Source organism: Jidongwangia harbinensis (assembly GCF_020216025.1).
In the GTDB taxonomy this organism is placed as follows: domain Bacteria; phylum Actinomycetota; class Actinomycetes; order Mycobacteriales; family Micromonosporaceae; genus Actinoplanes; species Actinoplanes harbinensis.
Genome location: NZ_JAIWNC010000005.1, coordinates 166,960 through 282,302, shown reverse-complemented (window position 1 = coordinate 282,302; position 115,343 = coordinate 166,960). Strand labels below are relative to the sequence as shown.

The following is a 115,343-nucleotide window of genomic DNA, read 5'->3' as shown; positions in this document are numbered from 1 at the left end:
CCGCCGGTCAGACCGCCGTCGTGGTCGGCTGGGACGCCGAGATCCGTGGCGTTCTCGCGGTCGCCGACGCGGTCCGGCCGACCAGCCGGGCCGCGGTCGCCGCGCTGCGCCGCCTCGGCCTCACGCCGGTGCTGCTCACCGGCGACAACGCCACCGTGGCCCGGGCCGTGGCCGACGAGGTGGGCATCGCCGAGGTGACCGCCGAGGTGCTGCCCGCGGACAAGGTCGACGAGGTCAAGCGGCTGCAGGCGGAGGGCCGGGTGGTCGCCATGGTCGGCGACGGGGTGAACGACGCGGCCGCGCTGGCCCAGGCCGACCTGGGCCTGGCCATGGGTACCGGCACGGACGTGGCGATCGAGGCGTCCGACCTGACCCTGGTCCGCGGGGACCTGATGGCCGCGGTCGACGCGATCCGGCTGTCCCGGCGCACGCTGCGGATCATCCAGAGCAACCTGTTCTGGGCGTTCGGGTACAACGTCGCGGCCCTGCCGCTGGCCGCCGCCGGCCTGCTCAACCCGATGATCGCCGGTGCCGCGATGGCGCTGTCCTCGGTCTTCGTGGTGGCCAACAGCCTGCGGCTGCGCCGGTTCCGGACGGTCCAGTGAGCTAACCGACGGCCGTGGGGAGGCGCCGGACGGCGAGCACCGCGATGTCGTCGGTCGGCTGCTCCACGTTCGTGGTCGCCATGATGCTGGCGCAGACGTCCTCGGTGGCGGTGGGCCGGACCACCTCGGTGAGCCGGGCGATCCCGACGTCGATGAGCTGGCCCCGGCGCTCCACCAGCCCGTCGGTGTAGGCGATGAAGACGGCGCCCGGCGGGAAGTCGACCACCGAGGTGCGGCGGACCGCGCGCGGGCGGCCGATGCCGAGCGGCGGGTCGATCGGGAGGTTCAGCACCCGTACCGGCTCGTCCGGTACGGCCAGCACCGGGCGCAGGTGGCCGGCCGAGGACACGTGCAGCGTGGCACGGTCCGGGGCGACCATGGCGTACATCGCGGTGGTCAGGTTGCCGGCCTCGAAGTGGTGCACCTTGCGGTCCAGCAAGGTCAGCGCCTCCGCCGGATCGTCACAGATCAGGCTGTACGCCCGGAGCGCGCTCCGGATCCGGCCCATCACCACGGCGGAGCGCAGACCGTGGCCGGACACGTCACCGATCACCACGCCCAGCCATCCGGAGGGCAGCGTGAAGACGTCGTACCAGTCGCCGCCGATGCCGAACGCGTGCCCGGGCACGTACCGTGCGGCCATCTCCACCCCGGCCACCTGCGGCAGCTTGGGCGGCAGCAGGCTGCGCTGCAACGCCAGCGCGGCGGCCTGGTCCAGCCGGGTGGCCCGGATCTGGCCGGCCCGGCTGGCCCGGTCGGCGACCAGTTCCATCAGCCGTACGTCGTCGGGGCTGAACCGGCGCGGCGTGAACGTGCCGACGTGCAGCACGCCGATGACCTCGCCGCCGATCATCATGGGCACCCCGAGCAGCGAGCGGATGCCCTTCTCCAGCAGGAGTGGATTGGCCACGTCCGCCGGGGTCACGTCGGCGAGGACGAGCGGCTTGCGGGTGGCCGCGATGCGGCCGGCGAATCCGCGGCCGACGGTGACCCGGAAGCCCTGCCGGATCTCGTCCTCCAGGCCCTTGGCCGCGGTCGCCACCAGCTGACGCGCGTGCGGGTCCATCAGCAGGATCGATGCGGTGTCGACGCCGAGCAGATCGCGGACCCGGTCCAGCAGTTCGTCGAGCAGGTCGGAGGCGTCGAGCTGGGACAGCGCGGCGTCGGTGACCGCCTCGAGACGGCGCAGCCGCTCGTCGCTCTTGATCCCCTCCGCTTCAATCACGGAAGCAGCCTAGTCCTCGGACTCGCCGTGTCACCGGGCCTGGATCACCACGTGGTGTCCGTGCGGTCGGGAGGTAGTAAGTTCATGCGACGTGACGGACGCGGGAAGGCCGGTCGATGCCGTGATCGCCTCGCTGCCTGAGCACACCAGCCCGGGCGCCGGCGCGGATCTGCTCGTGGCGACGTTCACCCGGGACGAGCTGGACGCGGTCCGGCACCGGGTCGGTGCGGTGTCCGATCACCACGGGTTGAGCGCGGACGCGCTGAGCGACTGGGTCACCGCGGTGAACGAGCTGATGACCAACGCGGTGCGGCACGGCGGCGGCACCGGGACCCTGCGCCTGCGCTTCGACGGCCGGTTGACCTGCGAGGTACGCGACGACGGCACCGGCTTCGTTGCCGCCGAGCATCTCGGTGACCGCCCGCGCCCGGCGCTGTCCGCGGCCGGCGGCATGGGTCTGTGGATCGTCGAGCAGATGGCCGAGGTGCTGTCCGTGGACAGCGGCCCGGCCGGCACCACGGTGCGGATCGCGCCGTCCGCCGGGTAGCGGCGGCGTTTTCCCAACCCACCACCCGGCCGGCGTCCCCGGCGGTAGCGTCGCTGGCGACCACCTCGTGCCGATGCGACCGGCACCGCACCCGTGGCCGGTCGTGGCGGGCCGGCCGATCCCGGCCGGCGACCGCGCGGCGCCGCCGGGTCGAGCGAATCGAGACAGCGATGCGGCGGACTCCGGACCCGGACCGGGCGCCGTCCACCGATCCGCAACGCTCCCGTCCGCTGCGGGCCTATCTCGCCGCGTTGAGCGTCCTGTTCGTGGTCGCCGCGACGGGCGCCCTCGGCGCCGGCTGGTGGAGCGCGCGGCGGGACGCGCTGAGCGCGGCGCGGGCGGACGCCGACTTCGGCGCCCGCCGGGCGGCCGAGCAGATCGGGCGGCAGCTCGCGGTGGTGCGGTCGAGCGTGCAGGCGGTGGCCGGCAGTCCGGGAGCCGCCGGGGTGTACGCCGATCCGTCGGCGTGCCGGCTGTCGTTCGCGCTCGGCGGCACCGGCGACGAAGGCCACCTCGACGTGCTGCGTACCGACGGCACCGTGGCGTGCTCGTCCCGGCCGCCGGCGGGTGCCGGGGACACCGCCGCGCACCGGGGCGCATCGTGGCTCGCCGGTGCGTCCCGGGCGGCGCAGATGGCGGCGCCGGTGACCGACGGCCGGACCGGACGGCCGGCGATCCTGATCTCGGCACCGGTCGCCGGGCTCGGCATGGTGGTGGCGTTCATCGACCTGGTCAGCCTCGGCGCCACGGCCGGCGGCGTGTTCGGCGGCGCCCGGAATCTGGAGTTCACGCTGCTGTCCGGGGATTCCGGGACCGTGCTGACCCGGTGGCCGGACGGTGCCCGGTGGGCCGGCACGCCGGTCGGGCTGAGCCGGTTCGTGCCGCCGGACTCCGGCGGCGACGGCGCGGACGTGGGCGGGGCGCGGCGGGTGTACGGGCAGGCACCGGTGGAGGTGCTGGACGCGCGGCTGTTCGCCGGTGCGGACCGGTCCGCCGCGCTGGCCGGTTCCCGGCGGCTGGTCCGGTGGCAGGCCGTGCCGGCCGGAATCGGGCTGCTCGCCGGGCTGCTCGCCACGCTGCTGGTGTACCGCCGGATCACCCGGCCGATCGGACGGCTGCGGGCGGCGGTCCAGACGGCCGCGGCCACCGGCGACCTGGAGCGGACGATGACCGTCTCCGGCCCGCGCGAGGTGAGCGAGTTGGGTGCCGAGTTCGCCGGCCTGCTGGCCGTGGTCGACCGGGAGCTGACCGAGCGGCGGCAGGCCGAGGCGACGGCCCGGGAGCTGGACCGCAACTACCGGCGGATGTTCGAGAGCAGCCCGTACCCGATCTATCTGTTCGAGGTGACCACGCTGGACGTGGTCGGGGCCAACGACGCGGCGGTGCAGTACCTCGGTCATGACCGGGAGGCTCTGCTGCGGATGCGGGTCACCGACCTGTGCCCGGCCGAGGACGCCGCCGCGCTGATCGAGGCGATGGCCGGGGCGGAACCGGTGGAGCGTGGCCGGCGGCTACGGCATCGGCTGGCCGACGGCACGGTGACCGACGTGGAGGTGACCTCGCACCTGACGTCGTTCGGCGGGCGTACCGTGCGCTGCGCGGTGCTGGACGACGTCAGCGAGCGGGAGCACCTGCACCGGCGGCTGCGGCAGTCCGAGCGGCTGGAGAGCCTGGGCCAGCTCGCCGGCGGGATCGCGCACGACTTCAACAACCTGCTCGGGATCATCAACGGCTACGCCAGCATGTCCGCCGCGGACGTGGCCGAGGCGGCGTCCGACGACCCGGCGTGGTCCCGGCTGCACGGCGACCTGCTGGAGATCGTCGCGGCGGGGGACCGGGCGGCCGCGCTGACCCGGCAGCTGCTGGCCTTCTCCCGCGCCGACGAGGTGACCGAGCCGCGGGTGCTGGACCTCAACGAGGTGGTGGCGGACGTGGAGAAGCTGCTGCGGCGAACGCTCGGCGAGGACGTCACGCTGGTCACCCGCCTCACCGCGGCGCCGGAGCCGATCAAGGCGGACGTCGGCCGGCTGGAGCAGGTGCTGGTGAACCTGGCGGTGAACGCGCGGGACGCGATGGCGCGGGGCGGCACGCTGACCATCGACACCGACGCGGTCACGGTGGACGACCACTACGCCGCGCAGCACCCCGGCGTGCGGTCCGGCCGGTACATGCGGCTGCGGGTCAGTGACACCGGCACCGGGATGAGCCGGGCCACGCTGGAACGGGCCTTCGAGCCGTTCTTCACCACCAAGCCGAAGGGTCAGGGCACCGGCCTCGGCCTGGCCACCATCTACGGGATCATCACCCAGGCCGGCGGGCACGCGCAGATCTACTCCGAGCCGGGACACGGCACCACGGTGGCGGCGCTGTTGCCGGTCGTCGACGAGGCCGCCGCGGCAGCCGTGGCACCGGTCGCGGCGCCGGCGCCGGGCACCGGCGAAACCGTGCTGCTGGTCGAGGACGACGACAGCCTGCGCGCCCTGACCGAGCGGATCCTGCAGCGCAACGGCTACACCGTGGTGTCGGCCGGGACCGGCGCCGAGGCGCTCGAGCTGGCCGGTGACCTGGACACCCTCGATCTGCTGCTGACCGACGTGGTGATGCCCGACATGCAGGGGCCGGAGCTGGCCGTGGCGATGTGCGCGGGCCGGCCGGCGCTGCCGGTGATCTACATGTCCGGGTACGCCGAGACCATCCTTGCGGCCCGCAGCACGTTGCCGGAGAACGCGATGCTGCTGAGCAAGCCGGTCAGCGCCCACCAGCTCCTCGCCGCCATACCGCGGGCGTTGCGCGCGGCCGGCCGGTCCGTCGCCCGCCGGCCGTGATACCCAAAAACCCGGACATACCAGGTGGGGGCGGTGCATCCTGGGCAAGTGGCTGGCCGGAGGAGGCGGCAATGGTGATACCCGTTCCCTGGGCCGGGCGGTTCTTCCAGGGCACCGACACCATGCTCGGCCAGCTGCGTACGCTCTTCTTCGGCTTTGTGCTGTTGTGGCCGGTGTTCGGGTTCTGGGCGGTCTGGCGGCACGCCGAGCGCTACGAACTGCAGGCCGCGGTGGTGGCGACGGTGCTGCTCGAGGTCTGGCTCTACCGCGGCTACCGGCGGCAGCGGTTCCCGGCCTGGAGCTGGGTGCCCGAGGGCGTCTGCGTCGCGGCGGTCGCGGCCGCCTCCGACTACGGGCCGACCATCGTGATGTGCTTCCTCTGGGTCAACTTCCGCGCGCTGTACGGCCGGCTCCGGCAGAAGTTGCTGGCCGCCGGGGTGCTGGCGGCCATGATGGTGACCGGGGTGGTGCTCTTCGACGCGGACCGGGACGGCGCCGCGTCGATGCTCATCACCGCCCTGATCGCGCTGACCGTCAACCACGTGCTGGCGCTGGGCAGCAGCGCCCGGGACCGGACCGCCGCCCGGGAGGCGACGCTGGCCTCGGCCGGCGCCGGCCTGGTCGCCTCCACCACCCGGGCCGAGGCGATGGACGTCACGCTGGGCGCGGCGCTGAGCATGGACCGGGCGGTGAGCGGCGCGCTGATCTGCACCGGGGGCGGACCACGGCTGCACGTGGTCGCCGGGGCCGGACACGTCGGCGAGGAGTCGGTCGGGTGGATCGCCGGAGTGACGATCCTGCCGGACGCGACGCGCGCCGCCCTGGAACCCGGCGGTTACCTGATGTCGGTCGGGGAGGACGCCGCGGCGATCGCCGCCGCGCTGCGCCTGCCGCCCCGCCCGGTGATGATCGCCGCGCCGCTCTCCGCGTACGGCGATGTCTTCGGCCTGCTGGTGCTGGCGCTGGACCGGCGGCCGGCCGACGACCTGACGGCGTCCGTGACCACGCTCGCCGGCGAGGCCGCGCTGACCCTGGACCAGTTGCTGAGCCGTTCCCGGCTGAGCATCGTGGTGGAGCACTCGCCGGACGCACTGATGCTGGCGGCCGAGGCCGGGTCGATCCGGTTCGCGAATCCGGCGGCCGCGGCGGTGCTCGGCTGTGACCGCGCGGAGCTGATCGGCCGGAACCTCTGGTCGCTGGTGCACCCCGACGACCGGGCCGCGCTGGCCGATCCGCCGCCCGCGAGCACACCGGGCGGCCGGTCCTGCCGGATCCGGGCGCACGACGGCGTCGAATGGGCCGACGTCGAGGCGATGGTCGAGCAGGTGACCGAGCACGACGGCTCACGCAGCCTGGTGTTCACCGCCCGGGACGTGTCCGAGCAGGTACGGCTGGAACTGGAACTGCGGCACGCGCAGAAGCTGGAGTCGGTCGGTCGGCTGGCGGCGGGCATCGCGCACGAGATCAACACCCCGATCCAGTTCGTCGGCGACAACGTGCGCTTCCTGAACGACGCGTTCGCCGACCTGGGCCGGCTGTACGCGGCCTATCAGGAGCTGGTCAGCGTCGCCCAGCAGGCCGGCGACGTGGCGGCGGCCGTCCAGGAGGCCCAGTCGGTGGCCGACGACGTCGACGTCGAGTTCGTCATGGACGAGGTCCCGGTCGCCATCTCGCAGACCCTGGAGGGGATCAACCGGGTGGCCGGGATCGTGCGGGCGATGAAGGCGTTCGGGCACCCCGGTACCGACGAGAAGACCCAGGCCGACCTCAACGAGTCGATCCGCAACACGCTGGTGGTGGCGAACAACGAGATCAAGTACGTGGCGGACGTGGAGACCGACCTGGCGGACCTGCCCTCGGTGTACTGCCACCTCGGCGACATCAACCAGATCGTGCTGAACCTCGTGGTCAACGCCGCGCACGCGATCGCCGCCGCGGGTCCGGGCCGGGGCACCGTCACGGTCCGCACGTTCCTGGACGGTGCGGACGCGGTCATCCAGGTCGGCGACACCGGCACCGGGGTGGATCCGGAGATCGCCGACAAGCTGTTCGACCCGTTCTTCACCACCAAGGAGGTGGGCACCGGCACCGGCCAGGGGCTGGCGCTGGTGCGGACGCTGGTGACCGACCGGCACGGCGGCACCATCGACTTCACCAGCGAACTGGGCGTCGGTACGACCTTCTCGGTGCGGCTCCCGGTGGGTGTGGCGGGAGGTTCCGAGCCGGCCGGTGAACTGACCGAGGCGGCGCGGTGAGCGACCGCCCGCACGTGCTGTTCGTCGACGACGAGCCGCGGATCCTGGGCGGGTTGCGGCGGATGCTGCGGGCGTACCGGGACCGGTGGGACATGTCGTTCGCCGAGGGCGGCGAGGCGGCGCTGGCGGCCATGCGGGAACAGCCGTGCGACGTAATCGTGTCGGACTACCGGATGCCCGGGATGGACGGCGCCGAACTGCTGGAACGGGTCCGGAACGACTACCCCGGCACCGCCCGGGTGATCCTCTCCGGGCAGACCAACGAGGACAATCTGCTGCACATCATGGTGCTGGCGCACGAGTTCCTCACCAAGCCGAGTTCGCCGGAGCAACTGGTGGCCACGCTGGACCGGCTGATCGGCGTCCGTACCGACGCGGCGGACTTCGTGGAGTCGCTGCCCAGTCCGCCGAGTGCCCTGGTGGAGCTGGTGCAGGCGCTGGACGCCGAGGACGCGTCGCCGGCGTCCGTGGGCGAGATCATCGAGCGGGATCCGGCGGCGACCGCGAAGGTCCTGCACCTGGTGAACTCGTCGGCGTACACGGCCGGCCGGACCGTGAGCAACGTGTCCCAGGCGGTGGTGCTGCTCGGCCTGCACACCGTTCGTGGCCTGGTCCTGATGCACGACCTGATCCGCACGTTCGACGTGGGCGGCGAACTGCCCGCCGGATGGATCGACGGTCTCACCCGGCACTCGGTGGAGACGTCCCGGCTGGCCCGGCTGCTCGCCGAGGGGCAGGACTGGGAGAGTCACGCGTTCACCGCCGGCCTGCTGCACGAGGTGGGCCAGCTGGTGCTGGCGTCCTCGCGGCCCGCGGCGTTCCGTCTGGTGCTCGATTCGTGGCACGCCGCGGCGGACGGATCGGTCGACCTGTGCCCCACCGAACAAGCCGCGTTCGGCGTCTCCCACCTGGACGTGGGCGCCAAGCTGCTCGGCCGGTGGGGACTGCCGGCGCCGGTGATCGAGGCGGTGTCCGGCCCGGCCGGCCCGGACCGGCCCGCGGCGGTCGACGCGACGTGGGCGGTGTCGCTGGCACACGGTGCGGTGGAGGCGGAACTCGGGCCGGTGTGCGGGCGATGCCACGGCGCCGTGCCGGACGACGCCGACGCGCTCGACCCGCCGGCCCGCGACGTGCTCAGCCGATGGCGGGAACGGCTGCGGCGCTGACCCCGGCCGGGTCGAGCACCATCAGCGGCTCCGCGACGCCGTCCTCCAGCGCCGCGAAGTTGCGCAACCGGGTGATCAGCCCGACCGTGACCTCCTGGCCCGGGTTCACCAGCAGCACGTTGGAGCGACTGGTCACCGGCGCCGCGAGCACCATGCCGGACCGCAGGTCGGCGAGCATCACGCCCTGCACCGAACTGGCCAGGGCGGCGGCGGACGTGCTGAGCGCGTCCACCAGGTCCGGGTCGTACACCCGGTCGGCCGAGCGCAGCGTGGCCAGCGCCACGTCCGGCGAGGCGCCCTGGGTGAGCAGGGTGTCGTAGTCGCGCACCAGCCGGAGCAACCGGCCACCGAACGGGATCCGCGCACCGGTCGCGCCGTCGTCGGGCGGGCCGGAGCCGTCGAAGCCCTTGCGGGAGTAGTGGATCGCCTCGGCCACCGGCGCCAGCCGGGGGATCGGCGAGATGAGCTGTTCCGCGACCTCCGGCACCCGGTCGACCATCGCCTGTTCCGCGGGACCGAGCGCGGCGCCGGCGTCCAGCTTCTCGGCCACGATCGGCGGCAGCGTCACCACCCCGAGCTGGGACATCTGCACGGCCAGCTCGATGGCCCAGCGGTCCTCGACCTCGAGCTGGTCGAGGACCGCGGACGCCACCCGCCGCATCCGCGAGGCCCGCCCGAACGCGGCGGGGCTGGCCAGCGACAGCACGTCGGTGAGCGCCTTGACGCTGCCGTGCAGGGTCTGTTCCAGAAGTTCGCGTTCGGACACCAGCAGGCGGTGCTGCGCCACGCAGTCACCCAGCGCGGCGACCATGGTCTCCTGGTCCACCGGCTTGAGGAGCATCCGGAAGACCTGGCCCTCGTTGATGGTCCGGGCCGCGTCGGCCAGGTCCGCGTGGCCGGTGAGCAGCATCCGCGTGGTGGTCGGTGCGGCCTTCCGGGCCGCCGCGAGAAACTCGGCGCCGTTGATGCCGGGCATCATGAAGTCCGAGACGATGACCTCGAACGGCTCCGCCTGGCCGAGCGCGAACAACCCCTTGGCGGCGCCCACGGCGGTCTCGACGGCGAATTCGCGGCGCAGTTGCCGGCGCAGCGCGTCGAGGATGTTCGGCTCGTCGTCCACGAACAGGATGCGGGGCAGACCCGCGGAATTAGTCACGATGGCTCCCAAAACGGTCCGACCGCCTGACGATATCCCGCCGGCCGGACCCGAGGGGGGCAAAGCCGAGGTCTAGAGGCCCGGCCCGGACGTCTGCGGATCGGCGTCCGGGTCGGTGAAGCGGAGACGGTAGACCGCCGGCATCGGCATGCGCCGGAGGAAGGGCCAGTCCGCCGGTACGCCGAAGCCGCGGAGCGCCCGGGACACGAAGGTGCCGTGGCTGCCGGCCAGGACCAGTCGACCGGGGTACGCCCGGGCCAGTGCCCGTACCGCCGCGACCGCGCGCGCGGTGAGCTGGTCCAGGCTTTCCCCGGTGGGCCGGGCGAACGACGGATCGGCCCAGTTCCGGGCGTAGTGCGGAATCCAGTCGTCGGTGAACGGGAGCCCGTCGTCCCACTCCCGCAGCTCCCGGCGGGTGCCGACCGGCAGGCCGAGGGCCCGGGCCGTGGGGCGGACGGTCTGGACCGCACGCAGGTAGGGGCTGGACCACACCGCGGCCGGCCGCAGCGCGGTGAGCGACTCCACCAGCTCGTCCGCCTGCCGCAGACCCTCCGGGGTGAGCGGCCGGGTGAGGTCGTCCGGCCCGTCCCGCGTCGGCGGCACGGAGGACGCATGGCGGACCAGCACCACGTCAGTCAACCCGCCCCCAGAGGTCGTACGGATTCGAGCCGGGGCGGAAGCCGTGTGCCTCGGCCATCTGTGCCGCCTCGGCGAAGCCGTGCGCGACGAACTCGGGAAGGTGGGCGTCGCTGCCGAAGGTGACCGCGTCGCCGCCTTCCTCGTGCCACCAGGTCAGGATCGTCGCGTGCAGGGGCAGCCGGGTGTTGATCTCCAAGGCCCGGCCGGACCGCGCGGTCGCCCGCAGTGCCGCCCGGAACTCCTCCTCGAACATGGCCGGGTCGAACGCCCCGGCCTGCTGCGCCGGCCAGGAGCGGACCGGGTAGTCGATGTGGGCCAGCACCGCGAACAGGTCGCTCTCCGCGACCATCGCCGTCACGCCGGCCAGGTATTCCCGCATCACCTCGGGCGCGTCGCGGTGTGGGTACATACCCCACGGCTCGGCGAAGTCGCCGCGGTCGGGCAGCGTGTGCAGCGAGCCAAGCACGCGGTCGAACCGGCCGGCGCCGAGGACGCCGGCGCAGGCCCCGGCGTGCCGGTGCGGTTCGCCCAGTTCCAGGCCGCTGAGGATGCGCAGGCCCGGGAAGCGGTCGCGGCAGCGGTCGATCGCCTCGAGGTATCCGGCGGCGTCGAACGCCGGCGGCGTCAGGATTCCCCGTGGATCGGCGAGTGCGGTGAGGTGGTCCAGGGCGTACGGCCCGGCCAACTCGATCCGCCACGCGGTGTGGTCCAGGTGCTCGGTGAAGGCGATCGCCGGTAGCCCGATCTCCACGGCGCGGGCGCAGGACAGGTCCATCGATCCAACCAGCCGGGCATCCCAGGACCACTCGGTATGCACGTGACTGTCGGCGGGCAAGAGCGGCACCACGCCCCCTGTCGATAGGCGTGCGGTGACATTACCGGAGAACCCGGCGTGCCGGGGAGCGCGCATCGTCAAGTTCCGCTGCACGGTTGTCTGCACGTGCAGCGGGGTAGATTGAGGATGGCGCGCCGGCACCGACCGGCGGGCCCAGTTCTCCGGAAGAGGTGGATGCGTGGGCGTGGTGCGTCGTGACCGAGTCGCCGGAACCGGGCCCACCGCGCTCCGCATGCAGCTGGGCGCCAGGTTGCGGCGGCTGCGCCAGGTCGCCGGGGTCACGCGGGAAGCGGCGGGCTGGGAGATCCGCGGCTCGGAGTCCAAGATCAGCCGGATGGAACTCGGCCAGGTGCCGGTCAAGGCCCGCGACATCACCGACCTGTGCGCGTTGTACGGCGTGCACCCCGAGGAGCGCGCCGCCCTGCTGGACCTGGCGCAGCGGGCCAGCATCCCCGGGTGGTGGCACCGGTACGGCGACATCGTCCCGCCGTGGTTCCAGTCCTATCTGGGCCTGGAGGAGGCGGCGTCGCAGATCCGCGCGTGCGAGTCGCACTTCGTGCCCGGGTTGTTGCAGACGCCGGAGTACGCCCGTGCGGTGATCCGGCTGGGCCACTCGAACACGCTCACCGGCGACGTGGACCGGCGCCTCGACCTGCGCCGCGACCGTCAGCAGGTGCTCCGGCGCGCGGATCCGCCGATGTTCTGGGTGATCATCGACGAGGCGGTGCTGCGCCAGCGGGTCGGCGGCCCGGACGTGATGCGGGCTCAGCTGGAGTGCCTGATCGAGGCCGCCCAGCTGCCGCACGTCCGGATCCAGGTCCTGCCGTTCCACGCCGGCGCTCAGGCCGCCGGGTGTCCGTTCTCGATCCTCCGCTTTCCCGAGCCGGAACTGTCCGACGTGGTCTATGTCGAGCAGCTGACCAGCGCGGTCTACCTGGACAAGCCGGCCGATCTGGACCATTACGCGATGGTGTTCGATCGCGCCTGTGTGGAGGCCGAGCCGCCGGACAGCACCGTCCCGTTCCTCCGCGCGGTCCGCACCGAACTGGACTGACCCGCGGCGACCGGACGGGCCGTCGCCGCGTGCGGTGGGTCCCGTTCGGCTGACCGCCGGGACCGCGGCATCTCGCCCGAACGGTCCGATTCCGCTATCACTGTGCATATGCACGTGCATACGCCCTTGCTTCCTCAGATGCAGCAGGGCAGCATTACGCACGTGCAGTGATCGCGTGATCGCTAAGGAGGAGCGGATGACGAAGTTCGAGGTCCGCTCGTCCGCTTCCCCGTACTCGGCTGGTGGTGGCTCCCGATGACCGGAACGAGCGAATCGGTGAGCCGGTTCGCAGAAGCCGACTATTGCTACGGCGTCGGCCCGTTGACCATCCGGATCGAGCGGATCGACTGGGGCAGCCCGGTCGTCTACGACGGGGAGAACTGGTATGAGGTGCACGGCCTCGAGATCGGCGTCAACGGCATGGTCATCGGCCGCCGGCAGGCCCTGGTCCGCGGTCGCCGGCTGCCTCCACCCCCCACCGTGCGCCGCCGATAGCCTGCTGCCAGGACGTGGCGGGCAGGGGGAGTCAGCATGGCGGGCAGGTCGCGGGTCGAGCGGAAACTGATCGGCCGCGAACCCGAACGGGCGGTCCTCGCCGGCCTGCTGGACCGGGTGCACGACCGGGGCGGCGCCCTCGTCGTCCGGGGCGAACCCGGCATCGGCAAGTCGGCGCTGCTCGCCGAACTCGCCCACCGGGCGGCCGGATCCGGCCTGCGGGTGCTCACCGCGCTCGGTGCGGAGTCCGAGGAACACCTGCCGTACGCCGGCCTGCACCAGCTGGTACACCCGATCCGGGCGGGCCTCGACGCGCTCCCGGCCGGGCAACGCGACGCGCTGGGCGCCGCCATCGGACTCACCGACACCACCGTGCCGGACCGCCACCTGGTCGGCCTGGCCGTGCTGAACCTGCTCGCCGAGTCGGCCGCGGACCGGCCGGTGCTGCTGGTGGCCGAGGACGCGCAATGGCTGGACCGGCCCAGCACCGACGCCCTGGCGTTCCTGGCGCGGCGGCTGGAGTCCGAACCGATCGTCCTGGTCGCCGCGGTGCGCGACGGCAGCCGGTACCCGCTCGAGGACGCCGGCCTGCCCGGCCTGACCGTCGGCCACCTGTCCGAGGAGGAGGCCGCCACGCTGCTCGACGAGGTGGCACCCGGCCTGGAACCCGCGGTACGGGCGCAGGTGCTGCGCGAGGCGGCCGGCAACCCGCTGGCGCTCACCGAGCTGCCCCGGACCGCGGCCGCCGCCGACACGCTGTCGCCGCTGCCGCTGACCACCCGGCTGGAACGCGCGTTCAGTGGCCGGGTCGGCGACCTGCCGGCCGGAACCCGCACCGCGTTGCTGATCGCCGCGCTCAACGACAGTTCGTCCGCGGACGAGGCGCTGGCCGCCACCGCGGTCCGCACCGGCGCGGCGGCCGGGATGGCCGTGCTGGAACCGGCCGTCGACCTGCGGCTGATCGACGTGCGGGACGGCCGGGTGACGTTCCGGCACCCGCTGATCCGGTCCGCGATCACCCAGGCGGCCCGGGCCGGCGACCGGCTCGCCGCGCACACGGCCCTCGCCGACGTCCTCACCGACCGGCCGGACCGGCGCACCTGGCACCGCGCCCACGCCGTGGCCGGCGTCGACGAGAACGTCGCCACGGAACTGGAGCACGCCGCCCACCGGGCCCAGCGGCGGGGCGGTGCCGCCGCGGCCGTACTGGCCTGGGAACGCGCCGCCCGGCTCAGCGCGACCGACGCCGGTCGGGCCGAGCGACTCCTGCGCGGCGCCGAACTGGCCGGCGACGCCGGCCGGCGGGACGTGGTGCGGCGTCTGCTGGACGAGGCCGACACGCTGGTGCTCACCCCGCTGCAGCGGGCCCGGGTGATCTGGACCCGCGCCGGTTTCGACGAGGGCATGCGGGACGACCCGGTGGAGGCGGCCACGCTCGTCCAGCTGGCCGAGGCGCTCGCCGTCGGAGGCGACACCGAGCTGGCCCGGCGGGTGCTGTGGAGCGCGGCCATGCGCTGCTTCTGGACCGAACCCGGTCCGGAGGCCCGGGACCGGATCCTCCAGGTGGCGCAGAGCCTGCTGGACGCCGGGGACGCGCGACTGCTGGCGGTCACCGCGTACACCGTCCCGCTGGCGCAGGGCGACGCGATCGTCGGCGAGCTGCGCCGGCGGGCCGCCGACCCGGGCAGCGACCCGGAGGACGGCCGCTATCTCAGCAGCGCCGCGCTGCAGGTCGGCGCCTTCGACGTGGCGGCACGCCTGGTCACCGCGCCGCTGGCCGCGCTGCGGGCCCAGGGCCGCCTCGGGCTGGTGGCCCGCGGACTGACCGTCCAGGCCCTGAGCACGGTGCGGCTCGGAGACCTGGACACGGCCATGGCGGCCGCGGACGAGGCGGTCCGGTTGACCCGGGAGACCGAGCAACCGTCCATGTACGGCCTGGCCCGCGCCTGCCAGGCCGAGATCGCCGCGTTGCGCGGACTCACCGATCTGGCCGAGATGCTGGCGGCGGACGCCGAGCGGGAGAGCATGGCGGCCGGCGTCCGGGCGGTGCTGGCCGTCGTCCAGCGCGCCCGGGGCATCGCCGCCCTGGCCGGACAGCGCCCCGCCGACGCGTACGCCCACCTGCGGCGCCTGCACGACCCGGCCGACCCGGCCTGCCATCCGGCGCTGCGCTGGTACGCCATCCCGGACCTGGTGGAGGCGGCGGTCCGCAGTGGCCGGGCCGGCGACCTGACCGGGATCGTGGCGGAGTTGGAGGAGGTGGCGCGGCGCACCTCGTCGCCGGCCGTACACGCCGGACTCCGCTATGCCCGCGCCGTGCTGGAACCGGAGGACCGGGCCGAGTCGCGGTACCGGGAGGCACTGCACGCGGACCTGGTCGGCTGGCCGCTGGAACGGGCCCGGGTCGAGCTGGCGTACGGGGAGTGGCTGCGCCGCCGGCGCCGGATCGCCGAGTCCCGCGCCCACCTGCGTACCGCGCGGGAGATGTTCGGCGCGCTGGGCGCGGTCCCGTGGAGCGAGCGGGCCCGACAGGAGCTGCGGGCCACCGGGGAGAGCAGCCCCCGGCGCGATCCGGACGCCCGTGACCTGCTCACGCCGCACGAGCTGAACATCGCCCGGCTCGCCGCGGACGGCCTGACCAACCGCGAGATCGGGCAGCGGTTGTACCTGTCGCACCGTACGGTCAGCACGCACCTGCACCGGATCTTTCCCAAGCTCGGCGTCACGTCCCGGGCCGAACTGGCCGCCGTCCTGGATCGCGGCCTCGTCGCATGACGTACACCGACGGCGTCGCGTGACGGTCGCCGGCGGTTCCCGCGGCGGCCTAATCTTCGGAGCGGTGCCGGAACAGCTTCGACACCGCAGCGATGGGGAGGCAAGCCGCACATGGGCTTCATCAAGGTCGGTACCGAGAACACCACCGACATCGAGCTGTACTACGAGGACCACGGCGCCGGGCAGGCCGTGGTGCTGATCCACGGCTACCCGCTGGACGGGCAGTCGTGGGAGAAGCAGACCGCCGCGCTGCTGGACGCCGGCTACCGGGTCGTCACGTACGACCGGCGCGGCTTCGGGCGCTCCAGCAAACCCACCACGGGGTACGACTACGACACCTTCGCCGCCGACCTGGACGTGCTGCTGCGCACCCTGGACCTGCGCGACGTGGTGCTCGCCGGCTTCTCCATGGGCTCCGGCGAGGTGGCCCGCTACCTGGGCACCTACGGCTCCGAGCGGATCGCCAAGGCGGCGTTCCTGGCCGAGATCCCGCCGTTCCTGCTGCACACCGAGGACAACCCCACCGGCGTGCCGAAGGACGTCTTCGACGGCATCGCGGCGGCCGCGACCGCAGACCGGTACGCCTGGTTCGACAAGTTCTTCGCCGACTTCTTCAACACCGACGAGAACCTCGGCACCCGGCTGAGCGAGGCCGCGCTGCGGGCGAACTGGGACACCGCGATCGGCTCCGCGCCGGTGGTGGCCGCGGGTGTCGTACCCAGCTGGATCTCGGACTTCCGGGCGGACATCGAGCGGGTCGACGTGCCGGCGCTGATCCTGCACGGCACCGCCGACCGGATCCTGCCGATCGAGGCCACCGCCCGGGTGCTGCGCACCAAGCTGCCCGACGCCATGTACGTCGAGGTCGAGGGCGCGCCGCACGGGCTGCTGTGGACCCACGCCGACGAGGTCAACCGGGCGCTGCTGGAGTTCCTGCGGCGCTGAGCCCCGGGCCGGGTCAGTCCTGCGTGGTGTCCGCCGACGGCACGCCGTCGTTGCAGGTCACGGCCATCCGGACGTACCGGTTGCCGTGCCGGAAGACGGCCCGGGCGACGTCCGCCGGACCCTCGTCGACCTCCTGCACCTTGTACGGCTTCGAGGCCGACCAGGAGAGCAACCGGGCGCTGCCGGACGACGTGCAGGTGGCCCGGACCGAGCCGCCGGTGGACGTCAGCGTCCGCTCCTGCGCCGCCGGCGGTTCCTCCTCTTCGCCCTCGTCCTCGTCCGGCGAGGTGGTGGTCGGGTCCGGGTCGGCCCGGCCGGTCGGTTCGGGATCCGGGTCGGCCGGGTCGGTGGCGTCCGGCGCCACGGTGGGCGTGCCCTCACCGGCCGCGCCGCCGCGCTGGGTGCCGCCGGACGGCTGACCGGTGTCCGGGCCGGGCGCGAGCCCGCGACCGGGAGCGTCCGGTCCGCCGGGCGAGCCGTCCGGACGGGCCCCGGACGGGACCACCTCCGGCACGGCGCCGGCCGGTGCACTCACGACCGGTGGTTCGGCGACGGACCGTTCCGGCTCCCGGTCGCCCGGCAGCAGGAACCACAGCAGCAGGCCCGCGGCGGCCAGCACGGACAGTCCGACCAGCAACGCGGCCCGGCGGCGGCGGGGGGCTTCGGCGTCCGGGGTGGCCGGTCCGGGCTCCGGCGGCGGCGGGCCCGCCGGGGACTCGGCGGCCGGTGCCGGGTCGCCCGGCACCGCGGCCGCGGGCCGGAGCACCGGGTCCGCGACCGCGTCCCCGCCCGCCATCGCCGCGTCGGTCCGTGCGGCGTCGGTCCGTGCTGCGTCGGCCTGTATGGCGTCGGCCTGTGCCGCGCTGGCCTGTGCCGCGCTGGCCTGTGCCGCGCTGGCCTGTGCCGCGCTGGTCTGTGCCGCGCTGGTCTGTGCCGCGCTGGTCTGTGCCGCGCTGGCCTGTGCCGCGTCGGTCTGTCCCGCGTTCGTCAGCGCCGCGCCCCCGGCCAGGGCGGCCGCGGCGGCGGGCCCGTCGGCGGAGCGGGGGCGGGGGAGAAGCACCGAGGGCTGCCGGTCGACCGCCGGTCCGGCGGCGACCGCCGCCGGCGGCGGCAGGTCCTCCACCACCCGCATGCCCGCACCCTGGGCCAGCAGCGCCGCGGTCTCCCGGGCGCTCGGCCGTTGCGTCGGGTCCTTCGCGAGGCAGCGGTTGCACAGCGCGGTGACGTACTCCGGAACCTCCGGAAGTTGTGGCAGCGGCGTCGGATCGATGTAGATGTGCGCCGCCAGCATCTGCGTGGTGCTGTCCGCGCTCCACGGCGAATGCCCGGAGAGCATCTGGTAGAGCAGCACCCCCAGCGCATAGATGTCCGACGCCGGTTCCGTGACGTCGTCCAGGAGCCGTTCCGGCGCCACGTACGCCGGCGTGCCCAGCACCTCGGCGTCCGGGTCGGTGGAGCCGCCGGTGCCGACCGCCGCCGCGATGCCGAAGTCCACCACCTTGACGCCGGACGGCGGCACCATCACGTTGGCCGGCTTGATGTCGCGGTGCACCAGCCCGTCCGTGTGCGCGGCGGCGAGCGCGGCGGCCACCTCGGCGCCCACCCGCATGGCGAACCGTGGCGACACCGGCCCCGCGTCCAGCCGGTCCTGCAGCGTGCCGCCGCGGACCAGCTCCATCACCACGTACGGCAGGCAGGTCCCGTCGGCGTCCGATTCGCCGTAGTCGTACACCTGGGCGATGTTCGGATGCGACAACTTGGCGGCCGCGCGAGCCTCGTCCCGGATGCGCTGCCGCGACTCCGGGTCGCCCGCGTACCGGCCGGCGAGCAGCTTCACCGCGACGGTGCGGCCGAGCACGTTGTCCCTGGCCCGGCAGACCACGGCCATGCCGCCGTTGCCGATCAGGTCCATCACCTCGTACCGCCCGCCGAGCACCTGTGCCACCGCCATGCCGGGCAGTCTGCCGTTATCGACGATCGTATGCATCCCCTGATCCGGGAGTCTGGATTGGACGATACGAACTTGCGACGTCACGCACCCGATCGAGTGACATGACGCAGCGTCGACAATGCATCACCACACAGTACGTCCGCCGTCCACGACGATGTTCGCTCCGGTGAGGTAACTGCTGTGCGGGGAGGCCAGGAAGAGGACGGCGGTGGACAATTCCGCCGGGGTGCCGACCCGGCCGAGCGGCGTGTGCGCACCGAGCCGGCGCAGCAGTTCCGGGTCGCCGCCCTCGCCGGGGAACGCGCCCGGAGTGAGGCAGTTCACCCGCACCCCGCTCGCGCCTAGCTCCACCGCGGCGTACCGGGTGAGCTGGATCAGGCCCGCCTTCACCGCGCCGTAGTACGGCGGATTGCCGGCATCCGGGTCGTCGTAGACCGACGGCCGCGGGCTGACCACGCCGTACATCGAGCCGATCGTGATCACCGACGGCGAACCGTCGGCGGCCGCCCGGACCAGGTGCTCCCGGACCGCGCCGAGAAGCCGGTGGAACGCGGTGAGTGCCAGCTCGGCGGCCTCGGCGTAGTCGGCCGGCGCCGCCGTGCGCAGCGAGCCGGCCCGGCCCACGTGCGCGTTGTGCACCAGCACGTCGAGGCGGCCGGGCAGCGCACCGGCCAGCGCCGCCACCTCGGCGTCGGAGGTCACGTCGCACGGGTGCGGGTGGCAGGTCAGGCCGTCCGCGGCGAGTTCGCCGGCCAGCGCGGCCAGGCGGTCCGGGTTCCGGGCGACCGCCCAGGTCTGCGCGCCGGCCGCGGCCAGCGTGCGGGTCATCACCCGGCCCAGTCGCCCGGTGGCGCCGGTCACCACGGCCACCCGTCCGGTGAGGTCGAACAGCTCCGCCGGGGTCACGACGTCCACCGGCTCGGGTCCAGCAGCGCCCCGGGCACGTCCGGAAGGGCGGACACCACGGCCGCGCGCTCGTCCGCGGACAACGGCGGCCGGACCGCGAGCGACACGTTGCGCCGCACCTGCTCCTCGGTCTCCGCGCCGATCACCACCGACGTCACCCAGGGCAGCCCGAGCACGTACGCCAGGCACAACTCGATCCGCCCGTCCCGGCCCAGCTCGCTCGCGATCAGGTCGAGCGTGCCGACCAGCGTGTCCCGGTCCGTGTCGCTCAGGTGCGGCCAGCGCACCGCCGCACCGGCGGCGAGCAGGCCCTGCAGGTACACGCTGCGGGCGGTGACCACCAGGCCGGGACGCGCGGCGAGCGCCTCGGTCAGGGCGGGGTCCCGCCAGCGCCGGTCGAGCAGGTTGCACGGCAGCTGCACGTAGCCGAGGCCGGGCAGCCCCAGCACGGTGTGCAGTTCGGCCGGTGACTGCACGGAGACGCCGATCCGGTCGGCGACGCCGTCGTCCGCGTACCCGCGCAGGGTGTCCCAGGCCGCGCCGCCGGCGCTGGTCGCGTCCGCGGCCCGGTGCAGCAGCAGGGTCAGCGGGTCGTCGCCGAGTTCGGCGCGGCTGCGCGCGACGCTCTCCGTCACCGCGGCGCGCACCGCGTCCGGCGCGTCGGCGACGCCGCCGAGCGGGGCCACCTTGGTGATCACCCGGAGCGACGGCACCCGGCAGGCCCCGATCCGGTGCTCGCTCTCGCCGTACGCGCGCGCCGTGTCGACGTGCGTCACGCCCAGTTCCGCCGCGGTCCGCAGCAGCCGGGCGGTCGCGTCGTCGTCCGGCATGCCGACCGTGTTCGCGATGCCGTAGGAGCCGCCGAGCTGCGCCGCGCCGAGCACCAGCGCCGACTGCCGGTATCCGTCACGTTCCCGTACCGGCATGGCCATGTCCAGGTCAGCCATCGTTTCCTTTCCGCCGCCGCGGTCCGCGCTATGGTCAGGTCGCCGATCGGCAGACTAGACGTTGTCCACCCCGCCCCGGAGGCACGGGTCACCCGATGCATCACGCGAACTACTACTACGGCCACGGCCACGTCCTCGCCCGCTACTGCGGTCTGGACGAGCCCATGCACCCGCCGCGCATGCAGGGCTACCTGCAGCACGGCTGGAACATCGGTGACGGTCTGGCCCCGGGTGTCCCGTTCGTCGCCGGCAGCCGCCTGCTGGTCTGGTCGGAGGAGACCCGCCGCCGCGCGTTCTCCCAGGGCCGGCGGAACGTCGTCGCGGTCGGGTCACCGTTCGCCTACCTGATGACGATGACCCCCGAGACGGGTACGGAGCCGGAGGGCACGATCTTCTACCCGTTCCACGGCTGGGAGGGGCAGCAGGTCCACGGCGACCACCAGCGGCTCATCGACGAGGTGAAGGCCACCGAGGACGGGCCGATCACGGTCTGCCTGTACTGGAACGAACATCGGGTGCGGTCCATCCGCCGGCTGTACGAGCGGGCCGGGTTCCGGGTGATCTGCCACGGCTACCGCGGATTCTGGTGGCGTGACCACGACCGGGAGTTCCTCGACCGCCAGCTGGCCGAACTGCGGCGGCACCGCCGGGTCGTCTCCAACCGGCTCTGCAGCGCCATCTGGTACGGCGCGCTGGCCGGCTGCGACGTGGCGGTCTACGGCGACCCGATGGTGCTGGAGGCGGGCGACATGACGTTCGGCGGCGAGCCGCGGCTGCGCCGCCAGTGGCCCGAGGTGTACGGCACGCACACCGACCGGGCCGCCTGCCACGCCTCGGCCCGCCGCGAACTCGGTGCCGACATCCTGGCCACGCCGATCGAGCTGGCGTACCACCTGGGTTGGCACCCGCCCGCGGCGCGGGCGGCCTGAGCGCCGCCGGACGGATTCCGAGGTTTTCACCCGTTCTCCCGCGGCGCCGGTATCTGATGGGTGCGGTGACGATCCACACTCGGGAGGAGACCGTTCGTGACAGCGGTGACGGATGACCTTGCCCTCGGCACGGTCGACGATGCGGAGCTGGCGCAACTGGACGCCTGGTGGCGGGCCAACAACTACCTGACGATCGGGCAGATCTACCTGCGCGGGAACCCGCTGCTGCGGCAACCGCTGGCGCCGGAGCACATCAAGCCGCGGCTGCTCGGCCACTGGGGCACCAGCCCCGGTCTCTCCCTGATCTACGCGCACGTCTCCCGCCTCATCCGGCACACCGGCCAGCAGACGATCTACCTGACCGGTCCCGGCCACGGCGGTCCCGCGCTGGTGGCGGCCGGCTACCTGGAGGGCACCTACAGCGAGGTCTACCCGGCGGTGTCCCAGGACGAGGCCGGGATGCTGCGGCTGTTCCGGCAGTTCTCCAGCCCCGGCGGCATCCCCAGCCACGTGTCGGTGACCACGCCCGGCTCCATCCACGAGGGCGGGGAGCTGGGCTACGCGCTGGTACACGCGTTCGGGGCGGTGATGGACAACCCGGATCTGCTGGCGGTTGCCGTGGTGGGTGACGGCGAGGCGGAGACCGGCCCGCTGGAAGGTTCCTGGAAGGGCGTCTCGTTCCTCAACCCGGCCCGCGACGGTGCGGTGCTGCCGGTGCTGCACCTGAACGGTGCGAAGATCGCCGGTCCGACCGTGCTGGCGCGCAAGGACCGGGCCGAGGTGCGGTCCCTGCTGGAGGGCCACGGGTACGAGGTGCTCGAGGTCGAGGGCGACGACCTGCCCGGCATGCACCACCGGTTCGCCGCGGCGCTGGCCCAGGCGTGGGGCCGGATCCGGGACATCCAGCGCTCCGCCCGGGGCGGGGACTGGGACGGCACCCGGCCGCGCTGGCCGCTGATCGTGCTGCGGTCCCCGAAGGGCTGGACCGGCCCGGACCAGGTCGACGGGGTGCAGGTGACCGGCACCTGGCGGTCGCATCAGGTGCCGCTGTCCGGGGTTCGTGACAACCCGGACCACCTGCGCGTGCTGGACGAGTGGCTGCGGTCGTACCGGCCCGAGGAGCTGTTCGACGCGTCCGGTGCGCCGGTCGAGGCGGTGCGGGCGCTGGCACCGGAGGGCAAGCTGCGGATGAGCGCGAGCCCGCACGCCAACGGCGGGGTGCTCACCCGCGACCTGGACCTGCCGGACTTCCGGTACTACGCGGTGGACGTGCCGCGGCCGGCGCAGTTCCGCGCCGAGTCGACGCGCAAGCTCGGCGAGCTGATGCGCGACATCTACTCCCGCAACCCGGACCGGTTCCGGTTGTTCTGCCCGGACGAGACGAACAGCAACCGGCTGGGCGCGGTGTTCGAGGTGTCCGACCGGGCCTTCATGGAACAGGTCAGCGCGGCGGACACCGGCTTGAGCCGGGACGGCCGGGTGATGGAGGTGCTCTCCGAGCACAACTGCCACGGCTGGCTGGAGGGTTACACGCTGACCGGGCGGCACGGCATGTTCGCCACGTACGAGGCGTTCGCCATGGTGAGCGCGTCGCAGACGGTGCAGCACGGCAAGTGGCTGCAGGAGGCGGCGCATCTGCCGTGGCGGGCGCCGGTGCCCAGCCTGAACGTGCTGCTCACCTCGACCGCGTGGCGCAACGACCACAACGGCTTTTCGCACCAGGGCCCGGGACTGATCCAGGTGGTGCTGAACCAGCGCGGGGACGTGGCGCGGGTGTACCTGCCGCCGGACGCGAACTGCCTGCTGTCGGTGGCGGACCACTGTTTCCGGTCCCGGTCGTACGTGAACCTGATCGTGATCGACAAGCAGCCGCAGCTGCAGTGGCTGACCATGGACGAGGCGATCGCGCACTGCGCCCGGGGTGCCGGGGTGTGGGAGTGGGCCGGCACCGACGACGGCACCAGCGACCCGGACATCGTGCTGGCCTGCGCCGGTGACGTGGTGACCATGGAGACCGTGGCGGCCGCCCAGATCCTCCGGCAGCGGCTGCCGGGGCTGAGGGTGCGGGTGGTGAACGTGGTGGACCTGATGGCATTGTCCCGGCCGAAGGACCACCCGCACGGCATGGACCCGACGCTGTTCACCGAGCTGTTCACCGACACGGTCGACGTGGTGTTCTCGTTCCACGGCTACCCGGGCGCGATCCATCAGCTGGTGCACGGGCGGCCGGACGCGGACCGGTTCCGGGTGCGCGGCTTCATCGAGCAGGGCACCACGACCACCCCGTTCGACATGACGGTGCGGAACAAGGCGTCCCGCTACCACCTGGTGATGGACGCGATCAACAACGCCAAGCGGCTGCCGCGCGGGGCCACCGAGCTCAAGCACTGGTGCGCGGCGCAGCTCGCCAAGCACGAGGCGTACGTGGTGGATCATCTCGAGGACATGCCGGAGGTCCGCGACTGGTCGCTCGGCGACTGGGCCCAGCAGGGCTGACCCCGAAGGTCAGGCGAACAGCGTGCCGCCGTACTTCAGCACCACCGCGAGGGCCAGCACCAGCAACCAGATCGTGACGGCCAGGACGTCGAGGTCGGCGTGCAGGAACCGGACGGCCGGCGCCTGGACCCGGGGCGGCAGGTAGAGGTTCCCGTCGCGGAGGTTGACGTGCGTGAGCGACGCGAAGACCAGCGTCGTCGACACCGTGACCAGCAGGCACCACGGGCACAGCGCGCCGATCACGAACATCGACTGGTACAGCAGCCAGTACGCGAACCCGAACCCGAGCGTGTACACCACCTGCGCGGCGCACATGAACCAGCGGGGGAACCGCACACCGCCCAGGCTCGCGACCGCCACCGTGATCACCACCGGCTCGGCGACCAGGCCGAGGAACGCGTTCGGGAAGCCGAACAGGTGCGCCTGCCACGAACCGCCCACCGTGCCGCAACTGATCACCGCGTTGATGTTGCAGGACAGGTCGCTGGCCGGGTCGGCGGCGAGGGTGACCGCGTCCACCGACAGCACGAACGAGGCGATCAGACTGAGGCACGCGGAGAACAACATGGTGCCGAAGATCCAGACGTCCGAGTGCCGCACCGCCCGCAGGCCGGTCAGTGCGGTCACTGCGGACCCGTCGCCGCGGCGGTGATCGCCTGGGTGAGCGGGCCGGCCTGGTAGAGGTCGCCGGTGAACTGCCTGCCGTCGATCCGTACCGTCGGCGTGCCGGAGATGTCGTCCAGCGCGGTCTTCGTCGAGGCGGCCACCCACGCCGCGAACCGCCGCTCGCCGAACTGCGCCACCACGTCGTCCGGGACCTTGGCCGCGCGGGCCAGTCCGGCGATCTCGTCGTCGGTCAGTCCGGCGGTGCCTTCCTCCGGCTGGCGGTCGAACAGCGCCCGGTGGAACGCCGGCAGCTGTGCGGGTGCCCGGTCCGCGACGGTGGCCGCCGCGTTCGCGGTGCGGCTGGAGTATTCGGTGCCGCGGGACGCCTCGTCCAGGAACGCCAGCGGGTAGACCTCCAGCCGTACGGTGCCGGCGCCGACCAGCCGGTCGATCTCGGCGCCGTTGGCCCGCTCGAAGCGCCCGCAGAACGGGCACATGTAGTCGAGGAACACTTCCAGCCGTACCGGCGCGTCCGGGTCGCCGATCGTCAGCGCGCCCGCGGCGGTGGCGTTCGCCGGCCGCACCACGGCGCCGGCCACGGTGTCACCGGACTTCGAGCCGGCGGCGTTCACCACGACGACCACGATCGCCGCGAGCAACGCCACGATCACCAGTCCGCCGCCGGCCAGCACCCACCGCTGCCGGCGGCTGCGCCGTGCCAGGACGGCGGCTTGCGCCTCCCGTACCGCGCGGGAACGCTCACGACCCTGCTTGCCCATGCTCGACCCCCGGGGTGACGTCATCTCCGGGCTCCACCGTCCCGCGCCGAGGCGCCGGTAGGGAGTGGCGAAAGTCCCTGGGTCCCGCCATTGGTCCCGTCCGTGCCGGGGGCACGAGGAAGCCCCGGCGTGGCGACCATCTCGATCTGGTCGCCGCACCGGGGCCGCTCAGGACTGAGGATCAGTGAGGCGATCAGCACGCCGGCGACAGCGAGGACGTAGACGACCAGTTCGGTGGTCTTGAAGGACGGCTTCGTCTCGTCACCGTGCGAGCGGATACGCGAAACGCTCCTGGTGTCGTTGCTTCCGCGCGTGGATGTCGGACCGCGCTTGCCCTCCTGAGCGGCGTCCGGGGTCAGCGGGAGTCGGCCGAGGTGTCGGCGGCATGGTCGGCGCCCGCGTTGGCGCGGCGAGGCCGGCCGTGATGCCCGTGCCAGTCGAGGAGCAACAGCGTGGCGTCGTCGGCGAGGACGGGGCCGGCCACGGCGAGGACGGCGTCGGCCAGGGCACGTGCGGTTTCGCGGGGGTGCAGCGCGGCGAGTGACCGGAGCTTGGCGGGCAGGTCCAGCGCGGCGGCCTTGCGTTCGCGCATGCCGTCGGTGACGACCACCAGGCGGTCGCCGGGCCGCAACGTGACCGTACCTGCGGTGAACGGCGTCTCCGGGAACATTCCCAGCGCGAAGTTCCGGGGCAGCTCCAGCTGGTGCGGGTCGCCATCACGGACCAGGACCGGTGGCAGATGGCCCGCATTGATCATCTCGCATACCCCGGAGTGCAAGTCCAGGCGTCCGAGGACGGCGGTGATGAAGGCGCCTCGGGTCGGACCGTGTTGAGCGACCGCGGCGCTGGCCCGGTCGGCCTGCTCGGTCAGGCTGTGCCCCGCCCGGCGGGAGTTACGCAGGCTTCCCACGCCGAGCGTGGCGGTCAAGGCGCTGGCCACGCCGTGGCCCATGGCGTCGGTGACACTGAAGTGCAGGGTGTCCCGGGCGACGCTGTAGTCGAAGGTGTCCCCACCGATGCTCGCCGCCGGTTCGAGCCAGCCGGACAGGGTGAACGAGCCGCCTTCGCAGGTGAACGCGGCGGGTAGGAGCCGGCGTTGGATTTCCGCCGACAGGGTGAACGCGGTGGTGCGCTGTCCCCACTCGAACAGGTCGGTGTGACGCCGGTTGGCGATCACCACGAACGCCAGCGCATGCGCCGTCCGGGCGATCTCCGTGAGGGCCTGCGGTGCTGGTGCGGCACCCAGGACGACTTCCAGCAGGCCGATGACCTCGCCGCGTTCGGTGACCGGCGCCAGCACCGTCCATCCGGTGCCGGTCGCAACCACGTGCAGTGCCTGGGCTCGCAACGCCTGCTCCTGGTGGCCGCCGTCAAACGGCACCACGGTGGCGAGTTCGCCGTTGTCGCGGCGGCCTTCGGCGGCCGAGTGGAACGCGACGTGTGCCAGCCGGACCAACGCTCGGCCGCTGAGGTCGGCGATGAGGAACGAGATGCTGCGGGCGGGTAACGCCGCGCCGAGTTCCCGGGTGACCGCCTCGACGGCCTCTACCGGCGTGGCAGCCTCGGCCGAGGCCAGCATCCCGGACAGCACCTCGTCGACCGATGGTTCCATGCCGGGCAGCATACGGACGTCCGGCACCCGAGAGCAGAACCTGCACCACCGCGTCGAGTCACCTCGGGAACTGGAGCCGGTCGAGGAAGGACCGGATCACCGCCTGCCATTCCGGGGTCCGCAGCGCCGGCAGATCCGGCGCCACGACCGGATCGACCCCGGGCGCACACACGCCGTAGGTCTGCGGCGCGCTCACCTCGGTGAGGACGTGGTCGAAGTGGAACGACCCCTCGAACCCGAGCCAGACCACGGTGCCGGCCGCCGCGCACGCCACCCGCAGGCAGTGCCCCAGATAGGCGTGCAGGTCGGCCGGCAACTCGTCGAACACCAGGTCGTACTCGGTGACCACCGGATATGGGAACCATCCGGGGTCGTCGCGTTCCAGCGGGTACGTCTGCACCTCGACCGGGGCCGTGCCGCCGGACGTGAAGTCCGGCGGCGACGACTGGCTTCCCGGCACGAAGACACTGATCACCGGCTGCGCCGCGAAGCGCAACCCGGAGGCCAGGTCAGCAGCCACAAATTCCCCGCAGCCTGAGGTCCTCGGGCGTGACGACCTTCGACGACGTGACCCTACCCTGGTACTCGCCTTCCTTCGCGACGAACAGCACGACGGTCTTGCCGTTGACCTCGCCGATGAACCCCTTGTTCCGGATGCCGCCGGTCCCGCCGAGCGTCCAGTCGAAGGTCTTCTGTGGATTGGTCAGGACGGACGACGTCAGGTTCTCGAACGCCTGCCGCTTCGCCTCGTTGCTGCCCGCGTTCGGGATGATGTCGCCGACGAGCCGGCGCATCGCGTGCCCGCCCTCGCTCCGCATCCCCTGGTACGCCGTGGCGACGGTGTCCGTGCTGAACCCGATCGCCGGCGGGCAACCGGCGTTGTGCACCAGCACCGGAGTGTCACCGGCCACCACGTAGTAGGTCTGCAGGTCGGCGACGGAGAAGTTGAAGACCCGCGCCCGCGCGGTCCGTTCCCGCACCGTGTCGATCTGCATCCAGGTACCGGCCGAGGTACGCACCCACTGCCCCGACTCCAGCGCCTCCGCCCGGACCCAGGCGTTCAGGTCCCGCACCCAGAACGGGTGGTTGTGGGTGGCCGTGACCGTGCCGGTCGCCTCGCCCGCCGCGCCGTCGGTGTCCACCGTGACGTCGACGAGCTGCTTGACTCCGACACTGCCGATCAGCGCGGTGACCGCCTTGGCCGCGGTGACCCCGGTGACCGGATCGGTCGCCAGGACCTTGTCGCCGACCCGGATCCGCTCGATCGCCCGGCGGCGGCCGTCGGCCAGCAGGACCGCGGTGCCCGGCGTGAAGCTGCTGCCGCACTTGGCGAGCTGCTCCACGATGTTCTTGACGGTGCGCAGCTTGTCCGCGTTCTTCAGGGCCTTGGCGCCGGAGGCGAGCCAGCCGACGACCGGCACCATGGCGCCGAGCGAGAGCAGACCACCCACCGTGTCACCACGGCCGAACGAGATCGCCGCGTCCGCCGCGTCGCACACCTCACCGGCGCCGGGGACCAGGCCGCACATGCCCAGGACGAACTGGAGCATGTCCAGCATCAGGCCCGGGTTCTCGTCCACGAAACCCTTGAGGTCGTTGAGCATCGAGCAGCCGGGCGAACCCGCGTTGGCCGGTGCGCTGCACTTGGCCGGGTTGGTCAGCACCCCGGCCAGATCCTTGTAGACGTTCACGCACTGCGGCGACAGGGCCGATTCCGGCACCAGGCAGCCCCAGGTCTTGTGGCTGTCCGCCGCGGTCCCGTTACCGCCCGGCCCGGAGCCCGGGGCGGTACTGCGCTGCTGTTCCTCCCATTCGCGCAGCTTGGTGGCGTAGATCGCGGACGCCTGTTTGGCCGCGGCGTCCGCCGCCGCGGCGTCCTTGCCCGCCGCGGTGGCCGACGCGCGGGCGTCCCGGGCGTCCTCCGCCGCGGCCGCGGCATCCGCACTGGCCCGGCGGGACGCGGCGCTCGCCGTCGCCGCCGACTTGGCCGCACTGTTCGCGCTGGCCTGCGCGGAGTTGGCGGCGTTACGGGCGGTCTGGGCGGACCGCGCCGCGTCCTCGGCGGACTGCTTGGCCGCGTCGGCCGAGGCCCGCGCGTTGACGCGGTGCTTCTCCGCTTCGCGCGCCGCGGCGTCGGCCCGGGCCGCCGCCTTGTCGGCGTCGCCCGCGCTGCCGGCCGCGTCCAGCGCCGCCTCCTGCGCCCGGGCGGCGTCCTCCAGCGCCTTCTGCGCGTACTGCTGCGCCTCCAGGAGCAGCTTGCGCACCGTGGCGACGTGGGCGGCCTGTTCCAGGTCACGCTGCGCGGCCTGGTAGCGGGACGTGGTCAGGAAGTAGGAGATGAACGACGCCGGCCCGGAGAGCGCCACCTGCCCGGCGGCCTTGACCTCCGGTCCGCCGGTCTCCATCACCCGGTACACCTCGAGCCGCTCGTCGGCGGTCCGGGCGGTGTGCTGACCGGTGCGCAGGAACTCGTGCGCAGCGGCGGCGTCACCCAACAGCGCCTGGTCCACCGCCGCCTTCAGGTTGACCTGACCGGCCGCGACGGCCGCATCGCGGATCGCGTACATGGCCTGCCGGTCCTTGGTCACCTTCCCGCTGTGGTTGCGGGTGCGCAGGAACGCCTCCACCGTGGCGTCGTCGCCGGTCAGCGCGGTCCGGGCGGCGGTCTTCTCGGCCCCGTCCGGCAACGTGTCGATCAGGTGCCACACCCGCGACCGGTCGTCCTGACCGGAGGCGGCGCGCCGGCCGGTGGTCAGCCAGGTACGCATCTCGACCTCGCCGCCGGCCAGCACGTCCAGCGCGGCGTACTTGGTCCACTCGCCACCGGTGGTGGCCAGCGCCACCGCCGCGCGACGGCCCTTGTCCATCATCTCGGTCGCCGGGGCGCCCACCGCCGCCGCCTCGTTCAGCAGCGTCCGGGTCGACGCGTCGACCCGCAGCTCCTCCGCGGTGTCCCACTGCAGGGCCCGGTTCCACGCCGCCAGCGCGCCGCCGGCGGCCTTCTGCTCCTCCTCCTCGGCCCGAGCGTCCTGCGCGGAGACGATGCCCTGCTCGGTCGCCTCGGTCAGCCGGATCTCGTCCTCCTGGCGGGCCAGCTGCTCCAGCTCGCCCGCCCTGGTGGCCGCCGCCACCGCCACGTTCGCCGCCTCCACCGCGGCGTTCGCCGCCTTGGCCGACTCGGCGGCCGAGTACTGCGCCTGGTCCGCCGCGGCCGCCGCGGCCAGCGCCGCCCGCTGCGCGTTCTCGGCGTGCGTCGCCGCCTGCTCGGCGAACCGGAACGCGTCCGCCGACGCCTGCGCCGCCGACCGGGCCAGCGCCTCGGCCCGGTCCGCCGCGCGATCCGCGGTGGCCGCCGCCGCCCGGGCACTGGCCGCCGCGGCCCGCGCCCGCTGTGCCTGCTGCGCCGACACGCCGGAGTGACGGCTCGCCGCGTCCGCCGCCGAAGCCGCGTCCGCCGCGTTGCGGCCGGCCGCCTTCGCGGCCCGCGCCGACGCCTCGGCCTGGGCCAGCGCCCGGTCCCGCTCCACCTTCACATACACCAGCTCGCGGGCCCGCGCTGCCGCGTCCCGGGCCGCCTCGGCCGCCTCCCGGGCGGTCCGGGCGTCACCGGCGTTCGCCCGCGCCGCCGCGGCGGCACGGTTGGCCCGCGCCGCTGCCTGGGCGGTCAACGATGCCGCCGTCACGGCCCGCCGGGACGCATCCGCCGCGGTCCGGGCGGCCCGCATCGCCGCGTTCGACGCCGCGACCGCCTCCTTGGCGGCGTCCGCCGCGCCCTCGGCCGCGTCCGCGGCCCGGCCGGCCGCCGCCGACGCCTTCGCCGCCGCGCCGCCGGCCGCCTGGGCCTCGGACTGCGCGGCCTGTGCGGCCTTCTTCGCTTCCTCCGCGGCGTTCGCGGCCCGGGTGGAGAACTCCTCCGCGGCCAGCGACTCGCGGGCGGTCGTCTCACCGGCCTGCTTCGCCTGCTCGGTCAGCGCCTTGATCGAGGCCAGCTCGGCATCCCGGGCACGGGCCACGAACTGGCCGGTGGCGATGAACTCCGCCAGCTCCTCGGCCGATCCGTTCAGCGCCTCCTGCGCGGCCGTGTTCAGCACCGGCCCGCTGTTGTTCGCGCCGCCGGTCAGCATCCGCGTCGCGGCCAGCCGGTCGTCGGCGTAGGCCGCCGCGTCCCGGCCGGAGGAGAGGAAGTTCCGGATGTCCTCGGCCGAGCCCGCCAGCGCCTTCTCGGCGGACGACTTCGTCGTCGGCCCGGCGGCGGCCTCCAGCACCCGGTACACCCGCTGACGCTCGTCGGCGGTCCAGGCCGACTCCCATCCGCCGTCGACGAACCGGCGGACGTCCTCGGCCGAGCCGTCGAGCGCACGCAACGCCGCGCTGCGTACCGTCGCGCCGTCCATCGAGGCGAGCACCTGGGCCGCGGCCCGGGCGTCGGCGTCCTGCGCCTGCTGCCGCCCGGTGTCGAAGAAGGTGCGCAGGTCCTGTTCCGACCCGAGCAGGGCGGCCTCGGCGGCCCGTCGCACGGACGGCCCGCCGGACGTCAGGTAGTCGGCGGCGGTCTCCCGGTAGGCCCGGATGTCGATCTCCGCGGCGGACGCCGGCGGGGTCGCCTGCAGCAGCGACGCCGTCACCACCAGGGCGGTCACGGTCGCCGCGCCCCGCACCGGGCGGGACAGCCGCCTGCGGCGGCGGCGTAGTGGGTGGAGGAGAGGATTCAACAGAGGCCCCCGTTTCACCGTGCGACTCGCGGCCGCGGACAGACGTCAGCGCGCTGCCCGGAGATCGAAAGTCGTCATCCTGAGGGCAGCGCGGGCCAGTCTGCCAAACGGCGGATTGCCGCGCTGCCCTGTCCGGGGAACCGCCCTCACGTACCGGCTCGGGCGATCCACTCCTCCAGGTCGAAGTCCGTCCGGACGAACTTCTGTGTGACCAGGAACTCCTTCGTGCCCTTGAGCAGAGCCAGGCCCTCCGGGGTGAACGCCTCGGCCGGCCATTGATCGGCCACCGTGGTGGCCGCCACAATCTTGGGTGGGAAGCCGTTGATGCTCACCGTGTACGCCAGGAAACCGGGCCAGTCGGCCTTCGCCTTCCCGGTCGCCTCGCGCTGCGCGTTCTGCCACGCCGGGACGATCCCGGGCCGGGCCTTGAGGAACTTCTCGGTCACCACGGTGGCGCTGGTGCCGAGATACTGCGGGTGGTCCTTGGACGCCAGGTCGACCAGCGGGTAGCCCTTAGCCTTCAGGGCCTCCACGTTGGCGATCGGCACCGCCGCCGCGTCCACGTCGCCGCGTTCCAGCGCCGCCTCCACGTCCGAGCTGTAGATGTGGATGACCTCGGCCGGCTTCACCCCGGCGTCGGCCAACGCGCCGAGCAGGTAACGGTGGATGTACGAGCCGGTCTGCACGGCGACCTTCTTGCCGTTCAGGTCGGCCAGCTCGGCCGGCCCGCCGGCCTTCCTGGCGAGGATGCCGGCGTCCAGCCGGATCTGGGCCTGGGCGATCAGCCGGGTGGGCTGCCTGGCGCCGCGGGCCACCAGGGCCGGGGTGTCGCCGTACGTGGCCAGGTCCAGCTCACCGGCGGCCAGCGCCTGGTTCAGGTCCGGTCCGTTCGGGAACGTCACCACCTTGACCGCGGTGACCCCGACCGAGGCGAGCGCCGGGACCAGGCCGCCCTTCTCGTTCAGGTACCCGACCGGCCCGGACAGCTTGTTGCTGCTGCCGATCGCGCCGACGCGCAACGTGAAGCCGTCGCCCGGCCCGGCCGCCTCCGACGGGTCGGCGCCGCAACCGGCCAGCGCCAGCAGACCGCCGAGGGCCAGGGTCAGCAATGAGTTCCTACGCATCGGTGAGTTCTCCTTGCGGGGTAGGTGCGGGGGTGATCCGGGCCCGGCCCAGTTCCGGGCCGACGGCGAGGCGGGCACCGGGCTTACGGCCGCGGCCCCAGCCGATCTCCTTGCGGTAGCTGCCGAGCAGCCCCGCCTCGGTCAGGTGCGCCTCGTCGCGCAGCGGTGAGCCGTCCGGCGCGGCATGCGTCAACGGCGCCACGAACAGCGCGTCCGCCGGGCAGTGCGCCTCGCACATGAAGCAGGTCTGGCAGTCGCTCTGCCGGGCGATCACCGGTACGCCGTCCGGGCCGCGGTCGAACACGTTGGTGGGGCAGACCGCGATGCACACGTCGCAGGTGACGCAGCGGCTCGTCGAGACGATCTCGATCATGACGCCACCGCCAGTTCTGGGCGGGCCGGGAGCAGCTGCTCCGGGCGTACCCACAGCTCGTCCAGGCCGCCGACGGTGAGCCGCCGGTGCTGGGCCGGATCCAGCTCCGGGAACTCCTCGCGGCGGGCCATGCCGCGGCTCTCCGTGCGGGCCAGCGCGCCGGTGTACATCCACCGTGCGTGCGCCACCATCGCGGACGCCTGCCGCAGCCGGGGAGTGCCGGCCGGGTCGGCGGCCGCGCCGGCCCGCAGCCGGTCCCACACCTGGTTCAGCTCGGCCAGCGCGGGCCGCAGCCGGTCGCCGTTGCGCAGGTAGTTCTTGTCGTACGGGTGCACCTGCCGGCGCAGCACGTCCTGCACCTCGTCCCAGGCGTCACCCGCGGCCGGGCGGCCGGTGGGACGGATCCCGGCACCGCCGGCGCCGACGAGCCGCCGCCGGGACGCGTGCGCACCCAGCGCCGCGGCGAACCGGGCGGCGCCGCCCCCGGCCCAGGTGCCGGACGACATGGCCCAGGCCGAGTTGTGACTGCCGCCGCCGGTGAACCCGCCGCAGACCAGTTCCCGGGTGGCCGCGTCGCCGGCCACGTACAGGCCGGGCACGCTGGTGGCGCAGTCGTCGCCGGCGATCCGGATGCCGCCGGTGCCGCGTACGGTGCCCTCGAGCAGCAGGGTCACCGGGAACTTGTCGGTGAACGGGTTGATGCCGAGCCGGTCGAAGGTGAGGAAGAAGTTCGGCTGTCCGATCCGCATCTGGGTCTGCTGTTCCGGGGTGGCCTGGTCGATCTGGCACAGCACGGTCCCGGTGCGCAGCAGCTCCCGGGCGATCACCGAGCGGCCGCCCTGGCTACCGGCCCCGGCCAGCGGGGTGCCGTCGCCGTGGAAGAACGTGGCGAAGCCGTAGTACGCGGTCTTGGTCACCGAGGTGAAGGCCGGGGCGATGGCGTACGCGGTGGAGAACTCCATGCCGGACATCGCGGCGCCCACCTCGGCGGCGTACAGCGCACCGTCGCCGGTCGCCACGTCACAACCCAGTGCCTTGGACAGGAACGCGCAGCCGCCGGTGGCCAGCACCACGGCGCCGGCCCGGACCCGGTAGTCGGTGCCGTGCTGGCGGCGGTGTCCGCGTACCCCCGCGACCGTTCCGGCGTTGTCCACCAGCAGTTCGGTGACCGGGCTGTGGTCCAGGATCCGGACCCCGGCCCGCTTGATCCAGGACCGCATCCGCCGCATGTACTCCGGCCCCTGCAGACCGCGCTGGTGCGGCCGGCCGTCGACCACCGGGAACGGGTAGCGCGCCTCGGTCGCGAGCCGGTTCATGTTCGCGTACGTCTGATCCAGCGTGCGGGCCATCCACCGGCGGTCCTGCAGGTACCCGCCGAGCTTCTCCCGGCTGGCCATTGCCTTCTCCCGCGCCGCGGGTTCCGGCTGCACGTACCAGACCCCGGTCCCGCCGGAGGCGGTCGGCCCGGAGGTACCGCAGTAGCCCTTGTCCAGCAGCAGCACGTCCGCGCCGGCCTCGGCCGCGGTGAGCGCGGCCCAGGTGCCGGCCGGCCCGCCGCCCACGATCACCACGTCCGCGGTGAGGTCCAGGGGTGTCGTACCGGTCATGATGTCTCCTCGCTTTCGGAGGTCTTCACTCCGAGGGCTCGCAGCAGGTCGCGGCGCAGGGTGAGCAGCCGCGGATGGTCCACTTCACGGGGGCGGGGCACGTCCACGACGAACTCCTCGGCGATCCGTCCGTCCCGCAGCACGAGGGCCCGGTCGGCGAGCCGCAACGCCTCCTCGACGTCGTGCGTGACCAGGAGCACGGCCGGCCGGTGGTCGGCCCACAACTTCGCCACCAGCGCCTGCGCCCGGATCCGGGTGAGCGCGTCGAGCGCGCCGAAGGGTTCGTCCAGCAGGAGCAGTTCCGGGGTACGCACCAGCGCCCGGGCCAGCGCCACCCGCTGCGACTCCCCGCCGGACAACGTGCGCGGCCAGGCGTCGGCACGGGCGGCCAGGCCCACCTCGGTCAGCGCCCGCAGCGCCCGCCCGCGCAGGTCCGATCCGGACAGTCCGAGCGTGACGTTGCGCCACACCCGGCTCCACGGCATCAGCCGGTGCTCCTGGAACACGATCGCCCGCCGGTCCGGCACGGTGAACTCACCGGTCGCACCGCGGTCCAGCCCGGCCACCGCGCGCAGCAGCGTGCTCTTGCCGGACCCGCTCGCGCCGAGCAGCGCCACGAACTCACCGTCGGCGATGTCCAGCTCCGCGCCGGTCAACACGTCCCGGCCGTCGAATGTGCGGCGCGCGTCGCGCACCTTCACCTCGGTCATCGTCCCGCTCCCGTTCTCTCGCTGACGGTCTGCGCGTCCGCTCCCGTTCTCTCGCTCCTGCTCGCCCGCTGCTGCTCGCCCGTTCCTGCTCTCTCGCTCCTGCTCGCCTGCTGCTGCTCGCCCGTTCCTGCTCTCTCGCTCACGCGCGTGCTCACTCGCCCGTGAAGCCGCGGCGCCAGGCCAGTGCGCGGCGCTCGATCAAGCGGACGAACAGGTCGGTGAACAGCCCCAGCAACGCGTAGATCACCAACACCACGAAGATCACATCGGTACGCAGGAACTCGCGGGCGTCGTTCATCAGGAAGCCGACGCCCGCCGTGGTCGCCGTCTGCTCCGCCACCACCAGGCTCAACCAGCCGATGCCCAGCGCCTGCCGCAGTCCGACCAGAATCTGCGGCAGCGCGCCGGGCAGGATGACGCGCAGAATCAGGCCCAGCCGGGTGACCCCGCAGGACCGCGCCGACTCGACCAGCCGCTCGTCGACACCGCGGATGCCGTGCAGCACGTTGAGATACAACGGAAAGATCGGGCCGATCGCGATCAGCGCGATCTTCGACGTCTCGCCGATGCCGAACCAGATGATGAAGACGGGTACGAGCGCCAGGTGCGGCAACATCCGCAACGACTGGATCGGCGCGTCGATCACATCCTCGGCCAGCCGGAGCAGTCCCGCCGCCAGCCCCAGCACCAGTCCCACGGCCAGCCCGATGGCCAGCCCCTTGGCGACCCGCGCCAGCGACACCCCGAGATGGTGCTGAAGTTCGCCACTGCCGATCAGCTCGCCCGCCGCGTTCACCACCTCGGCCGGCGACGGGGTGGTGCTGCCCAGCCAGCCGGCGCTCGCGCCGACCTGCCACAGCAGGAACACGGCAACGAGACCGGTGAGGCGGCGCAGCGGCGCGACCCGCTGCCGCCAACCCGGTCCGGGCGGGCGGTGCCGCTCCGGCCCGGTGCCGGTGACGGCCGGTGCCGAGGCAACATCGGTACGGACCAGAACGGACGAGGACATGGCGACTCCTTCGCGCCGCACGCCAGCACGTGCCACGGTGCGGTCGCCGACGAGGGCAGGGTGAACCCGGGTGTCCGGGGGAGGAGCCACGGCCTCGGCGGCGCGTGGCGGGGCCGCGGCGTCGTTGCGCGCGGCTTGCCGGCCGTGCGGCTTCACTGGCTACGGCCTGGGCATAGGGTTCTCGGCGTGTTGCCGGTCCGCGGTGGTGACATCGACCCGCGGTGCCGGTGTCCTTGGTGGTGACATCGATCCGCGGTGCCGGTGTCCTTGGTGGTTCGACCGCGGTGTCGGTGTCCGCGGTTACGGGGTCAGCGGCAGCGGCCGCGGGACGAGGTCCAGTCGCGGCCGCAGCCACGGGACACCGCAAGTGCGATGTCGTCGAGGGCGACGTCCTGGCTGGTCATGTCACTAACCCTTAACCCCAAAACCCTATGTGTCAAGTAGGGTTTTGAACGATGAGATCAAGTAGACGGCAGTGGAGGCGCGGCAGCGTGTCGCGGGCGTGACGGGCCGCGTCGTTCCGCCGGTGATGAGCGGGCGTGGCGTTCGAGGGTGCCCACCGCACCGCAACTCCGCACGACGGGCTCGGGTGGCGTGGCGTGTGTGATTTCCGGGTGCGCAGCGCGCCGTGGTTCCGCACGGGGTTTGGGGTGGCGTGGTGTGTGTGGTTTTCGGGTGCGCAGCGCGCCGTGGTTCCGCACGGGGTTTGGGGTGGCGTGGTGTGTGTGGTTTTCGGGTGCGCAGCGCGCCGTGGTTCCGCACGCCGCACTCGGGCGACGAGGCGGGTCGAGTTGCGGCACGCAGCACGCCACTGCACCACGCGCCCTCGCCGAAGAACGGGCCGGGCGAGGCCCTGCAATGAGGCCTATCGGGCCGGTGGCCGGCGGGAGACTCGAAGTCGTGCAGCCGTGGTGGAAATGCGACCACCAGTTCACAAGATCTCCAGGCAACGCAAACGCCACCTCAGTCACGGATGCCCGATGACACCGAGGCGGGCGGTTACTGGGAGCGCGCTATCGGGGTCGCTGTCACCCCGGCCGGGGGGCTTAGCGCGTTGCGGGCTCGGTAGAAGGCGAGCTGATGTCCCGTAGGTGGTGTTCGCCCTCGTGCACCGTGTGCTGACCCAGCCACAGCATGGTGCGGGTCCGTCGCTCCGGCCACGGGTAGACCCCGACCCGGCCCCAGTCCGTGTCGCGCAGCTCACCGAATGCCGCCGCCAGGGTCAGCGCCGCGGCGGTGAGTTGGCGCAGCACCTCGTCCGGGTCCTGGCGGTTGTACGCCAGAAGCACCGCCCGCTCGTCGCGTCCCATCGGCGGGAACTCGGGCGCCGTCTCGCGCAGCGCCAACCGCAGCCGGTCGCGTTGCACGTCGAGGACGTCCCGTACGTGGCAGGTGTACTCGAGCGGCGACCAGACCTCCGGGGCGGGCCGACGGCGTGGCTCGGGCGCGGCGGTCAGGGCGGTCGCGTAGCGGGGTCCGAAGCCGGCGATCCGGTCGGGCAGGGCGTCCGCGGAGACGTCGGCGTAGGTGAAGCCGCACTCGGTGCAGTTTTCCACGGCACCAGGGTACGAGCGGAGTTCAGTGGCGGCGGTGGAGCAGCGTGGCGGCGAGTGCGGTGCCGAGCGCGGCGAGGGTCAGCAGTGCCGCGGTCCACCAGCGGAACGCCAGGAGGAGGGGCACGACGATCGCGAGCAGGACGCACAGCGTGGTGGTCCACGGCTTGGGCGGGCGGTCGTCGGGTAGGGCGGCGCGGACCCCCCGGAGGAACCGCGAGTCCGTGGTCAGGTGGTGGGCGATCTCGTTGAACCGGCGGCGTTCGTCCTGGCTGAGCATGCGGTGCCATACCTCCCGGTGTGCGGCCTACGCACGGATGCCCGGATCGTGACGGTTCAATCACGCCACGGTTCGCACAACGGGGGCGATTTTCGTATGCGGGGTCGCGATTTTCCACTCAGGAGGGACGGGTCCGGGGACTATGCTGGCGTGGCAGGTGTCACAGCAGGTCCGGCGGGTGGAAACGCGATGTAAAGGTTTTCAGACCCACTCTGGCCCTCCACCGAGTCGGCCGTCAAGAGTCTGAGCACCAGAGATGCGCCGTTCTGGAAATGAGACCGCAACCTTCAGAACAGGTCTTGACACCTGCATGAAATGGATTTCACACTTCCCGGCAACGCGTTCGTTGCGATCGATCTGCCTGGGAGGCCCTGCGGATGGCGGTCACGATCAAGGACGTCGCCCGCCTGGCGGGCGTGTCCCCGGCTACGGTCTGCCGCGCCCTGTCCACACCGGAGCGGGTGAAGACCGAAACCCGTGAGCGGGTACGCCGGGCCGTCGACGATCTCGGTTACTCGCCGAACCGGGCAGCCCGCGGGCTGATCACCGGACGTACCGGCAATATCGGGCTGGTCGTGCCGGATCTCGCCAACCCGTTCTTTCCGGGCGTGGTGAAGGGGATTCAGGCGCGCGCCCGGGAGGCGGACTATTCGGTGTTCGTGGCGGACACCGACGAGGACCCGAGCGCCGAGGCGAGCCTGGTCCGCAGCCTCGGCAAGCAGGTCGACGGCCTGGTCCTCTGCTCGCCCCGGATGAGCGAGGAGGACCTGCGTTCGGTGGTCGGTGACACCCCGCTGGTGCTGCTCAACCGCCGGGTCGACCAGATGCCCGCGATCACGTTCGACAGCCTCGGCGGCATGCGGCAGGCGATCGCCCACCTGATGGCGCTGGGTCACCGCCGGATCGCGTACGTCGGCGGGCCGCGTACCTCCTGGTCGAACCGGGACCGGCTGAACGGGCTGCGTACCGTCACCGCCGCGGCCGGCGCCGACCTGGTCGAGGTGGGCAACGTCCTGCCCCAGTTCTCCGGCGGCGTGGCTGCCGCCGACCTTGTCCTGGCGGCCGAGGCCACCGCTGTGGTCGCCTACAACGACGTGGTCGCGCTCGGCTTGATCAGCCGGTTCGCGGCCCGGTCGATCAGCGTTCCGGATCGGCTCAGTGTCATCGGCTTCGACGACATCTCCATGTCGGCGATGGTCCATCCCTCCCTCACCACGGTCGCCCTGCCCATGGAACTCAGCGGACGGGCCGGCGTGGATCTCCTCCTGCAACTGATGCAGCACCCGGACCAGAGCGGCACGAGCCGGGAGCTGGAAACCCACCTGATGGTGCGCGGCTCGACCGGCCCCGCACCGCGTATCTGACTCCCGTCCTCCTCGAAAGGGAACCGCCATGACCCGCATCTCCCGCAGAGGCTTCACCGCCGGCGCGGTGACGGCAGCCTTCCTGCTCACCGCCTGTGGTGCGCCCGACTCCGGTGGTTCGGACAACGCCGACAGCAGTGGCGTCGCACCGGACAAACCCGGCGAGGCGGTGACGCTGAACATCCTCGACGTCGCCGGCAACCTGCAGCTCACCCAGGGCATGATCGACGAGTTCGTACAGAAGAACTCGGGCGTGGTGTCCAAGGTGACGTACTCGAAGTCGCCGTCGCCGGAGCTGGTCGGCAAGATCAAGGCGCAGCAGAACGCCAACCGGGTGGACATCGACCTGGTGCTGACCGGCGTGGACGGGTTGTCGGCGGGCATCGAGCAGGGGCTGTGGACGCCGCTGCTGCCGACGTACGCGACCCGGCTGCCGGGCATGCAGGAGTACCAGCCGGGTGCCGCGGCGATGCAGAAGCTGGCCGGCAACTTCGGTGTCACGGTCACCTACTACCCGTCCGGGCCGCTGATCGAGTACCTGCCGGCGAAGGTACCGAACCCGCCGAAGAACGCCGCGGAACTGCTCGCGTACGCCAAGGCGAACCCCGGCGCCGTGCAGTACGCCCGGCCGTCGAACTCCGGCCCCGGCCGTACCTTCCTGATGGGCCTGCCCTACCTGCTCGGCGACTCGAACCCGAAGGACCCGGTGGCCGGCTGGGACAAGACCTGGGCGTACCTGAAGGAACTGAACCAGAACATCACGCTGTACCCGTCGAGCACCGGCGAGACGATGAAGAACCTGGCCAACGGCTCCGCGAAGATCATCGTCTCGACCACCGGCTGGGACATCAACCCGCGGGTGCTCGGCACGGTCCCCAAGGAGGCGAAGGTCGGCGCGCTGGAGGGCTTCCACTGGGTCACCGACGCGCACTACGCGGTCATCCCGAAGGGCGTCTCCACCGACAAGCAGGCCGCCGTGCTCCTGCTGCTGCAGGACATGCTCACCAAGCCGCAGCAGGCCAAGGCGTACGACAAGGGCTACTTCTACCCGGGCCCGGCGGTGAACGGCGTCGACCTGTCCATGGCGCCGGAGGAGAGCCGCAAGGCGATCGAGGAGTACGGCCGGCCGGAGTACGACAAGCTGATCGCGGACAACCCGATCGAGGTGCCGCTCGGTTCCAAGGAACTGGTGGCGGCGTTCGAGCGTTGGGACCGTGAGATCGGCGGCGCGAAGGTGCAGAAGTGACGCGCTTCGAGCAGCTGCGGCTGGACGGGGTCAGCCGCAGCTTCGCCGGCCAGGCGGCGCTCGCCGACCTGGACCTGACGATCCGGCGGGGCGAGTTCATCGCCCTGCTGGGCCCGTCCGGCTGCGGCAAGTCCACCGCCCTGAACTGTCTGGCCGGGCTGCTTCCGCTGACCCGGGGCAGCATCTGGCAGGACGACACCCGGCTGGACACGCTTCCGCCGGAGAAGCGCGGCTTCGGCATGGTGTTCCAGAACTATGCGCTGTTCCCGCACCTGACCGTGCGCAAGAACGTGGCGTTCGGACTGCAGATGCGCCGGGTGTCGCGGGCCGACATCCGCCGCCGGGTGGACGAGGCGATCCGCCTGGTGCACCTGGAGGAACACGCCGGGAAGCTGCCCGGTCAGCTCTCCGGCGGCCAGCAGCAGCGGGTGGCGATCGCCCGTGCCGTGGTGCTGGAGCCGTCGCTGGTGCTGATGGACGAGCCACTGTCCAACCTGGACGCCAAGCTGCGGCTGGAGATGCGTACCGAGATCCGGCGGCTGCACCAGTCGCTCGGGCTCACCACGGTGTACGTCACGCACGACCAGGAGGAGGCGCTCTCGCTCGCCGACCGCCTGGTGGTGCTGCGGGCCGGCCGGGTACAGCAGGTCGGCACGCCGGAGGAACTGCACACCAGCCCGGCGAACTGGCACGTGGCCGACTTCATGGGCTACCGCAACCTTTTGCGGCTGCGCGCCGGAGCCACGGACGGCGCCACCCTGGCGGTGTCCGGCGACGGGCTGGAGCTGACCGGTACGCCGGTGGGCGACGTCCGCCCAGGCGCCGAGGTGATCGCCGGGGTACGCCCGGAGGACCTGGTGATCGGGCCGGACTCCGGTGCCGGGGTGCGGGCCGTCGTGGAGGTCGTCGAGTATCAGGGCCGGGAGGTGGCGGTCGAGGCCGTCACGGATTCCGGTCTGCGGCTCAACCTGCGGGGTACGGTCCGGCCGGCACCCGGCGACCGGATCACGGTGACCGTGGACCCGGCGCGGCTGCTGGTGTTCCCGGCGGACCCGCCCGGGGCACCGGAGCCGGCGGTCGAGCCGGACCGCGCCGACGCCCCGGTGGCGACCGGATGACGGCCACCCTCGACCGGCCGCCGGAAGCGCCCCGGCGCAGCCGCACCGCGCTGCGCCACCGGCTCGCCGAACGCGGCATCGACCGGCAACTGCTGCTGCTGGTCCCGGCCGCGCTCTTCGTCATCCTGCTCTTCATCTACCCGTTCCTGTACGGCGTCGGGCTGTCGTTCCAGCCCGCCGAGGGTGGACCGCTGGCCGCGTACCGGGAGTTCTTCACGGACGCGTACCTGCGCGACACGATCGGGACCACGCTCGGCCTGTCGCTGCCGGCGGCGCTGCTGAACGTGCTGGCGTCGGTGCCGATCGCGTACCGGATGCGGGGGCGGTTCCGCGGCAAGCGGCTGCTCACCACGATCCTGGTCGTGCCGATCACGCTGGGCACCGTGCTGACCGCCCAGGGCCTGCTGAACTTCCTCGGGCCCACCGGCTGGTTCAACCGGACCCTGCTCAGCTCCGGGCTGGTCGACGAGCCGGTGCGGCTCACCAACAACTACTGGGGCGTGTTCTTCTCGCTGGTGATCACCGGCTTCCCGTTCGCCTTTCTGCTGGTGTTGTCGTACCTGTCGGGGATCGACCCGACGCTGGAACGGGCCGCGTCGACGCTGGGCGCCGGGTCCTGGCAGCGGTTCCGGCGGATCACGCTGCCGCTGCTGGCGCCGGGGCTGGCCACCACGTTCTGCCTGACGTTCGTGCTGGCGTTCAGCGTGTTCCCGTCCGCGATCCTGGTCGGTGATCCGTCCGGCACTACCCGGGTCATCTCGATCGCCGCCTACGAGGCCGCGTACGTGCAGTACGACTACGCGCTGGCGTCCGCGGTGGCCGTACTCATGGGTCTGGTGGAGTTGATCGTCATCGCCATCGTGCTGGGCTGGCGCGCGCTGCTGTACACCGGGTCCACCGCAGGGGGTAAGGGATGAGCGGCGTGGCAACACGGAGGCGCCTGAGCGGCTCGCCGCTCGCCTGGCTCATCTGGGGCCTGGTGATCTTCTTCTTCGTCAACCTCGCCGGCGTGATCGGCTCGGTGGTGGTCAGTTCGGTGGGCGAGCGGTGGTTCGACACCTGGCTGCCCACCGCCGGCTACACCACCCGCTGGTACGGCGAGGCGTGGCAGGAGTTCGGCCTCGGGCCGGTGCTGCTGACCACGCTGGAGGTGTCGCTGCTCGTGGTGGGCATCTCGGTGCTCATCGGCGTACCCGCGTCGTACGTTCTGGCCCGGCGCTCGTTCCCCGGCCGCCGGCTGCTCTACCTGCTGTTCCTGCTGCCCATCCTGATGCCGCCGATCACCTACGGCATTCCGCTGGCCACCGTGCTCTACAAGTACGGCTTCGCCGGCAACCTGTCCGGCGTGGTGCTGGCCAACCTGGTGCCGTCGGTGCCGTTCGTGATCCTGACCATGACGCCGTTCATCGAGCAGATCGACCCGGCGATCGAGCGGGCCGCCCGGATGTGCGGGGCCGGCACCCGGCAGGTGTTCGTGCGGATCCTGGCGCCGCTGCTGGTGCCCGGCATCCTGGCCGCGTCGATCCTGGTGCTGGTGCGGACGGTCGGCATGTTCGAGCTGACCTTCCTGACCGCCGGGCCGGACTCGCAGACGCTGGTGGTGGCGCTGTACTACTCGATGTCCGCGGCCGGCATCCGGGCCCAGCAGTCGGTCGACGCGATGGCCGTCATGTACTCGGGCATGATGCTGGTCCTGCTGGTGGTGGCGCTGCGGTTCGTCAATCCCACCCAACTGGTGGCCCGGGTGAAGGAGGACGTGGATTGAGGATCGCCGACGCCCGGGTGATCGTGACCAGTCCCGGTCGCAACTTCGTCACCCTGAAGATCGTCACGGCGGACGGGGTCACCGGCGTCGGCGACGCCACGCTCAACGGCCGCGAACTGGCCGTGGCCGCGTACCTCACCGAGCACGTGGTCCCGCTGCTGATCGGGCGGGACCCGGCGCGGATCGAGGACACCTGGCAACTGCTCTACAAGGGCGCCTACTGGCGGCGCGGCCCGGTGACGATGAGCGCCATCGCCGCGGTGGACACCGCGTTGTGGGACATCAAGGGCAAGGTGGCCGGGCTCCCGGTGTACCAGCTGCTGGGCGGGCGGTCGCGGGAGGCGGTCACCGTGTACGGCCACGCGAACGCTGAGACGGTGGACGACGTGCTCGGCGAGGTGGCGCACTACGTGGACCACGGGTACCGCGCGGTGCGGGTGCAGACCGGGGTGCCCGGCCTCACCGGCGTGTACGGCGTGAGCCGGGACCCGCGGCACTACGAACCGGCGGGCGGCGCGGTGCCGGCCGAGTCGGTCTGGTCCACCCCGCGGTACCTGGAGCACACGCCGCGGGTGTTCGAGAAGGTACGCGCCGAGTTCGGCCCGGACCTGATGCTGCTGCACGACGTGCATCACCGGCTCACCCCGATCGAGGCGGCCCGGCTCGGCCGCAGCCTGGAGCCGTACGCGCTGACCTGGATGGAGGACCCGGTCCCGGCGGAGCTGCAGGAGGGCTTCCGGCTGATCCGGTCGCACACCACCACGCCGATCGCGGTGGGGGAGGTGTTCAACAGCATCTGGGACTGCCAGCAGTTGATCACCGAGCAGCTGATCGACTACGTCCGTACCACCGTGGTGCACGCCGGCGGGATCAGTCACCTGCGGCGGATCTTCGACCTGGCGAACCTGTACCACGTGCGCAGCGGCTCGCACGGTGCCACCGACCTGTCGCCGGTGTGCCTGGCCGCGGCGCTGCACGTGGACGTGAGCATCCCGAACTTCGGGCTGCAGGAGTACATGGCGCACACCGCCGAGACGGACGCGGTCTTCCCGCACACGTACCGGTTCGCCGGCGGGATGCTGCACCCGTCCGAGGAGCCGGGGCTCGGCGTCGACATCGACGAGGAGGCGGCGGCCCGGTACCCGTACCGCGCGGCGGCGCTGCCGGTGAACCGGCTGGCGGACGGGACCCTGCATAGCTGGTGAGGGGGCGTTGGTGTACCACTGGAGCGCTCCGGTGGCACACCGGCGTCAGTACCGGAACGTCCCCACCAACGCGGTCAGCTCGGTCGACATCCGGGCCAGGTCGGTGGTCGCGCGCTGGGTCTGGATCACGCCCTCGCTGGTCAGCCGGGCGGCCTCGGCGACGCCGGTGATGTTCTCGGCGATCTCGCTGGTGCCGGTGGCCGCCTCGCTGACGCTCCGGTTCATCTCGGCGGTGGTGGCGGTCTGCTCCTCGACGGCCGAGGCGATGGTGGTCTGGAAGTCGCTGATCCGGGCGATCACCCGGGTGATCTCCTCGATCGCGGTGACCGCGCCGCCGGTGTCCATCTGAATCGCCTCGACCCGGCGGGAGATGTCCTCGGTGGCCCGGGCGGTCTCCTGCGCCAGGTCCTTGACCTCGGAGGCGACGACCGCGAAGCCCTTGCCCATCTCGCCGGCCCGGGCCGCCTCGATGGTGGCGTTGAGCGCGAGCAGGTTGGTCTGCCCGGCGATGGCGGTGATCACCTTGACGACGTTGCCGATCTCGGCGGAGGACGCGCCGAGCTTGTTCATCGTCGCGGAGGTCGCGGCCGTGGCGGCCACCGCCTCCGTCGCCACCTGTGCCGCCTCGGTGGCGTTCAGCGAGATCTCCCGGATCGAGGCGCCCATCTCCTCGCTGCCCGCCGAGACCGTGTCGACGCTGCGGCTGATCTGCTCGGCGGCGGCGGAGACCGTGCGGGCCTGTTCGGTGGTTTCCTGGGCCGACGCGGCGATCCGGTTCGCCACCCCGGACATCTGCTCCGACGAGCTGGCCAGCGACGAGGCGGAACTGTCGATGGTCGAGACGGTCTCCCGGAGCTTCACGATGGCCGCGTCCAGGGCCTGACCCATCCGGCCGGGCTCGTCGTGCGAGGTGAGCTGGGTGGTGCGGGTCAGGTCGCCCTCGGCGAGACCGTCGCAGACCTCCTTGACCCGGGTCAGCGAGCGCACGATCATCCGGGCCACGAACAGGCCCAGGGCGAGCGCCAGCAGGCACCCGACGATCAGCGTGACGATCGAGATGGTCAGGCTGGAGCGGTATCCGTCCCGGGCCGACGCGGCGGAGGAGGCGGCGTCCTTGATCTCCAGCTCGGTCAGCGTGGCGAGCGTCTCGTTGATCTTGGTGACCAGCGGGTCGACCTCGGCGCCGCGGACCTCCTCCCACGCCTTCAGGTCGTTGAGCTGGCCGTTCGCGAGCTGCTTGGTCTGCGCCACACCCTTGTACTGCTGCCAGGCCGTGGCCAGCTCCTCGATCAGCGTCTCGCCGCCGGCCGGGTTGCCGCTCCGGTACCGGGCCAGCGCCGCGTCCGCCTCCTCCAGGTCGGCCACGAACGCCTGTTCGTACCGGTTCTTGGCGGCCGGATCGGTGGTGATCGCGTGGTTGGCGATGTTCACCATCGCCTGGAGCATGGACCCGCGGACGTCGCCCACCGCCTCGGTGCTGGTGGCGTTCCGGGAGATCCGCTGCGCCGACTCGCTGGCCGCGTTGAGTGCCACCATCCCGGTCACGCCCACCGCGACCGCCACCAGGACCGCCACGCCGATGGCGAAGGCGATCTTGATGTTGACGCTGAGATCGGCCAATGACCTGCGCTGGAGCGCAGGCTTCGCCCTACGCTTGGGCGCAGGTCTGGCCCTGCGCTTACCCGGAACCCTGCCCATGGTGGTCTCGCCTTCTGTCGGCGGATGCGCCCGCCAGTGCGGCCTGAGATCACCGTAGTTCGCGTCGCGCCTGCTCGGGTGCGCTTCGCGCGGGTAGGTGGTATCGGCTCAGGAGCGGCCCTGAGTCGGCGCAGGCACCACCAGACCGCTTTCGTACGCCACCACCACCGCCTGCGCCCGGCTGGTCAACTGCAACTTGGCCATCGTGTGCTTCACGTGGGTTTTCACGGTGGCCTCACTGAGTACCAGGCGTTCCGCGATCTGGGCGTTGCTCAGCCCGTTGCCGACCAGGCGCAGCACCTCGGTCTCCCGGGCGGTCAGCTGGTCCAGGCGGGGGTGCTGCGCGGCGGTGGTGCGGTGGTGCTGGGAGTACGTCTCGACCAGCCGGTGGGTGATCCGCGGTGCGATCAGGATGTCGCCGGCCGCGATGGTGTGGATCGCCGAGATGATCCGGTTCGGCGGCGTGTCCTTGAGCAGGAAGCCGGACGCGCCCTCGCCGAGCGCCGTGTAGACGTACTCGTCGAGGTCGAAGGTCGTCAGCACCACGATCCGTGGCTTGTCCGGCCCGGGCGAGCGCAGGATCTCCCGGGTCGCGGTGATGCCGTCCATGACCGGCATCCGGATGTCCATCAGCACGATGTCCGGCCGGAGGTCGGCCGCCATCCGTACCGCCTCGGCGCCGTCGGCGGCCTCGCCGGCGACCTCCAGCCCGGGTGCGGCGTGGAACAGGGCGGCCAGGCCGGCGCGGATCAGCGCCTGGTCGTCGGCGATCAGGATGCGGATCGTCACGGCCGCCCCTCCTTGGTCAGGTCGGTCCGGTCGGTGTCCCGCCGCGGCGGCGCCGGCCAGTCCGCCTCCTCCAGCGGGAGGCGGAGCACCACGGCGAAGCCGCCGTCCGGTGCCGGCCCGGCGGTCAGGACGCCGCCGTACAGTTCGGCGCGCTCGCGCATCCCCCGGATGCCGTGCGCGGTGGGCGACTCGGCCTGCGGGAGCGGCTTCCGGCCGTCGTCCACGATCTTGATCGTGAGGGTACGGACACCGTAGTCGGCCGCCACCCGCGCGGTCGCCGGCCCGGCGTGCTTCAGGACGTTGGTCAGCGACTCCTGCACCACCCGGTACGCGCAGAGGTCGGGGCCCGGCGGCAGCGCCCGCACCGCGCCGGTGACCGACACGTCCACCGGCAGCCCGGCGCCGCGCATCCGGTGGGCCAGTTCCTCCAGCATCGCCAGCCCGGGCTGCGGGGTGAAGTCCGCGTCCTCGTCGGCGTGGTCGACCCGCAGCACGTCGAGCAGCCGGCGCATGTCCAGCAGCGCCTCCCGGCTGGACTCGCCCACGGTGGCGATCGCCTTCTTCGCGGTGGGCAGGTCCACGTCCACCACGTACTCGGCCACGCCCGCCTGCAGCGAGATGACCGACATGTGGTGGGCCACGATGTCGTGCAGTTCCCGCGCGATCCGTACCCGCTCCGCGGCGACCGCCTCGGCGGCCTCGGCCGCCAGCCGTTCCGCCCGCTGCGCCCACCGCTTGGTGCCCTCGCCCAGCATCCAGGCGCCGAACAGGATGAGCATCCCCTCGAGGGCCTGCGACCACACCATCTCGCCGCTGTTCGTGACGTACGCCAGCGCCATCACCGACGACGAGGTCAGGAAGATCAGTGCGGCCACGGTGCGCGGCCGGAGCGTGGCCACCGTGAACATGCCGATCATCAGGCCCAGGCCGCCGTTGGGCAGAATGCCGAAACCCGCCAGGTTGTACGCGGCCAGCGCGGCCACCACGACGGTCGTGGTGACCACCGGCGCGATCTGGCGCAGCGCGATCGGTGCCACGGTCAGCACGGACAGCGCATAGAGGTCCCAGCCGCCCGGACCCTCGGCCTGACTGGCGGTGACGACGGTGAGGCCGGTCAGGACCGCCGCCAGCAGCACGTCGGCCAGCACCGGCTTGAGCGGTACCTGCACGATCACCACGCTAGTCATCGACGGCCGCGCAGTCCTCGGCCATGCGGGGTATCCGTGTCTACCCCCACCGGGGTAGGTCAGGTTCCCGTCCTGGAGGGACGACCGATGTCGATCTTTTCCCTAGCGTCGGTGGCATGAGGAGAACACTTGTGGCATTGATGGCCGCCGGCGTCGTGGCCGGCACGGCACTGCTCGGCGCCGGGGTCTCCGAGGCGGGTGTCCGGGCGAAGCCCGGGCTGCGCGCGACCCTGCAGGCCGACGCGGACGGACTACTGAGGTACGGCGTGCCCGGCGTGCTGGTCGAGCTGGACACGGCCAAGGGCGACGTGCAGGTGCGCAGCGGGTACGGCAACGTCGAGGCCGGCACGCCGGTGCCGTGGAACGCGCGGTTCCGGATCGGCAGCTTCACCAAGACGTACGTGGCGGCCACGCTGCTGCAACTCGTCGGCGAGGGCAAGCTGTCGCTGGACGACAAGGTCGAGCGCTGGCTGCCCGGGCTGGTGCGCGGCAACGCCAACGACGGCCGGGAGATCACGGTACGTCAGCTGCTCCAGCACCAGAGCGGCCTGCCGGACTACCTGAACGCCATGCCGTGGGTCTTCGACCAGGAGCAGTTCGAGCAGAACCGGTTCCGCACCGTGACCCAGGAGGAGGCGGTGGCGCTCGGGGTCGGCCTCAAGCGCGAGTTCGAGCCGGGCACCAAGTGGAACTACTCCAACACCAACTACGTCCTGGCCGGCATGATCATCGAGCGGGCCTCCGGGCGTACCTGGCAGCAGGAGGTGCAGCGCCGCATCATCAAGCCGCTGCGGCTGCGGCACACGTACACCCCGGGCACGTCGCCGACGATCCCCGGTCCGCACGCGGTGGCGTACGAGCGGTTCCCCGGCCCGGACGCGACCGACACCGACCCGGACTACGGCGACCCGATCGACGTGACCGTGCAGAACCCGACCTGGGCCGGCGCGGCCGGCGACATGATCAGCACGACCGACGACGGCAACCGGTTCCTGCGGGCGCTGGTGACCGGGAAGGTGCTGCGTCCCGCGCAGCTCGCCGAGATGCAGAAGACCGTGCCGACCAACGACCGGTTCCGCAGCGGCTGGCCCGGCGTGCGGTACGGCCTGGGCATCATGTGGATCCCGAACTCCTGCGGCGGCGCCTGGAGCCACGGCGGTGACATCCCCGGCTTCATGACGCGCAACGGGGTCACCCCGGACGGCTCGCGCAGCGTGGTGGTGTCGCTGAACACCGACTCGCTGCAGCCGAACGCCGGGGTGCCGCGGCCGACCAGCGACATCGTGTCGCCCCTGGTCGACCACGCGCTCTGCGGCGTGCGCTGACCCGACCGGTGGGGCGGGGCGTGTCCGCGCCCCGCCCCACCGTCGTCGTCAGGCCTCGTCGACGACGCGCACCGTCTCGGCGAACATGCTGCCCGGCGGACACCGCCGGGCCACCGCCCGCACATCGGACGCGGTGCGCATCTCGGGCATTGCCGGCAACATCGCCACCCGCATGCCGAGCCGCAACGCGGCCAGGGTCAGCGTGCCGCAGTCGGTCAGCGCCTCCGGCGTCGCGATCACCTGCTCCCAGCGGGCCGGGTCCCGGAAGCCCAGCGCCCACCAGTCCTCCCCGGTGGGGCCGAGCACCGCGTCGAACGACTGCAACCGCTCCGCGGCGTCCGCCAGCATGCCGAAGCTGAGCTGCGGATTCGCCCCGGCGATGAGCAGGCTCGGCCCGCCGGCGTGCGCGGCCGCGGTGAACCCCTCGGCGACGCCGGCGGCCCACCGCGAGTCCGGCATGGCGTCCGCCGCCAGGATCGTGTCGGTGACCGCCGCGTCGGCCAGCGCGGCGGCCTGCGTCGTCGAGTACGGCGGACTCAACTGGGTCGCCAGGCCCGCCGCGTCCGGCATCGCGGTGACCACGGTGAGCTGGGTGTACGCCGGGCTCGCGTACCAGGCGCACCGCCAGGGTTGGCGGTAGGCCGGCCTCGTCTTGCGAGTTCGTCGCTGGTACGGCTCGCCGACGTGCGGCGCGCGAGATCGAGTCATGACACGTCCGTTTCGCAGGTCCGTACGGGGAGGAGCGTCCCCATGGGCGTTTTGGTGGCGGCGCCCACCTTGGAGTGGTTCCAGGACGCGGAGGGGTTGCTTCGAAGTTGCCGAATATTTCGAGCAACCTTTCTGCGGCCGGGGACCACCAACGTGCGTACGGTGGGATCTCGAAGAATCGACTGACCTGATCGGGAAGGAGGCCACATGACCGCCCGTGGCGATCGTGAGCATGCCTTCCAGGCATTCTTCGAACTCCACCATGGCGATCTGGCACGCCTCGCGTACCTCATCACCGGCGACGCCAACGCGGCGGACGACATCGCCGCGGACTCGCTGGTGGAGATCTGGCGGCACTGGGCCCGGGTCGAGGCGGCGGACAACCCGCTCGCGTACGCCCGCGGCGTGCTGGCCAACCTGGCCCGCAACTGGATCCGCCGGCAGCGCCGGGAACGCCGCGGCCTGCTCACCCTGAAACTGTTCTCCGAGGACGCGCGCAACCCGGACGTACCGGCGGTGATGGACGTGCGCAGCGCACTGCGCCGGCTGCCGCTGCGCCGGCGCGAGTGCGTGGTCCTGCGGTACGCGTTCGACGTGCCGGAACGCGAGGTCGCCGAGATCCTCGGCATCTCCGTCGGCACGGTGAAGAGCCAGGCCTCCCGAGGCGCCGCGCAGCTCGCGTCCTATTTGCGCGAGACGCCGGAGTTCCGGGACGCGGACCTGGTTCCCGCGCTGGCCGGCGGTGGTTTGGGGCGGATGGGGTCCTGATGGGTCGACATCGTGACACCGATCCCGACGACTTCACCGTCGAGTACGTCCGCGCCAGCCTGCGCGACGCCGCCCAGTCGTACGAACCGGACCGCACGGCGATGGTGAACCGGATCGCGTCCGGGCGCGCCGCCACGGCCCAGCCCGCCCGGCGCAGTCTGCTGCCCGTCGGCGCCGCCATGGCCGTCGTCCTGGTCCTGGTGGCGAGTATCTTCGCGGTCCGCCTGTCGAACGACGACGACCCGCGCCGCAACGTGGTCGCCGCCCCGCCGCCGGTCGCCTCCGCACCCGCCGAGACCGCGCCCGACCCCACCACGGGCTCCACGACGGACTCCACCGGAGACCCCACCGCGACCTCGGACAAGCCCGACAAGAGCCGCACCACGCCACCGTCCCGCCCGGGCACCACGACCCCGGTGAGGCCGACCCAGAGCAAGGCCCGGAGCACCTACCTCTCCACCGACGGCGTGGTCGGCGCCAACTCCGTCGCGACCTGGTCGGAGAGCACCGTCGAGCTGAAGAACACGAAGCCGCTGGTCGAGCTGGCGGTCGCCATCAAGGTGGCGATGACACCCGGCACCGCCGAGGCCGGCAAGTACACGAACGCCACCAACTCGGACTTCGCCGTGACGGTCGCCCGCGAGGGGGACATGCTGACGTACCGTTTCGTGCTGCGCGACGGCAAGAAGCTGATGCCCGGCGACTACCGGTTCGCGGCACAGTTCACGCACCGCTCGGGCCGCTCCCGGGACGCCGACTCCTACACGGTCACCGCCGCAGCGGGCGGCATGGACGCCGAACTGACCGGCGCCTTCGCCTGACCACCCCGGGGCCGGGCGCGGTGAGAACCGCGGCGGTGTCCGGACGGCGGTTCGGCCGGGTCAGTACACGAACGGCCAGCCGGCCGCGTCGTACCCGATCAGGTTGATGCCGAGTCGCGCGGCGCCGTTGTCGGCGTAGTAGTGGTACATCAGCACCTCGGAGTCCGTGTCGGTGAACACCGCCTGGTGGCCGGGGCCGTGGATGCTGCCGTGGCCGGCCAGCACCTGGGTGCCGCCGCCGGCGGTCAGGGCGGTGCCGTTGCGGTCGACGTAGGGGCCGGTGACGCTGGTCGAGCGGCCGACCATCACCCGGTACGTGCTCGCCGCGCCCTGGCAGCAGCGGTCGAACGACACCCACAGGTAGTAGTAGCTGCCGTGCCTGGCGATGAACGGTGCCTCGATCGCGCCGCCGTTGCGGCCGGCGATGCTGAGGATGGTGCTGTCCGTGCGCATGCCGGTGGCGGCGTTCAGGGGCACCATCTTGATGCCGGACCAGAACGAGCCGAACGACAGCCAGGACCGGCCGGCGTCGTCGACGATCAGGTTGGGGTCGATGGCGTTGTAATTGTCCGAGGTGCGCGACTCGATCACCAGCCCGCGGTGGGTCCAGCTGCCGGAGGCGCCGGTCGGGCTGGTGGCCAGGAAGATCGCCGAGCGGTTCGAGCCGAACGTGGAGGCCGAGTAGTACAGGTAGTACTGGCCGTTGCGGTAGCTGATGTCCGGTGCCCACAGGTTGCGGCTTCCGGCGGTGTAGGTGGTGGTCCAGGGTGCGCCGTCGGGGAAGACGGTGCCGGCGTTGCGGAACGTGGTGCGGTCGGTGGAGGTCTTGATGGCCAGGTTGTCGCCGGTGTGTACGACCAGGTAGCCGCCGCTCGGCGTCTTCACCACGGCGGGATCGTGTACGCCGATGTCGCCGTTGACCACGCCGGGGCCGGGATAGCTGGGCGGCGGGGTGGTCGGGGTCGCCAGGACCGTCGGCTCGCCGACCGTGGCGGCGTCCGCGGACACCGTGGTGAATCCGCCGGCCACCAGGGCCGCCGCGGCCAGCCACACCACGCGTGACGTCCAGGATTTCATCGGATTTCCTTCCGGGTCGGGGGAGGGGTCAGCCGAGCGGGGCGGTCACCGTGAACGAGGCGTCGCCGGCGTACGCCGCATCGGTGCCGAGCGGGTCGATCCGCAGCTCGTAGTTGTAGTGCCGCAGGTAGAAGCCCGGGTAGTTGTACGACTCGAACGACACGGTGCCGCCGCCGGCCAGCCCGGTACGGCCGCAGAACGTGGCGTCGTTGCGGAGGAGCGCGGAGCCGTCGTCCGCGGACAGGGTCAGCCGGTTGTTGGCGTGCCGCAGGTACCGGCCGCTCGCGTTGACCGCCTGGAACGAGTAGCAGGCGGCGTTGGCGAGCCCCGCGGTGACCGTGAAGGTGGCGTCGAGCCGGTCGGTCGACGTGCTGACCGGCTCGATGTAGCCGAGGCTGTTGCGGTGCCGGACGTACCGGTCGGGGACGTTGGCGGAGCGCAGCGAGGTTCGCCCGGTGGGTACCGCGGTGCTGTCGCCGACGTCCTCGCGCAGCACCGTGAAGTGCCGCACGGTGCCGCTGAGCCCGGGCAGTTCCACCTTCGCCGACCAGGATTGCAGATCCGCGCTGTCGGCGTAGTAGTACCGGCCGGCGCCGTACTGGTCGAAGTAGATCCGCCACGATCCGTTGGGCAGCCGGACCAGTGCCGGCCCTTCCAGTCCGGAGCCCCACCCGGCCCAGTTGGCGGTGCCGGTGAACGTCCACGGCCCGGTCAGCGACGGCGCGGTGGCGCGTTCGATGTACTTGGTGGTCTCGTTCTTGAGGAACGCGACGTAGCCGCCGCCGGACCGGACCACGAACGTGTCGATGTAGTTCGCCGGGATGCCGATGGCCGCGGGGCTGGTCCAGGAGGACAGCGCACCGTCGGTGGCGGTGATCCGGTACGGCCGGAACTGGCCGGCCGTGCCGGTGGTCGACGCCGAGAAGATGACGTGCACGCTGCCGTCGGTGTCGACGAACCACTCCGGCGCCCAGGTGCTGCCGGTGGCCCCGTTCAGCCCGACCGTGACGGTGCGCAGGAACGTCCAGGTGACGTGGTCGCGGCTGCGGGCGAAGCCGATCGTGTTGCCGGTCCAGTTGGTGGTGTAGACGAGGTAGTACCAGCCGTCGGTGTGCCGGATGACGCTGGGATCGCGGATCAGCCCGCTCGGCGGCGTGTAGGCGTTGGCCCGGATCAGGCTGAAGGTGGTGGCGTTCGGCGAGTCGTACACGTACATGTTGGATTCGCTGGTGTTGGTGAACGCGGTCATCAGGTAGTGCGGGGCGGGGCCGGCCGCCGCGGCCGGGGCGGCGGTGACGACGGTCACGGCCGCGACGACGCCGATCACTCCGGCCACGACCGCGGCGAGCGAAGGCGATTTTCTCATCGAGGACTCCCTTCGAGGTGTGGCGCGGTGCTCTGCCGTGGCGTGAGGGTGGGGCGCAGCAGGGTGGCGTCCGGCACCGGGTAGCCGTCCAACTTGCGCATCAGCAGCGACACCGCCTGCCGGCCGACCTCCTCGGCCGGGATGAGCACCGAGGACAGCGGCGGATTGATCGACTCGGCCAGCCCGTCCGGGCAGATCGCCAGCACCGACACGTCGTCCGGCACCGACCGGCCCAGCTGCGGCAGCACGGCCAGCACGTGGGCCACCGCCGCCTCGTTGTGCACGGCCAGCCCGGTCACCTCCGGATCCGCCGCGAACACCCGCTCCAGCGCCTGCCGCACCGCCACGAACGACTCGTCGCACGGATGCGCCGTCGCGGCCATGCCCAGCCGGTCGGCCGCCTCCAGGAATCCGGCCCGGGTGCGGTGGGCGAACCCGGTGTCCCGCTGGTACACCACCGGCGGCGCGCCGAGCAGGGCCACGTGGGTGTGGCCGAGCCCGCTCAGGTGCTCGACGCAGCGCGCACCGGCGGAGTGGAAGTCCAGGTCCACACAGGTCAGTCCGCGGGCGTCGGCCGGGAAGCCGATCAGCACGCTGGGCCGTTCCAGATCGCGCAGCACCGGCGCCCGCGGATCGGTCATCTCCACGTCCATCACCAGCACCCCGTCGACCAGGGCGCTGGCGGCGATCCGGCGCAGCCCGGCCGGCCCCTCGTCGGACGTCATCAGCAGCACGTCGTGGTCGAACTGCCGGGCCGCGGTCACCACCGCGGTGACCAGCTGCATGAGGACCGGCAGATGCATGCCGGTACGCAGCGGCAGCACCAGCGCGATCACGTTGGCCCGCCGGCTGGCCAGCGCGCGGGCGCCGGCGTGCGGGTGGTAGCCGAGGACGTCGATGCTGGCCAGGACGCGTTCCCGGGTGGCGGTGGAGATCGCGCGCTTGCCGGAGAGCACGTACGACACGGTGCTGACCGCCACGCCGGCATGGCGGGCCACGTCGGTGATGGTCACCATGTCGGCCCGCTTCGGTGCCGCGGGCCGGACCTCCGAGGACACTAGGCGCCGTTCCGGAAACCGACCGAGGCGACCCGGGCGCCGGCCGTGCCCAGGATCAGGTACACGTCGTGCACCCCGGCCGCGCCGGTGACCGGTGCCGTGACGTCCGCCCAGGCGTGCCGGTCACCGGTGGCCGGCACCTCCAGGGTGGCCGCGACCGGCCCGGAGAACGGCTCGTCCAGCCGTACCTCGATGCGGGCCCCGCCGGCCGGCGCGGACACCCGGGCGGTGACCCGGGTGGCGCCGCCGCCGAAGTCCACGTCGCCGAAGACCAGCCAGGCGGCGTCCTGCCGGGCGGCCACCGCGTCACCGTGCCGCGGGCCCGCGTCGACCAGCCGGGTGCCGTACTCGTCGTCGCGGTCGGCCGCCCGCAACGGCGCGGCCAGCGCGTCGCGCAGCGGAATCTCCTCGCCGCGTACGCCCAGCGTGGTGGCCGCGGTCAGGTCCGTGCAGGAGCGGCCGACCAGGACGGTGTGCCGCGCCGCCTCCACCACCATCCGGTCCCGGGTGACGTCGTGGCAGGCCAGGTCCGCCACCGTCAGGGTCAGGGTGACCGTCCGCTGTTCGCCCGGTTCCAGCCGGACCCGGCGGAATCCGCGCAGCCGCCGCAGAGGTTGCTTGATCCGGGAACGCCGCTGCCGGGTGTAGAACTGGACCACCTCGGTGCCCGGCCGGTCCCCGACGTTCAGCACGTCCACGCTGATCTCCACCCGGCCGTCCGGGGCCACCTCGTCGGCGTCGAGCCGCAGGTTCCGGTGCGCGAACCGGGTGTAACCGAGACCGTGCCCGAACGGGTACAGCGGATCGCCGCGGAAGTAGAGGTAGGTGGCGTCGCTCCCGATGATGTCGTAGTCGAGCAGGTCCGGCAGGTCGGCGGCGTCGCGGTACCAGGTCTGCGGCAGCCGGCCGGTGGGTTCCGCGGGACGGCCGTCGGCGGTCCGGCCGAGAAGCACGTCGGTGAGCGCGGTGCCGCCCTCCTGACCCGGGTGCGCCGACCAGAGCACGGCCGGCAGGTGGTCCTGCGCCCAGCCGATCGCGTACGGGTAGCTGCTGGTCACCAGCAGGGCGGTGCGCGGGTTCGCGGCCCGTACCGCGCGCAGCAGCGCCTCCTGGGCCGGTGGCAGGGCGAGGCCGGCGCGGTCCTCGGTCTCCCGGCCGCCGACCATCGGGTGGTTGCCGAGTACGACCAGTGCCACGTCGGCGTCCCGGGCCACCGCGGCGGCGGCCTCGAGCCCGTCGTTGACGAGGTCGACGGTGAACGCGTCGGCCTCCTCGGCGTCCAGCGCGTCGGCCCGCAGCACGCCGTCGTAGCCGACCGTGACGTACCGGTCGTCGGCCACGTGCCGGAGCAGGATCTGTTCGCCGCGGCGGACCGGCTCGAAGGTCTCCCGGACGATCCACTCGCCCGGTCCCGGGCGGTCGCTGACCAGCACGCCCTTCTCGTCGGCGCGCACGTAGCGCCGGTTGGCGGCGGCGCGCAGCGTGACCGTGCCGCCGCCCCAGTCGAGCACGTCGAACTCCGCGGCGGTGCCGCCGTCCGACGCCGGTGTTCCACTGGAGCGCTCCAGTGGAACACCAGCGTCGGGGCCGAGCCGCAGCGCCGTCCCGTCCGGCCCGCCGCCCGAGGTCACCACGCCGCCCGCGGTCCGCAGCCGGACGCGGTCGGCGCCCTCCGCGAAGCGCACCGCGTCCGGTCCGAGCCGCGCGGTCAGGCCGTCCCGGAGCGAGATCGCGTACGGCAGCGTGCCGCTGTACCAGTCGGTCAGCACGGTGTCGGCGAGCGGCCCGAGCACCGCCACGGTCCCGGTCCCGGTGAGCGGCAACAGCCCGGCGTCGTTCTTGAGCAGCACCACGCCGGCCCGGGCGGCCTCCCGGGCCAGGTCCTGATGCGCGGTGCAGTTCACCACGTCGACCGTGGTGGCGGCGTACGGGTTGGCCCCGGCCGGGTCGAACTCGCCGAGCCGGAACCGGACCGCCAGGACGTGCCGCGCCGCGGCGTCCACGTCGGACTCGTCGATCAGGCCGCGGTCGAGTGCCTCGGTGAGCCGGGCGACGGTCGGTTCCGGGTCCGGGCCGTCCTCGGTGAAGCAGTCCACGCCGGCGCGCAACGCCGCACCGAATCCGGTCGCGTGGTCCGGCAGGTACCGCTGGTCGCCGGCGATGGTGGTCACGGCGCCGGCGTCGCCGACGACCAGGACGTCGTCCGCGGCCCAGCCGCGCAGCTGCGCCGCCAGCAGTGGGCTGAGGTGCGCGGGACGGCCGTTGACCAGGTTGTACGACGCCATCACGGCGACCGCCGCGCCGGCCTCGAGCGGCGCCCGGAACGCCGGCAGTTCGTATTCGTGCAACACCCGCGGCGGCAGGTCGCTGGAGGTGCGGTGCCGGTCGGTCTCGTTGTTGTAGCCGAGGAAGTGCTTGAGCGTCGGCGCGGTACGCAGGTAGCGCGGGTGGTCGCCGCGCAGACCGGCGGCGTACGCGGTGCCGATCAGCCCGGTCAGCCACGGGTCCTCGGCGTACCCCTCCTCGTTGCGCCCCCACCGGGGGTCGCGCAGCGGGTTGACCACCGGAGCCCAGACGTTCAGGCCGGTGCGGTCCGGGTCCTTGTGGTGCAGCCCGCGCACCTCGTCGCCGACCGCCGCGCCGACCCGGCGGACCAGGTCCGGGTCCCAGGTGCTGCCGAGGCCGACGGCCTGCGGGAAGACGGTCGCCGGGCCGAGCCAGGCGACGCCGTGCAGCGCCTCGGTGCCGGTGCGGAACGGCCCGAGGCCGAGCCGGGGGACCGGTGCCTGGTGCTGGTGCAGCAGCCCGATCTTCTCCGCCGTGGTGAGCCGGCCGAGCAGGTCGTCGATCCGGTCGGACCACGGCAGGCCGGGATCCCGGAACGTACCAGGGGCCGTGTCCTTCATCGGCACTGCTCTCCTCGGCGGGCGGTCACACGCTTTCGAAGCGCTTCGACAACGATCCGGAAAAGGCTCCGCCAACCCGTGTGGTTACACGCTTGTTACGGCGGAGCCCTCTGAGGTTGGCACCACGCAGCAAACACGGTCAAGAGAAGAATGCAAATCCATCGATCGAAAGTTACGCAGGGACGGGCAGGTGTCCGGCCTCCAGCCGGTCCAGTGCCAGCGCCGCGCCGCCGGTCGCGGCCGAGCCGGGTTCGAGCGTGGACACCGCCACGTGCCCGGCCTCGCCCGGGGCCACCGCGCGGGCCTTCACTTCGGCCTCCACCGCCGGCAGCAACCAGTCGGACAGCGTGGCGAACGCGCCGCCGAGCACCACCACCCGGGGATCCAGCACGTCGGCCAGCACCGAGACGGCCTGGCCGAGCCGGCTGCCGGCCTCGGTCAGCGCGGTGCCGGCGGCCTCGTCGCCGGACCGCGCCAGTGCGGCGATCCGTTCCAGCTCCGGCGCGAAGTCGGAGACCGGCCCGTCCGCGTCGGTGTCCGGCAGGGCCGCGCGGACCAGGGCGGGCAGTCCGGCGTACGCCTCCAGGCAGCCACGCCGTCCGCACCGGCAGAGCGGCCCGCCCGGGTCGAGTTGCAGGTGACCGATGCGGCCGGCGAAGCCCTGCCCGCCGCGGACCAGCCGGCCGTCGGCGATGATCCCGGCGCCGATGTCCACCCCGCCGATCAGCGTCACCAGGTCGGGCGAGCCGGCGTGCGGGCCGTGGCGGTGCTCGGCCAGCGCCGCGAGGTTGGCGTCGTTGTCCACCGCGACCGGGTAGTCCGGCCGGTGCAACGCCTTGGTAAGCGCGGGCAGCAGGTCCAGGTCGGACCAGCCCAGGTGTGGCGCGAAGCGGACGCCGCCCGCGGTGGTGACCGGTCCGGGCACCGCCACGGTGAGCCCGAGGATCCGCCGGCCCTGCGCGGTGAGCTTGGTGACCACCCGTCCGGCCAGCGCGGCCACCGCCGCCTCGGCGCGGCCGGCACCGGCGCCCAGCCCGGGATAGGCGCGGCGCCAGGACAGCAGCCGCTCGCCGGCCAGGTCGAGCGCGACCGCCGCCAGGTGGTCGGCGCCCACCTCGAGACCGACCGCGGCGTACGGCCGGGTCTCCAGGACCAGCATCGCGGCGGGCCGGCCGATCCGGTTCTCGGTCAGGCCGGTGTCGCGCAGCAGGCGGCGGTCCAGCAGGTCGGCGACCAGGCTCGACACGGTCGCCTTGTTCAACCCGGTGGACGCCGCGATGTCCGCGCGGGAACAGGGCGCATGGGTACGCACATAGCGCAGCACCACGGCCAGGTTGGTGGTGCGTACGTCCGTCAGGTCCGCCGGTTGCGCCGCGCCTTGCGTACCGATCACGTCAGCCCCGCCTCCCCCACCCGGCCGCCCCGGTCCGGGTCCATCATGCCGTACCGCCGCCCGGGTACCGGGCGGCTCTCTTGTCCGTGCATCGACCGTCGGCTAATTTGTTTGTCTGCATTCCAAACTAACTCTACCGGGCAGTCGTCGACGCGGTCGACAGAATGGGAAGGAGCGTGCCGTGACGACACCCGCGAGTGCGTCCGTGAACCGCCGGACATTCCTCAACCTGGTCGGCCTGGGCGTGGCCGCCGCGGGCACCGGCGGCCTCCTCGCCGGATGCGGGGAGAAGGCCACCCAGGGTGGCGCCACCCAGAATCTGGACAAGCTCGCCGGGCTGGTGCCCGAGCACCGGCCGCTGGCGCTGAACATCAAGCCCGACGTGCTCAGCACCCGGCCGGTCCCGGACGGCTACACCACGTTCCCGTCCGCGCTGACCGACGCGATCACCGACCAGCCGGGCGCCGGAGGGCAGCCGATCCGGGCGATGACCCCGGTCTGGGGGCCGGCGCCGCCGAGCGGGGCGAAGAACGCGTACCTGGTCGCGGTCAACGCCGAGCTGGGCACGCCGGTGGAGTTCAGCGTGCAGGACGGCATGACGTACGCCGACAAGCTCGGCGCGGTGCTCGGTGCCCGGGACGTGCCCGATCTGCTGTGCGTGCCGGACTGGGAGGTGGAGAAGCTGCCGCGGTTCTCCGACGCGGTCAACGCGCTGTTCGAGGACCTCACGCCGTACCTGCAGGGCGGCAACGTCGCGGGGTACCCGATGCTGGCCACGCTGCCCACCGGCGCGTGGCGCAACGCCTGCTGGAACGACCGGCTGATGGCGATCCCGAACCCGACCGACGGGCCGTTCCCGCTGGCGCTGTTCTACCGCAAGGACCTGCTGGACAAGCTGAGCCTGACCTACCCCCGGACGATCGACGAGCTGTTCGAGGTCGGCAAGCAGGTCACCGACCCCGGCAAGGGCGTCTGGGCGTTCGACGACATCTTCCAGATGGTGCAGATGTTCCACAAGGCGCCGGGCAGCAAGGAGGGCTGGCGGCTGCGCGCCGACGGCACCCCCGAGCACAAGTACGAGACCCCGGAGTTCCGCCAGGCCGTGGAATTCATGATCAAGGTGTACCGGGCCGGGATGGTGCACCCGGACCTGATGGCCAGCAAGGGCGCGGACGCCAAGCAGCTGCTCCAGGGCGGCAAGATCCTGTTCAAGCAGGACGGCCTCGGCATGTGGCAGCCGATGCAGGCCGAACAGCAGCAGGTCACCAAGGGCTTCAGCGTGCAGCCGGTGCCGGTGTTCTCGGCCACCGGCGGCGACCCGCTGGTGTGGGGCGACGACGACCCGATCTCGTACACGTTCGTCAAGAAGGGCCTGGGCAAGGCCCGGGTCGAAGAGATCCTGCGGGTGATCAACTGGTGTTCCGCGCCGTTCGGCACCGAGGAGTTCCAGCTGCGCGAGTTCGGCGCCGAGGGCACGCACCACAGGCGGGCCGGCGGCGGCCCGGTCAAGACCGAACTCGGGTTCTCCGAGATCCAGAACCAGTACTTCTTCATCAGCGGACGCACCCCGGTCCTGCAGCCCACGCCGCAGACGCCGACGTTCGTGAAGGAGGCGCTGGCCTACTCGAACGCCATGGTGCGGTTCATGGAGAAGGACCCGTGGGACGGGCTCAAGTTCGAGATGCCGGCCCGGTTCAAGGCCCAGGTGGTACCGATCACCGACAAGATTACCGACATCCTCCGCGGCCGCCGGCCGATCGCCGACCTGGACGTCGTCGTCAAGGAGTGGCGCAGCAGCGGCGGTGACGAGGCCCGCGAGCTGCTCGGCACGGCGTTGTCCGACGCCGGGCGATGACCAGCGGCCCCGCCCTGGACGCGCCGCCGGCCGAGCCGAAGCCCGCCACCCCGGCCCCGGTTCCGCGCCGGCGCCGGGCACCGATCCGGGCCCGGCTGCGGCGGGACTGGCCGATGCTGGTCATGGTGCTGCCCGGCGTCCTGCTGCTGTTCGTCTTCCACTACCTGCCCATGCTGGGCAACGTGGTCGCGTTCCAGGACTACAACCCGTACCTCGGCGACAGCCCGCTGCGGGCGCTGCTGGAAAGTCCTTGGGTGGGCCTCGGCAACTTCCAGGTGCTGTTCGCCGACCCGGCGTTCTGGGACGCGGTGTGGAACACGCTGTCCATCACCGCGTTCCAGCTCGTCTTCTTCTTCCCGCTGCCGATCGCGCTGGCGCTCGTGCTGAACAGCGTGCTGTCTCGCCGCCTGCGCGGGTTCGTGCAGACCGTCGTGTACCTGCCGCACTTCTTCAGCTGGGTGCTGGTCGTGACGTTCTTCGTGCAGATGCTCGGCGGCGCCGGGCTGCTCTCCCAGGAACTGCGCCAGGCCGGCATCACGCCGCCGGAGATCATGACCAACCCGGACACGTTCCTGGTGCTGGTCACCGCGGAGGCGGTCTGGAAGGACCTCGGCTGGGGCACGATCGTGTTCCTGGCCGCTCTGTCCACCATCGACACCCACCTGTACGAGGCGTCCGCGGTCGACGGCGCCGGCCGGTGGCGCCGGACGTGGCACATCACGCTGCCCGGACTGCGGCCGGTCATCGTGCTGCTGCTCATCCTGCGGCTCGGCGACGCGCTGTCGGTCGGCTTCGAACAGTTCCTGCTGCAACGCGACGCGGTCGGCCGGCAGGCCGCCGAGGTGCTGGACACCTTCGTCTACCACCAGTCGATCGCGACCGGCGACTACGGCTTCGGTGCCGCCGCCGGCCTGTTCAAGGCGGTCGTCGGACTGGTGCTGATCCTGGTCGCCAACCGGCTGGCACACGCCTTCGGTGAGAACGGAGTGTATTCCCGGTCATGACGCCCACCGTGCCGCCCGGCCGCCTCCGGCCGGTCCGAAACCGCCGCCCGGCCTGGGAGGAGCCGCCCACCGCCGCCGGGCAGACGGCCAAGGGCGCCGTGCTCACCGGCGTCGTGCTGGCCGTGCTCATTCCGCTCTGGGTGGTGCTGGTGACCAGCGTGTCGTCCCGGGAGACGATCAACGCGGCCGGCGGGCTGGTGGTCGTACCGCGGGAGATCGACCTGTCCGCGTACCGGATCATCTTCTCCGGCGGCCAGATCACCCAGGCGTTGCTGATCACCTCGCTGGTGACGCTGGCCGGCACCGCGGTCAGCCTGACCGTCACGGTGCTCGCCGCGTACGGCCTGTCCCGGCCCGGCTCGCTCGGCCATCGCGGCCTGCTCTTCTACTTCCTGCTGACCTTCCTGCTCTATCCCGGCCTGGTACCGAGCTACCTGGTGGTGACCGGGCTGGGCCTCAAGGACAGCCTGTGGTCGCTGATCCTGCCGAGCGCGCTGAGCGTCTTCAACCTCGTGGTGGTGCGGGCCTTCTTCCAGAACATCCCCGGCGAACTGATGGACAGCGCCCGGGTGGACGGCGCCGGCGAGTTCCGCATCCTGTGGCGCATCGTGCTGCCGCTGTCCAAGGCGGTGATCGCGGTGGTCGGCCTGTTCTACGCGGTCGGGTACTGGAACGTCTGGTTCACCGCGCTGCTCTACATCGACGACAACGAGAAGTTCCCCATCCAGCGGGTGCTGCAGAGCTTCATCCTGGCCGGGCTGAGCCCGCAGCAGTCCGGCACCGCGATGGGCACCGCGCTGCCGCCGACGCTGGCCATCAAGATGGCGGTCGTGGTGGTCACGGTGGCGCCGATCGCGATGGTCTACCCGTTCCTGCAGCGGCACTTCACCCGCGGCGTGCTGATCGGCGCGGTCAAGGGCTGACCGGCGCGCCCGCCGCCGAGATGCGGGCAGGCACTCCGTTGAAGGTCACCGCCGGCGCCTCGCCCGGCACCGCGGCGAGCGCGATCCGCCGGATCCGGGCCGGCCCGTCGGCGGTGACCGCCAGCGTGTCGCCGTCCCGGACCGCGGTCACCACCGTGTCGCCGTCGACGTCGCTGAGCACCGTGCGGCCGTCCACGCCGCCCCAGCTCACCACGGTGAGGTCCGGGAACGGGCCGTCGCCCACGGTGTCGCCGCCCGGACCGACCGGGATCAGGGCGCCGAACCGGACGTACAACGGGATCCGGTCCGGCGGCGTACCCACCCGGTGGTGCCGGCCGCCGTCGAGCACCGCGCCGGTCCAGTGGTCCACCCAGCGACCGGACGGGAAGTACACCGGGCGGTCCGGGTCGGTGGTCACCACCGGCGCGACCAGCAGGTCCGGGCCGAGCAGGTACTCCAGCTCGGCGGTCCAGCAGGCCGGATCGTCCGGCGTGTCCACCAGCAGGGCCCGCATCATCGGTACGCCGGTGCGCGCCGACGTGACCGCCGCCGAGTACAGGTACGGCAGGAGCCGGTAGCGCAGCCGCAGCGCCTCGGTGGCAGCGGCCGCGGCGGCCGGCGGGAAGTTCCACGGCAGCCGGCTGGTGGTGCCGTGGAAGCGGACCAGCGGGGACAGCGCCGCGAACTGGGCCCAGCGTACGTACAGGTCGTCGGTGGGGGTGCCGGTGAAGCCGCCGGCGTCGTGCGACCAGAACGGCACCCCGGACAGGCCGTGGGACAGGCCGCCGCGCAGCGTGCTGGCCATCGCCGGGTACGTGGCGCTGGTGTCGCCGCCCCACTGGGCCGAGTGCCGCTGCCCGCCCAGGTACGAACTCCGCGCCCACACCATCGAATGCCCGGCCACCTCCCGGGTGACCGCGGCGGCGGCGTCGTTGAACAGCAACGTGTAGACGTTGTGCAGTTCCACGCCGGTCATCCCGTTGGCCGCCACCGCGTCCGCCGGCACGCCCTCGGCGAAGTCCGTCTTGAACACCGACACGCCCTGGGTGAGCAGCCGGCGCAGCTGGTCCTGGAACCAGGCGGTGGCCGCCGGATCGGTGAAGTCGATCAGGCCGCACGGCGGGAACGAGCCGTGCCACACGTCCGCCACGTACGCCGAGCCGTCCGGCCGGCGCAGCAGGTACCCGGCCTCCTCGGCGGCGGCGAACAGCGGGCTGAGATGGCTCACGTACGGGTTGATCCACAGGCACACCCGGAAGTCCATGGTGGCCAGTTCGGCGAGCATGGCGTCCGGGTCGGGGAACGTCTCCGGATCCCACACCAGGTCCGACCAGTGCCCGGGGCGCTGCCAGTAGCAGTCCAGGTGGAGCACGTCACAGGGGATGCCGTCGCGGCGCAGCCGGCGGGCCCGGTCCAGCGTGTGCGCCTGGCTGTCGGCGAAGAAGCCGGACGACATCCAGGTGCCGAACGCCCACTTGGGCGGCAGCAGCGGCCGGCTGGTGAGCCGGTCGTAGCGGTCCAGCACCTCGGCCGGGGTCGGCCCGGCCAGCACGTAGTAGTCGATCAGGTCGTCCGGCACCAGGATCTGCACGCAGCTGTGGGTGGACTGGCACATGTCGAACTCGACCGGCATGCCGCTGTCCACCACCACGCCGTAGCCGCGGTTCGACAGGTAGAACGGCACGTTCTTGTAGGCCCGGTCGGACTCGGTGCCGAACGCGTCGAAGTTCCACATCAGGGCGCGCTGACCGCGCTTGTCCAGGGTGGTGAAACGTTCGCCGAGGCCGACGAAGCGTTCGTCGGCGGCGGCGCCGAAACTCTCGTGGTACGCCGCCACGGCACCGTCGGCGAGCGAGCGGCCGAACGGCAGGGTGCGCAGGCGGCCGCTGATGTCGACCTCGCCCCGGTTCTGCTCCACCAGCAGCCGTCCGGTGTCGTCGGTGAAGCTCAGGTGCCACGGATCCAGGGTGATCTCGGCCCGGATCGCGCCCGCGCGCACGCTGATCCGGCCGTCCCCGGCGCGTACCTCCATGGGCCGTCCGGGCGGGTGGATCAGCGTCGTCGCCCGGGCCGACCGGGACCGGGCCTGCGGGTCGTCGCTGAGCCGGACCCGGAGCACGCCCTCGTCGGCGGCGCTGATCTGGATCACCAGGGTGCTTCCGTCCGGGGTGGCGCCCTTGAGCAGCACACCGCCGGCGTCCGTCGAGACCACCTCGGCCCGGGTCACCGCGCTGAGGCCCTGCTCGCCGGGCTCGCGTACCGGCAGCTCCGGGGGGTCGGCCACGAAGACTTCGCGCGCAACCAGCGGCGGACGGTACGGCATGTGCTCTCCTCAGCTCGAGTTAGCTGGGGATATTTTTTATAGATACACAACTAAGTGTCAATGCCGTCCCGTTTGTCAGCGGTACCTCCCGGCTGGCCGCCCCGTCGAACGCCATCCCCGGCGGCGCGCCCACCGTCACCCGCACGTCCCGGGCCGCGGTCAGCGTCACGCCGGCCGCCCCCGGCTCCCACCACAACTCGGCGACGGTGACCGCGTCCCGGGCGGCCAGCCCGGTCACCCGTCCACGCGGCCAGGCGTCCGGCCGGGCCGGCAACAGGTCGAGGCGGCCGTGCGCGGACCGGACCAGCATCGCCGTCACCACGGCCGGGAAACCGCCGGCCAGGTCGACATTGAAGATCGCGTTCCGGTTGTGCCGGGGCACCAGGTTCGCGCCCCAGTACCGGGTGGCCATCACGCGCACCGTGGCCCACGCCTCCTCGGCCAGCCCCAGCGCGGCGGCGGCCAGACCGAGCTGCGCCAGCCCGTACCCCATCTCGTCCGAGGCGGAGCCCGCCCACCAGGCCAGCCGGTCCCGGATCGCGGCGACCGCCGCGGCCCGCACCGCCGGGTCGCCGGTGATCAGCGGATCCGGCTCGTACCAAAGCGGCCACAGGTGCGACGCGTGCCGGTGCGCGGGCTGGTCGCCGAGGTCCGGATGGATCCACTCGGCCAGCCGCCCGTCCGCGATCCGGTAGCCGGGCAGCGCGTCCAGCAGCGCCCGGGTGCCCGGCGGCGGCGTCCGGTCCAGCTCCGCGGCGACCGCGAGCACGTTGCCCAGCAGGTCGCGGGCGACCGCCACGTCCATGGTGGCGTTCACGGTGGCCTGCGAGCCGGTGGTGGCGGGCGCGTTCTCCGGCGAGTACGACGGCGCGAAGACCGCGGTGCCGTCGCGGACCGGCACGACGTCGAGCAGGAACTCGGCCGCCGCGTACAGGAACGGCCAGGCCCGGTCGCGCAGGAACGCCCGGTCGCCGGTGTACCGCCAATAGTCGACGTACAGCCGGGCCAGCCACCCGGCGCCCGCCGTCCAGAACGTCTGGCACCACACCGGCCCGAAGTGGTTCTGCCGGCCGTGCGTGGACAGGTGCACCGGCGTGAGCAGTCCGCGCGCGCCGTACAGCCGGCGGGCGTTGCGGCGCAGGTCGTCGCGCACCCGGTCGACCAGGTCGAAGAGCGGCAGAAGCAGTTCCGGGGTACCGGTGGGCAACAGTGCGGCAACCGCGGCGGGCAGGTTGCCGTCCAGCGTGTACCCGCTGGACCACGGCGGCGTCCAGGTGCCGCTCCAGACGCCCTGCAGGGTCGGCGGCAGGTCGCCGGAGCTGCTGATGATCAGGTGCCGCCCGGCGTCGAAGAGCCGCTCCACCAGGGCCGGCCCGAACGGCAGGTCGGCGGCCGGGCGCTCCCGGTCCATGGGGTCGGCCCCCAGGTCGAGGCGCACCCGGCGGAACAGCTCGCCGTGCACCGCGGCGTGGGCGGCCAGCATCGCGCCGAACGACGCGTCCGGCGCCGGCCCGGCCGGGCCGGCGCCGGGGGTGGTGCGGAGCACGAGGACGGTGTCGCCGTGGAGGGCGAGGTCGCCGGTGGACGCGGTGGCCGGCGGCGTCACGCGGCAGTCGACGCGATAACCGGTCAGTGCGCCGGGCCAGGTGGCACCGTCGAAGCGGCCCCGCAGCGTCAGCCGGTCCGGGCCGGCCACCACGGTGTGCGAGAACGGGCGCGGCGGGGTGCCGTCCACCGGCATCAGCCGCAGCGTCCCGGTGAAGCCGCCGCCCGCCGACAGGCGGACCACCACGGCGTCGGCCGGGCGGGAGACGAACGCGTCCAGGCGTACCTCGCCGCCGTCGTCCCGCCAGGCGAGCGTGACCAGACCGGACGCGACGTCCACCGACCGCCGGAAGTCCCGGGCCGGCCCGCGCCGGCGCGGGCGGATCCGCAGCGTGGCCGCGCCGATCAGCGGATCGATCCACACCGTCTCCGCGTACGCCGGTTCCGCCGCCACCGCCGCCGCGTGCACCGCCGTCGCCGCGTCCGCGTAGCGGCCCGCCGTCAGCAGGTCGCGCACCCGGGGGAGGAGGTGCGCGGTGTCCGGCGGGTCGAGCGGCGGCCCGAGCGGCAGGAACAGCCGTTCGTGCGAGACGGTCACCCGCAGCTCGTCCGGCGTACCCCAGCAGAGCGCGCCCTGGCGGCCGTTGCCGGCGGCCATCGCGTCTTCCCAGCCGTCGTTGACACCCTCTGGCACCGCACCTACTTTGGCTGGATTCCAAACAAAAAACAAGCGGGGGTACGGCATGCCACTGTGGTACGGCGGCGACTACAACCCGGAACAGTGGCCGGACGACGTGCAGGCCGAGGACGTCGACCTGATGCGCCGGGCCGGCGTGACCATGGTGACCGTCGGCGTGTTCGCCTGGTCGTGGCTGGAGCCGGCGCCGGGCCGGTACACGTTCGGCGGGCTGGACCGGGCGCTGGACCGGCTCGCCGCGGGCGGTGTCGCGGTCGCCCTGGCCACCCCGACCGCGTCCCCGCCGCCCTGGTTCGGCCTGGCCCACCCCGAGGCGCTGCCGGTCACCCCGGACGGGGTGCGCCTGAGCCACGGCAGCCGCGACACGTACTGCGTGAGCGCCCCCGCGTACCGCGACGCCGCCCGCCGGATCGCCGCCGCGCTCGCCTCCCGGTACGCCGGCCATCCCGCGCTGGCGCTCTGGCACGTGCACAACGAGTACGGCACCACCTGCCACTGCGACCTCACCGCCGGGGCGTTCCGCAGCTGGCTGCGCGCCCGGTACGGCGACCTGGACACACTGAACGACGTGTGGACCACCGCGTTCTGGGGACAGCGGTACACCGACTGGGCGCAGATCCGGCCACCGCGTGCCACTCAGTACCTGCCCAACCCCACCCAGGTGCTGGACTTCCGGCGGTTCACCTCGGACGAGCTGCTGGCCGCGTACGCCGAGCAGCGCGACCTGCTGCGCGCCGCCACGCCGGAGGTGCCGGTCACCACCAACTATGTGCTCGGCGGCTGGGTGCCGGTGGACCACGCCCGCTGGTCCCGCGAGGTGGACCTGGTCGCGATCGACCACTACCCGTCCGACGCCGGGCCGGCCGCCGAGGAGGAGACCGCGTTCGCCGCCGACCTGGCCCGGGGCTGGGCCACCCACGGCACCGGTACGCCGGACTGGCTGCTGATGGAGACCGCCCCGAACCTCATCTACACGCCCGGCCGGATGCACACCAAGGAACCCGGACGGATGTCCCGGCACAGCCTGGCGGCCGTCGCCCGGGGATCCCGCGGCGCGATGTACTTCCAGTGGCGGGCGCCGCGCGGGGGCGCCGAACTGTTCCACTCGGCCCTGGTGCCGCACGCCGGCCCGGACAGCCGGGTGTTCCGCGAGGCGGTCACGCTGGGCGGGCAGTTGACCCGGATCGCGGAGGCGGTCGACGGCCGGGTGCAGGCACCGGTCGCCATCGGGTACGACGAACCGTCCGGGTGGGCGCTGCAGGCTCCGGCGCTACCGGCCACCGGTCTGGACCCGTGGACGGAGGCGCAGCGCGCACACCGGGCGCTGTGGCGGCGCGGCATCACGGCCGACGTGATCGGCACGCTGGACGGCGACCTCACGGCGTACCCGATGCTGATCCTGGCGGTCCACTACCTGATGTCCGACGCCCAGGCCGCGGCGCTGCGCACCTGGGTGGCGGCCGGCGGACACCTGGTGGTGACATACCTCAGCGGGGTCGCCGACCGGCACGGCCGGATCCGCACCGGCGGCTACCCGGGCGCCCTGCGCGACCTGCTGGGGGTACGCGTGGAGGAGTTCCACCCGGTCGCCGCCGGTTCCCGGGTGCGGCTGTCCACCGGCGACACCGGCGACCTGTGGAGCGAGACGGTGCACTGCACCGGAGCCGAGGCGCTGGCCAGCTACGCGGGCGGCGTGCTGGACGGGCGACCCGCGATCACCCGGCACGGCTACGGCGCGGGCGTCGCGTGGTACGTCTCCACCCGCCTCGACGAGCCGGGACGGGACGCGTTGCTGGCGACCGTGGCGGCCGCGGCCGGGGTGCGCCCGGCGTGCTCCGGGTTGCCGCCGGGGGTGGAGGCGGTGCGGCGGGTGGGTGCCGACCGCTCCTGGTTGTTCCTGCTCAACCACACGACGACCGACCACGAGGTGGATGCCGACGGCGTCGAGCTGCTCACCGGCGCCGCGGTGTCCGGCCGGGTCCGCGTTCCGGCCGGCGGCGCCGCCGTGGTCCGCACCGCAGCCTGACCCACCCGGAAGGATCGGGACGTCCCAGGCCGGGTCTTGCGCCCCGGCTGTGTGGAGGTGGGGTGCGCTGGGTGCCGGAGGTTCCCACGGGGGGTTGGGGGTGTGCGGGTTGTGTGGAGGTGGGGTGCGCTGGGTGCCGGAGGTTCCCACGGGGGTTGGGGGTGTGCGGGTTGTGTGGAGGTGGGGTGCGCTGGGTGCCGGAGGTTCCCACGGGGGTTGGGGGTGTGCGGGTTGTGTGGAGGTGGGGTGCGCTGCGCGCCGGAGGTTCCCACGCGGGTCGGGGGTGCTCGGGTTGTGGCGGTGAGGTCAACTCCGCGACGGAAATCCACACGGCGTTGGGCGGGGCCGTGGGGTTCCGGGCGCGTCGCGGACCGCAGATTCACCCGCCGGTGGGGAGGCGGCACGCCGTCGCGCCTCGCGGGTCAGCCGGTCACCGTGAACGCGTTCGTGACGAAGTCCCTGCCGCCCGCCGCGGACGTGATCTCATAGCCCAACTGCACGTCACCGATGGTCACGTCGCCGAACCAGCCGCGGGCCCGGATCCACTGGACGACCGCGCGGATGTCCACCGTGCCGGTGCTGGTGTTGCCGGTGCGGACGAACGAGTAGACCTGGTTGGCGCCGTTCGAGCCGCGGTGGATGTCCCAGGTGTGGCCGCCCACGGACGCGGTCGTCTCGCGGTTGCCGAGCGGGCCGACCGGGCCGTACCGGTTCATCCACAGCATGATCTCGTGGGCGTGGTCCGCCGTCCAGATGTCGTACGCGGTGGTGAACGCGACCCCGCTGGTCGGCACCGTGACGTCGAACGTGCTGGTGGTGGGGCCGAGCGCGCTGACCGGCCGGCCGATGTGCCGGGTCGCGTTCGGGTAGGCCTTGATGCCGCCGGTGTTCGGGTGGTCCGCCCAGACGCCCCAGTTGCCCGGCGAGTTCGCCCAGATGGTCTGCGCGCCGTGACCGGAGCCCCACACGTTGTTGTAGAGCGTGTAGCCGCTGCTCGACCAGGTGCCCCAGCGGTCGGACGACGACCAGGCCGCGGCCTGTGCCGGGGCCGCCGGCACGGCCAGCAGGACGGACCCGAGTAAGGCGATGACGAACCGGCGGCGCTGCATGGCTCCTCCAAAGTCAGAAGGAAAGCGGTTTCCAGCCGAAGTTAGTTTTGACAGACAACTAAGTCAATCTATGATGATGGATGGACCGCGACGTGGTTCTGGTGGTGGGCCGGATCACGTCGCGGCCCCCGCCCGCCCGGGGCGCCGGTGGCCGCGCGATCCGCGGCCCGGGAGGCTGCGCGCCCCGGGCAACGTTTCCGGCCGGATCGGCCACTGTCAGGCGGGGACTCGATCACGCAGGCTGCGCCCCAGCCGGAAAGGGAAACCCCGATGAACAAGCTTCGACCGCGCCACGTGCGCGGTGCACTCGCCGGTGCCGGCGCCCTCGCCCTGGTGGGTGCGGGTGCCGCGCTCGGCCTGTCGCCCGTGTCGGCGGCGCAGCAGCCCGCGCCGCCGACCGGGACGGCGGCCCGGGCCGCGGCGGCCGTCCCCGCCTGCGGTTCCGGCACGTTCCAGGCCGAGGCGGTGCAGAGCAACGGCTCCTGGACCGCGCGCAACGGCGGCAGCACGGTCTACACCGGAACCGACATGCGGGCGGCCGTGCAGGCCGCGATCGGCAGCCTGACGGCCGGGCGGACCAGCAAACAGCGGGTCGTGGTACGCGGCTCCGGATCGATCGCCGCCAACGCGCGCATCTCGCTGCCCAGCTACACCGCGCTGGACGTGTGCGGCACCATCGACGTGACCGGCTCCGGCTCCGGCGACTACGCGCCGGTGTACTCCCGCGGCACCACCCAGATCGAGGTGCAGCACCTCACCGTGACCGGCCGCCCGCTGTACGGCATCTTCATGCGCAACGTCACCAACGTGTTCCTCGGCGAGATCACCATGCGGCTGTCCGGCGGTCTCGGCGTGCGGATCGACAACCGCGGCGACACCAGCCAGTGGAGCCGCAACATCACGGTGGAGACCGTGAACGTGTCCGGCGCCAGCTCGCACGCCATGGAGACCTACGGCGTCGACGGCCTCACCGTCGGGACCGTGACGGCGCGCAACGTCGGCGAGTCCGGCCTGCTGCTCAACGAGACGATCAACGCCACCGTCGGCACGGTGGACGCCGAGGGCGCCGGCGCCGGCACCGGGTACGCGGCGTTCCGCACCGCGAACCGCAACGGCCGGATCGGCAGCGGCTACCCCACGAACGTGCGGGTCGGCACGGTGCGGGCGCGCGGCGGCGGCCGGGGCATCTTCTGCGTGTCGGAGAGCGGTGGCCTCACCGTCGACCGGATCGACATCGCCAGCACCGGCAACAACGCGATCCTCATCGAGAACTGCTACGACGTGAACATCGCCGCGCAGAGCGGCACCGTCAACGGCGGCGGCGAGATCCGGCTGGCGGAACGCACCGAGTTCGCCGGCAACCGCAACATCACGCTGCAGAACCTGACGCTCACGAACAACCGGATCACCGAGAATCCCTGTGCGGACAACCTGACGATCCGCAACATCACCCTCAACAACTCCCAGATTGTGCGCTGCTGATGAGAGCCAACGTCGTGCACCGGGCAACGTTGCTGGCCGCCGCGACCGTGTTCGCGCTGGCCGTCGGGTCGGTGGTTGCCGCCGACGCGGCCACCACCACCCCCACCGTCGCGCCGCTGTCGCGGTACGAGCCGGTCACCACGTTCCCCACGCCGACCGGCAACGCGCCGGTGAACAACGGCACCATCGTGGTCACCGGAACGTTCGACGGCGGCATGAAGCGGTACTGCTGCATCGGCGACGGCGGGCAGGGCGAGAGCCAGGACCCGGTGTTCGAACTCGCCGACGGTGCCACCATCGAGAACGTCATCCTCGGCGCCCCGGCCGGCGACGGCATCCACTGCGAGGGCGACTGCACCATCCGCAACGTGTGGTGGGAGGACGTCGGCGAGGACGGTGCCACGTTCCGCGGCGGTGACCACTACTACGTGATCGGCGGCGGCGCCCGGTCGGCGTCGGACAAGCTGTTCCAGCACAACGGCGCCGGCACCGTACACATCAGCGACTTCTACGCGGAGAACGTCGGCAAGCTCTACCGGGCCTGCGGCAACTGCAGCACGTCGTACCAGCGGCACGTGGTGTTGGACAACGTGGCGGTCCGGTCCACCGGCGTGCTGGCCGGCATCAACACCAACTGGGGCGACACGGCGCGCTTCAGCCGGATCACGGTCTACGGCTCCGCGACCATCTGCGAGAAGTACCAGGGAGTCCCCAAGGGCAGCGAGCCCACCAAGATCGGCGAGGGTGCCGACCCGGTGCACTGCCTCTACCGGGATTCCGACATCACCTACCGGTAGGGCGGGTTTCGGAGTGGAAGACGTGCGTCCGCGGGCGGACCCGGCGGCGGTGCCGTCGACCGTCGGAAGGGCCGCCGGGGCGCGCCGGCCGGCCCGGTGACCGCGCCCGTGCGCCTGAGCGTCGGAGGCGTGCCGGTGGCCACGTACGCCGTCGAGCCGATCGTCGGTCCGCGTCACGGGCCGCGGCCCTACCTGCATCCGGTGCGGACGCTCGGTGGGATTCCGGTGACCGACACCATGCCGGAGGACCATCCGTGGCATCTGGGTGTCTCGGTGGCGATGCCGGACGTGAACGGGACCAACCTGTGGGGCGGGCGCACGTATGTGCGGGACCGGGGCTACACCTGGCGGGAGGATCACGGCCGGATCGAGCACGCGGCCTGGTTGTCCGGCGTGGCGGCCGGCTCGTTCGCGGAGCGCCTGGAATGGCGGGACCGCGACGGGCGCCTGTTGCTGACGGAGGAACGGACGGTCGTCGCGCGGGCCGCCGCGCGGGGCTGGGAACTCGACTTCGGGTACGCGCTGACCGCCCCGCCCGGACACGACGTGACGCTGGGCAGCCCGGCCACCAACGGCCGTCCGGGCGGGGCCGGGTACGGCGGCTTCTTCTGGCGAGCCGCGCCCGGTCCGGCCACCACGTTCACCGCGGCGCACGACAGCGAGGAGACGGTCAACGGCAGCGCCGAGCCGTGGGTGGCGCTGACCGGGCCGGGACCGTACACGCTGGTGTTCCGCGGCCTGGCCGGACGTGACCGCTGGTTCGTCCGGACCGGGATCTATCCGGGGGTGTGCGCGGCGCTGGCGTTCACCGATCCGCTTCCGGTGCCGGCCGGGACGAGCCTGGACCGGCGGCTGACCGTGCTGGTCGCGGACGGCACCCTCACCCGCGCGGAGATCGAAGCCGGCTAGGTTCCGCCCCGCGTCCCCACCGGGCACGATTAGGTGTTGCCTCACTCTTGGCTCAATAGCGTCCAGCTGTGGCCCGGGGCCTCCCGGGTCACGACGACCATTGTGGAGGGACGCCCATGCGTAGACGAATTCTCACGGCACTCGCCGTCGGCGCGGCTATCACCATCGCGCCGTTGGCCTCGGCACAGAGTGCCGCTGCGGCAACGGCCGAGTCCGGCATCACGAAGCGGGAGTGTCAGGCCGCCGGCGGCACCGGCATCACGCCGATCCAGGATGGATACACGGTCATCCGGTTCGAGTGCAAAGGCGGCTCGCTCGCCGGGGAGACGCTCACCAATGCCGATCTCTGGGACCTCTTCTGCCCGCTCGACCACGACGGCAGGCTCGCGTATCTGCAGGGCATCATCTGTGTTCCCGACGGCGTGACCGGGTAATCCTCGAACGGCGTTCGGCAGCCGGCGGTGCGACCGCCCCACGTTGGCGATCGCATCCCGGTTGCCGCGTCATCGCACTCTGCGGCTCCCAGACCCGGGACCCTCGAGCCGAACCGGCCTCAGGCGCCGATCAGCGTCTCGGCGCGGGCCGGGACCGCCCAGTCGATGCCGAGTTCCGCGGGCAACGCGCCGGTGTCCGCCACCCGCCGCAGCACCGCGTTGATGCCGCCGATGACCCGCACCCGCGCCGACGGCGCACCGTGCTCCGTGACCAACGCATCGTCCAGCAGCGTCGGCAGCGGGTTGCCGGGTGCGGCCAGCGCCTCCGCGACGGCGGTGAACCCGGCGGTACGTTCCAGCGGCGCCAGCAGCGGCACCCGGTCCGGCTCGCGGCGGTGCGCGACCAGGTTGGCCAGCAGGTCCACCCGGCCCGGCACCTCCCGTGGCCCGGGGTCGCCGGGCAGGGTCAGCCGGTCGGTGGGGTATTCCAGCACGGCCCGGCCCGCGGTGCCGGTGACGATCACCTCGCCGGGGATGAAGTCCTCACCGGCGAGCGTCACCGCGGCGGTCATCCGCAGGCCGCCGCGGAACGTGATCCGGGCGAACGCGGTGTCGTCGGTCTCGATCTCCCGGGTGCGGTACCGCTCCGCCTCCAGCGTGACCGGTTGGCCGGCCCCGGCCGCGGCGGCCACGGCCAGGGTCTGCATGACCGCGTGCGCGAGCGGGTTCACCAGCGCGCCGTCGAGCACCCGGCGCCCGCCGACCTGGCGGCGCCCGGCCCAGTCCGCGCGCCGGTAGTAGCTGTCGTCGCGCCGCCAGGACGCCACCGTGGCGAGGGCGGTGACCGCGCCCAGCTCGCCCGCGGCGATGGCGTCGGTGAGCCGGGTGAGCGCGGCCGACCCGAGCGCCTGGAAGCCGACCTGGCAGGCGCGCCCGGCGTCGCGTACCGCGGCCCGCAGCCGGTCGTGCTCGGCGAGCGTCACCACCGGCGGCTTCTCCAGCAGCAGGTCGCAGCCGGCGGCCAGGGCGTCCAGCGCGATCGGCAGGTGGGTGTGCGGCGGCGTGCAGATCACCACCAGGTCCGGGCGGGTCGCGGCGAGCAGCGCCCGGTGGTCGGTGAACACGCGGGCGCCGGACGGTACCGGTGGATCCGGTTCGACCGGTGCCGGATCGGCCAGCCCGACCAGCCGGACCGTCCCGGCGGAGGTCAGCTCGGCGATTCGGCGCCGGTGCCAGCGACCGTGCCCGTTCGCCCCGATCAGCGCCACCCGGGTCATGGCGCCCCGTCGAGGGTCGCCTCGACGCCGTGCTTGTCCAGCGCGGTGAGCCAGTCGGTGACCAGCGCACGGACGGTGTCGTCGGCGGCCAGTTCGGCCGGGAACACCGAGCGCAGCCCGAACAGCGCCGTCACCACCCCGTCCGGCGTGGCCGGCGCCTGGGCCAGCCGGGCCCGGATCTGGTCGGCCAGTGGATCGTCCAGCGGCAGCTGCCGTCCGTCGTCGGCGGTGCCCTGCACGAACCGCATCCAGGCGGCCACCACCAGCGCCGCCCACCGGGGCGTCGCGCCCGCGGCCCGGCAGGCCGCGATGGTGTGCAGCACCCGCTGCGGGAGCTTCTGGGAACCGTCCATCGCCACCTGCACGGTGCGGTGCTCGATCGCCGGGTTGGCGAAGCGGTCCAGCGCCTCGTCGCCGTAGGCGACCACGGAGACGCCGTCCGGCGGGTGGAAACTGCCGGCCACGTCCTCGGCCACGAACCGGCGCATCGCCTCGGTCAGGCCGGGGATCCGCAGCGCCTCCTCGATGGTCTCCCGGCCGGCCAGGGCACCGAGGTACGCCACCGCCGAGTGCACGCCGTTCAGCGCGCGGAGCTTGAGCTGCTCCCACGGTGCCGCGTCGTCGGTGAGAACCGCGCCGGCCCGTTCCCACGCCGGGCGCCCGCCCGGGAAGTCGTCCTCGAGCACCCACTGCCGGTACGGCTCGCCGGTCACCGCGGCGAGATCGGCGGCGCCCAGCGCGGCGGCCGCGTCCGCGAGTGCCTGGGGCGTGGCGGCCGGGACGATCCGGTCCACCATGGTGCCGGGAAAGCTCACCTGGCCGGCCACCCAGTCCCGCGTGCCGTCCGCGACCGGAGGTCCGGCGTACCGCAGGGCCTGATCGACCAGGCTCCGCAGCCGGCGGCCGTTCGACGGCAGGTTGTCGCAGCTGACCAGCGCGATCGGCCCGGCGCCGGCCCGGTAGCGGGCGATCAGCCCGCGGACCAGCAGCCCCGGCACGGTGCTTGGGGGACGGTCGCCGGTCAGGTCGGCCCGCAGGTCGTCGTCCACGGTCAGCCGGCCGCCGGCCGGGTCGAGCCGGTACGCCTTCTCCGTCACGGTCAGCGTCACCACCCGGATGGTCGGGTCGGCGAGCAGCGCCACCACCGCGTCCGGGTCGGCGGCGGCGTGCCGCACCCCGGTCAGCGCGCCCACCACCCGGGTGTGGCGGCCGGCGCCGGACACCGCGGTCACGCTGAACAGGCGGTCCTGCTCCTGCAGGGCGGCCACGATGTCGGCGGAGCGGGGTGCCACCCCGACGATGCCCCAGTCGCCACCCGCGGCGGCGAGCGCCTCCTCGGTGTATACCGCCTGGTGCGCCCGGTGGAACGCGCCCAGCCCGAGGTGGACGATGCCCGGGCCGACGGAACCGGGTGCCACCAGCGGGCGGCTCTGCTCGGGCACCCGGGCCAGCGCGGCCAGGCTCAGCCGGGTCATCGCCATGCCGGCCCGTCCGGGAAGGCGAACTCGGCGATCGACGCGGGCCGCATGGTGGCGCTGTACCCGGGCTGCTCGGGCAGCAGGTACCGGCCGTCCCGGGTGCGTACCGGGTCGGTGAAGTGCTCGTGCAGGTGGTCGACGTACTCGATCATCCGGCCGTCCAGCGAGGTGCCGATCCGCAGGAAGTCGAAGATCGCCAGGTGCTGCACCAGTTCGCACAGCCCGACCCCGCCGGCGTGCGGGCAGACCGGCACGCCGAACTTCGCCGCCATCAGCAGCTCGGCCAGTACCTCGCCGACCCCGGAGACCCGGCATGCGTCGACCTGCATCACGCCGATCGCCCCGGCCTGCAGCAGTTGCTTGAAGATCACCCGATTCGCCGCGACCTCGCCGGTCGCCACCCGGACCGGGGCCACCGCGCGCTGGATCCGGGCGTGGCCCAGGACGTCGTCGGCGTGCGTGGGCTCCTCGATCCAGTACGGGTCCGCCGCGGCCAGCCGGGACATGTTCGCGATCGCCTCGTCGACGTCCCACACCTGGTTGGCGTCCATCATCAGCAGCGCCTCCGGGCCGATCTCGGCGCGGATGAGGCCGGCCCGCCGGACGTCGTCGGCGATGTCCCCGCCGACCTTCATCTTCATCGCCCGCCAGCCCTGGGCGTAGGCGGCCCGGGCCAGGCCGCGGACCTTGTCGTCCGGGTAGCCGAGCCAGCCCACCGAGGTGGTGTACGACGGGAAGCCGTCCCGCCGGATCACCTCCAGGCGCTCCTGCTGGCCGGCCAGGCCCTTGTCCAGGATGGACGCCGCCTCGGCCGGCGTGAGCGCGTCGCTGATGTGCCGGAAGTCGACGCAGGCCACCAGCTCGTCGGTGGGCAGTTCGGCGAGCAGCCGCCACAGCGGCTTCCCGGCCTGTTTGGCGCGCAGGTCCCAGACCGCGTTGACGACCGCGCCGGCGGCCATGTGGATGACCCCCTTCTCCGGGCCCAGCCAGCGCAGCTGCTCGTCGGCGGTGAGCCGGCGGGAGAACGCGAGCGGAGCGGAGATCAGCTCGTCCAGGGTCCGGCCGGTGACGTGGTGCGCCAGGGCGCGTACCGCCGCGCAGGTGATCTCGTTGCCCCGGCCGTTGGTGAACGTGAAGCCGGCGCCGGCCAGCGGCCCGTCCGTCTTCAGCTCGACGTAGGTGGCGGAGTAGTCACCCCGGTTGACGGCGTCCGAACCGTCGCCGGCCGCGGCGGTGGGGAAGCGGACGTCGTGGACGTCGACGGCGAGAATCCGGGTCACAGCTTGAACACCTTCTTCGGCAGGTGGTACGCGAGATCGGCGATGGTCTCGGCGGCCTCGTCGAACGGCAGGCGGCCCTCGGCGACCAGGCGGGCCAGGTACGCCGCGTCGGTGCGGCGGGCCACCTCGTGCCGGACCGGGATGGAACAGAACGCCCGGGTGTCGTCGACGAACCCGGCGGTGTTATAGAAGCCCGCGGTCTCGGTCACCGCCTCGCGGAACCGGCGCAGTGCGTCCGGTGCGTCCAGGAACCACCACGGCGCGCCCAGGTACAGCGCCGGGTACCCGCCGGCCAGCGGGGCCAGCTCGCGGCTGAAGGTGTCCTCGTCGAGCGTGTAGAGCACCACCCGCAGGCGCGGATCGTTGCCGTACGCCTCCAGCAGCGGGGCGAGTGCGTGCACGTACCCGGTGGCCTGCGGGACGTCGCCGCCGACGTCGCGGCCGTGCCGGGCGTACAGGCTGCGGTTGTGGTTGCGGACCGCGCCCGGGTGCAGCTGCATCACCAGACCGTCCTGGATGGACATCCGGGCGAACTCCATCAGCATGTGCGCCCGGAACGTCTCCGCGTCGGCGGCGTCCGCGGTCCCGGCGAGCCCGCGCTCGAACAGCGCGGTCGCCTCGGCCGTGGTCAGCGCCACGGTGCGCGCGGTGGGGTGTCCGTGGTCGGACGAGGTGGCGCCGGCCGCGATGAACGCCTGCCGGCGGGACCGCAGGGCCTCCAGATAGCCGGGGTACGTGCCGGTGTCCTCGCCGGCGATCTCGCCCAGCCGGGCCACGTTCTCCGCCCACCCGTCGAACTCCATGTCCACCACGTCGTCCGGGCGGAACGTGCTGACCACCCGGCCGCCCGGGCCACCCCAGCCGTCGGCGGCCAGCTTCGCGTGCCGGGACAGGTCGTCCAGCGGCGATTCGGTGGTGGCCAGCACCTCGATGTTGAACCGCTCGAACAGGGCCCGCGGGCGGAACTCCGGCTCGGCCAGCCGGGCCGCGACGGCGTCGTACACCTCGTCGGCGGTGTCCGCGTTCAGCGGGGTGGTCACGCCGAACACGGTGTCGAACGTGCGCTCCAGCCAGAGCCGGGACGGGGTGCCGCGGAACAGGTACCAGTTCTCCGCGAACAGCCGCCAGATCGCCCGTGGGTCCTGCTCCACCGGCGTGCCGTCCCGGCTCGGCACGCCCAGCCGGTCCGGCGGGATGCCCTGGCTCAGCAGCATCCGGGTGAGGTAGTGGTCGGGCACGACGAGGAGCCGCGCCGGGTCGCCGAACGGTTCGTCGTCGGCCAGCAGGCCGGGGTCCACGTGACCGTGCGGCGAGATCAGCGGCAGGTCGCGGACCAGCGAGTAGAGCCGGCGGGCCAGGTCGCGCCGGCCGGGCTCGGCCGGAAACAGCAGGTCAGACATGAACACCTCGGACGGAGTTGAGGTCGAGCAGGTCGGCGACGCGCACCGGGGCGCCGGTCTCCATGGAACGGTTGGCGGCCAGGCCGGTCAGCAACGCGAGCGCGCCGTCGCGGGCGGTGGCCGAGCGGGCCAGCGGGTCGGTCTGCGCGCCGAGCAGCACTGCGGTCATCCGCTCGTCGGCGCCGCCGTGTCCGCCGCGGGTGGCCGGCGGCAGCGGCACCTCGCGCGGCGGCGCCCAGAACGGCCGGACGGTCAGCGACGCCCAGCCCTGTTCGGCGGCCTCGGCCTCGCCGTGCACGGCGGCACCCGTCAGCTCACCGGCGCCGGCCGCGCTGACGTGGTCGTTCTCCACCACCTCGAGTTCGAGCCGGCCGCGGCTGCCGTTGACCATGAGGCGGTAGCCCTCCCAGGGCGCGTACGCGGTGAGGTGGTAGGTCATCGTGGCGCCGGTGTCGTAGCGCACCAGCACGGCCATGTCGTCCTCGATGCTCACCCCGGGGGCGAAGACGTTGAGGTCGCGCTGGTAGCCGTCGGAGGACTCGGCGTCCAGGTACAGCTCGCGCAGCCGGGGGTTGTCCGCGAGGTGCAGCGCGAACGGATCGTCCGCGGCCGCCGGGCTGCCGTGCACCCGTGGGTAGTCGCGGGCGTACCCGTGGCGGGCGCCGGCTTCGCCGTAGAAGAACAACCGGCCCATCGCGTACGCCTCCCGCGGCGCCCCGCCCAGCCACCAGTTGACCAGGTCGAAGTGGTGCCCGGACTTGTGCACCAGCAGGCCGCCGGAGTTCGCCTTGTCGCGGTGCCAGCGGCGGAAGTAGTCGGCGCCGTGCCGGACGTCGAGCAGCCACTCGAAGTGCACCGACCCGATCTCGCCGATCTCACCGGACGCCAGCACCTGGCGGACCGTCTCGTGCACCGGTTTGAAGCGGTAGTTGAACGCCACCGAGACCCGGCGCCCGGTCCGGTCGACCGCGGCCAGGATGCGCCGGCAACCGTCCACGTCGACGGTCATCGGCTTCTCGGTGATCACGTCGCAGCCGGCGTCCAGCGCGGCCACCACGTAGTCGGCGTGGGTGCGGTCCACCGTGGTGACCACCACCTCGTCGACCCGCTGCTCGGCCAGCATCCGGGTAAAGCCGGTGGCCGGGTAGGTCGGCACGGCGGGCGCGCCGGCGGCGGTCAGCCAGCGGTTGTGCACGTCCATCCGGGTCTGGTTGACGTCCACCAGGCCGACCAGCCGGGCCCGGTCGGCGTGCTCGATCGCGACGGCGCGCAGGAACATCTCGGCGCGGGCTCCGGCGCCGATCAGGGCGTACCGCCGCCGTCCGTCAGTGGGTTCTGTCGACACCCGGCCTCCCGCCATCGACGGTGCAAACCTTTGCAGCGAAACTTGCCACGAGAGCTGTGCCGGGTCAACAGTTCCGTCCGTCTTGAGCCAACTTGTGCGGATGCCGACATGGTGCGGATTCGCGGCGATAAGGGAGCCGAAACATCGACCGTTGACAGCACCGCAACCCTTTGCATTAATGGGTCTCCACAGTGACGGGTGCCACACAGCCGCGCGGGAAGGGACTCCAGCGTGCCAGCCACCATTCGCGACGTCGCCCGCGAGTCCGGAGTGCACATCTCCACGGTGTCCCGGACCTTCTCGGCGCCGCATCTGGTCAATGCCGAGACCCGCAGCCGCGTGCTGGCCTGCGCCGAGATGCTGGGTTACCGGCCCAACCGGGCGGCCCGCGCGCTGATCACCGGGCGCACCTACAACATCGGCCTGATCGTGGCCGACATCGCCAACCCCTTCTTCCCGCCGCTGATCAAGGCGGCGGAGAGCCAGGCACGGCAGCGCGACCACCACATCTTCATCGCCGACACCAATGAGGACGCCACGGTCGAGGAGGAACTCGTCCGCGCGCTGGCCAAGCAGGTGGACGGCGTGCTGCTGTGCAGCCCCCGGATGAGCAACAGCCTGATCGAACAGCTCAGTCGCGAGGTGCCGCTGGTCGTCGTCAACCGGCAGATCCCCGGCCTGCCGGCCGTCGTGATGGACGTCGCCCAGGGTGCCCGGCTCGCGGTCGAACACCTGACCGGCCTCGGGCACACCGAGATCGCCCTGGTCGCCGGCCCGCGCGGCTCATGGACCAGCCGGGAGATCCGGCGATCCGCGGTGGCCGCCGCCCGCGCCGCCGGCACCGAACTCACCGTCATCGGACCCAACCCGCCCACCGAGGACGGTGGCATGGCCGTCGCCGAACAGGTGATCCGGACCGGTGTCACCGCGGTGCTCGCCTACAACGACCTGATGGCCATCGGCCTGATCGAGGGACTGCAGTCCCGCGACGTGCGGGTGCCGCGGGACGTCAGCGTGGTCGGCATCGACGACATCACGCTGAGCCGCCTCATCCGCCCCAAGCTGACCACGGTGGCGACACCTGCCGCCGCCGCGGGCCGGGCGGCCGTCGACATGCTCCTCGCGCACGGCGACGACCGTCGTACCACCGCACAGGTGAACCTGCAGACCGAACTGGTCATCCGCGACTCGACCGGGCAGGGCCCGGGTCCGCACAGCCCTGCGGACCCGGGCAACGTGATCGCTCCCGCCCTCGACGGTGTCGCCTCCTACGCCAAGGAGTGAGTGTCATGCACCCCGCAACAACGATTACGGCGGGTGCGCGAACCACGCGCGACCACCGTACCTCCCCTGGTCCAACCCGGCGCCGGCTGCTCGCCGCGGCGCTGGCCGTGCCGCTTGTCCTCGGCGCCGCCGCCTGCGGCGACGACGCCGGTTCCGGTGACTCCGGCAAGGTCGAATTGTCGATCTTCTGGTGGGGCGCGGACAGCCGCGCCGCACTGACCGAACAGGCCCTGAACCTCTACTCCCGGAAACATCCCGACGTCACGTTCAAGACCACCTGGCAGGCCAACCAGGGCTACTTCGACAAGCTGGCCACGCTCACCGCGGGCGGGAACGCACCGGACATCTTCCAGATCGACGACAACTTCCTGACCGAGTACGCCGCGCGCAACGTCACGCTGGACCTGACGCCGTACGCCGGGGACAAGCGGCTGGACCTCTCCAGGTTCCCGGAGAGCCTGTGGAAGTACGGCGTCGTCGACGGCAAGCTGGCCGGCGTCGCGTTCGGGGAGAACACCCAGGGCCTGGTCTACAACAAGACGCTGCTGGACAAGCACAAGCTGCCCGCGCCGACCACCGGGATGAGCTGGGCGGACCACATCGCCTGGGCGGAGAAGGTGTCGCAGACCGCCAAGGTGCCCGGTACCCAGGACCCCAGCGCGGACTACAAGGCGTTCTGGGTGTGGCTGCGCCAGCAGGGCAAGGATCTGTACGCGGACAAGGCGCTGGGCTTCACCGAACAGGACGTCACCGCCTGGTTCCAGCTGTGGAAGGGTGCCCGGGACCGCGGTGCCACGCCCACCGCCGACGTCATCCACGAGGGCAACCAGACCGACATCAGCAAGCAGCTCGTGGTCACCGGCAAGGCGGCCACCTCGTGGGTCTGGGCCAATCAGATGCCCGAGCTGAAGAAGAACACCGACAGCGAGCTGGGCGTCGTGGCGTACCCCGGCGATCCGAGCGCCCAGTGGGCCCGCGCGTCGATGTACCTCTCGGTGTTCCGCGGCAGCCCGCACCGCGACACCGCGGTCGACGTGATCAACTTCCTGGCGAACGACCCGGAGGCCGGCAGGATCCTGGGCACCGACCGGGGCCTGCCGTCCAATCTGGACATCCGCAAGGCGGTGTCGGAGAGCGTCACCGATCCCGCCATGAAGCTCTCCATCCAGGTGGAGAACGAGCTGGGCGCGACGTTCGGCCCGTCGCCCCAGGTGCCGCTGAAGGGGCACAGCAAGGTACGCGCCGAGCTGATCAAGGCGGCCGAGGAGGTCCAGTACGGCCGCCGGACACCGGCCCAGGGTGCCGCGGCGTTCGTGACCGCCGCGCGGGCCGCGATCGGCTGAGGCGGCCACCGATGGTGAGCACGGTACGCCCGGCTGACCATCGCGTACCGCCCGCGCGCCGGGGACCCGCTGGACGACAGCGGGGACCCGGCGCCGGCCGGCAACGCGAGGGACTGGCGGCCTACGTCTTCCTGTCTCCCTGGCTGCTCGGGCTGATGCTCATCACGGCCGTCCCGATGCTGCTCTCGCTGTATCTGAGCTTCACGAACTACGACGTGCTCACCCCGCTGTCCGAGGTCGAGTGGGTGGGCGGGGCCAACTACCGGCGGATGTTCACCGCCGATCCGTCGTACTGGCACTCGGTCCAGGTCACCGTGACGTTCGCGCTGATCGCCGTACCGCTGAAGCTGGCCGCCGCGCTCGGCGTGGCGTTGCTGCTCAACCGGGTGTTCCGCGGCGTCGGCCTGTTCCGCGGGCTGTTCTACCTGCCGTCGCTGCTGGGCGGGAGCGTGGCGCTGGCCATCGTCTGGGTGAGCATGTTCAACCGGGACGGCGCGTTCAACTCGCTGCTCGCGGTGTTCGGCGTCGAGGGCGCGCCCTGGGTGAACGACCCGCGCTGGGCGCTGGAGACGTTGATGCTGCTGGCGATCTGGCAGTTCGGCGCGCCCATGGTGATCTTCCTGGCCGGTCTCAAACAGGTGCCCGTCGAGCTGTACGAGGCGGCCTCGGTGGACGGCGCCGGCGCCTGGCGGCAGTTCGTCAACGTCACGCTGCCGATGCTGTCGCCGGTCATCTTCTTCAACCTGGTGCTCGAGACCATCAACGGCTTCCAGGGCTTCACGTCCGCCTTCGTGCTCAGCAACGGCACCGGCGGCCCGGTCGACTCCACCCTGATGTACACGCTGAACCTCTACATCAAGGGCTTCGTGGAGCTGGACATGGGCTACGCGTCCGCGATGGCCTGGGTGTTCCTGCTGACCATCGGCCTGATCACGGTCGGGTTGTTCAGCACCGGCCGGATCTGGGTCCACTACTCCGACGCCGGGGAGCAGTAGTGCCCCATCCAACCGCCCCGCCGCCGCCCTTGAAACGACTGAAGGCCCGGCCCCTCCTTCGTCTGCTGGTCCTGATCGCCATCCTCGCGCTGGTGCTCTATCCGCTGGCCTGGATGGTGGGCACCTCGGTCAAGTCACCGCAGGAGATCGCCGACAACATCGGCCTGCTGCCCCGCGAGTTCACCCCGTCGAACTTCGCCGACGGCTGGCGCAAGTTCGACGTGAACTTCGGCCGGTTCTTTCTGAACAGCGCGATGGTCGCGCTGCTCACCGTGGTCGGCAACGCGGTGTCCTGCCTGCTGGCCGCGTACGCGTTCGCCCGGCTCCGGTTCCGGCTGCGCGGCGTGTGGTTCGCCGTGATGATCGGCACGCTGCTGCTGCCCGGTCACGTTCTGATCGTGCCGCAGTACATCCTGTTCCGGTCGCTGGGCTGGGTCGGCGGGGACTGGCCGTACCTTCCGCTGCTGGTGCCGCAGTTCCTCGCCACCGAGGCGTTCTTCGTCTTCCTGATGGTGCAGTTCATGCGCGGCATCCCGCGGGAACTGGACCAGGCCGCGAAGATCGACGGCGCCTCGACGTTCGCGATCTTCCGGTACGTCATCCTGCCGCTCAGCCGCCCGGCCCTGGTCACCACCGCGATCTTCTCCTTCATCTGGACCTGGAACGACTTCTTCCGGCAACTGGTCTTCCTGTCCGATCTGGAGGACTACACCGTCCCGGTGGCCTTGACCCTGTTCATCGACTCGACCAGCGAGAGCGCGGTCGGCCCGATGTTCGCCATGTCGCTGCTGTCGCTGGTCCCGGTGTTCCTCTTCTTCGTGGCGTTCCAGCGGATGCTCGTCGAGGGCATCAACACCAGCGGACTCAAGGGATGAGTACGGTCCGTCACGACGTCCTGGCCGGGCGGCGACCTCGGCCGGGAGTGGTGCGGCCGTCGTGGCGGGACACCGTGCGGCTGGCCGCGGACGTGGCGTTGCTCGGCATCGTGACGACGGCCGCGGCGCTACCGGTGGTCACCGCCGGCGCCGCGGCCGCGGCCGGGAGCGCCGCCATGCATCACTTCCTGGAGTACGACCGGTGGCCCACCCCCGCCGCATCGTGGCGGGTGTTCCGCCGGAGCCTGCTGCCCGGCCTGGCCGGCACGGCCGGAGCCCTGCTGCTGGTGCTGAACCTGCTCGCCCTGCACCGGGGCGTGGTCCCCGGCGGCCGGGTGCTGACCGCGCTGACCGCGACGCTGATGGTGGTCGCGGCCGGTTACGCCGGGCTGCTGCTGGCCGCGTTCGGCTCGGCCCCGCACCGGGGCTGGCGGGCCGCGCTCCGGCAGACGGCGGCGGCCCGCCCGGCGGCCGTGGCGGCGACGGCCGGAGTGATCCTGGTGGCCGTGGTGCTGGCCGTGCTGGTACACCCGGCGCTGATGCCGGTTCTGGCAGGGTGCGCACTGTTCGCCCTGCATGGGATGGCCCGCCGAGGACTCGGAGTAACCCGCCGGACGAGGTCACCGATCCGCGGCTGAGCTCGACTGCCTATTTTGGTCAGTGTCGACGCGGCGGGGGGGGGCGATCCGGCTACGCCGCGCCTGGCATCTCCCGTCGCCACGGCGAATGTTGCCCGCTTCCACCGCACATCCCGCGCCCTCCCGGCCATGGCGTGTGACGCAGCGGCGCGCTGAGTGCCGTAACTCCACGCACCCGTGTTGCCCGAGCGTGGTGTGCGGAGTTTCGGCGCGGTGCGCATCGGAACCACACGCACCGTCGCCCGAACCCGGCACGCAGGGAGGCGGCATGCTCGTCGGTCTCGCCGCAGCGGGGCAGATCTGGTCCGAAAATGGGTGACCGTCCGGCGGCGGTCCCGGGTTCAGGCGGCTGCAACGGCTCCCGTCGGTGAAAACCGCTTGCTGCGGGTGGGCTACTCCTCTGGGACGCACAAAGCCGCGGGTTCGACGGATCGGCGGCCCCAGCATGTCTGAAATGCGGCCTGGCCCCTGCTCCCGGCCCTTCCCGCCGGGCAGCTTTGACCTTCCCGCCGGGCAGCTTTGGCCTTCCCGCCGGGCAGCTTTGCCCGGTATGCGGCCTTATTCCGGCGAGATCTTGGAGGCCCGCACGAATCTTGGAGCCGCACCGCCCCCCGAGGGGCATCTCGCCTCCAAGATCTGCCCCAGCCTCCAAGATCTGCCCCAGCCTCCAAGATCTGCCGTGCGCCTTCAAGATCCGCGTCCGATCGCCAAGAGCTTCCGCCCCCTGCCGCACCCACCAACAACTCGGTAAACCGTCGGGACAGCACCCCCACCGATCCATTTCCACCATCACGGGCGACGCGCAGCGCTCCGGCAGCTTGGAGGCGGCTCGCCCTCCTGGCGGGGGCCATTTCGCTCCACGAACCGCCCGCGCCCTTCAGGATCTTGTCGGCGTCGCCACTTAACGGTTGCAAAGGCGGATATGTCCCGACCCGGCGACTGTCCGGGGTCCGCCCCACGCCGACCCGGCCGTCATGGGGGCCGGGGCGGCCGGGTAGCCCCGAGCGGCACCGGCACCGTCCCGGACGGGGCAGGGTCCGGCCAGCCGCACCGGTCAGGTGGTGCCTGCTGTACCTGACCTTGCCCGCTGGCTGCATAGCTGCTGAAGACGCCCCGCCATAGGTTTCTTACGTACCCCTTCAGCAGCCAAAACTCCGAAAGGCGTGGCAATGTCTCTCCACAGTGTGCAGTCCGCTCGCCCGGCCGCATCCGACACTTCCGCAGCGGTGCAGGTGCACAACCTGACCAAGACCTACGGCTCCGGAGCCGAGCCGGTCACCGCGCTCGCCGGTGTCGACGCGACCTTCGTGCGCGGCACGTTCACCGCCGTCATGGGCCCCTCGGGCTCCGGCAAGAGCACGCTCCTGCAGACCGCGGCGGGCCTGGACCGCCCGACCTCCGGCCAGGTGCTGGTCGGCGGCTCGGAGCTGTCGAAGCTCTCCGAGACCAAGCTGACCAAGCTCCGCCGCTCCAAGATCGGCTTCGTCTTCCAGGCGTTCAACCTGATCGGCGCGCTGACCGTGGAGGAGAACATTCTGCTCCCGCTGCGGCTGTCCGGCGTGAAGGCGGACCGGGCCTGGCTGAGCGAGGTGGTGGCCCGGGTGGGCCTTACCGAGCGGCTGAAGCATCGACCCGCGCAACTGTCGGGTGGTCAGCAGCAGCGGGTGGCGATCGCCCGCGCGCTGGCCATGCGCCCGGAAGTGATTTTCTGTGACGAGCCGACCGGCGCGCTGGACACCCAGACCGCCGCCGAGGTGCTCACCCTGTTGCGTTCCGTGGTCGACGCCACCGGCCAGACCGTGATCATGGTGACCCACGACCCGGTGGCCGCGTCGTACGCGGACCGGGTGGTGCTCCTGGCGGACGGCCGGATCGTGCGGGACCTGCCGCAGCCCGGCGCCGACAAGATCGCCGAACTGCTCGCCTCGCTCGGCCGCCGGCTCGTCGCTCAGGAGGGCTGAACCATGCTGAAGCTGACCCTGCAGATGGTGCGCCGCCGGCTCGGCAGCGCGTTCGCCACCCTGGTCGCGCTCACCGCGGGCGTGATGATCCTGATGACCACCGCCGCGCTCATCGAGTCCGGCGTGCGTTTCCAACCCGAACCCGTGCGGTACGCCGCCGCCGACGCGGTGGTGGCCCACAACGAACTCACGATCACCACCAAGGCTTTCGGCGAGACCAGTACCGTGACCGCGCCGCTGCCCGAAGGCGGCACCGTACCGGCCACCCTGGCCAAGAAGTTCGGGCAGCTCCCCGGGGTCGCCACCGCGGTCGCCGACTACTCGTTCGGCGTCATCCCGCTGGCCGCCTCGTCGGTGCCGGCGGCCGGTCACGGCTGGGGCAGCGCGCCCCTGACCCCGTACAAGCTGACCGCCGGCGAGGAGCCGGACGCGGCCGACGAGATCGTGCTCGACGCCCGCCTGGCCGGCTCGCTGGCCCCCGGCGCCTCGACCGACGTCCTGATCGGTGGTGCCCTCCGCACCTACACGGTGAGTGGCATCGCCCAGGCGGGCACCTCCGACGGACCGGCCTCGGTGTTCTTCACCGACGCCCAGGCCGCGAAGCTCACCCCGCACAAGGGCCGGGCCGCCGCCATCGGGATCGTTGCGGAGCCCGGCGCGGACAAGGCCGCACTCGCCACCGCCATGCGGAAGCTCGCCCAGGACAACGGCGCCGAGACCTACACCGGTGTCGACCGCGGCAAGCTCGAAGTGTCCGACGCCATCGCGGCGCGCGGTCTGCTGATCTCGCTCGGCGCCGCCTTCGGCGCGTACGTGGCACTGCTGGTCACGTGCATCGTGGCCGGCACCATCGGCCTGTCGGTCCGGCACCGCCGCCGGGATCTCGCGCTGCTCCGGGCCATCGCGGCGACGCCCGGACAGGTGCGGCGGATGATCGTCGCCGAGGCCGCCATCCTGAGTGCGTTCGCGGTGGTGTTCGGCATCCCGGCCGGTCTCCTGGCGCTCGACTGGACCAGCGACGAGCTGGTCACCCGGGGCTTCATCCCGGCCGATTTCCCGATCGAGAACGGTTTGCTCGCCGGTGGCGCGGTGGCCGTACTCATCACACTCGTCGCCATGGGCGCCTCCTTCCTCGCCGCGCTGCGGGTCACCGGGATCCGGCCGACCGAGGCGCTCGGGGAGGTCGCCGTCGAACCGCGCCGCAGCGGCAAGGTTCGGTTGGTCCTCGGCCTGGTCACGTTCGGCGCCGCGGTGGTGCTGGCGACGGTCACCACCTCGACCAGCGGCACGAAGGCGCTCAGCGCGGCGCTCATGATGCTGTTCACGTACATCGCCGCGGTCGCCGTGCTGGGTCCGTGGATCAACCGGTTCGCGGCCAAGCTGCTCTCCCCGCTGCTGCGCAAGGTGTGGGGATCCAGCGGCTACCTGGCCGGTGCCAACCTGCGGGCCAACGCCCAGGGCATGGTCACCGTGCTGACCGCCCTGGTGCTCTCGGTCGGCCTCGGCGGCTCGATCTGGTTCCTGCAGAACAACCTGGAGCGTCAGGTCGTCACCAACACCCGGGACGGGATGCTGGCGCAGTGGTCCCTGACGTCCGCCGCCGGGCTCCCGGCCGACGCGGTCACCGAGGTCCGCAAGGTTCCCGGAGTGGAGGCGGCGACCGGCATCCGGCGCACCTCGCTGGTGGCGGAGAACCAGGGTGCCGCCGAGGAGGTGAGCGCGCAGGCGGTGGACACCGACAGCGTCGCGCAGACCATGGATCTGAAGGTCACCGACGGCAGCCTGGCGAACCTGAACCGCGAGAGCATCGCGGTGTCGACCATGCAGGCCACGGCGCACGGCTGGAAGGTCGGGCAGAAGGCCAAGCTGTGGCTCGGTGACGGCACGCCGGCGGAACTGACGGTGGCCGCGATCTACCAGCGTGGTTTCGGATTCGCCGACCTGACGCTCAGCCGGGACACGATCGCCGGGCACACCGCCGGTAACCTCGACGACGAGATCCTGATCCGGTCCTCCGGTGGCGCCGAGGTCGGCGCGGCCCTCGCCGAGCTGGCCGAGCGCTACCCGGCCAGCAACGTGGTGGACACCAAGGCCCAGTCCGGGCAGATCGCCCAGGACATTGCGATCAGCGCCTGGCTCAACAAGCTGCTGATGGGCGTGATGATCGGGTACGCCGCCCTGGCCGCCGCCAACACCATGGTCATGGCGGCGCTGGCCCGCGGCCGGGAACTGGCCCTGCTCCGCCTGGTCGGGGTCACCCGGGCTCAGGTCAAGCGGATGGTGCATGCCGAACAGGTCGGCCTGCTCGGAGTGTCGCTGCTCGTCGGCGGCGTGATCGCGGCCCTGACGCTGACCGCGGTGATCTACAAGATGACCGGCGAAATGGTGCCGTACGTCCCGCCGCTGGGCTGGGTCGCCATCATCGGGGGCGCCACGCTCCTGGCCATGTTCACCACGGTGCTGCCGATCGGACGGCTGCTGCGGATCGCACCGGTGGAGAACATCGGTCTCAAGGAGTAGTTGGTCGTCACCGAGGATCCGGGCCGGCAGCCGAGGGGGCTGCCGGCCCGATCGCGTCCGCCCACCAGTTCCGGACCAGCGGCAACCGGACCGTGAACGTGGTGCCCTTGGCCGGCATGCTGTCCACCTCGATCCGGCCGCCGTGGTCGCTGACGATGCGGTGGGCGATGGTCAGGCCCAGGCCGCTGCCGCCGGTGGCCCGCTGCCGGGCCGGGTCGGCCCGCCAGAACCGGTCGAAGACACGGGCCTGGTCGTGCGGGGTCATGCCCATGCCGGTGTCGCGTACGGTCAGCACCGCCTCGCCGACCTCGGCCCGGACCTTGACCAGCACGTGACCCTCGGCGTCGGTGTAGCGGATCGCGTTGGACAACAGGTTGCCCAGCACCTGGCGGATCCGGTCCGGGTCGGCCGAGACCCACACCCCGTCCAGCGTGTCGACGGTCAGCGCGACGCCCTGCTCGGCGGCCACCGCCCGGTGCGCCGTGCACGCCGCCGCGACCAGTTCGGCCAGGTCCAGCGGTGCCCGGGCGTACCCCAGGTCGCCGCTCTCGGCCAACGCGAGCACCTGCAGGTCGTCCAGGATCCGGCCCTGCAACAGGGTCTCCTCGTGCAGCGACGCGAACAGCTCCCGGCTCGGCTCCACCACCCCGTCGGACAGGCCCTCCAGATAGCCGCGCAGGTTCGACAGCGGCGTACGCATCTCGTGCGCCACGTCGGCGATCAGCCGGCGCTGGCGTTCCTCGCTGCGCTGCACGGCCTCGGCCATGGTGTTGAACGACGCGGACAGCTGGGCCAGCTCGTCGTTTCCGGCCGTCGGCACCCGCACCTCCAGGTCGCCGCTGGCGAGCAGGAAGGACGCCATGGTGAGGCGGTGCACCGGGCGGCTCACCCGGCGGGCGATCCACGCGGTGCCGAGAAAGGCCACCGCGATCAGGCCGGCCGCCCCGAACATCGCGCCCTGGCCCAGCTCGGTCAGCCGGTCCGCACCGGTCTGCGCGCCGAGATAGATCTCCACCGCCACGATCGCGCTCGCGTTGCCCGCCGCCTCCTGGAACGCCGACTCCGCGCAGTTCGGCGGCGTCTCCCGCTGCAACGGTTCCAGGCACCGGGTCACCGTCTCCCACACGTACCGCAGCCACTCCTGGTCCCAGGTGACCTGGGTGGTGCCACCGATCGCGCAGTTCGGGTACGCGTCGAGCTGTTGCGCGCTGAGGTAGGGCGGGTCGACGGTGCCGAGACCGGCCGGTGCGCCCGAATTCATCCGGGCGATGCAGCGGGTCGCCACCAGGGCGGCCCGGTACTGGGCGGCCTGGCGCACCATCTGGGTCAGTGGCGACCGCAGCTGCGGATCCGTCCCGCCCAGGCCGAGCAGATCGTGGGTGATGCTGCCGAACTCCGGCGGCGGTGCCAGATCGCGTCTCGTGGGCGCACGGTCGGCGCCGGGGAGCAGCAGGCTGTCCTCCGGATAGGCCACCCGCATCGCCCGGGCGATGGCCGGGTGCAGCGTCGGCAGGCCGGACACGGTGACCGGCACGGACTGCAGCGGCCCGGCCGGGCGGCCGGCGAGCGTGTCCGAGTCGGCGAGGCGCTGGCCCTGCACGGTGACCACCTGGATGTGCAGGCCGGTGGTCCGGGCGAGCTCCAGGACGGTGCGGTCGACCCCGGTCCAGCGGCCGTGCCGGACGCCGTACTCGTTGATGGTCTCGGTGATCCGGCGCTCGTGCTGTTCCAGCGCCCGGTCGGCCCGGGCCACCTCGCGCGACGTGAGGCTCAGCGTCAGCCACGCGGTGGCGCCGATCGCGGTGGTCGCCACCAGCATCACCAGCAGGAAGATCCGTAGGCGGAAACTCACGTCTCGGCCATCCGGTAGCCGCGCCCGTACACGGTCTGCACGTAGCGCGGCTCGGCCGGATCCGTCTCGATCTTGCGGCGCAGGTTCACCACGTGGGCGTCGACCGTACGTTCGGACACGTCCTGCTCGAAACCGAACGTCTTGTCGATGATCTGGCCGCGGGTGAACACCCGTCCCGGCTCGCGGGCCAGCAGTTCCAGGATGCCGAACTCCTTCGCGGTCAGGCCGACCGGCGTTCCGCCCACCCGCACCTCGAAGCGCCCGGCGTCGACCTCCAGCTCGCCCACCCGGAGCACCGTCGACGGGTCCTCCGTGGCGCCGATCCGGCGCAGCAGCGCCCGTACCCGGGCGGTCAGCTCGCGCGGGCTCACCGGCTTCGACAGGTAGTCGTCGGCGCCGATGTCCAGACCCAGCAGCATGTCGTTCTCGGACGAGCGGGCGGTCACCAGCAGAATTGCGACATTCGATTCGGCACGCAGAATCCGGCAGACGTCGAGACCGTCCACCAACGGCATCATGATGTCCAGAATGATGAGGTCCGGACGCCGGGCACGAGCCTGATCCAGCGCCGCCCGACCGTCACCTACGGTCATCACCTGATGCCCTTCGCGCTCCAGGTACAGGCGGATGAGCTGGGCATGCTTCGGATCGTCATCTGCCACCAGGATGCGTGCGGTCACGCCTGGGATTCTCGTTGAGCCCCGCAACTCCGGCCAAGGAATGTCAGATTCCGATGAAGAACCGCTGGGATTCCGATGCGCTCGCGGTTCCCGACGAGTTCTTCACAAGTTCCTCATCGCCGGCTCCCTACGGTTCCGCCCGTCGTATTCGCCACGAGGGGAGCCGGACCATGTGTGGATTGAGCGTGTTCGTGAGCAGCCGCCCGAGCGCCGGAACACCGGATCCGGAGTCGGCAGCGGCGTTCGCCGAGTCGCTGGAGACCATGCACCACCGCGGCCCGGACGACACCCAGATCGAGTACGGCGCGGGCATCGCGATGGGCTTCAAGCGGCTCGCCATCATCGACCGGGCGGAGAGCAGCCAGCCGGTGCACTACCCGGTCGACGGCCCGCAGGCCGGGCGCTGGACCATGGTGTTCAACGGCGAGATCTACAACTACCGGGAACTGCGCGCCGACCTGATCCGCCAGCACCAGGCGACGTTCGCCACCCAGGGCGACAGCGAGGTGCTCGCCGCCGCGTTCCACTACTGGGGTGCGGCCGCACTGCCGCGGCTGCGCGGCATGTTCGCGTTCGTGGCGTACGACCACTGGACCGGCACCCTGCACGCGGCCCGCGACCCGTTCGGCATCAAGCCGCTGTACCTGATGGAGACCGCGGACGGGCTCTTCCTCGCCAGTGAGCGCAAGGCGCTGCTGCCGTTCAGCGGAGACTCCGGCGCGGCCCTGGACACCGACGCGCTCGCCCACTACCTGACGCTGCAGTACGTGCCGGACCCGATGACGCTGCACCGCCACGTGCGGCGGCTGCCGCCCGGCCACCGGCTCACCTGGACCCCGGCCGGCGGGCAGCGCCTGGAACGGTACTTCCGGCCCCAGCTGCGCGCGCTCAACCTGCAACCGCAGGCCGCCTACCACGCCATCCGCGACGCGCTGCGCGACAGCGTCCGCCAGCACCTGCACGCCGAGGTGCCGGTCGGCACGTTCCTGTCCAGCGGCGTCGACTCGTCGGCGATCGTGGCGCTGGCCCGGGAGGTGAAGCCGGACCTGCACGCGTTCACCGCGGGCTTCGCCCACGAGGGCTACTCGGAGATCGAGGTCGCCCAGGACACGGCCGCGCAACTCGGGGTACGCCTGACGCCCACCGTCGTCACCGAGGACGACGTGCTGCGCGAGCTGCCGCGCATCGTGCAGCTGCTCGACGACCCGGTGGCCGACCCGTCGCTGATCCCGCTCTACTTCCTGGCACAGACCGCCTCCCGGTACGTCACCGTGGTGCTCTCCGGCGAGGGCTCCGACGAACTGTTCGGCGGCTACATGATCTACCGCGAGCCGATGTCGCTGGCCAAGCTCGGGAAGCTGCCGAACGGCATGAAGCGCGGCCTGCACAACCTGTCGCAGGTGTTCCCGGAGGGCATGCGCGGCCGCAGCTTCCTGGAACGCGGCACCACCCCGATCGAGGAGCGCTACTACGGCAACGCCCGGATCTTCTCGCCCGCCGAGAAGGCCGACCTGATGCGCTTCACCGCCGACCCGCACACCAAGATCACCGCCCCGCTGTACGCGGAGACCGCCGACGTCGACGACGTCACCTCCATGCAGTACGTCGACCTGCACACCTGGCTCCCCGGCGACATCCTGACCAAGGCCGACCGGATGTCCATGGCCCACTCGCTGGAGCTGCGGGTGCCGTTCCTGGACCAGGCCGTGTACGCCGCCGCGGCCGGCCTGTGCACCGAACTGAAGGTGCCGGCCGGCGAGCGCACCACCAAGCACGCCCTGCGCGAGGCGATGCGCGGGATCGTGCCCGAGTCCGTCCGGGAGCGGCGCAAGCTGGGCTTCCCCACCCCGACCAGGCTGTGGCTCAAGGGCGAGATCGGGGACTGGGCGGGTGCGCTGATGGCCGACTCGCAGGCCGGTCACCTGCTCGACCTGAACTACGCGCAGCGGCTGCTCCGCGAGCACCGGGCCGGACAGGGCGACTACTCCCGCAAGGTGTGGACCGTGGCGATGTTCTGCCTGTGGCACGCGATCACCGTGGAGAAGTCCATCACCCCGGCGGCACCGCGCCCGATCGCGGCGGTCGGCTGAGCCCGGCCCGCCACTCCGGCGCCAGCACCGAGTGCAGCAGCGAGTCTCGCCACTCGCCGTCGACCAGCGCGTCGTCGCGGATCCGGCCCTCGTACGTCATGCCGAGCCCGGCCAGCACGGCAAGCGACGCGACGTTGTCCGGAAACGCGGAGGCGTGCACCCGGTGCAGACCCAGCGCACCGAACGCGAACCCGGCGAGGGTCCGGGCGGCGTCCGTGGCGTACCCCCGGCCCCACCGGTCCGGCCGGACCGCGTAACCGATTCCGCCGGCGCGCTCCCCGCCGAGCCAGAGCCGGACCAGGCCGACGACACCGTCCGACGGCGCCGTGACGACGAGGTGGTACTCGGTGCGCGGGTCCCGCCGGGCGCGGTCCATGGTGTCGCGCAGGGCCCGCTCGGCGTCGGCGAGATCGGCGTAACCGAAACCGAGCCAGCGGGTGACCAGCGGATCGCCCAGCACGGCATGCGCGGCGGGCGCGTCGCCGTCGCGGAACTCCCGCAGCGTGATCCGGCGGCCGGTGAGTGTCACGGGGTACATGCGCAGATCCTGGCGTACCCCGGCAAACGCACCGGGGGGCGACGCTACGATTCGCTGGCGTGAATCGGGCCCGGCTGTCCGTTCTGTCCCTACCGGGCGGGGCGGACTTGCGGTGGCGATGTACCGTCTCCGGGCCGGAGACGGATCGGAGATCATCTCTGATCGGCCGGTTCGGACGAGCACGTCACGGGAGAACCGGTGCACAGACTCAGGTTGCCGCTCCGCGCGGGCGCGGTGGTGTCCATCGCCGCCGTCCTGGCCGGATGCACCTCATCGGGCGGGGACGGGCAGACGCCCGGCCTGGAACCCCGGGGAACCGTCCTGACCACGGTCAAGCCGGTCCGGCAGGATCTCAGCAACCGGGTCAGCCTGAACGGCAAGGTGAGCATCAACCCGGTCTTCGGGATCGTGGCGCCGGCCGACGGCGAGATCCGCTACGTGCAGCGGGCGCCGTCCAGCGTGCCGGCCTCCCAGCCGCGGTGGGTGGCGACGGTGTGGGAGGACGGCGAGCCGCACCGGGTCGAGATTCCCAAGGACTCCACCATGGCCGGCCGGCTGATGGAGGACCGGGCGGACGTCTCCACCGGGATGCCGGTCGTGTCCGCGCGGCACGCCGGGTACGGCATCGTCGCCGAGATCGACAGTGCCCTGGCCTACCGGATCTCCGGCGGTGCGAAGACCGTGCGCGCCCAGATCAAGAACGGTCCGGGTCCGTTCCGGTGTACCACGCTCGGCACCATCGCCGCCCTTCCGGCCGGGACCATCCCGGAGCCGCCGCCGGAGAAGCCGGACCCGCAGGCCTCGGGTCAGGCGGCCACCAATCCGGTACCGGAGCCGGCGGCCCCGCCGGCCGGTGGCGGCGACGGGTCGGAGCCGACCGGCCTGCGGCTGGTCTGCGTGCCGCCGGACGAGATCAAGCTGATCAACGGCGCCGCGGTCACCCTGGACGTGGTCACCGGCAAGGCGAACGACGTCCTGGTCCTGCCGGTCGAGGCGATCGCCGGTACGCAGGGCAAGGGCAAGATCGACCTGGTCGGCCCGGACCGGTCCCGGCGGACCGTCGACGTGGTCCTCGGTATCACCGACGGCCGGGTCGTGGAGATCAAGAAGGGCCTGCGGGGCAACGAGACCGTGGCGATCCCCGGGCCGAACCTGCCGACCGCTGCGCCCGACGCCGAGGGTGGGGCGTCGGGGATGCCGGGATGACCGTCCTCATCGACCTGACCGGCATCACCAAGGTGCTCAAGGGCCAGGAGCAGGACCGCACCATTCTGTCCGGCGTGGACCTCACCGTACGGGCCGGCGAGAGCGTCGCCATCGTCGGCCGGTCCGGTTCCGGCAAGAGCACGCTGCTGAGCATTCTGGGCCTGTTCGACCGGCCGGACGAGGGCAGTTACCTGCTCGCCGGCCAGGACATCAGCCGGCTTCCGGAACGCCGGGCGGCGAAGCTGCGCAGCTCCCACTTCGGGTTCGTGTTCCAGCGGTTCTTCCTGCTCAAGCATCTGACCGCCGCGCAGAACGTGGCCATGGCGCTGGTCAACGGGCAGGGCTGGCTGCCCCGCCGGGAACGACGCGCCCGGGTCCTGGAGGCGCTGGACCAGGTCGGCATCGCGCACCTGGCGAAGAACCGGCCGGCCCGGATGTCGGGCGGGGAGCAGCAACGGGTGGCGATCGCGCGGGCCCTGGTGCGCCGGCCGGTGGTGCTGCTCGCGGACGAACCGACCGGTGCCCTGGACACCGAGACCGGCACCGCGGTCATCGAGGCGTTGCTGGCCGCGACCACCCGCGGCTGCGGTCTGGTGCTGGTCACGCACGACCGCGACCACGCGGCCCGGATGGACCGTACGCTCGACCTGGTCGACGGTGTGCTGACCGAGCGGGTCCGGGCGTGAGGCGGCTGTCCGGCCGGTTCCGCTCGGCACTGGTCATCGGCCTGCAGGGGATCCGGGCCCGCAAGCTGCGCACGTTGCTGTCGATGGTGAGCCTCTTCCTCGGTGTGCTCGCCGTGGTGGTGGTCCAGGCCGGCGCGAGCATCGCCGAACGCGCGCTGCTCGCCAACGTGGAACTGACCAACGGCATCGACGGCACCAAGAACCTCTACGTCCCGCCGGAGCCGGGCGCGGCGAGCGCCGTCCTCGACACGGTCGAGGGCCGGCCGGACGCGACGGCGATGATCGTCCTGCCCGCGATCATCGGCGAGCCCGGCGTCCGGCCGGTCAACGAGGGCGCCGCGCCGTTCGACGAGAACTGGGGATCCTCCGGGGAGATCTGTTTCCCGGACGGGACCTGCCAGCCCAACCCCGAGCCGACCGGGCAGGCCGTGGAGGTCCGGCTCACCGCGCTGACCGGCGACGTCCGCGCGTTCCGGCCGTACCGGCCGTACCGGCCGCGGCACGGGCAGTGGCTCGACTTCACCACGATGCCGGCGATGGCGCCGCGGCTGGTCCTCAACCTGGAGGCCGCCAAGGGCTTCGAGCGGTATCGGGTCCCCGCCGAGATGCGCGTGCGCGGTGCGATCGCGCACATCACACCGCAGTTCGTCGGGGTGATCGACGACGGCGACATTCAACCGCGGGCGTACGTGCGGATGGACGAGCTGGTCACCTGGCTGCCGGTCAACACCCTGACCGACCCGGGCACCGGCGGCGAGCTGCAGGTGCTGATGACCGGGTCGACCCCGGTGGAGCAGGTGCTGACGTCCCGGCTGACCGGCCTCGGACTGCAGGTCGGCGTGCAGACCGTCGACTCGCTCGAGCGGCAGGAGGACGAACTCGCGCTGATCCGCCTGGTGTTCCTGGCGATGGCCGGCCTGGTCCTGCTGATCGGGGTCGCCGGCATCCTCAACGTCGGCCTGGCCACGGTCGGCGAACGGATCGAGGAGTTCGCGCTGCGCCGGGCGGTCGGCACCCCGAGGTCGCTGCTCGCCGGCATCGTGCTCGCCGAGACGCTGCTGACCGGCCTGCTCACCGCGGCCGCGGCGATCGGGGTCAGCGTGGGCGGCCTCAAGCTGGTGTCCATGATGCTCGGTGACGCCGAACCGTTCCTGCAGAACATGCAGTATCCGTGGGACGCCGGCCTCGCCGGAATCGTCGCCGGGCTGATCGCCGGCATTCTGGGCGGTTTCGTTCCCGCGCTGCGGGCGGCCCGCATCCCGATCGCGTCCGTCATGCGCGCCTGACGCCCGTCGCGCAATCTAAAAACAACACTTGTCAATGGATGGAACGATGACGGCCGATCCCGCCCCAGATCGGAGGACGCACCATGGCCGTCCGCTTTTCCGTCCGTAGCCCACTCGTCGCCCGGGCCGGTGTGGCCCTCGCCGTTCTGGTCGCGGCCGCCGCCGTGCCGGGCGCGGCCGTCGCCGCACCGGCCGTCGCGCCGATCACCTGGGCGGCGTGCACCGAGGATTGGCTCGTCGAGTACGGCTGCGCCACCTACGAGGTGCCGCTCGACCACGACCGGCCCCGGGGGGCCACCACGACGATCGCGCTCGCCCGGCGCCCCGCCGACGATCCGGCCCGCCGGATCGGCTCGATCTTCTTCAATCCCGGCGGCCCCGGCGGCGAAGGCCGCAGTCTGGTCAGTGAACGGTCGGGGCTCTTCCCGCCGGAGGTCCTCGCCCGGTTCGACATCATCGGCTTCGATCCGCGGGGGGTCGCGGCGAGCGACCCGATTGAGTGCTTCTCGAGCGATGCCGAGGCCGAGGAACTGCTCGCGCAGATGCGGCTGTTGCCGCTGACCCAGGAGACGATCACGAGCACGGTACGCGCGAACCTCGCGTACACCGAGAGCTGCAAGCGGAACGCCGGGCCGCTGCTGCGCCACATGAGCACGGTGAACGTCGCCAAGGACCTCGATCTGCTCCGCCAGGCGGTGGGCGACGACAGCCTCAGCTACCTCGGCCTTTCCTACGGCACGCTGATCGGTGCGACGTACGCCAACCTGTTCCCGGACCGGGTGCGCGCCATCATCCTGGACGGCAACGTGGACCCGGATCAGCGCACCAACCAGCGCCTGGCCAACAAGTTCGACCGGGCCGGCGGCTTCGAGCTGGCATTGCGCCACTTCCTCGCGGAGTGCGACGCGGCGGGGCCGAACTGCGCGTTCGCCGGGAACGCGCGCGCCAAGCTCACCGCGATCCAGACCCGGTTGCGGCAGGGACCGGTGACGCTGCCCGGTCTCGGCTCGGTGAGCATCGACCTGCTGTACGGGATCGTCTACGGCTCCCTGTACGAGGTGGCCTCCTTCCCGGACACGGCCGAGACCCTCCAGTTCGTGTACGACGGGATCACCGGCAAGGCGACCACCGCACGCCCGTCACGCGCGGCCGGTGCGCCGTCGTTGCCGAAGGTGCCGCCGGCCCGCGGCTGGCTGGCCGACGCGTACACCTACAACGGCAACGACGCGTTCTACGCGGTGAACTGTGCGGACGCGCCACTGCCGCGCAATCCGGCGCAGTATCCGGAGATCGCCGAGGCGTTCGAGGCGGCCCACCCGACGTTCGGCCGCGGCGAGGCGTTCGGCGAGGTCGGCTGCGCGAACTGGCCCCGGACCGAGGAGCGCTACGCCGGGCCGTGGAACGCGGACACCGCCCGGACCGTCCTGGTGGTCAACCCGACGTACGACCCGGCGACGCGGTACAGCTTCGCCGTCCGGATGACCCGCCAGCTGGGCAATGCCCGGCTGTTGACGCTGGACGGCTTCGGTCACACGAGCAACCACAGCGTCTGCGTCACGAACTGGTACACCCGGTACCTGATCGACGGCGAGCTGCCGCCGGAAGGCACCCGGTGCGCCCAGGACCTGGAACCGTTCCCGGCCGGCTGAGCGGTGCGGTCAACATTTGCGGTACACGTAGTCGGCCTTGTCCCGCCCCGTTCGAAAGTCGTGATTGATAGCGCTCACATCACGAGCGCATCGCATATAACCGGACCGTTCCCGTTGCTCCGGCACGCCAGTATGCGCGGCGGGACGACTCCGAACCCGCCCCGCGGATAACACTTTTCAGCGGGACAGTGGAGCCCGCACCACAAAGGAGCTGTCCGCCCGGAACGCGGCACTGCGATCCGACCGGTCCACCCACAGCTGGCCGTTCCGGTGCCGCAGGAACCAGCCCGGGTAGTTCGACGACTCCAGCGACAGCGAGCCCGCGGCGGCGCCCGGGCGCTGGCAGAAGGTGGCGTCGCCACGGAACAGGACGGTGCCCACGTTCCGGTCCAGGCGTACCCGCCAGGAGGCATGCCGCAGGTAGCGGCCGTCCGAGACGCGGAAGGAGAAGCAGCCGGCGTCGGCGAGGCCGGGAACCACGTCGAACGTGGCGGCGGTACGGACCTCGGCGGCGCTGCCCGGGCGTACCCGGTCCAGCACGCCCAGGTCGGCTTCGGTGGAGACGTACCGGCCGGCGGCGTTCTGGGCCTCCAGCGAGGTCGGGCCGGCCCGCAGCGCGGTGGCCGCCGGGCCGTCCGCCGGGCCCGGCTGCTCCGGCACCGACAGTTTCGCCGCGGTGGCGCCCGCGCCGATGACGAAGATGCCGGCCGCGACGGCGGGGATGACCGGGTGCAGCAGGCCGGTCTGCAGTCCCACGCTCACCGATCCGGCCGGGCTCGGCGCCGCGGTCTCGCCGAGCCACGTCCCGGTCAGCGCGTCCGGCACCGGCAACAGCGCGAACGCCGGGAACAGGCGGTCGGTGGGCAGCATCCGGTCGGTCGCCCGGGAGCAGACGGCGCAGGACCGGAGGTGCCGGACCACCCGCTTGCGCCACAGCGGACTCGGCACGCCGTTCCAGTCGGCGACCGCGGCGTCGAGCCCGTCGCACCTCGGCCGCGTCTCGAGCGCCGCCACCACGGCACGGCAGACCTCCAGCTGCCCGCGCATGCGCTGGATGCGTACACCCGCGTGGGCCACACTCAGTCCCAGCGCGGCCGCGACCTCGGACCGGGAGACGTAGTTTCCGAGTTCCAGCCACCACAACGGCAGCAGCGCCCGGTCGTCCGGGTCCAACCACCGGCTCGCCCGTTCCGCCTGGCGGCGCTGATCCGACAGCTCGACCCGCAGGACCATCAGGTCCTCGGACGGCACGTCCAGGTCCGGGAGGTGGGCGGCCTCCTCCAAGCCGGTGGTACGCCGGGCGGCCCGGTCCTTCCGGCGCAGGTGGGTGCCGATCTGCCGCAGCGCGATCGCGGCCAGCCAGGGTCGGAAGTTCTCCTCGGAACGCAGGGACGGCAACCGCCGCAACGCCCGCACCATGATGTCCTGCACCACGTCGTCGACGTCCGGGTGTGCGCCCAGTGCCCGCCGCACCATCGTGTAGACCAACGGCAGATGCGTCGCCGCGAGCTCCTCCAGCGCGCGCCGATCCCCGGCCCGCGCCGCGGCGACGACCCTCGTCTCGTTCGTACGGGTGGCTGGCATGTCCTCACCGCTGTCCCGGAACCCGGACGGTGGCGGCGGTCCGGGGACGACATGCTACGGCCGTCCCGCATTCCATTCAAGGGCATGGTTTCCTGCGGAGAGAATGGCGGGGACGGTTTTCGGCCGGTATCGCAGGTGCGCATTCCGGGCGGGTTGGTCGCTTCCGGTTGTTAGCGCTCACGTCGCCGGGTTTCGCCCTATCCGGCGGGTCCTGACGGACGCCGATCGTGGCACCCGGCCGGGCGGTCTATGGTGCAGGCGTGCGGACGCTCGGAGTGGACCTCGCCGCCGCCGACGTCCGCACCGCGATCGCCGTCGTGGAGTGGTCCGACGGCCGGGCGACGATCCAGGCGGCCCGGCTGGGCGTCTCCGACGACCAGATCGTCGACGCGATCCGGCTGGCCGACAAGGTGGGACTGGACTGTCCGCTGGGGTGGCCGGCGACGTTCGTCTCCTTCGTCGTCGCCCAGCAGCACGGCCGGCTGCCGCCGCCCGGTTACACCGACGGTGCCCGGTGGCGACGTGCGCTGGCGTACCGGTTGACCGACGAGATCGTTCGCGCGGAGACCGGGCTCGTCCCGCTCAGCGTCTCCGCAGACCGCATCGCGCACGCCGCCTTCCGGTGCGCCGCCCTGCTGGCGCGCCTCGCCGCGGAGGGGCGACCGGTGGACCGGTGCGGCGACGGCGTGGTGGTGGAGGTGTACCCGGCCGCGGCGCTGCGCCGATGGGGGCTGACCCACCGCGGATACAAGACGCCGGGCGGTGGCAGCGGACCCGGTCCGCTGGTCGACGAGCTGGCGGCGGCGGCACCGTGGCTCAGCTGGGGACCCCATGAGGAACTCTGCCGGCGCAGCCATGACGCCTTCGACGCCGTTCTCGCCGCGATCGCCGCCCGGGCCGCGGCGATCGGACGAGTGCTCGCACCGGACGCCACTCAGCGGGAGGCGGCCCGTACCGAGGGATGGATCGCCCTGCCCACCGGCCGCCTCGGCGAGCTGGTTCCGCCGGCGTCCGCGCCACGATCCGGGCCGTGTGCCTGACTGGCGGCCGATCGCATCGAGGGTGACCGGCGGCCGCCGAGTGGAACGTTCTTGAGCTGGGCAAACCGGCCGCCGAGTGCGCGTCGGGCTCCGGGCCATGGTCCACTGGTATCCTGCCCTCATGGCCCAGTAGCTCAGGGGATAGAGCACCGCTCTCCTAAAGCGGGTGTCGCGCGTTCGATTCGCGCCTGGGCCACCGATGCCGTGATCACACCGCACGGGGTGGAGCGGCGGGTGGTTACCGTGGTGACCGATGTTCTCCGCAGAGGCCCCGCACCGGCCCGGCGCCTGGCCGGCCACGGTGCACGTGCTGACCGGTCTGCCGGTCGCGCTGCTCGGTGCCGCGGTGGTGCTGCCCGCGCTGGTGGTGGCGGTGGCGTCCCCCGTACCCCTGCACTCGGTTGTCGCGCGGCGCACCGCGGCGCAGCGTAAGCGGTTCGCCGCGCTGTTGAACGTCGGCATTCCGGAGGTCGGCGGGCGGCCCGCGATGCGCCGGCAGACCCGGTTCCACCTGCTGGCGGTGCCGTTCGCCGCGGTCGCCTTCACGGTCGTGGCCGGCGCGGCGTCGGCCGGTCTCGGGCTGCTGTTCGCGGCCCTGCAGCGTCCGCTGTTCGCGGCGGCCGGTGCGGGCCTGCTGGTGGCTGCCGTGATCGCGGCCCACTGGCTGGCGCGGCTGGACACGGCGCTGGCCCGGCGGTTGCTCGGGCCGAACGCGAACGAGGCGCTGACCGCGCGCCTCGGTGAGCTGTCCCGGGCCCGGACCGAGGCCGTCGCGGCGGCGGACTCCGAACGCCGCCGGATCGAGCGGGACCTGCACGACGGCACCCAGCAGCGGCTGGTGTCGCTGGCGATGACGTTGGGCCTGGCCCGCGCGGAGGTGCCGGACGGCCCGGCCCGCGAGGCCGTCGAGCAGGCTCACCAGCAGGCCAAGGCGGCGCTGGCGGAACTGCGGGACTTCGTCCGCGGGCTGCACCCGGCCGTGCTGAACGACCGCGGCCTGGACGCCGCCCTCTCCGGGCTGGTCGCCGGGCTGTCGCAGCCGGTGGAGCTGCACGTGGACGTGGCGCGGCGCTGCCCGCCGGTGATCGAGGCGATCGCGTACTTCGTGGTGTCCGAGGCGCTGACCAACGTCACCCGGCATGCCCGGGCGAAACGGGTCGAGGTGGCCGTGGTCCGGGACCGGGAACGGTTGCGGCTGGTGGTCGCGGACGACGGTGTGGGCGGCGCGGCCGACCGGCCGGGCGGTGGCCTGCGCGGGCTGGCCCAGCGGGTCGGTTCGGTCGACGGCACGTTCCGGATCGAGAGCCCGCCCGGCGGGCCGACGCTGGTGGAGGTGGAGCTGCCGTGCGGGTCGTGATCGCCGAGGACTCGGTGCTGCTGCGGGCGGGACTGGTCAAGCTGCTGGCCAGCGGCGGCATCGAGGTGGCCGCCGCGGTGGCCGGCCCGGACGACCTGCTGCTCGCGGTCGAGCGGGAGCAGCCCGACCTCGCCCTGGTGGACGTCCGGATGCCGCCCACCTTCACCGACGAGGGTGTGCAGGCCGCTCTGGTGCTGAAGCAGCGGTGGCCGCGGGTCGCGGTCCTGCTGCTGTCGCAGTACGTCGAGGAGCGGTACGCCGCCGACCTGCTCGCCGAGCACACCGGCGGCCTCGGCTACCTGCTCAAGGACCGGGTGGCCGACGTCGACGAGTTCCTCGAGGCGGTGCGCCGGGTCGCGGCCGGCGGAACGGTGCTGGACCCGGAGGTGGTGGCCCAGCTGCTCGCCCGCCGGCGCACGAACCCGGTACGCCGGCTCACCCCGCGGGAGACCGATGTGCTGGCGGCCATGGCGGAGGGCCGGTCCAACTCGGCGATCGCGGACACGCTCGGGATCGGCGGGCACGCGGTGGAGAAACACGTGAACAACATCTTCGCGAAGCTCGGCCTGCTGCCCGCCGGCACCGATCACCGCCGGGTGCTCGCCGTCCTGCGGTACCTGGAGATCGGCGACCGGTCGTGAGCGGGCGGTGGCGTACCGGCGGATCGTTGTTCTCGGTGCTCGTGTTGCTGATCGGCGGCGTGGTGGCCGCCTCCGCGTTCACCGGGCAGAGCACCGACGGGACGGCGCACCACGCCGGGGTGCGCCGCCTGATCGTGCAGAACCCCGGCGGGCGGATCACGGTTCGGGCCGGCGGCCCGCAGGTCACCGTGCGTCACCACCTCGAGTGGGCGATGACCAGGCCGTGGCTCGTCGAACGACGCGACGGCCCGGCGCTGACCCTGCTGGCCGCCTGCACACCGCCCACCGGGGTGTACGTCTCGGTCGACTGCTCGGTGCGGTACGACATCGAGGTGCCGCCGGACATCGACGTCGACCTGACCGCGTCGGGACCGATCGCGGTCACCGGGGTCCGTGGTCAGGTGACCGTCCAGTCGGGGTGACCCGGCATCGGCGGGGTCTCCGCGCCGTACAGCCATCCGGTCAGGAACGGGTCCAGGTCCTCGCCGGCGACCCGGGACGCGAGGGCGATGAAGTCCTGGGTCGAGGCCGACTTCCCGCGGTACGACGACACCCACGCCCGCTGCACCTGCGCGAACGTCGCGGCGCCGATCTTCTCCTGGAGGGCGTACAGGACCAGTGCTCCGCCCAGGTAGACGTTCGGGTTGAAGACGTGGAAGAACGACGTCGCGTCCGGCGGGGCGCCGACCGGGCCGTGCTCGGTGCGGAGCCGGTTGCTCATCCCGTACACCGCCTTGAAGTAGGTCTCCCGGTCCGGAGCGCCGAACGACTCCTGGAACTTTCCGGCTTCGTCCTGGTGCAGCAGTTCGTAGAAGTGTGCGTGTCCCTCGTTCAGCCAGATGTCGGTCCACGACCACGGGGAGACACTGTTGCCGAACCAGTGGTGGGCCAGCTCATGCGCCATGATCGCGCTGGCCTCGTCGGCGTGCTCGTCGGCGAACAGCCCGGCGTCGTACAGCGACAGGGTCTGGGTTTCCAGCGCACCGCCGAGTTCCACCGCGACCACCAGGGAGCCGTAGTTCTCGAACGGGTACGGCCCGATCTTGCGCTCCATCCACGCCAGCTGCGCCCGTTCCTGGTCGAGCCGGGGCAGCAGGTCGGCGGCGAGCCGGCGCGGGACCACGTCCCGGATCGCGGTGCGGCCGACCGGCGCGCGGCGCTTCACCACGAAGTCGCCGACCGCGACCTGCACCAGCTCACTGGCCATCGGATGCGACTCCCGGTACGTCGAGGTGACGTAACCGTTCCGGCTCCGGGTGTGCTGCAGGACGCCGCTGGCCGTACCCGTCCATCCCACCGGCCCGGTCACGCTGATGGTGTACGTCGCCTTGTCCCGCGGGTGGTTGTTGTTCGGGAACAGCCGCTGCGACGCTTCCGGCTGCCCGGCCAGCACCGTGCCGTCCGGGGTGGTCAGGAAGCCCATCATCGAGTCCGGCCCGGGCGGCGCCGGGGTGGCGGTGAAACCGGCGACCGTGACCGTGAACCGGCGGCCGGCCGGCAGGTGCTGCCGGGGCGTGACGGTCAGTTCACTGCCGCTGCGGGCGAAGTCCGCGGGCCGGCCGTTCACCGAGACCGCGGCGACCTGGTCACCGGTGAAGTCGAGGTTGAAGCGGGACAGGCTCTGGGTCGCCTCGGCCGTGATGGTGACGTCCCCGGACACGGTCTGCTTCGGGTTCTTGGTGCGGTGGAACAGGCTCAGGTCGTAGTTCTGCACGTCGTACCCGCCGTTGCCGAGCATCGGATACAACCGGTCGCCGAGGCCGGGCGACCCGGGCGACGGCGCGGTCTGCGCATACGAGGTGCCGGTCACCGCGATGAGGGTGCCGGCGACGCCCGCCACCATGGTGGCCGCGATCAGCCTGGATCTGCGAAACATGACGCTCCTTCTGCGATCGAACGGACCGCATCAGGATCGAAGATCGCGACCCGCACCAGAACCCGGCTGGCGGCCCCGCCGGGGGTAAGGCCAGCCCTACCCCCTCGGCCCGCGGCGTCAGTGCGGGCGGTCTGCCTTCTCGGCCCGCGGCGTGATTGTGGGCCGGTCCACCCTCTCGGCCCGCGGCGTCAGTGCGGCCCGGTCTGCCTTCTCGCCCCGCGGCGTCAGTGCGGACCGGTCTGCCTTCTCGCCCCGCGGCGTCAGTGCGGGCGGTCTGCCTTCTCGGCCCGCGGCGTCAGTGCGGGCCGGGCGGGAAGGCCGCCCGGCAGTGCGGCAGCAGCGCCCGTAGCGCCGGACCGGCCGCCGGTCGCCAGACCAGCGCCAGCAGTGCCGGGATGCGGACGTCCCGCAGGGGCACCGCGCGCAGCTCCGCGTGGGCCCGGGCCATCGACGCGCTCAGCACCGCGACGCCGAGCCCGCGCACGGCCAGGTCGGCGACGGCACCGGGCGCCGTGGCCTGCAGCGCGATCCGCGGCCGCACCCCCGCGGCCGCGCACGCCTGGTCGAAGACGCCGCGGATGCCGGTGCCGAGCGGCAAGGACACGATGGGGTACGCCGTGAGCTGCGCCAGCGTGGCCCGGGCGCGCCGGGCGAGGGGGTGATCCGGAGGTACCGCGGCGACGAGTCCCTCACTGATCACGACGTGGGTGTCGAGGCCCGGTGGCGGCTCGCCCGCGACGCCGACCAGCGCGATGTCCACCGTGCCGGCGCGGGTGTGCTCGACCAGCCGGTCCGAGTTGTCCTCGTGCAGCGCGATCTCGATGCCGGGGTGGTCGCGGTGGAACGCGGCCAGCGCGTCGAACAGCGGCGTCACCTCGCATCCGGTGATCATCCCGACCGTCAGCCGGCCGCGGAGCACGCCGCTGATCTCGTCGACCGAGCGCCGCACGGCCGTGGCGGCGTCCAGCGCGGCCCGGGCGTGCGGCAGGGCCGCGGCGCCGGCGGCGGTGAGGCGGGCGGTGCGGGCGGAGCGGTCGAACAGGGGCGTGCCGAGGTGCGCCTCGAGCGCCCGGATCTGGGCGCTCACCCCGGACTGGCTGATGTGGACGCGCTCCGCCGCCCGGGTGAAGTTGGCTTCCTCGGCGACCGCCACGAAGTACTCCAGCTGCCTGAGTTCCATGACTGCTGATTCTAGTTAAAAGAAGAATCATGCGTTGGACTTCTCACTCCGGCGGCCCGAGGGTGGAGTCATGAGCGAACCGGAGAAGGCATGGAAGCCCGAGGACATCACCCGCCTGTTCGTGGAGCGCGCCAACGCCAAGGACGCCGAGGGCCTCGCGGCGCTGTACGAGGAGGGTGCCGTGATGGCGTACCCGCCGGGGCGGCAGACCGTCGGGCGGGAGGCGATCCGCGCGTTGTGGGAGGAGGCGTTGCCGCATCTGCCGCGCTTCGAGCCGGAGACGCCGATGCCGACGCTGGTCAGCGGCGATCTGGGGCTGACCGCGACACCGGCCGGGGACGGGGCGGGTGCGCGGGCGCAGGTGGTACGCCGGCAGCCGGACGGGTCCTGGTTGCGGTTGCTGGACCAGCCGGAGATCACCGCTCCGGCGCGGGACTGACCCGGCCGGATGTCATCGCGTCCGACTGGCGTTCGCGGACCGCGGTGCTGATGTCCGGCGTACTCATCAGCACGGTGCCGATGCCCGCGATCTCCCGGAACCCCTGCGCGCTGGCCTGTGAGATCGCGTCGGTGGCCAGCACGACGCGCAGGTCGCGTTCGTGCGCCTCGATGATGCTGGCCCGCGGGCAGTTGGGCAGGTTGCACCCGGCGAAGACCACGGTGTCAACGCCGAGGCCGTCCAGCAGCCCGGCCAGCGGCGTGCGGTAGAACGCGCCCCAGCGGGGTTTGTAGACCGCGAACTCGGCCGGTCCCAGAGGCTGTGGTTCGCCCTTGAGCAGCACGTCGTCGTCCAGGTCGGGGGCGTGGGCCGGGGCGAGCCCGGGTGCCAGGAGCCGGCCGGGGCTGCCGGGCCGGGCGAACTCGGCGCCGTTCTCGATCAGCGTGCGCCGGACCCGGTCGACGTCGCCGCCGTCGGCGGGGTACAGCCGGACGATGTGGACGATCGGCCGGCCGGCGGCCCGGAATGCGGCGGTGAGGTCCCGCAGCAGGGGCAGCACCTCGGTGGTGCCGGGAATACCGAACGGGCCCTCGGACAGGAAGTCACGCTGCACGTCGATCGTGATGAGCGCGGACGTGGGCCAGTGCGGCGCGAGGTGCGGATCGACGCTCATGCCCTCCATCCTCGCGCCGCCGCCGACCGGGGCGCGAGGCCGGCGGTCACCGGATGCGCTGAAAGGTCAGGTCCATCCTCGCTCCGCCGCCGACCGGGGCGCGAGGACGGCCGTCACCGGATGCGCTGAAAGGTCAGGTCCATCCACCGGATCCAGGCGCCGCCGTCCGTCTGGCGTTCCCAGGTCGCGGTCATCGACCGGCCGGTGTCGGCCGCGGTCAGCGTGTTGCGGACCCGGTCGCCCTCGGCCAGCATCGTCCGGCCGTGCACGGTGAGCCGCATCTCGTCGAAGGAGCCCGACGAATCGAACGCCCGCATGGCGAAGGTGCCGTCGTCGGCCGGTTCGCCGATCAGCTCCAGAGCCCGTGCCCGGTCGTTGCCCATCGCGACGTCGACGCGATGGATGACCCATTGACCGCCCGGCATCCACTCGTACTCGTCGGTGCCGTCCACCGACATGACCGGCGCACCGTCTTCGCCGAACACGGTGCCGAAGGTGCGCCAGCGTCCCACCAGTGGCGCCAGCTGCCGTACGCGCCCGGCCGGCGTGATCTCCATGCTCGAACTCTATGCACCGCCCGGTACCGACGAACTCAGGGCACCACCACGAGACGGCGCCCGGCGCGTCCGGCGGCCTGGCGGTCCCACGCCTCGCCGACGGCGGCCAGTGCCACCTGCTCGTAGTCCACGGTCAGGCGGCCGGCCCGCACGTGCCCGGCGATCACGCCGATCGCGTCGGCGCGCTGCTCGGCCGTCAGGTCGTTGTTGGTGTACCCGAGCACGTTCAGCGAACGGCCGCGCAGCGTGGCCGACTCGAAGGGCGCCGTCTCGCCGGCCGCGCTGCCGAGGTTGACCAGGCGGCCACCGGGCCGCAGCGTGCGCAGCGCGGCCGCCGCGGGCACACCGAAGACCGGGTCGAGCACCAGGTCCACCGGCCCGTCGGCCGCCTCGGTCAGGCGCGCGGTCAGGGCGGCCACGCCGCCATCGGCAACCGGGCCGGTGGTGTCGGCTCGGGCGGCCACGCCGCCATCGTCAACCGGGCCGGTGGTGTCGGCTCGGGTGGCCGGGCCGCCATCGGCGAGCGGGCTGGTGGTGTCGGTTTGGGTGGCCGGGCCGCCGGCGTCGGCGAGCGGGACGACCGCCGTGGCGCCGACCGCTCGTGCCCGGGACTGGGCCGCCTCGGACCGGCACGCCGCGATCACCCGCCGCGCTCCGCCGAGCAACGCCAGCTGGATCGCGGCCTGCCCGACCACGCCGCCGCCACCCAGCACGAGCACCTGCTCGCCCGCCTGCATGCCGCCACGCCAGGTCAGCGCCATGAGCGCGGCCACCGCGGACAGGCCGAGCGCCGCGATGAGCCGGTGGTCCACGTCGTCCGGAAGCGTCACGACGTCCCGGCGGGGCACCACCGCCATCTCCGCCATGCTGCCGTCACCCGGGCGCATGCCGGCCGGCGTGGCGAACCACACCGCGGTGCCGTCGTCCAGCGTGCCCACCCCCTGCACCCCCGGCACGTACGGCGTGGCGGGTGCGCCGAAGTAGGAGGTGCCGGAGGCGCAGAGCACGTCCAGCGGCGTGATCGACGCCGCGGTCACCCGCACCGCCACCTGGTCTGCGCCCGGAACCGGAACGTCGCGCTTGCCGACCGACGGCGGCGCGCCGCACTGCTGGATGAGGGCCGCGCGCATCATGTCGCGATGTCCGGATAGGGCATCTCGAAGTGCTTCAGCCGAGCCCCGAACGCCAGCTGATATTCCAGCGGACCGTGGTCGCGCTCGAACATGGCGATGAAGAGGGTCAGCGTCAGGAACGGATGCGCGCCCAGCTCGAACAGCTTCACATGGTCGTGGCCGGCCAGCGCCGCCCGCTCCTCGTCGGTGAACCGCAGCCAGGTGCTGGCCTCGCCGGTGTGGCAGTTCAGTACGGCGTTGGCGCGCTCGGCCTCCCACCACTCGACCGTGCCCGCGGGGTCGTCGCGGTACCGCTCGACCAGCTCGGGGTCACGGTCCACCGTGTACAGGAACTTGTTGACCAGGTACTTGCTCATCGCGGAGCTCCGTTCGGGTACCAGGTGAAGTACGCCTCCATAGTGTGGAAGAGATCGAAGCTGTCGACGTAGTCGGCCTTCGCTCCGGCGCCCGCCACGCCCATCATCAGCATGAAGTCCATGAAACCGTGGGTGGCGTTGCCCGGCGCGTGCAGGCTGTCGAGCGTCACCTCGGACAGGCAGCCCTCGAGGTCTCCGGAGGCGATCCACTCGACCGCCCTGCGGTCGAACTCCGGATCCGGTCCGTGCGGTCCGAACTGCCGGGGTCCGCCCAGCTCCAGCGAGAGATGCCCGGTGCCGATGATCGCCACCCGCAGGTCCGACGGCCACGACTCGACGATCTCCCGGACCGCCTCGCCGAGCTGGACGAACCGCTTCGGCTGCGGCAGCGGCGGCGCGAAGATGTTGGTGTAGATCGGCACGATCGGCAGGTCGGCCTCGGGCCGCAGCGTGATGATCGGGCAGGTGATGCTGTGATCGATCCGCAGCTCGTTGCTGAACGCCAGGTCGAAGCCGCGGTCGATGCCCTGCCGCAGCAGGTGCGCGGACAGATCCTCGTCGCCCTTGAGCAGCATGCGCGGCATGCCGAACTCGCGTTCCTCGTTGTACCAGTTCGCGTCGTAGAACGGCGCCTTGCCGACCAGGAACTGCGGCATGTTGTCGAGCCAGAGCTGGTGGAAGTGGTCGGAGCCGACCATCACCAGAACGTCCGGATTGGCCCGGGTCAGCGTCTCCCGGAAGGCGGTGATCTTGCGGACCCACTCGTCGGCGAAGGGTGGTCGGTTCTCGCCGGTGGCGGTGCTGGCCTTGTAGAAGAACGGATGGTGGGTGGAGGCGATCACCGCTACGACGGTGGCCATGGCGGCTCCTTCTACTGGTCGGTGGGGGATTGGTAGACCGCGTTACGGTCCACGGCGAGGTAGACGTCCATGCCGACCGGATTCCGGCGTTCCTCGGCGAGGTGCCCAAGCAGACCCGCCGCACGGGCCAGCAGGGCGAAACCGCGCAGCAGAGCGATCGGCAGGCCCAGATCGGCGAGCGCGGCACCACAGACGCCGGCGCCGTTGAGCGGCAGGGTCCGCCGGAGGATCTCCGGGTGTACCCGTCCGATGGCCTCGAACAGCCGCAGGTGCGGGCCGCGCAGCCCCTCTTCCTCGGCGATGCCGATCAGGACCGGTGTCCGCGGATCCTGCACCTTGTGCACCGGGTGCCCGAGCCCGGGAACGAACCGCTTCGCCGCCCGCGCCGTGGTCACCGCCTCCCGCGCGACGGCGTCCCAGCCGTCGTCGTCCGTCGGCAGCTCCGGCACGTCGCGGAGCGTCTCGGCGAGGAACCGTCCACAGTCCTCGGTGACGCCGAGGAAACGTGACCCGCCGCCGAGGAGGCCGGCCGCCAGTGCACCCTGCAGCGACTCCGGTGCGCTCAGGTAGGTCAGCCGGGCAGCGATCGCGGTGGGCGTGAACCCGTGGTCGGCCAGCGCGACGAGGACGGCCTCGAACACCCGGGTCTCCCCGGGGCTGGGCCGGCGCCCGGCCACCAGCCAGTACGCCAGCTCGCCGAAGCCGACCTTGCCCATCAGATCGGCGGCGAGGTCCTGTCCGAGCAGACGGATCTGCTTCTCGTCGGACGTACCGAGCGAGGTGGGGAAGTTCAGTTCTCGTTCAGCCACGCGCGGATCTCCTCGCCGTGTTCGTTCAGGGCCGGTGGGGGCAACTCGTAGCCGGCCGGCGTCGCGGAGAACGTGATCGGGTTGCGGACTCCCGGCACATCCCCGACCGTCACCACCGGATCCAGGCCGAGTTCCTCGGCCAGCGCCACCCCGCCGTCGATCGTGTTGATCGGCGCGCACGGGACGCCGGCCGCGAGCAGGTCACGGAACCACTCGTCCTTGGTCCGCTTGCTCAGCCGTTCCACCAGGAGGGGCCGCAGCTCGGCACGGTTGGCGGTGCGGTCCTGGTTGCGGCCGAAACGTGGATCGTCGGGCAGGTCGGGCAGGTCGAGCACCTGGCACAGCTTGCGGAACTGCCCGTCGTTGCCGGTGATGACGATCAGGTCACCGTCGGCGGTCGGCAATGGCTCGTACGGGAAGAGGCTGGGATGGGCGTTGCCCATCCGGAACGGGACGGTGCCTCCGGCGACGTAACCGCTGCTGTGGTTGACCAGCCCGGACAGGGCCGAGGACAGCAGGTTCACCTCGACGTGCTGCCCGGCGCCGGAGATCTCGCGATGGCGGAGGGCGGCCAGGATGCCGATGCTCGCGTGCAGCCCGGCCATCACGTCGAACACCGAGATGCCGGCCCGGTAGGGCGGACCGTCCGGGTCGCCGGTGAGGCTCATCAGGCCGGAGATGGCCTGCACCATCAGGTCGTAGCCGGGATAGTCGGCGCCCGCGCCGGTGCCGAATCCGCTGATCGACGCATACACGATCTTGTTGTTGCCGGTCGAGACGGTGTCGTAGTCGAGCCCGAAACGCCGGAGCCCGCCGGGCCGGAAATTCTCGATCATCACGTCCGCGCGGGCGGCGAGATTCTGCGCCACGGTCACGTCGTCCGGGTTCTTCAGGTCGAGCGCGATCGACCGCTTGTTGCGGTTGATGCCCAGGTAATAGGTGGAGACGCTGTCGCGGACCGGGGGCATCCAGGTGCGGGTGTCGTCGCCGGCCGGGCTTTCGACCTTGACGACCTGCGCACCGAGGTCAGCGAGCAGCATCGTCGCATACGGTCCCGCGAGGATCCGCGAGAAGTCCGCGACCAGCAGTCCGCTCAGTGGTCCCATGTGCCGCCTCTCAGAAACGTCCGCTGTACGGACGGGTGTCCGATGAGGCAAGTGTTCTCCGGGTGGCGCGGGGATGTCAATGCCGGAGTTATCCACAGCCTGACCCACACCCTTGACAGGGATTCGTAACCGGGCAGAAACTGGCGGCCACGACTTGACCGCCTGACGGACGGTTGTCCGCCCGGCTCGCGATGTGGCTGAGTTCTGGGGAGTTGACGGCGATGACTGACATGACCGACGGCCGGCCCGTGCTGTTCCGCAACGGGCTGGTTCTCACGATGGACGACGCGTACAGCGTGCTGCCCCGGGCCGACGTGCTGGTGCTCGGAGACCGC

Annotated in this window: 95 protein-coding genes and 1 tRNA gene (2 of these 96 only partly in view); 47 read left to right on the top strand and 49 right to left on the bottom strand. The window is 72.3% G+C overall.

What is annotated here, in order from left to right; all coding sequences use genetic code 11:
* Positions 1 to 605: the 3' end of a heavy metal translocating P-type ATPase gene (locus LDL48_RS09950; protein WP_372472079.1), read on the top strand. It extends 1,636 nt beyond the left edge of the window; 605 of the gene's 2,241 nt are visible here — the last part of the coding sequence; the start codon falls outside the window, past its left edge; its stop codon occupies positions 603 to 605.
* A 1-nt stretch (position 606) separates the two neighbouring features.
* On the opposite strand, the gene LDL48_RS09945 is transcribed toward LDL48_RS09950, so the two are convergent.
* Positions 607 to 1,830, bottom strand: coding sequence for a PP2C family protein-serine/threonine phosphatase (locus LDL48_RS09945; RefSeq protein WP_225254735.1), 1,224 nt, complete (start codon positions 1,828 to 1,830; stop codon positions 607 to 609).
* Between the two features lie 91 nt (positions 1,831 to 1,921).
* Between LDL48_RS09945 and LDL48_RS09940 the strand changes: the two genes are divergently transcribed.
* From LDL48_RS09940 to LDL48_RS09925, 4 genes are all read left to right on the top strand, one after another.
* On the top strand, positions 1,922 to 2,377 hold the full coding sequence (locus tag LDL48_RS09940; RefSeq protein WP_225254734.1) for an ATP-binding protein: 456 nt from the start codon (positions 1,922 to 1,924) through the stop codon (positions 2,375 to 2,377).
* Positions 2,378 to 2,547: 170 nt separating this feature from the next.
* Positions 2,548 to 5,202, top strand: coding sequence for an ATP-binding protein (locus LDL48_RS09935; protein WP_225254733.1), 2,655 nt, complete (start codon positions 2,548 to 2,550; stop codon positions 5,200 to 5,202).
* A 71-nt stretch (positions 5,203 to 5,273) separates the two neighbouring features.
* Complete coding sequence (locus LDL48_RS09930) at positions 5,274 to 7,457, top strand: two-component system sensor histidine kinase NtrB (protein ID WP_225254732.1); 2,184 nt, start codon at positions 5,274 to 5,276, stop codon at positions 7,455 to 7,457.
* Positions 7,454 to 8,623, top strand: a complete 1,170-nt coding sequence (locus tag LDL48_RS09925) for a response regulator (RefSeq protein WP_225254731.1) — start codon at positions 7,454 to 7,456, stop codon at positions 8,621 to 8,623. The genes LDL48_RS09930 and LDL48_RS09925 overlap by 4 nt, the downstream gene beginning before the upstream one ends.
* Here LDL48_RS09925 and LDL48_RS09920 read toward each other — a convergent pair.
* The 3 genes from LDL48_RS09920 to LDL48_RS09910 form a co-directional block, all read right to left on the bottom strand.
* Positions 8,592 to 9,779, bottom strand: coding sequence for an HD domain-containing phosphohydrolase (locus LDL48_RS09920; RefSeq protein ID WP_225254730.1), 1,188 nt, complete (start codon positions 9,777 to 9,779; stop codon positions 8,592 to 8,594). The genes LDL48_RS09925 and LDL48_RS09920 overlap by 32 nt on opposite strands.
* 72 nt (positions 9,780 to 9,851) lie before the next feature.
* Positions 9,852 to 10,409 carry a histidine phosphatase family protein gene (locus tag LDL48_RS09915; RefSeq protein WP_225254825.1) on the bottom strand — a complete coding sequence of 186 codons (558 nt, stop codon included), beginning with the start codon at positions 10,407 to 10,409 and terminating at the stop codon, positions 9,852 to 9,854.
* Position 10,410: 1 nt separating this feature from the next.
* The gene (locus LDL48_RS09910) at positions 10,411 to 11,235 is read right to left on the bottom strand and encodes a PHP domain-containing protein (RefSeq protein ID WP_225254824.1); all 825 of its coding nucleotides are present in this window, start codon (positions 11,233 to 11,235) and stop codon (positions 10,411 to 10,413) included.
* Between the two features lie 196 nt (positions 11,236 to 11,431).
* On the opposite strand from LDL48_RS09910, the gene LDL48_RS09905 reads away from it, so the two are divergent.
* The 4 genes from LDL48_RS09905 (at position 11,432) to LDL48_RS09890 (ending at position 16,522) form a co-directional block, all read left to right on the top strand.
* On the top strand, positions 11,432 to 12,307 hold the full coding sequence (locus LDL48_RS09905; RefSeq protein ID WP_372472078.1) for a Sco1979 family transcriptional regulator: 876 nt from the start codon (positions 11,432 to 11,434) through the stop codon (positions 12,305 to 12,307).
* Between the two features lie 255 nt (positions 12,308 to 12,562).
* The gene (locus LDL48_RS09900) at positions 12,563 to 12,802 is read left to right on the top strand and encodes a hypothetical protein (RefSeq protein WP_225254729.1); all 240 of its coding nucleotides are present in this window, start codon (positions 12,563 to 12,565) and stop codon (positions 12,800 to 12,802) included.
* A 36-nt stretch (positions 12,803 to 12,838) separates the two neighbouring features.
* A complete protein-coding gene (locus tag LDL48_RS09895) occupies positions 12,839 to 15,577 on the top strand; it encodes an ATP-binding protein (RefSeq protein ID WP_225254728.1) in 2,739 nt (912 codons plus the stop codon).
* A gap of 111 nt (positions 15,578 to 15,688) precedes the next feature.
* Positions 15,689 to 16,522 carry an alpha/beta fold hydrolase gene (locus tag LDL48_RS09890; RefSeq protein ID WP_225254727.1) on the top strand — a complete coding sequence of 278 codons (834 nt, stop codon included), beginning with the start codon at positions 15,689 to 15,691 and terminating at the stop codon, positions 16,520 to 16,522.
* Between the two features lie 13 nt (positions 16,523 to 16,535).
* On the opposite strand, the gene LDL48_RS09885 is transcribed toward LDL48_RS09890, so the two are convergent.
* The 3 genes from LDL48_RS09885 to LDL48_RS09875 all read right to left on the bottom strand — a co-directional run bounded on the left by LDL48_RS09885 (position 16,536) and on the right by LDL48_RS09875 (position 20,326).
* Positions 16,536 to 18,473, bottom strand: a complete 1,938-nt coding sequence (locus tag LDL48_RS09885) for a serine/threonine-protein kinase (RefSeq protein WP_225254726.1) — start codon at positions 18,471 to 18,473, stop codon at positions 16,536 to 16,538.
* 123 nt (positions 18,474 to 18,596) lie between these two features.
* Positions 18,597 to 19,388 (bottom strand): SDR family NAD(P)-dependent oxidoreductase, encoded by a 792-nt coding sequence (locus LDL48_RS09880; protein ID WP_225254725.1) that lies wholly within the window; start codon positions 19,386 to 19,388, stop codon positions 18,597 to 18,599.
* Positions 19,376 to 20,326, bottom strand: a complete 951-nt coding sequence (locus LDL48_RS09875; protein WP_225254724.1) for an aldo/keto reductase — start codon at positions 20,324 to 20,326, stop codon at positions 19,376 to 19,378. The genes LDL48_RS09880 and LDL48_RS09875 overlap by 13 nt, the downstream gene beginning before the upstream one ends.
* Positions 20,327 to 20,421: 95 nt before the next feature.
* Here LDL48_RS09875 and LDL48_RS09870 point away from each other — a divergent pair, with 95 nt between their 5' ends.
* Together LDL48_RS09870 and LDL48_RS09865 are read left to right on the top strand one after the other, a co-directional pair.
* Positions 20,422 to 21,255, top strand: a complete 834-nt coding sequence (locus LDL48_RS09870; protein WP_225254723.1) for a hypothetical protein — start codon at positions 20,422 to 20,424, stop codon at positions 21,253 to 21,255.
* 105 nt (positions 21,256 to 21,360) lie between these two features.
* Positions 21,361 to 23,751 (top strand): phosphoketolase family protein, encoded by a 2,391-nt coding sequence (locus LDL48_RS09865; protein WP_225254822.1) that lies wholly within the window; start codon positions 21,361 to 21,363, stop codon positions 23,749 to 23,751.
* A gap of 9 nt (positions 23,752 to 23,760) precedes the next feature.
* On the opposite strand, the gene LDL48_RS09860 is transcribed toward LDL48_RS09865, so the two are convergent.
* From LDL48_RS09860 to LDL48_RS09805, 12 genes are all read right to left on the bottom strand, one after another.
* The gene (locus tag LDL48_RS09860; protein ID WP_225254722.1) at positions 23,761 to 24,378 is read right to left on the bottom strand and encodes a vitamin K epoxide reductase family protein; all 618 of its coding nucleotides are present in this window, start codon (positions 24,376 to 24,378) and stop codon (positions 23,761 to 23,763) included.
* A complete protein-coding gene (locus LDL48_RS09855; RefSeq protein WP_225254721.1) occupies positions 24,375 to 25,160 on the bottom strand; it encodes a DsbA family protein in 786 nt (261 codons plus the stop codon). The genes LDL48_RS09860 and LDL48_RS09855 overlap by 4 nt, the downstream gene beginning before the upstream one ends.
* Before the next feature lie 331 nt (positions 25,161 to 25,491).
* On the bottom strand, positions 25,492 to 26,748 hold the full coding sequence (locus LDL48_RS09850) for a PP2C family protein-serine/threonine phosphatase (protein ID WP_225254720.1): 1,257 nt from the start codon (positions 26,746 to 26,748) through the stop codon (positions 25,492 to 25,494).
* A 58-nt stretch (positions 26,749 to 26,806) separates the two neighbouring features.
* Positions 26,807 to 27,268 carry a hypothetical protein gene (locus LDL48_RS09845; protein ID WP_225254719.1) on the bottom strand — a complete coding sequence of 154 codons (462 nt, stop codon included), beginning with the start codon at positions 27,266 to 27,268 and terminating at the stop codon, positions 26,807 to 26,809.
* Positions 27,258 to 31,460, bottom strand: coding sequence for a polymorphic toxin-type HINT domain-containing protein (locus LDL48_RS09840; RefSeq protein WP_225254718.1), 4,203 nt, complete (start codon positions 31,458 to 31,460; stop codon positions 27,258 to 27,260). The genes LDL48_RS09845 and LDL48_RS09840 overlap by 11 nt, the downstream gene beginning before the upstream one ends.
* Positions 31,461 to 31,606: 146 nt before the next feature.
* The gene (locus LDL48_RS09835; RefSeq protein WP_225254717.1) at positions 31,607 to 32,584 is read right to left on the bottom strand and encodes an ABC transporter substrate-binding protein; all 978 of its coding nucleotides are present in this window, start codon (positions 32,582 to 32,584) and stop codon (positions 31,607 to 31,609) included.
* Positions 32,577 to 32,957 carry a 4Fe-4S dicluster domain-containing protein gene (locus LDL48_RS09830; protein ID WP_225254716.1) on the bottom strand — a complete coding sequence of 127 codons (381 nt, stop codon included), beginning with the start codon at positions 32,955 to 32,957 and terminating at the stop codon, positions 32,577 to 32,579. The genes LDL48_RS09835 and LDL48_RS09830 overlap by 8 nt, the downstream gene beginning before the upstream one ends.
* Positions 32,954 to 34,564: an FAD-dependent oxidoreductase gene (locus LDL48_RS09825; protein WP_225254715.1), complete on the bottom strand. Its 1,611-nt coding sequence runs from the start codon at positions 34,562 to 34,564 to the stop codon at positions 32,954 to 32,956. Before LDL48_RS09825 ends, LDL48_RS09830 begins: the two co-directional genes overlap by 4 nt.
* Entirely contained in the window at positions 34,561 to 35,274 is a 714-nt protein-coding gene (locus tag LDL48_RS09820) for an ABC transporter ATP-binding protein (protein ID WP_225254714.1), read from the bottom strand. The genes LDL48_RS09825 and LDL48_RS09820 overlap by 4 nt, the downstream gene beginning before the upstream one ends.
* Before the next feature lie 151 nt (positions 35,275 to 35,425).
* Entirely contained in the window at positions 35,426 to 36,283 is an 858-nt protein-coding gene (locus LDL48_RS09815; RefSeq protein ID WP_225254713.1) for an ABC transporter permease, read from the bottom strand.
* Positions 36,284 to 37,329: 1,046 nt separating this feature from the next.
* Positions 37,330 to 37,839, bottom strand: coding sequence for a DinB family protein (locus LDL48_RS09810; RefSeq protein ID WP_225254712.1), 510 nt, complete (start codon positions 37,837 to 37,839; stop codon positions 37,330 to 37,332).
* A 22-nt stretch (positions 37,840 to 37,861) separates the two neighbouring features.
* The gene (locus LDL48_RS09805) at positions 37,862 to 38,116 is read right to left on the bottom strand and encodes a DUF3040 domain-containing protein (protein WP_225254711.1); all 255 of its coding nucleotides are present in this window, start codon (positions 38,114 to 38,116) and stop codon (positions 37,862 to 37,864) included.
* A 377-nt stretch (positions 38,117 to 38,493) separates the two neighbouring features.
* On the opposite strand from LDL48_RS09805, the gene LDL48_RS09800 reads away from it, so the two are divergent.
* The 6 genes from LDL48_RS09800 to manD are packed head-to-tail and all read left to right on the top strand — an operon-like array spanning position 38,494 to position 44,814.
* Positions 38,494 to 39,480, top strand: coding sequence for a LacI family DNA-binding transcriptional regulator (locus LDL48_RS09800; protein ID WP_225254710.1), 987 nt, complete (start codon positions 38,494 to 38,496; stop codon positions 39,478 to 39,480).
* 28 nt (positions 39,481 to 39,508) lie between these two features.
* Positions 39,509 to 40,726, top strand: coding sequence for an extracellular solute-binding protein (locus LDL48_RS09795; RefSeq protein ID WP_225254709.1), 1,218 nt, complete (start codon positions 39,509 to 39,511; stop codon positions 40,724 to 40,726).
* A complete protein-coding gene (locus LDL48_RS09790; protein WP_225254708.1) occupies positions 40,723 to 41,844 on the top strand; it encodes an ABC transporter ATP-binding protein in 1,122 nt (373 codons plus the stop codon). Before LDL48_RS09795 ends, LDL48_RS09790 begins: the two co-directional genes overlap by 4 nt.
* Positions 41,841 to 42,761 carry an ABC transporter permease gene (locus LDL48_RS09785; protein WP_225254707.1) on the top strand — a complete coding sequence of 307 codons (921 nt, stop codon included), beginning with the start codon at positions 41,841 to 41,843 and terminating at the stop codon, positions 42,759 to 42,761. The genes LDL48_RS09790 and LDL48_RS09785 overlap by 4 nt, the downstream gene beginning before the upstream one ends.
* A 5-nt stretch (positions 42,762 to 42,766) precedes the next feature.
* Positions 42,767 to 43,609: an ABC transporter permease gene (locus tag LDL48_RS09780; RefSeq protein WP_225254706.1), complete on the top strand. Its 843-nt coding sequence runs from the start codon at positions 42,767 to 42,769 to the stop codon at positions 43,607 to 43,609.
* The gene (gene manD, locus LDL48_RS09775; RefSeq protein ID WP_225254705.1) at positions 43,606 to 44,814 is read left to right on the top strand and encodes a D-mannonate dehydratase ManD; all 1,209 of its coding nucleotides are present in this window, start codon (positions 43,606 to 43,608) and stop codon (positions 44,812 to 44,814) included. Before LDL48_RS09780 ends, manD begins: the two co-directional genes overlap by 4 nt.
* Positions 44,815 to 44,859: 45 nt before the next feature.
* On the opposite strand, the gene LDL48_RS09770 is transcribed toward manD, so the two are convergent.
* From LDL48_RS09770 to LDL48_RS09760, 3 genes are all read right to left on the bottom strand, one after another.
* The gene (locus tag LDL48_RS09770; RefSeq protein ID WP_225254704.1) at positions 44,860 to 46,512 is read right to left on the bottom strand and encodes a methyl-accepting chemotaxis protein; all 1,653 of its coding nucleotides are present in this window, start codon (positions 46,510 to 46,512) and stop codon (positions 44,860 to 44,862) included.
* Positions 46,513 to 46,620: 108 nt separating this feature from the next.
* Positions 46,621 to 47,301 (bottom strand): response regulator, encoded by a 681-nt coding sequence (locus tag LDL48_RS09765; RefSeq protein WP_225254703.1) that lies wholly within the window; start codon positions 47,299 to 47,301, stop codon positions 46,621 to 46,623.
* Positions 47,298 to 48,470 carry a sensor histidine kinase gene (locus LDL48_RS09760; RefSeq protein WP_225254702.1) on the bottom strand — a complete coding sequence of 391 codons (1,173 nt, stop codon included), beginning with the start codon at positions 48,468 to 48,470 and terminating at the stop codon, positions 47,298 to 47,300. Before LDL48_RS09760 ends, LDL48_RS09765 begins: the two co-directional genes overlap by 4 nt.
* A gap of 134 nt (positions 48,471 to 48,604) precedes the next feature.
* Between LDL48_RS09760 and LDL48_RS09755 the strand changes: the two genes are divergently transcribed.
* Positions 48,605 to 49,813, top strand: a complete 1,209-nt coding sequence (locus LDL48_RS09755) for a serine hydrolase domain-containing protein (protein ID WP_225254701.1) — start codon at positions 48,605 to 48,607, stop codon at positions 49,811 to 49,813.
* 48 nt (positions 49,814 to 49,861) lie between these two features.
* Here the strand turns inward: LDL48_RS09755 and LDL48_RS09750 are convergent, their stop codons facing one another.
* Positions 49,862 to 50,521: a hypothetical protein gene (locus LDL48_RS09750; protein ID WP_225254700.1), complete on the bottom strand. Its 660-nt coding sequence runs from the start codon at positions 50,519 to 50,521 to the stop codon at positions 49,862 to 49,864.
* A 207-nt stretch (positions 50,522 to 50,728) separates the two neighbouring features.
* Between LDL48_RS09750 and LDL48_RS09745 the strand changes: the two genes are divergently transcribed.
* Positions 50,729 to 51,289, top strand: a complete 561-nt coding sequence (locus tag LDL48_RS09745) for a SigE family RNA polymerase sigma factor (RefSeq protein ID WP_225254699.1) — start codon at positions 50,729 to 50,731, stop codon at positions 51,287 to 51,289.
* On the top strand, positions 51,289 to 52,110 hold the full coding sequence (locus LDL48_RS09740; protein WP_225254698.1) for a hypothetical protein: 822 nt from the start codon (positions 51,289 to 51,291) through the stop codon (positions 52,108 to 52,110). The genes LDL48_RS09745 and LDL48_RS09740 overlap by 1 nt, the downstream gene beginning before the upstream one ends.
* A 60-nt stretch (positions 52,111 to 52,170) precedes the next feature.
* Here LDL48_RS09740 and LDL48_RS09735 read toward each other — a convergent pair whose 3' ends face one another.
* From LDL48_RS09735 to LDL48_RS09715, 5 genes are all read right to left on the bottom strand, one after another.
* Positions 52,171 to 53,187, bottom strand: coding sequence for an arabinan endo-1,5-alpha-L-arabinosidase (locus LDL48_RS09735; RefSeq protein ID WP_225254697.1), 1,017 nt, complete (start codon positions 53,185 to 53,187; stop codon positions 52,171 to 52,173).
* Between the two features lie 28 nt (positions 53,188 to 53,215).
* Entirely contained in the window at positions 53,216 to 54,553 is a 1,338-nt protein-coding gene (locus LDL48_RS09730; protein WP_225254696.1) for an AbfB domain-containing protein, read from the bottom strand.
* Positions 54,550 to 55,569: a LacI family DNA-binding transcriptional regulator gene (locus LDL48_RS09725; RefSeq protein WP_225254695.1), complete on the bottom strand. Its 1,020-nt coding sequence runs from the start codon at positions 55,567 to 55,569 to the stop codon at positions 54,550 to 54,552. Before LDL48_RS09725 ends, LDL48_RS09730 begins: the two co-directional genes overlap by 4 nt.
* Positions 55,570 to 55,610: 41 nt before the next feature.
* Entirely contained in the window at positions 55,611 to 58,517 is a 2,907-nt protein-coding gene (locus tag LDL48_RS09720) for a glycoside hydrolase family 3 C-terminal domain-containing protein (protein ID WP_225254694.1), read from the bottom strand.
* Between the two features lie 172 nt (positions 58,518 to 58,689).
* Positions 58,690 to 59,910 (bottom strand): ROK family protein, encoded by a 1,221-nt coding sequence (locus LDL48_RS09715; protein WP_225254693.1) that lies wholly within the window; start codon positions 59,908 to 59,910, stop codon positions 58,690 to 58,692.
* 181 nt (positions 59,911 to 60,091) lie between these two features.
* Between LDL48_RS09715 and LDL48_RS09710 the strand changes: the two genes are divergently transcribed.
* From LDL48_RS09710 to LDL48_RS09700, 3 genes are read left to right on the top strand one after another with little or no spacing between them, the layout of a single operon-like run.
* Positions 60,092 to 61,765, top strand: a complete 1,674-nt coding sequence (locus tag LDL48_RS09710) for an extracellular solute-binding protein (RefSeq protein ID WP_225254692.1) — start codon at positions 60,092 to 60,094, stop codon at positions 61,763 to 61,765.
* Entirely contained in the window at positions 61,762 to 62,769 is a 1,008-nt protein-coding gene (locus tag LDL48_RS09705) for an ABC transporter permease (protein WP_225254691.1), read from the top strand. Before LDL48_RS09710 ends, LDL48_RS09705 begins: the two co-directional genes overlap by 4 nt.
* Positions 62,766 to 63,692: a carbohydrate ABC transporter permease gene (locus LDL48_RS09700; RefSeq protein ID WP_225254690.1), complete on the top strand. Its 927-nt coding sequence runs from the start codon at positions 62,766 to 62,768 to the stop codon at positions 63,690 to 63,692. The genes LDL48_RS09705 and LDL48_RS09700 overlap by 4 nt, the downstream gene beginning before the upstream one ends.
* Here the strand turns inward: LDL48_RS09700 and LDL48_RS09695 are convergent.
* Both LDL48_RS09695 and LDL48_RS09690 read right to left on the bottom strand, forming a co-directional pair.
* Positions 63,682 to 66,015 (bottom strand): TIM-barrel domain-containing protein, encoded by a 2,334-nt coding sequence (locus tag LDL48_RS09695; RefSeq protein WP_225254689.1) that lies wholly within the window; start codon positions 66,013 to 66,015, stop codon positions 63,682 to 63,684. The two genes, LDL48_RS09700 and LDL48_RS09695, sit on opposite strands and share 11 nt — an antisense overlap.
* Before the next feature lie 19 nt (positions 66,016 to 66,034).
* Entirely contained in the window at positions 66,035 to 68,254 is a 2,220-nt protein-coding gene (locus LDL48_RS09690) for a glycosyl hydrolase family 95 catalytic domain-containing protein (RefSeq protein ID WP_225254688.1), read from the bottom strand.
* Between the two features lie 49 nt (positions 68,255 to 68,303).
* Here LDL48_RS09690 and LDL48_RS09685 point away from each other — a divergent pair, with 49 nt between their 5' ends.
* Positions 68,304 to 70,283, top strand: a complete 1,980-nt coding sequence (locus LDL48_RS09685) for a beta-galactosidase (RefSeq protein WP_225254687.1) — start codon at positions 68,304 to 68,306, stop codon at positions 70,281 to 70,283.
* 422 nt (positions 70,284 to 70,705) lie between these two features.
* Here the strand turns inward: LDL48_RS09685 and LDL48_RS09680 are convergent, their stop codons facing one another.
* Positions 70,706 to 71,392, bottom strand: a complete 687-nt coding sequence (locus LDL48_RS09680; protein WP_225254686.1) for a GH12 family glycosyl hydrolase domain-containing protein — start codon at positions 71,390 to 71,392, stop codon at positions 70,706 to 70,708.
* A 270-nt stretch (positions 71,393 to 71,662) separates the two neighbouring features.
* Between LDL48_RS09680 and LDL48_RS09675 the strand changes: the two genes are divergently transcribed.
* From LDL48_RS09675 to LDL48_RS09660, 4 genes are all read left to right on the top strand, one after another.
* Complete coding sequence (locus LDL48_RS09675; RefSeq protein ID WP_225254685.1) at positions 71,663 to 72,874, top strand: hypothetical protein; 1,212 nt, start codon at positions 71,663 to 71,665, stop codon at positions 72,872 to 72,874.
* Positions 72,874 to 73,671 (top strand): pectate lyase, encoded by a 798-nt coding sequence (locus tag LDL48_RS09670; protein WP_225254684.1) that lies wholly within the window; start codon positions 72,874 to 72,876, stop codon positions 73,669 to 73,671. The genes LDL48_RS09675 and LDL48_RS09670 overlap by 1 nt, the downstream gene beginning before the upstream one ends.
* Positions 73,672 to 73,767: 96 nt before the next feature.
* Complete coding sequence (locus LDL48_RS09665; protein ID WP_308016442.1) at positions 73,768 to 74,580, top strand: DUF6807 domain-containing protein; 813 nt, start codon at positions 73,768 to 73,770, stop codon at positions 74,578 to 74,580.
* Positions 74,581 to 74,696: 116 nt separating this feature from the next.
* Positions 74,697 to 75,014: a hypothetical protein gene (locus LDL48_RS09660; protein ID WP_225254683.1), complete on the top strand. Its 318-nt coding sequence runs from the start codon at positions 74,697 to 74,699 to the stop codon at positions 75,012 to 75,014.
* 119 nt (positions 75,015 to 75,133) lie between these two features.
* Here the strand turns inward: LDL48_RS09660 and LDL48_RS09655 are convergent, their stop codons facing one another.
* From LDL48_RS09655 to LDL48_RS09635, 5 genes are read right to left on the bottom strand one after another with little or no spacing between them, the layout of a single operon-like run.
* Positions 75,134 to 76,291: a Gfo/Idh/MocA family protein gene (locus tag LDL48_RS09655; protein ID WP_225254682.1), complete on the bottom strand. Its 1,158-nt coding sequence runs from the start codon at positions 76,289 to 76,291 to the stop codon at positions 75,134 to 75,136.
* Positions 76,288 to 77,772: a mannitol dehydrogenase family protein gene (locus LDL48_RS09650; protein WP_225254681.1), complete on the bottom strand. Its 1,485-nt coding sequence runs from the start codon at positions 77,770 to 77,772 to the stop codon at positions 76,288 to 76,290. The genes LDL48_RS09655 and LDL48_RS09650 overlap by 4 nt, the downstream gene beginning before the upstream one ends.
* Entirely contained in the window at positions 77,763 to 79,049 is a 1,287-nt protein-coding gene (locus tag LDL48_RS09645; RefSeq protein ID WP_225254680.1) for an enolase C-terminal domain-like protein, read from the bottom strand. Before LDL48_RS09645 ends, LDL48_RS09650 begins: the two co-directional genes overlap by 10 nt.
* On the bottom strand, positions 79,046 to 80,449 hold the full coding sequence (uxaC, locus tag LDL48_RS09640; protein ID WP_225254679.1) for a glucuronate isomerase: 1,404 nt from the start codon (positions 80,447 to 80,449) through the stop codon (positions 79,046 to 79,048). The genes LDL48_RS09645 and uxaC overlap by 4 nt, the downstream gene beginning before the upstream one ends.
* Positions 80,442 to 81,809, bottom strand: coding sequence for a Gfo/Idh/MocA family protein (locus LDL48_RS09635; RefSeq protein WP_372472077.1), 1,368 nt, complete (start codon positions 81,807 to 81,809; stop codon positions 80,442 to 80,444). The genes uxaC and LDL48_RS09635 overlap by 8 nt, the downstream gene beginning before the upstream one ends.
* Before the next feature lie 216 nt (positions 81,810 to 82,025).
* On the opposite strand from LDL48_RS09635, the gene LDL48_RS09630 reads away from it, so the two are divergent.
* From LDL48_RS09630 to LDL48_RS09600, 7 genes are all read left to right on the top strand, one after another.
* Positions 82,026 to 83,078, top strand: coding sequence for a LacI family DNA-binding transcriptional regulator (locus LDL48_RS09630; RefSeq protein WP_225254677.1), 1,053 nt, complete (start codon positions 82,026 to 82,028; stop codon positions 83,076 to 83,078).
* 5 nt (positions 83,079 to 83,083) lie between these two features.
* The gene (locus tag LDL48_RS09625; protein ID WP_225254676.1) at positions 83,084 to 84,421 is read left to right on the top strand and encodes an ABC transporter substrate-binding protein; all 1,338 of its coding nucleotides are present in this window, start codon (positions 83,084 to 83,086) and stop codon (positions 84,419 to 84,421) included.
* An 11-nt stretch (positions 84,422 to 84,432) separates the two neighbouring features.
* The gene (locus tag LDL48_RS09620; protein WP_225254675.1) at positions 84,433 to 85,416 is read left to right on the top strand and encodes a carbohydrate ABC transporter permease; all 984 of its coding nucleotides are present in this window, start codon (positions 84,433 to 84,435) and stop codon (positions 85,414 to 85,416) included.
* Between the two features lie 113 nt (positions 85,417 to 85,529).
* Positions 85,530 to 86,291, top strand: coding sequence for a carbohydrate ABC transporter permease (locus LDL48_RS09615; protein ID WP_372472083.1), 762 nt, complete (start codon positions 85,530 to 85,532; stop codon positions 86,289 to 86,291).
* A complete protein-coding gene (locus tag LDL48_RS09610; protein ID WP_225254674.1) occupies positions 86,288 to 86,929 on the top strand; it encodes a hypothetical protein in 642 nt (213 codons plus the stop codon). The genes LDL48_RS09615 and LDL48_RS09610 overlap by 4 nt, the downstream gene beginning before the upstream one ends.
* A gap of 1,169 nt (positions 86,930 to 88,098) precedes the next feature.
* Positions 88,099 to 88,890: an ABC transporter ATP-binding protein gene (locus tag LDL48_RS09605; protein WP_225254673.1), complete on the top strand. Its 792-nt coding sequence runs from the start codon at positions 88,099 to 88,101 to the stop codon at positions 88,888 to 88,890.
* Between the two features lie 3 nt (positions 88,891 to 88,893).
* Positions 88,894 to 91,410: an FtsX-like permease family protein gene (locus LDL48_RS09600; RefSeq protein WP_225254672.1), complete on the top strand. Its 2,517-nt coding sequence runs from the start codon at positions 88,894 to 88,896 to the stop codon at positions 91,408 to 91,410.
* A 7-nt stretch (positions 91,411 to 91,417) separates the two neighbouring features.
* On the opposite strand, the gene LDL48_RS09595 is transcribed toward LDL48_RS09600, so the two are convergent.
* A complete protein-coding gene (locus LDL48_RS09595) occupies positions 91,418 to 93,262 on the bottom strand; it encodes a sensor histidine kinase (protein ID WP_225254671.1) in 1,845 nt (614 codons plus the stop codon).
* Positions 93,259 to 93,951 carry a response regulator transcription factor gene (locus tag LDL48_RS09590; RefSeq protein WP_225254819.1) on the bottom strand — a complete coding sequence of 231 codons (693 nt, stop codon included), beginning with the start codon at positions 93,949 to 93,951 and terminating at the stop codon, positions 93,259 to 93,261. The genes LDL48_RS09595 and LDL48_RS09590 overlap by 4 nt, the downstream gene beginning before the upstream one ends.
* 161 nt (positions 93,952 to 94,112) lie before the next feature.
* Here LDL48_RS09590 and asnB point away from each other — a divergent pair, with 161 nt between their 5' ends.
* Positions 94,113 to 96,032 (top strand): asparagine synthase (glutamine-hydrolyzing), encoded by a 1,920-nt coding sequence (asnB, locus tag LDL48_RS09585; RefSeq protein WP_225254670.1) that lies wholly within the window; start codon positions 94,113 to 94,115, stop codon positions 96,030 to 96,032.
* Here asnB and LDL48_RS09580 read toward each other — a convergent pair.
* Complete coding sequence (locus LDL48_RS09580) at positions 95,992 to 96,570, bottom strand: GNAT family N-acetyltransferase (RefSeq protein ID WP_225254669.1); 579 nt, start codon at positions 96,568 to 96,570, stop codon at positions 95,992 to 95,994. The two genes, asnB and LDL48_RS09580, sit on opposite strands and share 41 nt — an antisense overlap.
* A gap of 198 nt (positions 96,571 to 96,768) precedes the next feature.
* Here LDL48_RS09580 and LDL48_RS09575 point away from each other — a divergent pair, with 198 nt between their 5' ends.
* The 4 genes from LDL48_RS09575 to LDL48_RS09560 all read left to right on the top strand — a co-directional run bounded on the left by LDL48_RS09575 (position 96,769) and on the right by LDL48_RS09560 (position 101,397).
* Positions 96,769 to 97,776 (top strand): efflux RND transporter periplasmic adaptor subunit, encoded by a 1,008-nt coding sequence (locus tag LDL48_RS09575; RefSeq protein WP_225254668.1) that lies wholly within the window; start codon positions 96,769 to 96,771, stop codon positions 97,774 to 97,776.
* Positions 97,773 to 98,462 carry an ABC transporter ATP-binding protein gene (locus tag LDL48_RS09570; protein WP_225254667.1) on the top strand — a complete coding sequence of 230 codons (690 nt, stop codon included), beginning with the start codon at positions 97,773 to 97,775 and terminating at the stop codon, positions 98,460 to 98,462. Before LDL48_RS09575 ends, LDL48_RS09570 begins: the two co-directional genes overlap by 4 nt.
* Positions 98,459 to 99,748, top strand: coding sequence for an ABC transporter permease (locus LDL48_RS09565; RefSeq protein ID WP_225254666.1), 1,290 nt, complete (start codon positions 98,459 to 98,461; stop codon positions 99,746 to 99,748). The genes LDL48_RS09570 and LDL48_RS09565 overlap by 4 nt, the downstream gene beginning before the upstream one ends.
* 83 nt (positions 99,749 to 99,831) lie before the next feature.
* The gene (locus LDL48_RS09560) at positions 99,832 to 101,397 is read left to right on the top strand and encodes an alpha/beta hydrolase (RefSeq protein ID WP_225254665.1); all 1,566 of its coding nucleotides are present in this window, start codon (positions 99,832 to 99,834) and stop codon (positions 101,395 to 101,397) included.
* Between the two features lie 177 nt (positions 101,398 to 101,574).
* On the opposite strand, the gene LDL48_RS09555 is transcribed toward LDL48_RS09560, so the two are convergent.
* A complete protein-coding gene (locus LDL48_RS09555) occupies positions 101,575 to 102,981 on the bottom strand; it encodes a sigma-70 family RNA polymerase sigma factor (protein WP_225254664.1) in 1,407 nt (468 codons plus the stop codon).
* 260 nt (positions 102,982 to 103,241) lie between these two features.
* Here LDL48_RS09555 and LDL48_RS09550 point away from each other — a divergent pair, with 260 nt between their 5' ends.
* The 5 genes from LDL48_RS09550 to LDL48_RS09530 all read left to right on the top strand — a co-directional run bounded on the left by LDL48_RS09550 (position 103,242) and on the right by LDL48_RS09530 (position 106,441).
* Positions 103,242 to 104,021: a DUF429 domain-containing protein gene (locus LDL48_RS09550; protein WP_225254663.1), complete on the top strand. Its 780-nt coding sequence runs from the start codon at positions 103,242 to 103,244 to the stop codon at positions 104,019 to 104,021.
* A 123-nt stretch (positions 104,022 to 104,144) separates the two neighbouring features.
* A tRNA-Arg gene (locus tag LDL48_RS09545) sits at positions 104,145 to 104,217 on the top strand.
* A gap of 57 nt (positions 104,218 to 104,274) precedes the next feature.
* Complete coding sequence (locus tag LDL48_RS09540) at positions 104,275 to 105,378, top strand: sensor histidine kinase (RefSeq protein ID WP_225254662.1); 1,104 nt, start codon at positions 104,275 to 104,277, stop codon at positions 105,376 to 105,378.
* Positions 105,366 to 106,019, top strand: a complete 654-nt coding sequence (locus LDL48_RS09535) for a response regulator (RefSeq protein ID WP_225254661.1) — start codon at positions 105,366 to 105,368, stop codon at positions 106,017 to 106,019. The genes LDL48_RS09540 and LDL48_RS09535 overlap by 13 nt, the downstream gene beginning before the upstream one ends.
* Positions 106,020 to 106,054: 35 nt before the next feature.
* Positions 106,055 to 106,441, top strand: a complete 387-nt coding sequence (locus tag LDL48_RS09530; protein ID WP_225254660.1) for a hypothetical protein — start codon at positions 106,055 to 106,057, stop codon at positions 106,439 to 106,441.
* Here LDL48_RS09530 and LDL48_RS09525 read toward each other — a convergent pair.
* On the bottom strand, positions 106,417 to 107,895 hold the full coding sequence (locus LDL48_RS09525; protein ID WP_225254659.1) for a M1 family metallopeptidase: 1,479 nt from the start codon (positions 107,893 to 107,895) through the stop codon (positions 106,417 to 106,419). The two genes, LDL48_RS09530 and LDL48_RS09525, sit on opposite strands and share 25 nt — an antisense overlap.
* Before the next feature lie 295 nt (positions 107,896 to 108,190).
* Positions 108,191 to 109,075: a LysR family transcriptional regulator gene (locus tag LDL48_RS09520; RefSeq protein ID WP_225254658.1), complete on the bottom strand. Its 885-nt coding sequence runs from the start codon at positions 109,073 to 109,075 to the stop codon at positions 108,191 to 108,193.
* A gap of 70 nt (positions 109,076 to 109,145) precedes the next feature.
* Between LDL48_RS09520 and LDL48_RS09515 the strand changes: the two genes are divergently transcribed.
* On the top strand, positions 109,146 to 109,514 hold the full coding sequence (locus tag LDL48_RS09515) for a YybH family protein (RefSeq protein ID WP_225254657.1): 369 nt from the start codon (positions 109,146 to 109,148) through the stop codon (positions 109,512 to 109,514).
* On the opposite strand, the gene LDL48_RS09510 is transcribed toward LDL48_RS09515, so the two are convergent.
* The 7 genes from LDL48_RS09510 to LDL48_RS09480 all read right to left on the bottom strand — a co-directional run bounded on the left by LDL48_RS09510 (position 109,492) and on the right by LDL48_RS09480 (position 115,008).
* Positions 109,492 to 110,187 (bottom strand): cysteine hydrolase family protein, encoded by a 696-nt coding sequence (locus tag LDL48_RS09510; protein WP_225254656.1) that lies wholly within the window; start codon positions 110,185 to 110,187, stop codon positions 109,492 to 109,494. The two genes, LDL48_RS09515 and LDL48_RS09510, sit on opposite strands and share 23 nt — an antisense overlap.
* A gap of 113 nt (positions 110,188 to 110,300) precedes the next feature.
* Positions 110,301 to 110,744 carry a DUF1579 family protein gene (locus tag LDL48_RS09505; protein WP_225254655.1) on the bottom strand — a complete coding sequence of 148 codons (444 nt, stop codon included), beginning with the start codon at positions 110,742 to 110,744 and terminating at the stop codon, positions 110,301 to 110,303.
* Between the two features lie 35 nt (positions 110,745 to 110,779).
* Positions 110,780 to 111,877, bottom strand: coding sequence for a quinone oxidoreductase family protein (locus LDL48_RS09500; RefSeq protein ID WP_225254654.1), 1,098 nt, complete (start codon positions 111,875 to 111,877; stop codon positions 110,780 to 110,782).
* On the bottom strand, positions 111,874 to 112,233 hold the full coding sequence (locus tag LDL48_RS09495) for a hypothetical protein (protein ID WP_225254653.1): 360 nt from the start codon (positions 112,231 to 112,233) through the stop codon (positions 111,874 to 111,876). The genes LDL48_RS09500 and LDL48_RS09495 overlap by 4 nt, the downstream gene beginning before the upstream one ends.
* Entirely contained in the window at positions 112,230 to 113,093 is an 864-nt protein-coding gene (locus tag LDL48_RS09490) for a DODA-type extradiol aromatic ring-opening family dioxygenase (protein ID WP_225254652.1), read from the bottom strand. Before LDL48_RS09490 ends, LDL48_RS09495 begins: the two co-directional genes overlap by 4 nt.
* Before the next feature lie 11 nt (positions 113,094 to 113,104).
* Complete coding sequence (locus LDL48_RS09485) at positions 113,105 to 113,902, bottom strand: citryl-CoA lyase (RefSeq protein WP_225254651.1); 798 nt, start codon at positions 113,900 to 113,902, stop codon at positions 113,105 to 113,107.
* Complete coding sequence (locus tag LDL48_RS09480; RefSeq protein WP_225254650.1) at positions 113,884 to 115,008, bottom strand: CaiB/BaiF CoA transferase family protein; 1,125 nt, start codon at positions 115,006 to 115,008, stop codon at positions 113,884 to 113,886. Before LDL48_RS09480 ends, LDL48_RS09485 begins: the two co-directional genes overlap by 19 nt.
* Positions 115,009 to 115,229: 221 nt before the next feature.
* On the opposite strand from LDL48_RS09480, the gene LDL48_RS09475 reads away from it, so the two are divergent.
* Positions 115,230 to 115,343, top strand: the 5' end (the start) of a protein-coding gene (locus LDL48_RS09475) for an amidohydrolase family protein (RefSeq protein WP_225254649.1). 1,332 nt of this gene lie beyond the right edge of the window; 114 of the gene's 1,446 nt are visible here — the first part of the coding sequence; its start codon is at positions 115,230 to 115,232; its stop codon lies beyond the right edge, outside the window.

Excerpts from the sequence above, each read along its gene's own strand:
- LDL48_RS09510 (WP_225254656.1), bottom strand. The coding sequence starts at position 110,187 with ATGAGCGTCGATCCGCACCTCGCGCCGCACTGGCCCACGTCCGCGCTC.
- LDL48_RS09830 (WP_225254716.1), bottom strand. The coding sequence starts at position 32,957 with ATGATCGAGATCGTCTCGACGAGCCGCTGCGTCACCTGCGACGTGTGC.
- LDL48_RS09825 (WP_225254715.1), bottom strand. The coding sequence starts at position 34,564 with ATGACCGGTACGACACCCCTGGACCTCACCGCGGACGTGGTGATCGTG.
- LDL48_RS09735 (WP_225254697.1), bottom strand. The coding sequence starts at position 53,187 with ATGAAATCCTGGACGTCACGCGTGGTGTGGCTGGCCGCGGCGGCCCTG.
- LDL48_RS09680 (WP_225254686.1), bottom strand. The coding sequence starts at position 71,392 with ATGCAGCGCCGCCGGTTCGTCATCGCCTTACTCGGGTCCGTCCTGCTG.
- LDL48_RS09675 (WP_225254685.1), top strand. The coding sequence starts at position 71,663 with ATGAACAAGCTTCGACCGCGCCACGTGCGCGGTGCACTCGCCGGTGCC.
- LDL48_RS09820 (WP_225254714.1), bottom strand. The coding sequence starts at position 35,274 with ATGACCGAGGTGAAGGTGCGCGACGCGCGCCGCACATTCGACGGCCGG.
- LDL48_RS09875 (WP_225254724.1), bottom strand. The coding sequence starts at position 20,326 with ATGGCTGACCTGGACATGGCCATGCCGGTACGGGAACGTGACGGATAC.
- LDL48_RS09620 (WP_225254675.1), top strand. The coding sequence starts at position 84,433 with ATGGTGAGCACGGTACGCCCGGCTGACCATCGCGTACCGCCCGCGCGC.
- LDL48_RS09625 (WP_225254676.1), top strand. The coding sequence starts at position 83,084 with ATGCACCCCGCAACAACGATTACGGCGGGTGCGCGAACCACGCGCGAC.
- LDL48_RS09490 (WP_225254652.1), bottom strand. The coding sequence starts at position 113,093 with ATGGCCACCGTCGTAGCGGTGATCGCCTCCACCCACCATCCGTTCTTC.
- LDL48_RS09725 (WP_225254695.1), bottom strand. The coding sequence starts at position 55,569 with ATGGTGACCATCACCGACGTGGCCCGCCATGCCGGCGTGGCGGTCAGC.
- LDL48_RS09850 (WP_225254720.1), bottom strand. The coding sequence starts at position 26,748 with ATGGAACCATCGGTCGACGAGGTGCTGTCCGGGATGCTGGCCTCGGCC.
- LDL48_RS09805 (WP_225254711.1), bottom strand. The coding sequence starts at position 38,116 with ATGCTCAGCCAGGACGAACGCCGCCGGTTCAACGAGATCGCCCACCAC.
- LDL48_RS09730 (WP_225254696.1), bottom strand. The coding sequence starts at position 54,553 with ATGAGAAAATCGCCTTCGCTCGCCGCGGTCGTGGCCGGAGTGATCGGC.
- LDL48_RS09870 (WP_225254723.1), top strand. The coding sequence starts at position 20,422 with ATGCATCACGCGAACTACTACTACGGCCACGGCCACGTCCTCGCCCGC.
- LDL48_RS09890 (WP_225254727.1), top strand. The coding sequence starts at position 15,689 with ATGGGCTTCATCAAGGTCGGTACCGAGAACACCACCGACATCGAGCTG.
- LDL48_RS09615 (WP_372472083.1), top strand. The coding sequence starts at position 85,530 with ATGGTGGGCACCTCGGTCAAGTCACCGCAGGAGATCGCCGACAACATC.
- LDL48_RS09505 (WP_225254655.1), bottom strand. The coding sequence starts at position 110,744 with ATGGAGATCACGCCGGCCGGGCGCGTACGGCAGCTGGCGCCACTGGTG.
- LDL48_RS09835 (WP_225254717.1), bottom strand. The coding sequence starts at position 32,584 with ATGCGTAGGAACTCATTGCTGACCCTGGCCCTCGGCGGTCTGCTGGCG.
- LDL48_RS09785 (WP_225254707.1), top strand. The coding sequence starts at position 41,841 with ATGACGGCCACCCTCGACCGGCCGCCGGAAGCGCCCCGGCGCAGCCGC.
- asnB (WP_225254670.1), top strand. The coding sequence starts at position 94,113 with ATGTGTGGATTGAGCGTGTTCGTGAGCAGCCGCCCGAGCGCCGGAACA.
- LDL48_RS09755 (WP_225254701.1), top strand. The coding sequence starts at position 48,605 with ATGAGGAGAACACTTGTGGCATTGATGGCCGCCGGCGTCGTGGCCGGC.
- LDL48_RS09700 (WP_225254690.1), top strand. The coding sequence starts at position 62,766 with ATGACGCCCACCGTGCCGCCCGGCCGCCTCCGGCCGGTCCGAAACCGC.
- LDL48_RS09610 (WP_225254674.1), top strand. The coding sequence starts at position 86,288 with ATGAGTACGGTCCGTCACGACGTCCTGGCCGGGCGGCGACCTCGGCCG.
- LDL48_RS09800 (WP_225254710.1), top strand. The coding sequence starts at position 38,494 with ATGGCGGTCACGATCAAGGACGTCGCCCGCCTGGCGGGCGTGTCCCCG.
- LDL48_RS09480 (WP_225254650.1), bottom strand. The coding sequence starts at position 115,008 with ATGGGACCACTGAGCGGACTGCTGGTCGCGGACTTCTCGCGGATCCTC.
- uxaC (WP_225254679.1), bottom strand. The coding sequence starts at position 80,449 with ATGTCTGACCTGCTGTTTCCGGCCGAGCCCGGCCGGCGCGACCTGGCC.
- LDL48_RS09495 (WP_225254653.1), bottom strand. The coding sequence starts at position 112,233 with ATGAGCAAGTACCTGGTCAACAAGTTCCTGTACACGGTGGACCGTGAC.
- LDL48_RS09655 (WP_225254682.1), bottom strand. The coding sequence starts at position 76,291 with ATGACCCGGGTGGCGCTGATCGGGGCGAACGGGCACGGTCGCTGGCAC.
- LDL48_RS09770 (WP_225254704.1), bottom strand. The coding sequence starts at position 46,512 with ATGGGCAGGGTTCCGGGTAAGCGCAGGGCCAGACCTGCGCCCAAGCGT.
- LDL48_RS09660 (WP_225254683.1), top strand. The coding sequence starts at position 74,697 with ATGCGTAGACGAATTCTCACGGCACTCGCCGTCGGCGCGGCTATCACC.
- LDL48_RS09745 (WP_225254699.1), top strand. The coding sequence starts at position 50,729 with ATGACCGCCCGTGGCGATCGTGAGCATGCCTTCCAGGCATTCTTCGAA.
- LDL48_RS09885 (WP_225254726.1), bottom strand. The coding sequence starts at position 18,473 with ATGGCGGTGGCACAGGTGCTCGGCGGGCGGTACGAGGTGATGGACCTG.
- LDL48_RS09705 (WP_225254691.1), top strand. The coding sequence starts at position 61,762 with ATGACCAGCGGCCCCGCCCTGGACGCGCCGCCGGCCGAGCCGAAGCCC.
- LDL48_RS09635 (WP_372472077.1), bottom strand. The coding sequence starts at position 81,809 with ATGGCGGGAGGCCGGGTGTCGACAGAACCCACTGACGGACGGCGGCGG.
- LDL48_RS09525 (WP_225254659.1), bottom strand. The coding sequence starts at position 107,895 with ATGTTTCGCAGATCCAGGCTGATCGCGGCCACCATGGTGGCGGGCGTC.
- LDL48_RS09685 (WP_225254687.1), top strand. The coding sequence starts at position 68,304 with ATGCCACTGTGGTACGGCGGCGACTACAACCCGGAACAGTGGCCGGAC.
- LDL48_RS09500 (WP_225254654.1), bottom strand. The coding sequence starts at position 111,877 with ATGATGCGCGCGGCCCTCATCCAGCAGTGCGGCGCGCCGCCGTCGGTC.
- LDL48_RS09555 (WP_225254664.1), bottom strand. The coding sequence starts at position 102,981 with ATGCCAGCCACCCGTACGAACGAGACGAGGGTCGTCGCCGCGGCGCGG.
- LDL48_RS09515 (WP_225254657.1), top strand. The coding sequence starts at position 109,146 with ATGAGCGAACCGGAGAAGGCATGGAAGCCCGAGGACATCACCCGCCTG.
- LDL48_RS09935 (WP_225254733.1), top strand. The coding sequence starts at position 2,548 with ATGCGGCGGACTCCGGACCCGGACCGGGCGCCGTCCACCGATCCGCAA.
- LDL48_RS09855 (WP_225254721.1), bottom strand. The coding sequence starts at position 25,160 with ATGACGTCACCCCGGGGGTCGAGCATGGGCAAGCAGGGTCGTGAGCGT.
- LDL48_RS09740 (WP_225254698.1), top strand. The coding sequence starts at position 51,289 with ATGGGTCGACATCGTGACACCGATCCCGACGACTTCACCGTCGAGTAC.
- LDL48_RS09900 (WP_225254729.1), top strand. The coding sequence starts at position 12,563 with ATGACCGGAACGAGCGAATCGGTGAGCCGGTTCGCAGAAGCCGACTAT.
- LDL48_RS09520 (WP_225254658.1), bottom strand. The coding sequence starts at position 109,075 with ATGGAACTCAGGCAGCTGGAGTACTTCGTGGCGGTCGCCGAGGAAGCC.
- LDL48_RS09750 (WP_225254700.1), bottom strand. The coding sequence starts at position 50,521 with ATGACTCGATCTCGCGCGCCGCACGTCGGCGAGCCGTACCAGCGACGA.
- LDL48_RS09580 (WP_225254669.1), bottom strand. The coding sequence starts at position 96,570 with ATGTACCCCGTGACACTCACCGGCCGCCGGATCACGCTGCGGGAGTTC.
- LDL48_RS09720 (WP_225254694.1), bottom strand. The coding sequence starts at position 58,517 with ATGAAGGACACGGCCCCTGGTACGTTCCGGGATCCCGGCCTGCCGTGG.
- LDL48_RS09560 (WP_225254665.1), top strand. The coding sequence starts at position 99,832 with ATGGCCGTCCGCTTTTCCGTCCGTAGCCCACTCGTCGCCCGGGCCGGT.
- LDL48_RS09570 (WP_225254667.1), top strand. The coding sequence starts at position 97,773 with ATGACCGTCCTCATCGACCTGACCGGCATCACCAAGGTGCTCAAGGGC.
- LDL48_RS09650 (WP_225254681.1), bottom strand. The coding sequence starts at position 77,772 with ATGGCGATGACCCGGCTGAGCCTGGCCGCGCTGGCCCGGGTGCCCGAG.
- LDL48_RS09600 (WP_225254672.1), top strand. The coding sequence starts at position 88,894 with ATGCTGAAGCTGACCCTGCAGATGGTGCGCCGCCGGCTCGGCAGCGCG.
- LDL48_RS09695 (WP_225254689.1), bottom strand. The coding sequence starts at position 66,015 with ATGCCGTACCGTCCGCCGCTGGTTGCGCGCGAAGTCTTCGTGGCCGAC.
- LDL48_RS09815 (WP_225254713.1), bottom strand. The coding sequence starts at position 36,283 with ATGTCCTCGTCCGTTCTGGTCCGTACCGATGTTGCCTCGGCACCGGCC.
- LDL48_RS09670 (WP_225254684.1), top strand. The coding sequence starts at position 72,874 with ATGAGAGCCAACGTCGTGCACCGGGCAACGTTGCTGGCCGCCGCGACC.
- LDL48_RS09895 (WP_225254728.1), top strand. The coding sequence starts at position 12,839 with ATGGCGGGCAGGTCGCGGGTCGAGCGGAAACTGATCGGCCGCGAACCC.
- LDL48_RS09540 (WP_225254662.1), top strand. The coding sequence starts at position 104,275 with ATGTTCTCCGCAGAGGCCCCGCACCGGCCCGGCGCCTGGCCGGCCACG.
- LDL48_RS09795 (WP_225254709.1), top strand. The coding sequence starts at position 39,509 with ATGACCCGCATCTCCCGCAGAGGCTTCACCGCCGGCGCGGTGACGGCA.
- LDL48_RS09930 (WP_225254732.1), top strand. The coding sequence starts at position 5,274 with ATGGTGATACCCGTTCCCTGGGCCGGGCGGTTCTTCCAGGGCACCGAC.
- LDL48_RS09605 (WP_225254673.1), top strand. The coding sequence starts at position 88,099 with ATGTCTCTCCACAGTGTGCAGTCCGCTCGCCCGGCCGCATCCGACACT.